This window comes from Acinetobacter sp. YH12211, assembly GCF_013418015.1.
In the GTDB taxonomy this organism is placed as follows: Bacteria; Pseudomonadota; Gammaproteobacteria; order Pseudomonadales; family Moraxellaceae; genus Acinetobacter; species Acinetobacter towneri.
Genome location: NZ_VPCW01000002.1, coordinates 1 through 115,343, shown reverse-complemented (window position 1 = coordinate 115,343; position 115,343 = coordinate 1). Strand labels below are relative to the sequence as shown.

Annotated in this window: 111 protein-coding genes, 4 tRNA genes and 2 pseudogenes (1 of these 117 running past the window's edge); 48 read left to right on the top strand and 69 right to left on the bottom strand. The window is 41.3% G+C overall.

Translation table 11 applies throughout. The features are described from left to right. Positions 1 to 158, top strand: the final stretch of a protein-coding gene (glnD, locus tag FTU98_RS01590; RefSeq protein WP_004971443.1) for a [protein-PII] uridylyltransferase. Its footprint begins 2,509 nt before the window's first position; only the last 158 of its 2,667 coding nucleotides appear in the window; its start codon lies off the left edge, out of view; its stop codon occupies positions 156 to 158. Between the two features lie 20 nt (positions 159 to 178). Further along, positions 179 to 1,348 (top strand): succinyldiaminopimelate transaminase, encoded by a 1,170-nt coding sequence (dapC, locus tag FTU98_RS01585; RefSeq protein ID WP_179991186.1) that lies wholly within the window; start codon positions 179 to 181, stop codon positions 1,346 to 1,348. Positions 1,349 to 1,720: 372 nt separating this feature from the next. On the opposite strand, the gene FTU98_RS01580 is transcribed toward dapC, so the two are convergent. Then, positions 1,721 to 2,200, bottom strand: a complete 480-nt coding sequence (locus FTU98_RS01580) for a glutathione peroxidase (protein WP_096902294.1) — start codon at positions 2,198 to 2,200, stop codon at positions 1,721 to 1,723. Continuing rightward, positions 2,197 to 2,616 carry a peptide-methionine (R)-S-oxide reductase MsrB gene (msrB, locus tag FTU98_RS01575; protein WP_179991219.1) on the bottom strand — a complete coding sequence of 140 codons (420 nt, stop codon included), beginning with the start codon at positions 2,614 to 2,616 and terminating at the stop codon, positions 2,197 to 2,199. The genes FTU98_RS01580 and msrB overlap by 4 nt, the downstream gene beginning before the upstream one ends. A 153-nt stretch (positions 2,617 to 2,769) precedes the next feature. Here msrB and FTU98_RS01570 point away from each other — a divergent pair, with 153 nt between their 5' ends. Further along, on the top strand, positions 2,770 to 4,005 hold the full coding sequence (locus FTU98_RS01570; RefSeq protein ID WP_004971448.1) for a pyridoxal phosphate-dependent aminotransferase: 1,236 nt from the start codon (positions 2,770 to 2,772) through the stop codon (positions 4,003 to 4,005). Between the two features lie 209 nt (positions 4,006 to 4,214). After that, positions 4,215 to 4,946 carry a hydroxyacylglutathione hydrolase gene (gene gloB / locus FTU98_RS01565; protein ID WP_179990106.1) on the top strand — a complete coding sequence of 244 codons (732 nt, stop codon included), beginning with the start codon at positions 4,215 to 4,217 and terminating at the stop codon, positions 4,944 to 4,946. A 41-nt stretch (positions 4,947 to 4,987) separates the two neighbouring features. On the opposite strand, the gene FTU98_RS01560 is transcribed toward gloB, so the two are convergent. Beyond that, on the bottom strand, positions 4,988 to 5,260 hold the full coding sequence (locus tag FTU98_RS01560) for a hypothetical protein (RefSeq protein ID WP_104851819.1): 273 nt from the start codon (positions 5,258 to 5,260) through the stop codon (positions 4,988 to 4,990). 420 nt (positions 5,261 to 5,680) lie between these two features. Between FTU98_RS01560 and FTU98_RS01555 the strand changes: the two genes are divergently transcribed. Continuing rightward, positions 5,681 to 5,884 (top strand): hypothetical protein, encoded by a 204-nt coding sequence (locus FTU98_RS01555; RefSeq protein WP_004971452.1) that lies wholly within the window; start codon positions 5,681 to 5,683, stop codon positions 5,882 to 5,884. A 244-nt stretch (positions 5,885 to 6,128) separates the two neighbouring features. Here the strand turns inward: FTU98_RS01555 and FTU98_RS01550 are convergent. The 5 genes from FTU98_RS01550 to FTU98_RS01530 form a co-directional block, all read right to left on the bottom strand. Beyond that, positions 6,129 to 6,213 (bottom strand) — tRNA-Leu (locus tag FTU98_RS01550). 36 nt (positions 6,214 to 6,249) lie between these two features. Beyond that, positions 6,250 to 6,323, bottom strand: a tRNA-Trp gene (locus FTU98_RS01545). A gap of 33 nt (positions 6,324 to 6,356) precedes the next feature. Beyond that, positions 6,357 to 6,441 (bottom strand) — tRNA-Leu (locus FTU98_RS01540). Positions 6,442 to 6,558: 117 nt separating this feature from the next. Then, positions 6,559 to 7,410 carry a protein kinase gene (locus FTU98_RS01535; protein ID WP_180050198.1) on the bottom strand — a complete coding sequence of 284 codons (852 nt, stop codon included), beginning with the start codon at positions 7,408 to 7,410 and terminating at the stop codon, positions 6,559 to 6,561. Beyond that, positions 7,400 to 8,929 carry a DUF3336 domain-containing protein gene (locus FTU98_RS01530; protein WP_096902519.1) on the bottom strand — a complete coding sequence of 510 codons (1,530 nt, stop codon included), beginning with the start codon at positions 8,927 to 8,929 and terminating at the stop codon, positions 7,400 to 7,402. The genes FTU98_RS01535 and FTU98_RS01530 overlap by 11 nt, the downstream gene beginning before the upstream one ends. Positions 8,930 to 9,114: 185 nt before the next feature. Between FTU98_RS01530 and FTU98_RS01525 the strand changes: the two genes are divergently transcribed. Beyond that, positions 9,115 to 9,987: an ATP-binding protein gene (locus FTU98_RS01525; RefSeq protein ID WP_096902520.1), complete on the top strand. Its 873-nt coding sequence runs from the start codon at positions 9,115 to 9,117 to the stop codon at positions 9,985 to 9,987. Between the two features lie 76 nt (positions 9,988 to 10,063). Here the strand turns inward: FTU98_RS01525 and FTU98_RS01520 are convergent, their stop codons facing one another. Then, positions 10,064 to 10,375: a hypothetical protein gene (locus tag FTU98_RS01520; protein WP_104851815.1), complete on the bottom strand. Its 312-nt coding sequence runs from the start codon at positions 10,373 to 10,375 to the stop codon at positions 10,064 to 10,066. A gap of 354 nt (positions 10,376 to 10,729) precedes the next feature. Between FTU98_RS01520 and FTU98_RS01515 the strand changes: the two genes are divergently transcribed. Further along, positions 10,730 to 10,987, top strand: coding sequence for an EexN family lipoprotein (locus FTU98_RS01515; RefSeq protein WP_004971457.1), 258 nt, complete (start codon positions 10,730 to 10,732; stop codon positions 10,985 to 10,987). A gap of 95 nt (positions 10,988 to 11,082) precedes the next feature. On the opposite strand, the gene tsaD is transcribed toward FTU98_RS01515, so the two are convergent. Then, positions 11,083 to 12,099 (bottom strand): tRNA (adenosine(37)-N6)-threonylcarbamoyltransferase complex transferase subunit TsaD, encoded by a 1,017-nt coding sequence (gene tsaD, locus FTU98_RS01510; RefSeq protein WP_004971458.1) that lies wholly within the window; start codon positions 12,097 to 12,099, stop codon positions 11,083 to 11,085. A 146-nt stretch (positions 12,100 to 12,245) separates the two neighbouring features. Between tsaD and rpsU the strand changes: the two genes are divergently transcribed. Together rpsU and FTU98_RS01500 are read left to right on the top strand one after the other, a co-directional pair. Then, the gene (rpsU, locus tag FTU98_RS01505) at positions 12,246 to 12,461 is read left to right on the top strand and encodes a 30S ribosomal protein S21 (protein WP_001136722.1); all 216 of its coding nucleotides are present in this window, start codon (positions 12,246 to 12,248) and stop codon (positions 12,459 to 12,461) included. 31 nt (positions 12,462 to 12,492) lie between these two features. After that, positions 12,493 to 12,939 (top strand): GatB/YqeY domain-containing protein, encoded by a 447-nt coding sequence (locus FTU98_RS01500; RefSeq protein WP_096902523.1) that lies wholly within the window; start codon positions 12,493 to 12,495, stop codon positions 12,937 to 12,939. Positions 12,940 to 13,092: 153 nt separating this feature from the next. Here the strand turns inward: FTU98_RS01500 and FTU98_RS01495 are convergent, their stop codons facing one another. From FTU98_RS01495 to FTU98_RS01430, 14 genes are all read right to left on the bottom strand, one after another. Further along, a complete protein-coding gene (locus FTU98_RS01495) occupies positions 13,093 to 13,455 on the bottom strand; it encodes a hypothetical protein (protein WP_180050195.1) in 363 nt (120 codons plus the stop codon). A 60-nt stretch (positions 13,456 to 13,515) separates the two neighbouring features. Further along, on the bottom strand, positions 13,516 to 13,890 hold the full coding sequence (locus tag FTU98_RS01490; RefSeq protein WP_096902524.1) for a GFA family protein: 375 nt from the start codon (positions 13,888 to 13,890) through the stop codon (positions 13,516 to 13,518). A 48-nt stretch (positions 13,891 to 13,938) separates the two neighbouring features. Then, a complete protein-coding gene (locus FTU98_RS01485; protein WP_179991188.1) occupies positions 13,939 to 15,375 on the bottom strand; it encodes a M48 family metalloprotease in 1,437 nt (478 codons plus the stop codon). A 105-nt stretch (positions 15,376 to 15,480) separates the two neighbouring features. After that, positions 15,481 to 16,455 carry a D-glycerate dehydrogenase gene (locus tag FTU98_RS01480; RefSeq protein ID WP_154320850.1) on the bottom strand — a complete coding sequence of 325 codons (975 nt, stop codon included), beginning with the start codon at positions 16,453 to 16,455 and terminating at the stop codon, positions 15,481 to 15,483. 75 nt (positions 16,456 to 16,530) lie between these two features. After that, on the bottom strand, positions 16,531 to 17,169 hold the full coding sequence (locus tag FTU98_RS01475) for a hypothetical protein (RefSeq protein WP_180050190.1): 639 nt from the start codon (positions 17,167 to 17,169) through the stop codon (positions 16,531 to 16,533). Between the two features lie 170 nt (positions 17,170 to 17,339). Then, positions 17,340 to 19,229: a M48 family metalloprotease gene (locus FTU98_RS01470; RefSeq protein WP_004971472.1), complete on the bottom strand. Its 1,890-nt coding sequence runs from the start codon at positions 19,227 to 19,229 to the stop codon at positions 17,340 to 17,342. 95 nt (positions 19,230 to 19,324) lie between these two features. Continuing rightward, the gene (purF, locus tag FTU98_RS01465; RefSeq protein ID WP_004971473.1) at positions 19,325 to 20,863 is read right to left on the bottom strand and encodes an amidophosphoribosyltransferase; all 1,539 of its coding nucleotides are present in this window, start codon (positions 20,861 to 20,863) and stop codon (positions 19,325 to 19,327) included. A 25-nt stretch (positions 20,864 to 20,888) separates the two neighbouring features. After that, complete coding sequence (locus tag FTU98_RS01460; protein ID WP_178865528.1) at positions 20,889 to 21,470, bottom strand: CvpA family protein; 582 nt, start codon at positions 21,468 to 21,470, stop codon at positions 20,889 to 20,891. A 3-nt stretch (positions 21,471 to 21,473) separates the two neighbouring features. Then, positions 21,474 to 22,475, bottom strand: coding sequence for a quinone-dependent dihydroorotate dehydrogenase (locus tag FTU98_RS01455; RefSeq protein WP_004971477.1), 1,002 nt, complete (start codon positions 22,473 to 22,475; stop codon positions 21,474 to 21,476). A gap of 111 nt (positions 22,476 to 22,586) precedes the next feature. Beyond that, on the bottom strand, positions 22,587 to 23,066 hold the full coding sequence (gspM, locus tag FTU98_RS01450) for a type II secretion system protein GspM (RefSeq protein WP_180050187.1): 480 nt from the start codon (positions 23,064 to 23,066) through the stop codon (positions 22,587 to 22,589). Next, positions 23,066 to 24,205, bottom strand: coding sequence for a type II secretion system protein GspL (gene gspL, locus FTU98_RS01445; protein WP_180050184.1), 1,140 nt, complete (start codon positions 24,203 to 24,205; stop codon positions 23,066 to 23,068). Before gspL ends, gspM begins: the two co-directional genes overlap by 1 nt. Positions 24,206 to 24,251: 46 nt before the next feature. Continuing rightward, positions 24,252 to 24,707, bottom strand: coding sequence for a histidine phosphatase family protein (locus tag FTU98_RS01440; RefSeq protein WP_004971483.1), 456 nt, complete (start codon positions 24,705 to 24,707; stop codon positions 24,252 to 24,254). Positions 24,708 to 24,861: 154 nt separating this feature from the next. Beyond that, a complete protein-coding gene (locus FTU98_RS01435) occupies positions 24,862 to 25,935 on the bottom strand; it encodes an NAD(P)H-dependent glycerol-3-phosphate dehydrogenase (RefSeq protein ID WP_180050181.1) in 1,074 nt (357 codons plus the stop codon). A 26-nt stretch (positions 25,936 to 25,961) separates the two neighbouring features. Beyond that, on the bottom strand, positions 25,962 to 26,537 hold the full coding sequence (locus FTU98_RS01430) for a nitroreductase (protein WP_096902531.1): 576 nt from the start codon (positions 26,535 to 26,537) through the stop codon (positions 25,962 to 25,964). Between the two features lie 380 nt (positions 26,538 to 26,917). Between FTU98_RS01430 and FTU98_RS01425 the strand changes: the two genes are divergently transcribed. Beyond that, positions 26,918 to 27,295, top strand: a complete 378-nt coding sequence (locus FTU98_RS01425) for a hypothetical protein (protein ID WP_004971490.1) — start codon at positions 26,918 to 26,920, stop codon at positions 27,293 to 27,295. 109 nt (positions 27,296 to 27,404) lie between these two features. Here FTU98_RS01425 and rhlB read toward each other — a convergent pair whose 3' ends face one another. Then, positions 27,405 to 28,556, bottom strand: a complete 1,152-nt coding sequence (gene rhlB / locus FTU98_RS01420) for an ATP-dependent RNA helicase RhlB (RefSeq protein ID WP_004971493.1) — start codon at positions 28,554 to 28,556, stop codon at positions 27,405 to 27,407. A gap of 110 nt (positions 28,557 to 28,666) precedes the next feature. Then, positions 28,667 to 28,879 carry a cold-shock protein gene (locus FTU98_RS01415; protein WP_004648643.1) on the bottom strand — a complete coding sequence of 71 codons (213 nt, stop codon included), beginning with the start codon at positions 28,877 to 28,879 and terminating at the stop codon, positions 28,667 to 28,669. Between the two features lie 477 nt (positions 28,880 to 29,356). Here FTU98_RS01415 and FTU98_RS01410 point away from each other — a divergent pair, with 477 nt between their 5' ends. From FTU98_RS01410 to FTU98_RS01390, 5 genes are all read left to right on the top strand, one after another. After that, positions 29,357 to 29,611 (top strand): sulfurtransferase TusA family protein, encoded by a 255-nt coding sequence (locus FTU98_RS01410; protein WP_096902533.1) that lies wholly within the window; start codon positions 29,357 to 29,359, stop codon positions 29,609 to 29,611. Positions 29,612 to 29,776: 165 nt separating this feature from the next. Next, the gene (gene rpoH, locus FTU98_RS01405) at positions 29,777 to 30,646 is read left to right on the top strand and encodes an RNA polymerase sigma factor RpoH (protein WP_180050178.1); all 870 of its coding nucleotides are present in this window, start codon (positions 29,777 to 29,779) and stop codon (positions 30,644 to 30,646) included. A gap of 170 nt (positions 30,647 to 30,816) precedes the next feature. Continuing rightward, complete coding sequence (locus tag FTU98_RS01400; RefSeq protein WP_096902534.1) at positions 30,817 to 31,182, top strand: DUF423 domain-containing protein; 366 nt, start codon at positions 30,817 to 30,819, stop codon at positions 31,180 to 31,182. Between the two features lie 42 nt (positions 31,183 to 31,224). Continuing rightward, a complete protein-coding gene (thiS, locus tag FTU98_RS01395) occupies positions 31,225 to 31,422 on the top strand; it encodes a sulfur carrier protein ThiS (protein ID WP_070156019.1) in 198 nt (65 codons plus the stop codon). Positions 31,423 to 31,435: 13 nt separating this feature from the next. Beyond that, positions 31,436 to 32,218 (top strand): thiazole synthase, encoded by a 783-nt coding sequence (locus FTU98_RS01390; protein ID WP_004971502.1) that lies wholly within the window; start codon positions 31,436 to 31,438, stop codon positions 32,216 to 32,218. A gap of 100 nt (positions 32,219 to 32,318) precedes the next feature. Here the strand turns inward: FTU98_RS01390 and FTU98_RS01385 are convergent, their stop codons facing one another. Further along, complete coding sequence (locus tag FTU98_RS01385; protein ID WP_096902535.1) at positions 32,319 to 32,930, bottom strand: glutathione binding-like protein; 612 nt, start codon at positions 32,928 to 32,930, stop codon at positions 32,319 to 32,321. Positions 32,931 to 33,148: 218 nt separating this feature from the next. Here FTU98_RS01385 and FTU98_RS01380 point away from each other — a divergent pair, with 218 nt between their 5' ends. Both FTU98_RS01380 and trmB read left to right on the top strand, forming a co-directional pair. Continuing rightward, positions 33,149 to 34,600, top strand: a complete 1,452-nt coding sequence (locus tag FTU98_RS01380; RefSeq protein ID WP_180050175.1) for a SulP family inorganic anion transporter — start codon at positions 33,149 to 33,151, stop codon at positions 34,598 to 34,600. 185 nt (positions 34,601 to 34,785) lie between these two features. Continuing rightward, entirely contained in the window at positions 34,786 to 35,502 is a 717-nt protein-coding gene (gene trmB / locus FTU98_RS01375; protein WP_167845932.1) for a tRNA (guanosine(46)-N7)-methyltransferase TrmB, read from the top strand. A gap of 69 nt (positions 35,503 to 35,571) precedes the next feature. On the opposite strand, the gene FTU98_RS01370 is transcribed toward trmB, so the two are convergent. The 6 genes from FTU98_RS01370 to FTU98_RS01345 all read right to left on the bottom strand — a co-directional run bounded on the left by FTU98_RS01370 (position 35,572) and on the right by FTU98_RS01345 (position 41,677). Further along, entirely contained in the window at positions 35,572 to 36,348 is a 777-nt protein-coding gene (locus FTU98_RS01370) for a Rossmann-like and DUF2520 domain-containing protein (RefSeq protein WP_180050172.1), read from the bottom strand. Between the two features lie 104 nt (positions 36,349 to 36,452). Next, complete coding sequence (locus tag FTU98_RS01365) at positions 36,453 to 37,250, bottom strand: thioesterase family protein (RefSeq protein WP_104851802.1); 798 nt, start codon at positions 37,248 to 37,250, stop codon at positions 36,453 to 36,455. Between the two features lie 82 nt (positions 37,251 to 37,332). After that, positions 37,333 to 38,019: a class I SAM-dependent methyltransferase gene (locus FTU98_RS01360; protein ID WP_004971520.1), complete on the bottom strand. Its 687-nt coding sequence runs from the start codon at positions 38,017 to 38,019 to the stop codon at positions 37,333 to 37,335. A 60-nt stretch (positions 38,020 to 38,079) separates the two neighbouring features. After that, positions 38,080 to 39,072, bottom strand: a complete 993-nt coding sequence (gene bioB / locus FTU98_RS01355) for a biotin synthase BioB (RefSeq protein WP_180050168.1) — start codon at positions 39,070 to 39,072, stop codon at positions 38,080 to 38,082. A gap of 191 nt (positions 39,073 to 39,263) precedes the next feature. Further along, positions 39,264 to 40,952 (bottom strand): AMP-binding protein, encoded by a 1,689-nt coding sequence (locus FTU98_RS01350; protein ID WP_180050165.1) that lies wholly within the window; start codon positions 40,950 to 40,952, stop codon positions 39,264 to 39,266. A gap of 98 nt (positions 40,953 to 41,050) precedes the next feature. Next, positions 41,051 to 41,677 carry a TetR/AcrR family transcriptional regulator gene (locus tag FTU98_RS01345; RefSeq protein ID WP_180050162.1) on the bottom strand — a complete coding sequence of 209 codons (627 nt, stop codon included), beginning with the start codon at positions 41,675 to 41,677 and terminating at the stop codon, positions 41,051 to 41,053. Positions 41,678 to 41,825: 148 nt separating this feature from the next. Between FTU98_RS01345 and FTU98_RS01340 the strand changes: the two genes are divergently transcribed. From FTU98_RS01340 to FTU98_RS01310, 7 genes are all read left to right on the top strand, one after another. Further along, the gene (locus FTU98_RS01340; protein WP_092818465.1) at positions 41,826 to 42,998 is read left to right on the top strand and encodes an isovaleryl-CoA dehydrogenase; all 1,173 of its coding nucleotides are present in this window, start codon (positions 41,826 to 41,828) and stop codon (positions 42,996 to 42,998) included. Positions 42,999 to 43,031: 33 nt separating this feature from the next. Then, positions 43,032 to 44,633, top strand: a complete 1,602-nt coding sequence (locus tag FTU98_RS01335) for a carboxyl transferase domain-containing protein (protein WP_131272722.1) — start codon at positions 43,032 to 43,034, stop codon at positions 44,631 to 44,633. Between the two features lie 11 nt (positions 44,634 to 44,644). Next, a complete protein-coding gene (locus FTU98_RS01330; protein ID WP_004971533.1) occupies positions 44,645 to 45,442 on the top strand; it encodes an enoyl-CoA hydratase/isomerase family protein in 798 nt (265 codons plus the stop codon). A 15-nt stretch (positions 45,443 to 45,457) separates the two neighbouring features. Continuing rightward, entirely contained in the window at positions 45,458 to 47,452 is a 1,995-nt protein-coding gene (locus FTU98_RS01325) for an acetyl/propionyl/methylcrotonyl-CoA carboxylase subunit alpha (protein ID WP_167845930.1), read from the top strand. Further along, positions 47,449 to 48,351 carry a hydroxymethylglutaryl-CoA lyase gene (locus FTU98_RS01320; RefSeq protein WP_178318497.1) on the top strand — a complete coding sequence of 301 codons (903 nt, stop codon included), beginning with the start codon at positions 47,449 to 47,451 and terminating at the stop codon, positions 48,349 to 48,351. Before FTU98_RS01325 ends, FTU98_RS01320 begins: the two co-directional genes overlap by 4 nt. A 101-nt stretch (positions 48,352 to 48,452) precedes the next feature. Continuing rightward, on the top strand, positions 48,453 to 49,157 hold the full coding sequence (locus FTU98_RS01315; protein WP_179991195.1) for a CoA transferase subunit A: 705 nt from the start codon (positions 48,453 to 48,455) through the stop codon (positions 49,155 to 49,157). Between the two features lie 3 nt (positions 49,158 to 49,160). Next, on the top strand, positions 49,161 to 49,799 hold the full coding sequence (locus FTU98_RS01310) for a CoA transferase subunit B (protein ID WP_004971544.1): 639 nt from the start codon (positions 49,161 to 49,163) through the stop codon (positions 49,797 to 49,799). Between the two features lie 270 nt (positions 49,800 to 50,069). Here the strand turns inward: FTU98_RS01310 and FTU98_RS01305 are convergent, their stop codons facing one another. From FTU98_RS01305 to FTU98_RS01290, 4 genes are all read right to left on the bottom strand, one after another. Beyond that, on the bottom strand, positions 50,070 to 51,554 hold the full coding sequence (locus FTU98_RS01305; RefSeq protein ID WP_180050159.1) for an OmpA family protein: 1,485 nt from the start codon (positions 51,552 to 51,554) through the stop codon (positions 50,070 to 50,072). A 208-nt stretch (positions 51,555 to 51,762) separates the two neighbouring features. Then, a complete protein-coding gene (locus FTU98_RS01300; protein WP_180050156.1) occupies positions 51,763 to 52,998 on the bottom strand; it encodes a dihydroorotase in 1,236 nt (411 codons plus the stop codon). 10 nt (positions 52,999 to 53,008) lie between these two features. Then, positions 53,009 to 54,025 carry an aspartate carbamoyltransferase catalytic subunit gene (locus FTU98_RS01295; RefSeq protein ID WP_004971550.1) on the bottom strand — a complete coding sequence of 339 codons (1,017 nt, stop codon included), beginning with the start codon at positions 54,023 to 54,025 and terminating at the stop codon, positions 53,009 to 53,011. Between the two features lie 230 nt (positions 54,026 to 54,255). Next, the gene (locus FTU98_RS01290) at positions 54,256 to 54,636 is read right to left on the bottom strand and encodes a hypothetical protein (protein ID WP_168542516.1); all 381 of its coding nucleotides are present in this window, start codon (positions 54,634 to 54,636) and stop codon (positions 54,256 to 54,258) included. Positions 54,637 to 55,020: 384 nt separating this feature from the next. Here FTU98_RS01290 and rlmKL point away from each other — a divergent pair, with 384 nt between their 5' ends. Next, positions 55,021 to 57,225 (top strand): bifunctional 23S rRNA (guanine(2069)-N(7))-methyltransferase RlmK/23S rRNA (guanine(2445)-N(2))-methyltransferase RlmL, encoded by a 2,205-nt coding sequence (gene rlmKL, locus FTU98_RS01285; protein WP_004971555.1) that lies wholly within the window; start codon positions 55,021 to 55,023, stop codon positions 57,223 to 57,225. Positions 57,226 to 57,298: 73 nt separating this feature from the next. Here rlmKL and FTU98_RS01280 read toward each other — a convergent pair whose 3' ends face one another. The 3 genes from FTU98_RS01280 to FTU98_RS01270 all read right to left on the bottom strand — a co-directional run bounded on the left by FTU98_RS01280 (position 57,299) and on the right by FTU98_RS01270 (position 62,124). Continuing rightward, positions 57,299 to 58,582 (bottom strand): DUF945 family protein, encoded by a 1,284-nt coding sequence (locus FTU98_RS01280; protein ID WP_179995349.1) that lies wholly within the window; start codon positions 58,580 to 58,582, stop codon positions 57,299 to 57,301. Positions 58,583 to 58,810: 228 nt separating this feature from the next. Then, entirely contained in the window at positions 58,811 to 61,390 is a 2,580-nt protein-coding gene (clpB, locus tag FTU98_RS01275) for an ATP-dependent chaperone ClpB (protein ID WP_180050152.1), read from the bottom strand. 311 nt (positions 61,391 to 61,701) lie between these two features. After that, positions 61,702 to 62,124 (bottom strand): OsmC family protein, encoded by a 423-nt coding sequence (locus tag FTU98_RS01270; protein ID WP_004971563.1) that lies wholly within the window; start codon positions 62,122 to 62,124, stop codon positions 61,702 to 61,704. A 148-nt stretch (positions 62,125 to 62,272) separates the two neighbouring features. Between FTU98_RS01270 and crp the strand changes: the two genes are divergently transcribed. Both crp and FTU98_RS01260 read left to right on the top strand, forming a co-directional pair. Further along, positions 62,273 to 62,977 carry a cAMP-activated global transcriptional regulator CRP gene (crp, locus tag FTU98_RS01265; protein ID WP_167845925.1) on the top strand — a complete coding sequence of 235 codons (705 nt, stop codon included), beginning with the start codon at positions 62,273 to 62,275 and terminating at the stop codon, positions 62,975 to 62,977. Positions 62,978 to 63,181: 204 nt separating this feature from the next. Then, the gene (locus FTU98_RS01260; RefSeq protein ID WP_096901060.1) at positions 63,182 to 64,231 is read left to right on the top strand and encodes an NADP(H)-dependent aldo-keto reductase; all 1,050 of its coding nucleotides are present in this window, start codon (positions 63,182 to 63,184) and stop codon (positions 64,229 to 64,231) included. Positions 64,232 to 64,399: 168 nt separating this feature from the next. Here FTU98_RS01260 and FTU98_RS01255 read toward each other — a convergent pair whose 3' ends face one another. The 6 genes from FTU98_RS01255 to FTU98_RS01230 all read right to left on the bottom strand — a co-directional run bounded on the left by FTU98_RS01255 (position 64,400) and on the right by FTU98_RS01230 (position 70,091). Next, positions 64,400 to 65,182, bottom strand: coding sequence for a M48 family metallopeptidase (locus FTU98_RS01255; RefSeq protein ID WP_004971571.1), 783 nt, complete (start codon positions 65,180 to 65,182; stop codon positions 64,400 to 64,402). 156 nt (positions 65,183 to 65,338) lie between these two features. Further along, positions 65,339 to 65,647 (bottom strand): hypothetical protein, encoded by a 309-nt coding sequence (locus FTU98_RS01250; protein ID WP_004971573.1) that lies wholly within the window; start codon positions 65,645 to 65,647, stop codon positions 65,339 to 65,341. A 238-nt stretch (positions 65,648 to 65,885) separates the two neighbouring features. Next, positions 65,886 to 67,205, bottom strand: coding sequence for an adenylosuccinate synthase (locus tag FTU98_RS01245; RefSeq protein ID WP_004971574.1), 1,320 nt, complete (start codon positions 67,203 to 67,205; stop codon positions 65,886 to 65,888). 69 nt (positions 67,206 to 67,274) lie between these two features. Further along, positions 67,275 to 68,441 carry an ATP phosphoribosyltransferase regulatory subunit gene (locus FTU98_RS01240; RefSeq protein ID WP_096901061.1) on the bottom strand — a complete coding sequence of 389 codons (1,167 nt, stop codon included), beginning with the start codon at positions 68,439 to 68,441 and terminating at the stop codon, positions 67,275 to 67,277. Between the two features lie 165 nt (positions 68,442 to 68,606). Further along, on the bottom strand, positions 68,607 to 68,921 hold the full coding sequence (locus FTU98_RS01235) for a hypothetical protein (RefSeq protein ID WP_004971580.1): 315 nt from the start codon (positions 68,919 to 68,921) through the stop codon (positions 68,607 to 68,609). A gap of 135 nt (positions 68,922 to 69,056) precedes the next feature. Continuing rightward, positions 69,057 to 70,091 carry a type I glyceraldehyde-3-phosphate dehydrogenase gene (locus FTU98_RS01230; protein ID WP_004971581.1) on the bottom strand — a complete coding sequence of 345 codons (1,035 nt, stop codon included), beginning with the start codon at positions 70,089 to 70,091 and terminating at the stop codon, positions 69,057 to 69,059. Positions 70,092 to 70,553: 462 nt separating this feature from the next. Here FTU98_RS01230 and alaS point away from each other — a divergent pair, with 462 nt between their 5' ends. From alaS to csrA, 3 genes are all read left to right on the top strand, one after another. Further along, positions 70,554 to 73,247, top strand: coding sequence for an alanine--tRNA ligase (gene alaS / locus FTU98_RS01225; protein WP_171062554.1), 2,694 nt, complete (start codon positions 70,554 to 70,556; stop codon positions 73,245 to 73,247). 65 nt (positions 73,248 to 73,312) lie between these two features. Further along, positions 73,313 to 74,593: an aspartate kinase gene (locus FTU98_RS01220; protein ID WP_004971586.1), complete on the top strand. Its 1,281-nt coding sequence runs from the start codon at positions 73,313 to 73,315 to the stop codon at positions 74,591 to 74,593. A 250-nt stretch (positions 74,594 to 74,843) separates the two neighbouring features. Further along, positions 74,844 to 75,098 (top strand): carbon storage regulator CsrA, encoded by a 255-nt coding sequence (gene csrA, locus FTU98_RS01215; RefSeq protein WP_004971589.1) that lies wholly within the window; start codon positions 74,844 to 74,846, stop codon positions 75,096 to 75,098. Between the two features lie 156 nt (positions 75,099 to 75,254). Here the strand turns inward: csrA and rnhB are convergent, their stop codons facing one another. Together rnhB and FTU98_RS01205 are read right to left on the bottom strand one after the other, a co-directional pair. Further along, on the bottom strand, positions 75,255 to 75,839 hold the full coding sequence (rnhB, locus tag FTU98_RS01210) for a ribonuclease HII (RefSeq protein ID WP_306674921.1): 585 nt from the start codon (positions 75,837 to 75,839) through the stop codon (positions 75,255 to 75,257). Between the two features lie 89 nt (positions 75,840 to 75,928). Beyond that, entirely contained in the window at positions 75,929 to 76,315 is a 387-nt protein-coding gene (locus tag FTU98_RS01205; protein WP_180050149.1) for a hypothetical protein, read from the bottom strand. 511 nt (positions 76,316 to 76,826) lie between these two features. On the opposite strand from FTU98_RS01205, the pseudogene FTU98_RS01200 reads away from it, so the two are divergent. Then, positions 76,827 to 77,262 (top strand): annotated as a pseudogene (locus FTU98_RS01200) (cytochrome b). Positions 77,263 to 77,367: 105 nt separating this feature from the next. Here the strand turns inward: FTU98_RS01200 and FTU98_RS01195 are convergent. From FTU98_RS01195 to efp, 11 genes and pseudogenes are all read right to left on the bottom strand, one after another. After that, positions 77,368 to 78,369, bottom strand: coding sequence for an adenosine deaminase (locus FTU98_RS01195; protein WP_096901064.1), 1,002 nt, complete (start codon positions 78,367 to 78,369; stop codon positions 77,368 to 77,370). 99 nt (positions 78,370 to 78,468) lie between these two features. Next, on the bottom strand, positions 78,469 to 79,791 hold the full coding sequence (locus FTU98_RS01190; protein WP_096901065.1) for an NCS2 family permease: 1,323 nt from the start codon (positions 79,789 to 79,791) through the stop codon (positions 78,469 to 78,471). 418 nt (positions 79,792 to 80,209) lie between these two features. Next, a complete protein-coding gene (locus FTU98_RS01185) occupies positions 80,210 to 80,389 on the bottom strand; it encodes a hypothetical protein (protein WP_004971601.1) in 180 nt (59 codons plus the stop codon). Between the two features lie 116 nt (positions 80,390 to 80,505). Then, positions 80,506 to 81,042, bottom strand: a pseudogene (locus tag FTU98_RS01180) (ABC transporter permease); the annotation flags it as partial. 225 nt (positions 81,043 to 81,267) lie between these two features. After that, a tRNA-Val gene (locus FTU98_RS01175) sits at positions 81,268 to 81,344 on the bottom strand. A gap of 32 nt (positions 81,345 to 81,376) precedes the next feature. Beyond that, complete coding sequence (locus FTU98_RS01170; protein WP_179996194.1) at positions 81,377 to 83,404, bottom strand: DUF3488 and transglutaminase-like domain-containing protein; 2,028 nt, start codon at positions 83,402 to 83,404, stop codon at positions 81,377 to 81,379. A 5-nt stretch (positions 83,405 to 83,409) separates the two neighbouring features. Beyond that, positions 83,410 to 84,318, bottom strand: coding sequence for a DUF58 domain-containing protein (locus FTU98_RS01165; RefSeq protein WP_167845921.1), 909 nt, complete (start codon positions 84,316 to 84,318; stop codon positions 83,410 to 83,412). Between the two features lie 7 nt (positions 84,319 to 84,325). After that, positions 84,326 to 85,285: a MoxR family ATPase gene (locus FTU98_RS01160; protein ID WP_096901148.1), complete on the bottom strand. Its 960-nt coding sequence runs from the start codon at positions 85,283 to 85,285 to the stop codon at positions 84,326 to 84,328. A gap of 157 nt (positions 85,286 to 85,442) precedes the next feature. Beyond that, on the bottom strand, positions 85,443 to 85,748 hold the full coding sequence (locus FTU98_RS01155; protein ID WP_004971610.1) for a YbdD/YjiX family protein: 306 nt from the start codon (positions 85,746 to 85,748) through the stop codon (positions 85,443 to 85,445). A gap of 10 nt (positions 85,749 to 85,758) precedes the next feature. After that, a complete protein-coding gene (locus tag FTU98_RS01150) occupies positions 85,759 to 87,858 on the bottom strand; it encodes a carbon starvation CstA family protein (RefSeq protein WP_004971612.1) in 2,100 nt (699 codons plus the stop codon). A 266-nt stretch (positions 87,859 to 88,124) separates the two neighbouring features. Further along, positions 88,125 to 88,694 (bottom strand): elongation factor P, encoded by a 570-nt coding sequence (efp, locus tag FTU98_RS01145; protein ID WP_004971615.1) that lies wholly within the window; start codon positions 88,692 to 88,694, stop codon positions 88,125 to 88,127. Between the two features lie 312 nt (positions 88,695 to 89,006). Here efp and epmB point away from each other — a divergent pair, with 312 nt between their 5' ends. From epmB to FTU98_RS01130, 3 genes are read left to right on the top strand one after another with little or no spacing between them, the layout of a single operon-like run. Next, on the top strand, positions 89,007 to 90,023 hold the full coding sequence (epmB, locus tag FTU98_RS01140; RefSeq protein WP_096901068.1) for an EF-P beta-lysylation protein EpmB: 1,017 nt from the start codon (positions 89,007 to 89,009) through the stop codon (positions 90,021 to 90,023). Positions 90,024 to 90,037: 14 nt separating this feature from the next. Next, complete coding sequence (locus FTU98_RS01135) at positions 90,038 to 91,783, top strand: hypothetical protein (protein WP_004971620.1); 1,746 nt, start codon at positions 90,038 to 90,040, stop codon at positions 91,781 to 91,783. Then, complete coding sequence (locus FTU98_RS01130) at positions 91,765 to 93,888, top strand: EAL domain-containing protein (RefSeq protein ID WP_004971622.1); 2,124 nt, start codon at positions 91,765 to 91,767, stop codon at positions 93,886 to 93,888. Before FTU98_RS01135 ends, FTU98_RS01130 begins: the two co-directional genes overlap by 19 nt. A gap of 87 nt (positions 93,889 to 93,975) precedes the next feature. Here FTU98_RS01130 and rpmE read toward each other — a convergent pair whose 3' ends face one another. From rpmE to FTU98_RS01110, 4 genes are all read right to left on the bottom strand, one after another. After that, positions 93,976 to 94,200, bottom strand: a complete 225-nt coding sequence (gene rpmE / locus FTU98_RS01125; RefSeq protein WP_004971624.1) for a 50S ribosomal protein L31 — start codon at positions 94,198 to 94,200, stop codon at positions 93,976 to 93,978. 203 nt (positions 94,201 to 94,403) lie between these two features. Further along, positions 94,404 to 95,402 (bottom strand): bile acid:sodium symporter family protein, encoded by a 999-nt coding sequence (locus tag FTU98_RS01120; protein ID WP_171062555.1) that lies wholly within the window; start codon positions 95,400 to 95,402, stop codon positions 94,404 to 94,406. Positions 95,403 to 95,592: 190 nt separating this feature from the next. Further along, the gene (gloA, locus tag FTU98_RS01115; protein ID WP_213064880.1) at positions 95,593 to 95,994 is read right to left on the bottom strand and encodes a lactoylglutathione lyase; all 402 of its coding nucleotides are present in this window, start codon (positions 95,992 to 95,994) and stop codon (positions 95,593 to 95,595) included. 1 nt (position 95,995) lies between these two features. Continuing rightward, on the bottom strand, positions 95,996 to 98,194 hold the full coding sequence (locus FTU98_RS01110; RefSeq protein ID WP_179994601.1) for an MFS transporter: 2,199 nt from the start codon (positions 98,192 to 98,194) through the stop codon (positions 95,996 to 95,998). Between the two features lie 194 nt (positions 98,195 to 98,388). On the opposite strand from FTU98_RS01110, the gene FTU98_RS01105 reads away from it, so the two are divergent. After that, positions 98,389 to 101,082, top strand: a complete 2,694-nt coding sequence (locus tag FTU98_RS01105) for a Lon protease family protein (RefSeq protein WP_167845918.1) — start codon at positions 98,389 to 98,391, stop codon at positions 101,080 to 101,082. 123 nt (positions 101,083 to 101,205) lie between these two features. On the opposite strand, the gene grxD is transcribed toward FTU98_RS01105, so the two are convergent. After that, a complete protein-coding gene (grxD, locus tag FTU98_RS01100; RefSeq protein WP_019837647.1) occupies positions 101,206 to 101,547 on the bottom strand; it encodes a Grx4 family monothiol glutaredoxin in 342 nt (113 codons plus the stop codon). Positions 101,548 to 101,708: 161 nt separating this feature from the next. Here grxD and FTU98_RS01095 point away from each other — a divergent pair, with 161 nt between their 5' ends. Further along, positions 101,709 to 102,920, top strand: coding sequence for an aspartate aminotransferase family protein (locus FTU98_RS01095; RefSeq protein WP_131261143.1), 1,212 nt, complete (start codon positions 101,709 to 101,711; stop codon positions 102,918 to 102,920). An 82-nt stretch (positions 102,921 to 103,002) separates the two neighbouring features. Here the strand turns inward: FTU98_RS01095 and FTU98_RS01090 are convergent, their stop codons facing one another. From FTU98_RS01090 to surE, 3 genes are all read right to left on the bottom strand, one after another. After that, positions 103,003 to 103,932 (bottom strand): LysR family transcriptional regulator, encoded by a 930-nt coding sequence (locus tag FTU98_RS01090; protein ID WP_131261144.1) that lies wholly within the window; start codon positions 103,930 to 103,932, stop codon positions 103,003 to 103,005. A gap of 95 nt (positions 103,933 to 104,027) precedes the next feature. Further along, entirely contained in the window at positions 104,028 to 104,855 is an 828-nt protein-coding gene (locus FTU98_RS01085; protein ID WP_096901076.1) for a peptidoglycan DD-metalloendopeptidase family protein, read from the bottom strand. Between the two features lie 106 nt (positions 104,856 to 104,961). Continuing rightward, complete coding sequence (gene surE / locus FTU98_RS01080) at positions 104,962 to 105,738, bottom strand: 5'/3'-nucleotidase SurE (protein WP_096901077.1); 777 nt, start codon at positions 105,736 to 105,738, stop codon at positions 104,962 to 104,964. Between the two features lie 211 nt (positions 105,739 to 105,949). Here surE and FTU98_RS01075 point away from each other — a divergent pair, with 211 nt between their 5' ends. The 4 genes from FTU98_RS01075 (at position 105,950) to FTU98_RS01060 (ending at position 108,934) form a co-directional block, all read left to right on the top strand. Beyond that, complete coding sequence (locus tag FTU98_RS01075) at positions 105,950 to 106,321, top strand: MCR_0457 family protein (protein WP_026438310.1); 372 nt, start codon at positions 105,950 to 105,952, stop codon at positions 106,319 to 106,321. Between the two features lie 317 nt (positions 106,322 to 106,638). Further along, complete coding sequence (locus FTU98_RS01070) at positions 106,639 to 107,031, top strand: MCR_0457 family protein (RefSeq protein WP_004971644.1); 393 nt, start codon at positions 106,639 to 106,641, stop codon at positions 107,029 to 107,031. A gap of 117 nt (positions 107,032 to 107,148) precedes the next feature. Continuing rightward, positions 107,149 to 108,297 carry a D-alanyl-D-alanine carboxypeptidase PBP5/6 gene (gene dacC, locus FTU98_RS01065; protein ID WP_004971646.1) on the top strand — a complete coding sequence of 383 codons (1,149 nt, stop codon included), beginning with the start codon at positions 107,149 to 107,151 and terminating at the stop codon, positions 108,295 to 108,297. 106 nt (positions 108,298 to 108,403) lie between these two features. After that, on the top strand, positions 108,404 to 108,934 hold the full coding sequence (locus tag FTU98_RS01060; RefSeq protein ID WP_004971648.1) for a gamma carbonic anhydrase family protein: 531 nt from the start codon (positions 108,404 to 108,406) through the stop codon (positions 108,932 to 108,934). Positions 108,935 to 108,976: 42 nt separating this feature from the next. Here the strand turns inward: FTU98_RS01060 and FTU98_RS01055 are convergent, their stop codons facing one another. Continuing rightward, positions 108,977 to 109,183: a DNA-binding protein gene (locus tag FTU98_RS01055; RefSeq protein WP_104851773.1), complete on the bottom strand. Its 207-nt coding sequence runs from the start codon at positions 109,181 to 109,183 to the stop codon at positions 108,977 to 108,979. A gap of 133 nt (positions 109,184 to 109,316) precedes the next feature. Here FTU98_RS01055 and FTU98_RS01050 point away from each other — a divergent pair, with 133 nt between their 5' ends. From FTU98_RS01050 to FTU98_RS01030, 5 genes are all read left to right on the top strand, one after another. Continuing rightward, positions 109,317 to 109,802: an NUDIX hydrolase gene (locus tag FTU98_RS01050; protein ID WP_004971655.1), complete on the top strand. Its 486-nt coding sequence runs from the start codon at positions 109,317 to 109,319 to the stop codon at positions 109,800 to 109,802. A 4-nt stretch (positions 109,803 to 109,806) separates the two neighbouring features. Then, the gene (gene mnmA, locus FTU98_RS01045; protein ID WP_096901081.1) at positions 109,807 to 110,940 is read left to right on the top strand and encodes a tRNA 2-thiouridine(34) synthase MnmA; all 1,134 of its coding nucleotides are present in this window, start codon (positions 109,807 to 109,809) and stop codon (positions 110,938 to 110,940) included. Positions 110,941 to 110,952: 12 nt separating this feature from the next. Further along, positions 110,953 to 111,684, top strand: a complete 732-nt coding sequence (gene hflD / locus FTU98_RS01040; protein ID WP_004971659.1) for a high frequency lysogenization protein HflD — start codon at positions 110,953 to 110,955, stop codon at positions 111,682 to 111,684. A 55-nt stretch (positions 111,685 to 111,739) separates the two neighbouring features. Beyond that, positions 111,740 to 113,128, top strand: coding sequence for an adenylosuccinate lyase (gene purB, locus FTU98_RS01035; RefSeq protein WP_019837658.1), 1,389 nt, complete (start codon positions 111,740 to 111,742; stop codon positions 113,126 to 113,128). Positions 113,129 to 113,219: 91 nt separating this feature from the next. Further along, positions 113,220 to 113,840: a DUF2238 domain-containing protein gene (locus FTU98_RS01030; protein WP_004971662.1), complete on the top strand. Its 621-nt coding sequence runs from the start codon at positions 113,220 to 113,222 to the stop codon at positions 113,838 to 113,840. Positions 113,841 to 113,870: 30 nt separating this feature from the next. Here FTU98_RS01030 and FTU98_RS01025 read toward each other — a convergent pair whose 3' ends face one another. Further along, positions 113,871 to 114,050, bottom strand: coding sequence for a hypothetical protein (locus FTU98_RS01025; protein WP_257219998.1), 180 nt, complete (start codon positions 114,048 to 114,050; stop codon positions 113,871 to 113,873). Between the two features lie 52 nt (positions 114,051 to 114,102). On the opposite strand from FTU98_RS01025, the gene FTU98_RS01020 reads away from it, so the two are divergent. The 3 genes from FTU98_RS01020 to FTU98_RS01010 all read left to right on the top strand — a co-directional run. Continuing rightward, positions 114,103 to 114,486: a transposase gene (locus FTU98_RS01020; RefSeq protein WP_104851828.1), complete on the top strand. Its 384-nt coding sequence runs from the start codon at positions 114,103 to 114,105 to the stop codon at positions 114,484 to 114,486. Then, on the top strand, positions 114,483 to 114,818 hold the full coding sequence (gene tnpB, locus FTU98_RS01015; protein ID WP_180050146.1) for an IS66 family insertion sequence element accessory protein TnpB: 336 nt from the start codon (positions 114,483 to 114,485) through the stop codon (positions 114,816 to 114,818). The genes FTU98_RS01020 and tnpB overlap by 4 nt, the downstream gene beginning before the upstream one ends. 74 nt (positions 114,819 to 114,892) lie before the next feature. Further along, positions 114,893 to 115,343, top strand: a 451-nt coding sequence (locus FTU98_RS01010; protein WP_218948258.1) for a transposase, incomplete at its 3' end; no start/stop codon positions are given.

Genomic DNA, 115,343 nt, shown 5'->3' with positions numbered 1-115,343 from the left:
CCGCCAAAATTGCCACCCTGGGCGAACGTGCCGAAGATATTTTCTTCGTCACCAAAAAAGATGGCAACCCAATGACAAAGTCTGAAGCAGATACCTTTGCCATCCAGCTCAAAGCTGCTTTAGATGAGGCCTCTAATCAGGTCTGTGGTCAACATTAACTTCAATTTACGGAACATCCATGAACTCAAGTTTGTCCTTATTACATCCTTACCCTTTTGAAAAGCTAAACAAACTATTTCAGGACGTACAACCTGCAAATTTGCCGTTAATTCCACTGTCTATTGGTGAACCTAAACATCCTGCACCTAAATTTGTCAAACAAGCCATTATTGATAATTTTCAGCATTTATCGACTTATCCGAACAGCAAAGGTCTGCCTGAATTACGTCACAGCATTGCCCATTGGCTGACACAACGCTTTCATTTAAAACAAGTTAACCCAGACACTCAAGTTCTCCCCGTTTCAGGTACACGTGAAGCGATTTTTTCCTTTGTACAAGCCTTGATTCGACGTGAAGATGCACCCTATGTAGTGATGCCCAATCCGTTTTATCAAATTTATGAAGGGGCAACTTTATTGGCAGGTGCCCAACCTTATTTCATCAATTGCACCGAAGACAATAATTACTTGGGTGATTTTGATGCCGTACCTGCAGAAGTCTGGGAAAAAACCGCTTTATTATTTGTCTGCACACCAGGAAATCCAACGGGTGCTGTCCTTTCAAAAGAACAATTTAAAAAGCTAATAGCTTTGTCAGATCAATATAATTTTGTCATTGCATCTGATGAATGTTATTCGGAATTATGGTTTGACCAAGCTCCTACAGGTTTACTGGAAGTCTGTGCCGAACTTGGACGCGATGACTACAAAAACTGCATCGTATTCCATTCTTTGTCTAAACGCTCAAACTTACCCGGCATGCGTTCAGGCTTTGTTGCGGGCGATGCCAACTTATTAAAACCTTATTTGCAATATCGTACCTATCATGGTGCGGCAATGCCTGTTCAACATCAATTGGCATCTATTGCAGCTTGGGATGATGAACAGCACGTTGAAGATAATCGTCAACAATATCGCGCCAAGTTTGAATTATTTCAAATGGAACTTGGGCATTTACTGCCATTAAAAAAACCAGATGCAGGTTTTTATTACTGGCTCAAAGTCGATCATGATGAAAACTTTGCCAAAATGTTGATGGAAAAAACCCATATTAAAGTGCTGCCAGGTCGGTATTTATCTCGTGAAACCGCACAAGGTAACCCAGGTGAAAACCATGTTCGCTTGGCTTTGGTTGCAGATTTGGCACAATGTGAACAAGTAATTCAACGTCTTAAAGCGATTTTATAAGTTAATGATTTCAACTAAATTTAAGGCGATCATCTGATCGCCTTAATCAGGGTCTGTTGACATTTCATAAATGGCTTGCGCTGTAGGCTAAAACTGAGCAGATCAGGCATGAAACGCAAGTAATAGCGAGACTATTGCCAAGTTTCATGACGCAATCTGAGAAAGTTTTAGCCACATGAGCAATAACAAAGCACTGCTTTGTTTGCTGCGCAAGGGGACAAGCATATTTTTTGCTGCTATTGCGTTATGAGTCAGTTATTTAGAATGACTAAATTTCCTGTCTCATGCCTTATATCAGCTAAAAAATATGCGTTGTCGCAAATATAGACGAAGTGTCAACAGACCCTAAATTATTTGCACAAGCGCAAGCCTTTATCGTAAAGCCTTTTCAATTTCCGCCTGCAAATCTTCAGGTTTTGTGGTCGGAGCAAAACGGTTCAACACCTTGCCATCTTTGCCAATTAAAAACTTGGTGAAATTCCATTTAATTCCGTTGCCCAAAATACCTTTACTGTTATTGGTCAGGTAACGGAAAATCGCATGTGCTTCAGGCCCTTTCACATCAATTTTGCTAAACATTGGAAAACTGACACCATAGTTTTTTTGGCAGAAGCTCCCAATTTGCTCATTGGAACCTGGATCTTGCCCACCAAACTGATTGCACGGAAAGCCCAAAACTTCAAGACCTTGGTCTTTATATTGTTGGTATAACTTTTCCAAACCCGCAAATTGAGGCGTAAAACCACACTTGCTGGCTGTATTTACAATCAACAAAACCTTCCCTTCATAATCGCTAAAGGCTTTATTTTGTCCATCTAACAACTCAGCTTCAAACTGATAAATGTTGGTCATGGATAATTTCCCTCATCATTTTTTTCTTGTGTTTTGAGTTCTAAAGAAGCCGAATTGACACAATAGCGCAATCCTGTTGGCTGTGGACCATCATCAAAAACATGCCCTAAATGTGCGTCACAATGATGACAAACAATCTCAGTACGCTGCATGCCGTGCGAACCATCCTGATGTTCTTCAATCACCCCAGGCTGGATTGGACGATAGAAACTTGGCCAACCGCTACCGCTGTCATATTTTGTTTCAGATGAGAATAGCGCTGTACCGCAACAACGACAGGTATAAATCCCCTCTTGTTTAGTATTCCAATATCTCCCCGTAAAAGCAGGCTCCGTGGCTTTTTGACGTGTAATCCGAAATTCCTCTGGTGATAACTCTCTTTGCCATTCTCGGTCTGTTTTATTGAGTTTTCCCATCACTAACTCCTTTAAATCTTTGACATTCAGTGTCATGCTTCAGTACTTCCATTTTTACGCTAGACCTTGCAAAATATCTAGCTAAATTTCAGCATAGATTGTGATATTTCAGTAATCTATAATTTATTTATCTTCTAATCATTGGATGGAACTATGTCCGTACTAGGTAACACGACTCCGCGCGAAATAAAAAAATCATCAAAACTTGAGCATGTATGCTACGACATTCGCGGACCTGTGTTACGAGCGGCCAATGAAATGGAAGAGGCCGGTCATAAAATTATTAAACTGAATATTGGCAACCCTGCCCCATTCGGTTTTGAAGCGCCACAGGAAATCATTAATGATGTCGCATTGAATTTGCCTAATGCGATTGGTTATACCGACTCCAAAGGGATTTTCCCTGCGCGTAAAGCGATTTGTCAGTACTATCAGCAAAAAGGCATTTTCGATATGCATGTCAATGATGTGTATATAGGCAACGGCGTGTCTGAACTGATTGTTATGGCGATGCAAGGCTTGTTGGACGATGGCGATGAAATGCTGGTACCAATGCCTGACTACCCGCTTTGGACTGCGGCAGTGAATTTATCGGGCGGTACTGCTATTCACTACAAATGTGATGAAGAAAACTTTTGGTATCCAGACATTGCCGATATGGAAAGCAAAATCACGCCAAATACGCGCGGTATTGTCATTATTAACCCGAATAACCCAACGGGTGCGGTTTATCCACGTCATGTGTTGGAACAAATTGTAGCATTGGCAAAAAAATATGACTTAATTTTATTTGCCGATGAGATTTACGACAAAATTATTTATGACGGCATTGAGCATGTTGCGGTTGCAGCTTTAGCGGGTGATCAGCTTTGTATTTCATTCAATGGCTTGTCTAAATCGTATCGCATTGCAGGCTTCCGTTCAGGCTGGATGGCGATTACAGGCGATAAATCACGCGCTGCAGACTACATTGAAGGTTTAGACATGCTTGCGTCTATGCGCTTGTGTGCCAACCATCAGGCGCAGTACGCGATTCAAACAGCATTGGGTGGTTATCAGTCTATCAATGACTTGATTCGTCCGGGTGGTCGTTTATACGAACAACGTAACATTGCATGGGAAATGCTGAACGACATTCCTGGCGTGTCTTGTGTCAAACCTGAGGGTGCAATGTATTGCTTCCCGAAACTTGATCCAAACGTCTATCCAATTGAAGATGACGAAAAGTTAATGCTCGATTTACTCAAAGCAGAAAAAGTTTTGTTGGTTCAAGGTACAGGTTTTAACTGGCCAACGCCTGATCATTTCCGTGTGGTGTTCTTGCCAGCAGAAAATGAATTACGTGAAGCAATGACACGTTTAGGTCGTTTCTTGGCAAAAATCCGCTAAGACTTCACCGAATCTCTGTTGTAAAATGCCGTGTTAAACACGGCATTTTTTATGGATTTGATTTTTATTTCTATTTTATCTTTACATCTCTTGTTCATCATCAAGTGGTCACATAGCAAAGCGATACTCAGACACTTGGGGATACACTTTTACACGCCCGCAAAAGCATGCTGTAATAGCCACAAGCGATTAAGTTTCAGGAACTGAGCATGCACTACCAAGTTCATCTTATTGATGCGCAGAAACCATCACAAAACTATATTTGGTTGCTTGAACATTGTGCCAGCAAACAAGTGGTGGTGGTTGACCCAACTGATGCCAAACCTGTTGAAGGTTTTTGCCAAAATCATGGTTTAGAGATCGCGCAAATTTGGTTGACGCATTGGCATCAAGACCATATTGGCGGTGTGCCTGAACTCATTGCAGAACGTAATTTACCTGTTTATGGGCCACGTGAAGAATTGAGCAAAATTCCGTTTATCACGCATCCTTTACAAAACCAAGACCATATCAATTTTCATGATTTACAGGTCGATGTTATTGCCGTTCCGGGACATACCTTGGGGCATATTGTGTATTTTATAGATGCGTTGGATGTATTGTTCTGTGGCGACACTTTATTTGCGATGGGCTGTGGGCGTGTTTTTGAAGGTACATATTTGCAAATGTATCAATCTTTAAACCGCTTGGCAGCGCTGCCTCCGCGTACCCGAGTATATTGCACCCATGAATATACATTGGCGAATGCACAATTTGCACTGCATGTAGAACCCGACAATGTTGCCATTCAAGAGCGTTATCAACAAATTGAAAGTTTACGCATGCTTAATCAACCCACTTTGCCAAGCAGCATCGAACTAGAACTGGAAACCAATCCATTTTTAAGAGCCGAAAGTGTCGAAGAATTTCAGAAATTACGTGAACTCAAAGACAACTTTTAAATTGATGCTTTGATCATAAAGCATCTGATATTTCTCTCGGATTATAAAATCTGATTACTGGCAGCAAACTCATCTAATTGAGTTTGCGTCACCACACGCACAGCATTCATTTCATCGACCCGCACCAAAAGTAAATTGGACAATGCAGGCTGATAACGGCGTGCGCTGCCAAAAGGCGTATAAGCCACTTTGGATTGCGAGGAAAACAGTAACCAATCTTCATGCCCAAGCATCACAGCAAAAGGCTCTAGCCCTTGATTTTGCATCTGCTTCACTATGTACTCAGCCTGCTGTTGGATTGTTTGTGCAGTCATGTTTATTTTCCAAATCTTCAAACTCAACCATAGTATAAGCTAATGTCCATTTGGTGCCGACATGCTCCACACTGATATGCATTGCGCTAAATTAAAGCTTTGCATGAAAACAATGGAAAATCTTCATGTGTTCATGCTGAAAATAAATACAGTCTAAAACCAAAAATCATTAACAAATTATTTCCAAGTCATCTTTTGGCAATATATCTAAGACCTTAAAATTAATTACGCCACCTCAGTTAAAATAATAAATATCAATAATTTACAAATAAATAATTCTTTTAAAATATTCTAATTGCTTAAAAGGACTTTAGATTTCTAAAAATCAGTGAAAAAAATGTCAAAGAAATACATTTCTGCCCTTTAAAAATTCAAGAAATATCCCTATTAATAATTAAATAAATGGATAGGAGTTCTCTCGTGAAAAAAGTTGTTAAAGCAAAAAATTTAATTGCGTTTCGTATTTGGTTAGAAAAATTAGGTTATTCAGTCAAAAATTTGGCGGATGGTCACGGTTTCACATTTAGCTTTCAAAAAGAATATGGTTTGGTCACTTGCGAGCTTTCTGGTAATGCTTTAGCAATGAAATTAGGCGAGGAATTTGAAGACCATTTAAAAGCATAAGTACTTATACAATATAGATAAGTATGCGATAACGGTTGAACTTGATAGGATGCAAAAATAAAAATTCAAATCGTATTTCATCAACACTTAAAGATGATCTTGCCCATAACCTGTTTATGGGCTTTTTTTTATACTGAACTTTAAATCTTAAAATACATCTAAGCCTTGTCAAAGAGATGCAATGATTTAAAGCTAAAATAACAGGCAATAAAAAAGCAAGGTCATTGCCTTGCTCTTTAATGTATGGTGGGGACGGAGAGACTCGAACTCTCACACCTCGCGGCGCTGGAACCTAAATCCAGTGCGTCTACCAATTTCGCCACGTCCCCAACATCGGGTACCAACTGAGTTGTTGGATTTTAATTTGGCAGAGGATCAAGGATTCGAACCTTGACGAACGGTTTTGGAGACCGTCATGCTACCATTACACCAATCCTCTGTAACTTAAAATCAAGCTGACTTGATATTTAAGTGGTGGGGACGGAGAGACTCGAACTCTCACACCTCGCGGCGCTGGAACCTAAATCCAGTGCGTCTACCAATTTCGCCACGTCCCCGATGGCTGTGTATATTATAGAGATCACTTCCTGATGACAAGCCTTTTTTATAAAAAAGCACAATGACTGTTTAAATAAAAAACAAAAAACTATTTTTTGATTTTTTCTTAAGCATATTCAGCCACTAAGCCATAATTTCAACTCTGCAATACTCGTTGCACGCTGCGAATAAGACTTTGCCAACATGTGATTCAGCAGTGGTAAAAATGCTTGTAGATGTATGGGAAGTTGAATATGCAATCTTTGACAGTGCAAATATGCCCAATCGTGGTAACTCTTTGCCTGTAAGCGTTGTTGCGTTAACCACTCATAAAAAATAATGCCTAACGCATAAATATCACTTTGTGCAGTTTTAGGCTGTCCGTGAAATAATTCTGGCGCCATATAACGTGGTGTGGCGGTCATCCCCTGACATTGAATATCTGCAACTTGCTGTGCTTGCTCAAAATCTAACAGTTTGATTTGCCCATCTAACTGCACAATATGTTCAGCTTTTAAGTCGGCATGAATCCAACCTAATTGATGTAATGCTTCCACTGCTTCAAAGACACGCAAAAATATGTGTTTAATCGCTTCTGTATATTCAGGTAAATTACCCATCACAAAAACAGCTTGCGCTTCAGGTAAAATTAAAGCACGTGAATAGACCTGTGAATAATGCGATGAAATGTCGTGTGAATTACCCTGCGGCTGAATATGAATGGGTGCAGCATCCATCAATTCACATGGCAATAAAAAAGATAAATGTGATGATTGCGCGTACTGTTTATAAAAGTTCCATTCTTGTGCAAAACCCTGCTCTACTGTCGCATGAACACCTTGTTGTTGGGCTTTCAGCCAATAAAACTGCCCTTGATGTTCAAAACGATAGATATGCCGACCATATTGCAAACTTTGCGCTTTACTGCGCAGCTCGAACTGCGCAGTATCTAACTGTTGAACATCCAAATTTAAAACATTAAACAACACTTGCGCCAGTCCGCATTTCTGCTGCGACTTCGGTGGATACCTCTATTTGAGGTGCATTTAATAATTCTAAGCAATGTTGCAAAGTTTTACCGACACGTGCATGCGTTTCAATCGATGAAATTTTCGGCCAAGTCGCACGCTCGCCTTCACGCTGTAAAATTTTAAATAAATGTGGTTTCGGGTTTTGCAACATATAGCTGTAATGACGCAGGTTATAGCTTCCTACAATATTCACATCACCATAATAGCGTTGATCGACAATACCATAGCCATGATCTAGCAAACGACGCACAGGCGGTACAGCTCCTGCTCGCTCACGCACAAAATCCATTACCCCACGACTAATGACTTTGCCCTGACGACGAATAATCCGTTCTGGCCAACTCAGCATATCTTTACGATAGCGCTTAATATCATCCTGCATAAAAGGCACTACATGCGGATTGACCTGACTGGCGATGGTGTAATTAATATTATACAAACGCGCCATTTTTTCCTGCGGGAAATCACTACGCACACTGCCATCCACCCAACGGGTTTTACCCATATATGGAGTGTGTTCGCCATCATAACGCTTGTTGGTTAAACGTACTGGTGGAAATAAAATTGGCACAGCACACGAGGCCAACACCGCACTCCAAACCAACAAATCTGGCGCAGTGAAGCTGTTCATAATGCGTGAGTCTTGCGATGCATCATAAGGCGCAACCGCCACATTAATATGCAAACCTGATTTTTGAAAAGCTTCTTCAAACGTGGTATCGCCCAAGTTTTTGATCAGGAATTTTTTTAAATAATGCACATCGGCAATTCCACCATTGCCTTTAAGAATTTCGCGCATTTGTCTAAACTGAAATGCTTCGTGGAAAAATGACTCACCACCCAAAATATGCTGTACTTCTTCAGGTTTTGCGATGCCTAGCATTGCAGTCATTATTGCACCCGCGCTCGAACCCGACAGCACTTTAGGCATTAAATCCTGTTCAAGTAAGGCCTTACAAACACCTGTATGAAACAAACCTAGCGTTGCCCCACCAGAGAACATCAAGGCAGGTTGTCCGTATGCAGTTTGGCATTGCTGAAAAAACTCTATTTTTTCTACTTTGGTTAAAGCCTGACATTCATCTGAAGCGACAAAAGCCAAACTTTTACTGACTTCATCCACATAATCTTCAATAATTTTTTTAGTACCCACATAGGTTGCAGTAAACAACATCGGATGGGCAATATTGGCTATGTCAAAAGTTAAACCTTCACGCAAAATATAAATTAAATCGTGACTGCGTTCGGTGGTGCGATAACGGCGTAATAAATTTAAACGATGCGAGATAATTTCCGCATCAAAATATGGCGAACTATTGTCATATTTCCATTCTTGCGCACCAGTTTCTTCATCTATACGAATGGCAATACTTTTCCATTCTTCATACGATTCGGCATTTTGAATTTGGCGCTTGAGTTTTTTTATGCGATAGGCTTGATGCGGATTAACATCTTCGGTGAAATCTTTAAATAACATAGCATTCCTCAATCCGTTGGTTTATTCGCAGCACTACGCTTGCCTATGCCTACTATACACAACAATATCTAAAAAATTGTAATACGCGTCAATGACTCGATTCACACTTTGATTGTCAAATCTAGGTCAATTGCGCTAGTCTTAAAGTGTAGCAATCTGATCTGCATTTTTTAAGCTGAATTATCATGGCAAACCTAGATTTACCCGACAACATCTTATTATCACTTTCTCATGTACTCCAACAACTACAGCAAAGTTTACCTGCTTTAAAACAAGAAACCGACTTTTCCGCCATCGCATTCAAATGGCAAGATCGACAATTGATAGCGATTCAACAACCAAGAAAAATTGATTTAGATGATTTAAAAGGCATCGAAAAGCAAAAAGAAAAAGTCATTCAAAACACCTTGCAGTTTTTAAATGGCTTACCTGCCAATGATGTGTTACTTACAGGCTCACGCGGTACGGGAAAATCATCTATTGTACGTGCCCTATTGACCGAGTATGCCAATCAAGGATTACGTTTAATTGAAATTGAACGCGATGATTTGTCTGAATTGCCAGAAATTCAAAAAATCATTCAGCATCGTCCTGAAAAATTTATTGTCTACTGTGATGATTTAGCTTTTAACGCAGAAGATGAAAATTATCGTAGTTTAAAAAGTGTTTTAGATGGTTCATTACAATCAGGTTCCAGTAATTTTATTATTTATGCAACCAGTAACAGACGTCATCTATTACCTGAATTTATGCATGAAAATACACCTGTCACTCGTGTAGATGTGCCGCAATATACTGAGTTGCATCCTCAAGAAGCAATTGAAGAGAAAATTTCACTGTCTGATCGCTTTGGTCTATGGCTGTCGTTTTATCCAATGGATCAAAATCTATATTTAGAAATTGTGGAGCATTATTTACACAAAGCCGAAATGCCAATGACTGCCGAAGTACGTGCAGAAGCATTAAGATGGTGTCAGGCACGTGGACAGCGTTCAGGGCGTGCTGCCTATCAATTTTCTAAACACTGGATTGGCTCGCAGCAACTTAAAGCACTTTAAATATTTTAATGGGTTGTTTGCATATAGAAGATAGTCAGCAACCCACTCTATTTAAACGCGCTAAATGACTGAGCGACTACTGACCTTGTTCTGCAGCAATCCGTGCCAATGTGTCTTTATAAAATTCTTCGCCATGCGCCTGCATTTCTGCCACAGTCGGCTCTCCTACATATACTTCTTGCGGTACTGTCGCTTCAGGTGTGATAGCCGAAGGATGAGTTGCTACAGTAGTCAAACGAGTCGGTACTTCGACCTGTTGGGCTGTCACTGAACTCGGCTGATTTTCTGTACTATTTATATTTTGCTGTATTGACTCAGCCCCTTCGCAAGCGGTCAATACCATCATCCCCATCACACAAATAATGCAAAATGTATTTTTAAATCGCATGTTTATCTCAATTGGTTTTATATTAAATATCTACCAAAAATCATAGTTTAAAGTTGAAAACACAACAATTGGACAGGATTCACAGATTTAAATACTGCTGTCAGCTACTTTATGGATTTCTATAAATTGTAGGATGAATGCACAAAAAAAATAAAGAAGTTCTATTTGAAACCAATACGTGAAATAAAGTTTGGGATAGAATATGACTATAAAACTTCAAAAAAATTAAAAATATTTATATTGCAATTATTTAATTTTACTTAATAAGATCAACTTTAGTCCATTGTATTATTTTATGAACCCATTATTCGCTTAAGATGCAATCTCTTTAAAACAAACAACGGTTAAAAAATAATGTTTAAATTTAAAAATTTGTTAATTACAGTAAGTTTAATTACAACGCTTACAGCATGTACACAAGTGAAAACGCAAGAGTATTATGCCGAGAACTTAGATGAAGCTAAAAAAGTTTTGCAGAAGTGCGAAGAAATGGCCAATCAAGGTAAATCACTAGAAGGTAAAAAATTAGAAAACTGTACAAATGCAGGGAATGCTGTGATGCAAGGCATGATGAAAGATCTTACCAAAGGTTTAATGGACGCAGTTCGCTAAGTCTTAAGTATTCGTTTCTAATATTAATGTAAAAATTTAGCATATAAAGTCAGAGGCAGATTATTGCCTCTGATTGATTTTATGCTACGAACAACTTAACCCGCAGTTGGATTGGTAAGCTCCGTCATCGGCCAACGTGGTGTAGTCGTAACCGATAAACCATCTTGCTGCCCTGCTTTTAAACGCTGATAGCCCGCAAAAGCAATCATTGCACCATTGTCGGTGCACAATGCAGGTTCTGCATAATAAACCGTTGCACGAATTTTAGCTAAATCTGCTTCTAAACGCTCACGTAACCGAGTATTTGCACTCACCCCACCCGCGATCACCAAGCGTTTTAAACCTGTTTGTTTTAAAGCTTTTACCGATTTTTTCACCAAAGTATCAACAATCGCTTCTTGGAAACTTGCCGCAATATCGGCATCACGGTTTTCATCACCTAACTTTTTCATTTGTACTGAAACCGCAGTTTTTAAACCGCTAAATGAAAATTCTAAGCCTTGGTGCAACATTGGACGTGGAAATTCAAAAGCTTTGGCATCGCCTTGTTCAGCTAGTTTGGCGATATTTGGCCCACCCGGATACGGTAAACCCATCATTTTGGCAACTTTGTCAAAAGCCTCGCCTGCAGCATCATCAATCGACTCGCCTAACAATTCATATTGGCCAATGCCATAAGCTGCCATGAGCTGTGTATGTCCACCCGAAACCAATAAAGCGACAAACGGAAATTCTGGCGGTGTCGCAGACAATAATGGTGCAAGCATGTGCCCTTCCATGTGATGCACCCCAATTGCAGGTTTATTTAAGGCAAAAGCTAAAGTTCGTCCAAATAATGCGCCTGTCATGAGTGCGCCCATTAGCCCCGGCCCACGGGTATAAGCCACTGCATCAATTTCAGATTTTTTGACTTGGCTCTGCTCAAGCAATTGATTGATTAAAGGAATAAGTTTGCGCACATGGTCACGTGAAGCCAGTTCGGGTACCACACCACCATACTCTGCATGCAATTTAATTTGGCTATACAGTACTTGCCCGCGCAAACCTAACTCGCTGTCATACAGTGCAAGTCCTGTTTCATCACAAGATGTTTCTAAGCCTAAAACGATCATTAAATTGCCTATAACCTGTATCAATTCTATTGCGAAACCTATTATAGACTTGTGATATGAGATGTAAATGAGTAAAATACTGACCTTCACTTGTGATCGTGGGCAATTTCGCCCAGATCTTATCCATAACTTAATGAGGATTCTTCATGCCACAAGTTAAATTGAAAGAAGGCGAACCAGTAGACGTAGCTATCCGTCGTTTCAAACGTTCTTGCGAAAAAGCAGGTGTTTTAGCTGACGTACGTAAGCGTGAATTCTACGAAAAACCAACTCAAGAACGTAAGCGCAAAAAAGCTGCTGCTGTTAAACGCTACCAAAAGAAATTGGCGCGTGAATCAGTACGTACTACTCGCCTTTACTAATTAATTTGTGATTGCCTGTCTGGATTAAATGATGACGACTTTAAAAAACCAAATTACTGACGTTTTGAAAGCGACAATGCGCGCCAAAGAAATGGATAAGTTAACGGTAATTCGTAGTCTACAGGCGGCAATTAAGCAAATCGAAGTCGATGAGCGCAAAGAGCTTGACGATGCTCAGGTTCTTGCGGTCATTGAAAAGCAAATTAAACAACGTAAAGAATCGGTTAAAGCCTTTGAAGGCGCTGGCCGAGAAGATTTAGCTAGTAAGGAACAAGCCGAAATTGAGGTGTTATCTCAGTTTCTACCAGAAGCTATGACTGAGGAAGAACTTGATTCCATGATTGCGCAAACCATTGAAGCGCAACAAGCTACTAGCATGAAAGATATGGGTAAGGTGATGAACTCTCTGCGTCCGCTCATAGCCGGGCGCGCCGATCCTGCTCAAGTATCTGCCAAAATTAAAGCCAAATTAAGCTAATTAGCTCACCCCAAATTTGTGCTTCTCCGAACACTGATTTAAATGTCAGATTAAGCCCGCTTTAATCTTTCTATCTAATGCTATTAAGTAAAATGCTAAACCTAGGATGAGATAGATTATCTATTCACCCTTAGACACTTCTGCTTTAACTTTTTACTTTAAATCGCAGTTCACTTGATATTTTTTCAGTAATTGCATTTCTTTAGATGTGATGACCTGCTGAATCACGTCCTGTTTATTAATATTCTGATAACGACGATCCAAATAGGCACGGTTTTCATCTGCTGCCTGATATAAACGATCAACATAACGACTAACAATGCCGCAAAACTGCTGCTGTTGCTGCGGATTAAAACCCTGCTGTTGTGGGTTTAAGCCTCGTAAAAACTGTCGGGTATCTTGTTTATATTGCGCATTAATTTCTTCAACAGCCAACACATACTGCTCTGCACTCGCAGCATAGACATTTTGCAAGGTCATCCCCAAAGTAAGGCATAAATAAATATATTTTTTCATTTTCAAGTCAGGGTCGTTTCAACTCAAGTTCTATTTTAGCATTGTATATTCGGTGAATAACTATTCACACGACTCAATTGCCAAAAAGTTGGGTTTGTATTGCGCAAATGCTTGCTCACATGGTTCGGGAACTTTGCCTTGAGTCACTGTCCCTAAGCGTAAGCGAATAATATCGGGTAAATCTAGCCGATAAGAATAAATCGGGCTGCCACACTCCTGACAAAATACCCGTGCTTTATTGGGACTATGAAAATATTCTTTTAGATATTTTAAGCCACGCACCACTTCAAAATGTTCGCGTGCCACTGGACTATTCCATCCCATAATACCGCCTTGCGCACGACGGCAATGCTGGCAAAAACATAATATTGTTTTTTCAATTTCGGCATGGTAACGGTAATACACCGCACCACATAAACATTGTCCCTCAATCATTCTTAAACTCCCTTTCTTTATTGTTATGCCACCGTATGTACGCCCGACTTATATTTTTAACTGTCGTTCTCTTTGCATTTCAGTCACACGGTTTTTTATATTTGCCGACATCGCCTGATTGTCTTTGGCTAAACGCTGCGCGTGCAGTAATGATTTAATTGCCTCTTCTTCCCAACCTGACCAATACTGTACTTCTGCACGATACCGTAACACATTTACCGTGCGTAATGCAGAGCTTCGGTCTACATTTGCCGCTTGCTGCATTAAATTCCATGCCGATAAATCACGTGGATTTTTTTGCAAGAAATCCTTCAAAATACTTTCTGCTTGCGTAGTTTGATTTTGACGAATCAAAACCTCGGCCCATTTATAATTCAGCGCACGATTTTCAGGCATAATTCGCGCAGGTGAACCAATTGTTTTGAGCGCTAAATCAATTTTATTTTGCCCTAAATAAATGTCAGTTTGAATAAGTATCAATAAATTATGTAAACGATTGTGACTTTTGGCCTGATCTATACTTTGTTGCGCCAAAACAAAATCGCCTTGCTGGCTATAAAAATAAGCCAAAGCCAAATTCGCCGCAAAATGGTTACGGGTTGCAAATGCTTTAAGCTGCTGTTCTGTCGCCTGCTGCGAAACCACCAAACTATATAACTTTAAAATCTCAAAGTCTTCATCACGCAGCGAGGTTGGCACTGGTGGCAATTGATTGGCACGTAAACGCGCCTCACTCATCCGCTCTGTGGTTAAGGGATGGGTAAACCAAAAGTCAGGTAAGAAGCTCACTCGACTCGTAGTACGGTGCATCACCTCAAAAAAGTCTGCCATGCTTTGTGGGTTATAGCCTGCGCTATACATATATTGCATGCCAATACGGTCTGCTTCACGTTCCTGATTACGGCTATAAGTCAATTGCTGATCCATTAAAGCGGCTTGAGAACCCATCATCACCGCTGCGCCTGCATCACCATCGGCTTGTGAGGCAACCAATGCCCCAACCACAACCCCAGCGAGTGCCAACAAACCCTGTCCTTTAAATGCCTCTTGAGAGCGACTGTAATGACGTTGCGACACATGCGCAATTTCATGCGCCATCACGCCCGCAACTTCATCCATATTACGGGCAGAATTAATAAGACCTGTGTTTAACGCAAATAAACCACCCGGCACAGCAAAAGCATTAATTTGTGGATCATTGATAATGAGTAGCCCAATGGGTTGCCCCAATTGAGTTTGGCTGAGTAGATGCGAAAACGTATTGATTAATTGATCTTCCAGCCACGGGTTTTGCGTGACAGGCATTTTACGCTGCACTTCCCGATAGACTTTTTCACCAATACTGCGTTCTTTTTGCTGATCAATTAATCCCACACCACTGCCTATTTCAGGCACATTAAATTGTGGTGTGGTGGTTAGATTGGCACTTTGGGTTGTCGCAATACTGGCAAAACTCAAACCGCAGATCAGTAATAGATGTTTCAATGGATGATCTCAAATACATATTTTGCATAATGATTCACTATAACATTGAAAAATGAACGCATTTGCAATGATGTGTTATCAATTTTTACCAAATCATCTTTAACTTTAAGACGTATAACAAGCAGGATTAACAACATATTGCGGGCGACGTCCTTCCAGCGCATCAACTAAATTTTTATAGGCTAAGTTTGCCATTTGTCGACGAGTTGCTGCAGTTGCTGAACCAATGTGCGGCAAAGTCACGACATTATCTAACTCAAATAATGGTGATTCTTGCAGTGGTTCTTTGTCATAGACATCCAAAGCTGCGGCAAAAATTTTGCCTGCTTGTAAGGTCTGAATAAGTGCCTGCTCATCAATGACTGAACCACGCGAAATATTGACCAAAATTGCATGTGACTGCATTAAATCAAGTTCACGCTGACCAATTAAGGCTTTAGAGTCTGCATTTAAATCGACTGCCAGTACCACAAAATCAGACTGTTGCAGCAATTCATCCAGACTTAAATATTCTGCATTAAATGCCTTCGCCACTTCCATTTTTTCACGACGATTGTGGTACACCACATTCATATTAAAACCATGAAATGCACGCCGTGCGATAGCCGCACCAATATGCCCCAAACCTACAATACCAATGGTTTTACCATAAATATCCTGTCCAAACTGTGCTGCACCCACGGTACGTTTCCATTGCCCTTGTTTAGTCCACCGATCTAAATATGGCACTTGTCGTGCTGCACTCATCAATAAAGTAAAGGCTAAATCTGCTGTGGTTTCAGTCAAGACATGCGGTGTATGGCAAAGACTAATCTTTTGTTGGGTTAAATAATCTACATCATAGTTGTCGTAACCGACACTTACACTCGAAATCACTTTGAGTTTAGTCGCAGTATGTAAGTTGCTTTGATTAAGCAAGCGCCCTGCACCAATCATGCCATCCGCATCTTGCACATGCTCAAGCAACTGTTGATTCACGTCACCCAACTTCGGGCTGACCTGCACCACCTGATAATCTTGCTCTAGCTTACTTAAAATTTCTGCATCAATTTGACTAAACACTACCACTTTTTTACGCATGATTATCCCTGTTTCGTGTCTACAATTGCTTGTATATGTAGAGTTTTAAATATCTGAATTGACTTAGGCTTTAGGCTATAACGATGTGATTTGTATCGCATCCCACAGACTTTTTTTCAACAGCGGTTGATCTAACATCTCTTGCAAGCTGGCTAAATGCAAACATTGTTCAGATTTAAAATGTGGTAATTGACCTAAAATCAGCATGTTTTTATCTGTGCTCAAGACATCAACAAAACCTTGCACATAATTTTCTACCCCGATGCCGTCTTGTAATACTTCTAAAGCAAAAGGCCATTGCAATACGTGATATTCGGCCTGTAGCGCATGTTGAATATTACGCCACAATTGTTGCTGTTCCTGACTCAAGGTAGTGCTTTCTACCAAAATGACACAATGTGGCAACTGCAAAGCTTCAATACTAAATGCTTCAATTTGCAGCATGACACGCGCTTCAGGAACAACTTCTGGCGCGGCCGCTTCAACTGTCGTATGTTGCGGAGATGGTTCTTGCTTAGGCTTTTCGTGAATAATCGGCTGTTGTTGTTTTAATTGTTGAGGTACTGCAGCAGGAACAATAATTTCGCTGTGTATTTCAAGTGCAGCTTGTTCGCGCCAAACCGATGATTGTGGCAAAGTTTGAGACACAGCCATTCTGGAAACCCAAATATCGATTCCCAAACTGGCTAAAATGTCACGCTGATGCCCCATCATGTTTATCATCACCCATCTAATTTTTCGCTGCACGTATTTATCACAGAACAACATGCAAGATAGCACCTATTCTACCTAGAAAGGCTGCACAATGCTGTGCTTTCTTTCACCCAATCTGACCTATTCGTATTTTTTCAAAATCTGCTTTAAACACACCTAGTCAATCAGTGTCACACAATCATCAAACTGTTTTGTTTTTGCATTTGCTCGACAATTTCTTCGGTTTTAAAACCTAAACGCCAATAGAGCAACTCCAAAACATCCAATTCATCTTGGGTGATAATACGGTCATTCCACAAACAAATTTCAGCAATGCCTAACACCATCAGTCGATCACGCAGCAGCAAACCTGCCATATCATTTAAAATTTCTGATAAATCAATCGGTTCATCTGAAATTTCTTCATAATCAATCAATTCATCTGCAGTTAAAACACGTTCTAAAATACGTTCACGTACATCTAACTGATTAACACTATTAATTTGCTGCACATGCAATAAAGCATCGATTAAACGTACAATTTGCGGTTTAACTTCGTGTAACGCTGCAGGTGTATGTAAAGGCAGTAAGTTTAATTCAAACTTGATTCGTTCAAGCAGCAAGGCATCCAACAAACCAATCTCGCCATCTTCCTGAATGATTTTTGCCAATTTGGTTAGAAACTGCCGTGCGATACTCAGCGGCATACCACCAATATTTTTACACGCTTCATGGAAAATCGAGATATGTACTCGCCCATCCAAATGTAATAAAGCATCTACAATTGCACGACTCACTTCTGCTTCAGCAGGAATAAATTCACGATATTGGCGAATCATCAAAATAGCGACAATCACCTCACGCGAACCCGTTGCCGTTTGTAAGGCACGCTGAATTAGCTCTGGACGCGGCATGTTATTGCGAATTTCAGGCTTGAGTGGCTTAATTGCATCATTAATTGCAAAGCTAATCGGCGACAAGCGCAGCAAAGGCAAAGGTTGCGGCGAGCTCCACGGCGCATAATATTCAGCATTCATTTCTTCTAACGAGCGAAATAGGCTAAACAAAGGCTGATTGCGTAAACGCTTCAAATTTTCGAGTTGTAAGTCTTGCACCAAGGTTGGATCAAGCTCAAAAATACGGGCTTCAATACTTGGATGAATATTCATCCAGCTTTGCGGACTGAGCGAGTTAGCAAAGCACATGTGGGAAATAGATTCTGAATATTCACTATGAATTTGCGACCCTGCATGATGCACATAAATTCGCAGCAAAGTTTGAATATTGGCATTATTTTGAATCAAACGTTTGGTTTTTAAATCATTTTTAAAGGTACGTCCGCTTAGACTAATATATTTAATTAAGCGGGTAATCAACACGCCCAAGCTACCAAACAACCAGATACCACCACCTACAGCAACAAAAAAAGTCGCTAACTTATGTGGCGGCGCATCACGATGTTGTCCAAAACCAAGTTTGGCGATGCTACTGCCCCACTTACTAAACGTGGTTAGACTACTGTAGAGGATTTTAAGTTTAGTATTATCAATGGTTTCACCACTTAAAATATGGTTAAACTCATGGCTGAGCAATCCATAAAGCTCTTGCTCATCCAAGTTTTGCAAAGCACCCCAAGTCAAAATAATCACAATATCTTTATGACTAAAGCCTGCAGTGAGGGCATTTACCCCAATTTCATCGGGCAATACATATACAGTAGGCGCTGGGATTTGAAAGGTATCGGCCAATTGTTCGGTCAGTTTAAGTGCGGTACTTTCTTCTGGGGTACTTTCGAACTGGGTTAAACGACGCGCACCCAATTGTTTTGCCAAAGAATGACCACCTGAGCGAAAAACGTAAAATTCCAAAATGACGGATACTGTCATAATCAGCACCAAGACCGTAATCCAGTATGGGCTTAGACTGTGCCAATAGATGGATTGGCTTGAATCGACATAATAGACCAACAGACCCAAAACTGTGTTTAAGATAAACAGGGTCAAAGCGACTGCAACCAAACATAAAATTGCAGACCAAATCATATTTTTGTTTTTAATCAAGTAACTACTCACAGACCTCAATGTAAACATCCTGAATTACATTGTATTTGAGCCACCATCATAAATGAAAAAAGCGGGAATTTCCCGCTTTTCTCACTGAGCTGATCAGAAAAAAATTAACTCTCTTTTACACCAGTTAAGTCTACTGACGCGGCATCAATATTGACATCAATATAACCATCTTTGCCTTTTTTAGCCAAGTCGTTGCGCTTTTGCTCAAGATCATTCAGATAAGCTTCGTCAATTCCGCCAGCTACATACACGCCATCAAATACTGAACAATCGAATTCAGTTAAATGCGGTACTTTATGGGTACGAACGGCTTGTTTTAAATCTTCTAAATCTTGGAAAATTAAACGGTCTGCACCAATAATTTCACGAATTTCTTCGACATTACGGTTAGACGCGATTAATTCATCTTTGGCTGGCATATCAATACCATACACGTTTGGATATTTCACCATTGGCGCTGCAGAAGCAAAGAATACTTTTTTCGCCCCAGCATCACGTGCCATTTGAATAATTTCGTTACAGGTCGTACCACGGACAATCGAGTCATCCACCAACAGTACATTTTTGCCTTTAAACTCAAGCTCTACAGGGTTCAGTTTTTGGCGCACTGATTTTTTACGCAATTGCTGACCTGGCATAATAAAGGTACGTCCGATATAGCGGTTTTTCATAAAACCTTCACGGAATTTAACCCCTAAAGTATTTGCCAATTCTAAAGCTGATGTACGTGATGTATCTGGAATTGGAATAACGACATCAATATCGTGTTGCTCGCCCCACTCTTGGGTAATTTTATGCGCCAGTTTTTCACCCATTTTCAAACGCGCTTTATACACTGAAATACCATCAATGGTCGCATCTGGACGAGCAAAATATACATATTCAAAAATACATGGGCGATATTCAGGTTTAGCGGCACATTGCTGGGTAAATAATTCACCTGCGTCATTAATAAAGATCGCTTCACCCGGCGCAATATCACGTTCAACTTTAAAGCCAAGTGCAGTAATTGCCACAGATTCTGATGCAATAATATATTCCATGCCCTGTTCAGTTTCACGTGAACCGTAAATCAATGGACGGATACCATTCGGGTCGCGGAAGCCAACCAATCCTTGACCTGTAATCATTGCAACAACGCCATAAGCACCTTTGCAGCGCTCATGCACACGGCTGATTACATGAAAAATATCTTCAGGCGTTGGGTTTAATTTGCCACGTTTTTGCAATTCATGTGCAAATACGTTCAATAACACTTCTGAATCAGAATCGGTGTTCATGTGACGTAAATCTGTTTTAAACAGATCTTCGTGAATTTCTTCGGCATTTGTCAAATTGCCATTGTGAGCCAAAGTAATCCCGTACGGCGAGTTCACATAAAATGGCTGCGCTTCGGCACTGCTAGATGAACCTGCAGTTGGATAACGCACGTGCCCAATACCATAATTACCTTGCAACGCACGCATGTGACGCGTATGGAATACATCACGCACCATACCGTTATCTTTACGCAAGAACAAACGTCCATTGTGGCAAGTTACGATCCCAGCTGCATCCTGTCCACGATGTTGTAACATCGTTAATGCATCAAACAACATTTGGTTAACAGGTGATTTACCAGCTATACCAACAACTCCACACATAGCAACCTCGCAGACCAGCTAGGGATTAATAAAAAGGATTATTCGTTGAGCCATCTGCGCCAGAGCGGTTTTCTTTTGCGTCAGATGCGATGTCGGAAGATGACGCGGCATCTTTCGACTTGATGTGCTGTAAAGCCTCATTGGCAGCGTCTTTGGAGAGTTCTGTTGCCCACGGTGCATACGGCAATAAAGTTTGCACAAATTTAGACTGTTTCCAATAAGGCGAGCTTTCGACCCAAGGACCAATGCCTTGAATGGTAATAAGAACAATGAGTAAGCCTTTCAAGGTACCAAATGCACCGCCTGCCAAACGATTTAATGGGCCAAGTTTCAAGCTCTTTAAAACACCATTTAAAACAGCGGTTACAATCCAGGTCAGTACCACAATCACCAAGACAATAAATGCAAAGGCTGCAATTTTTTGTACCACAGGATCGCTACTGAGTGCTGTCATCGAAGGTGCTAGGACAACTGCATATTTTGCCGCAACAATTAGGGCAAAAATCCATCCTACCAAGTTCGCAAAGGCTTTAATAAATCCTTGTCGCAAACCGTTCAACCCTCCAATAAGCAAGAGAATCAGAATAACGATATCAATGGTATTCATAAGTTATAAGGCGTTCACACAATCTTGAACCAACTCAGGACCTGCATAGATTAAACCACTATACACCTGAACCAAGCTTGCACCTGCATTTTTTTTGGCAACCGCTTGTTCGCCCGACAAAATGCCACCGACACCAATTAAAGGAATTTCACCTTTCAGTGCTGCTGAAAATGCTGCCAAACATGCAGTACTTTTTTCAAACACAGGCGCGCCCGATAAACCACCAGCTTCATCGCCATGCGGCAAGTTTTCTACGCCTTCACGCGACAAAGTGGTATTGGTCACAATCAGGCCATCAATTTTGAATTGCAATAATTGCTTGGCAATAAACTGAATATCTTCAGGGTCTAAATCTGGAGCAACTTTTAAGACCAACGGCACATAATGTTGATGTTCTTCTGCCAACTCCAACTGACGCTGTTTGAGGGTTTGCAATAATTCAGTCAGCGCATCACCACTTTGCAAACTGCGCAAATTTTTGGTATTGGGTGATGAAATATTTACAGTAATATAAGAGGCATAGTTATAGACTTTTTCTAGACAAATCAGATAATCATCTACCGCATTTTCAACAGGCGTATCGGCATTTTTACCAATATTAATCCCTAAAATACCTTTAAATTTTGCCGCTTTGACGTTTTCAATCAGCTGATCGACCCCATCATTATTAAAACCCATACGGTTAATAATGGCTTTGGCCTGTGGAATACGGAATAAACGTGGATGCGGATTGCCCGCTTGAGGACGTGGCGTAATGGTGCCAATTTCAATAAACCCAAAGCCTAAACCAGCCAAGGCATCAATATATGCACCATTTTTGTCTAGACCTGCTGCCAAACCTACTGGATTAGGGAATTCAATTCCCATACACGTCACAGGTTTCGCTACAGTCTTTTGACGCATCAAGCCCATTTTATGGCTCGATTTCAATAGTGATAGTGTCAGCTCATGTGCACGCTCTGGTGCTAAAGAAAATAACAACGGGCGGGCTAGAGAATACAACATATCTGCAAAAGTCTACTGCTTTCTAAGTCGCCATATTATAGGCTTAGCCCAGTCAAAACGCTATGCTTGACATGGGTTTATTTTCCGAGTTTCGGACTTTATTTTTAACCTTTACTGGACTGTCGCTGTTAATTTAATCTGCCCTGCTTCAGAAATTAATTCTATTTTTTCGATACTTAAACCCATTTGCGCTAATTGGGTTAAAAAATTTGCCAACACGGCATAATTGACATGACTCGCTACAAGTTGCATCTTGTCACCACTTTGCTGCGAAGCAACCGATAAGCCTTGTTGCTGAGCCACACGCTGAATTTTATCGGCTGCACTGAGTTGAGCATCATTAGCTGGTTTCATTGTGACTGCATGACTTTGCATCACCACCACCAAATCTTTAAGATCATTCACCCGTTTTTGCTGTTTTTCGGCTGCGGCATGCATATACCACAATGCAGAACCCACCGCAGCAACGATCACAAAGATTGTGGTAAACACCACCAAAACACGCTCACGTGTATTTAAACGATCTAAATAATCTTGCACCAGTTCAATACGTTGATCGAACCAAGTCGACATTTTTTCCATGGCTTTCATTATTGTATTTTCACCAATCCTACTGCACCTGACGCGCTCGGCTGAATATTACCCAGCTCGACCTTAAAACCCTGCTGATTCAATTGCTGAGTGAGCGCTTGCAAGGTCGCTGCCGAATTAGCATTCAATTCCATGTTCAACATATTGGCATCAAAACTCACACGATTAGCCACAATTTGATTTTGCATCAACACAGGGCCAACACGACTGAGCAATTGCAGCGCTTGAGTATCTGCATTTTTACTCATGCGTACCTGACTTTCAAACTGGCTTTGAATATTTTGCTCGGTAATACGGCTGTTTGCGCCAAACCAATATTGATATTGTTCTATGGCTTGAACCGCTGTTTGATCTGCTACTTTTTTAAGCTTGCTCCAGCGCAGTGCATCATAGCTAAATTGCACAATTAAAATCCCGAGCAACACTGCTGCACAGGCTTTCCAATAACCTGAAATACCCGTATCTTGCTTGGCTTTTGGCAGCATGTTGAATGGATGCTGTTTGGCTTTCGCCAATGCAGGTACTACATAATGAAAGCTTTCTAACTGCTCTTGTGTTGCAAATGCTTCAATACTTTGTATTTGCTCTGCACTAAAGTTGGTGATTTTATAGTTTCGTTCTGCAGTTTGATAATCTAGATAAAGCGCCAGATCATCAACTGAATAACCTAAAAATTCACTTTCACGTACCAACAAGCGTCCGCAAATATTTCCAATCACCGTTTGCCCTGGTTCAGGTTGCGGCAAAATTAAAAAATCAGGTAACAATGCACTGATTTTAACTGGCAACAAACTTAATACATGCAAATAGGTTTCAATACTATGCTTGGCAACTCCCAGCACGGTTATTTGCTCAGGTGGCTGAAAATGATGAACCACCTGCATCGCATCAATTGGCAATACGGTATATTCTTCTAATAAATACTTCACACCATCGGTACCCAATTGTTTATATTGGGCTTTAGGTAAAGTTTGTTGCATAATTTGCACATCACGGCTTGGGAAAAACACCACAGCATCTTTTCCTTGAAAAGATTGCAATGCCTGAATCAAGGCATCAAGATTATCTGCCTGTGTCCAGTGTTCCCCATTTGACCATTGCCAAACCCCATTGGCTTCTGGCATCCATAAATACAGCATTATTATCGTTCTACCGTTGAATTGTATTTAACTTTATACATTTATTTTATGCGTTTGGAATAAAACTTTTGATTTGGGTTGAAAGTCCCGCAGCAATTACTGCCTGCTCATAAATACGTGCTTCTGCCAAATGATAGGGATGGAAAGATTCTGAAGTCAAAATTTCTGCCATGTGTGCCACCACATTCATGTGACACACCACCGCAATTGACTCATACGGCAATTGTGACAACCATTCCACCGCAACTTTTGCATCATCTTCAGGTTTAATGGTATTGCAGACCACCACAGGCACATCTTTAAAATATTGCTGCAAATGTGCCAAGGTTTCTTGTGCACGCAATAAAGGACTAACCACAAACACATCGGGCTGAATGATATTTTTTAAATAGTCTGCCGTTTCTTGTGCTTGTATATGACCACGCTCAGTCAAAGGACGCTGATGATCATTGCCCATAATCGCAGGAGCGGCTTCACCATGACGAACAAGAGTCAGTTGCATAGAATTTCCTTATAGGATGATACACATTAAGTTGTGTCAATTTAACTCAAATTATGCGCTCAGTATAACCTGAGAATATGACAATTCAGTTCACCAAACTGTCATATTCCACGCAAGTTTTTACCTACTGTGGCGCAGTTTTATGGATGTAAAACTAAACTTGATGATGCGGCAAGACAAATTCCACATCACTGCGATGTCCATTTCTCATTAAAGACAGTGCAATATTCATAGGCGGCGCACCTTCAAAAATCACTTCATAAAGCGCACAAGTAATTGGCATATACACCTCTAATTCATTCGAGCGCGCCCGCACTTGCACGATGGTATTAATCCCTTCGGCTGTTTGCCCCAATTCTTCTGTGGCTTGTTCCAAAGTTTTGCCTTTGCCCAATGCATAACCCACTTGATAGTTACGACTCAATGGACTGCTACACGTTGCAAATAAGTCACCGACACCAGACAACCCTAAGAAGGTCAATGGATTTGCACCAAGCTTAACCGCAAAACGACTCATTTCTGCCAAAGCGCGGGTTAAAATCATACTCTTAGTATTTTCACCCACGTTATAAGCGGCTGCCATGCCCATTGCCACAGCATAAATATTTTTTAGCGCACCGCCTAATTCCACACCATTCACATCATCGCTGGCAAAAACACGGAATAATGCACTGTGTAAAGCTTGCTGCACTGCATAACGCACCAATTCAGAATGACTGGCAATGACCGTACCTGCAGGCTGCCCCGCCACAATTTCTTTAGCAAGGTTTGGGCCAGACAATACGCCATACGGCACTTCAGGCAATTCTTCGCGGATAATATCGCTCATAAAACTAAAGGTTTTGGCTTCAATACCCTTGGTTAAAGACACCACTGCTTGCGCACTAATAAAAGGTTTAATTTGACGCAACACATCACGGAAAGAATGACTTGGAATAGCCACTAAAATAATGTCACGGTCACGAACTGCAGTTTCCAAATCTGAAACGGCTCTTAAACCCTGCTCCAACTGAAAATCTGGCAAATAACGTCGATTAATATGCGTTTCATTAATTTCTTTGGCAGTCGCTTCATCACGAATCCAAATCATCGTGTCGCAGCCATTACGCACTGCTGTATTGGCCATTGCTGTACCAAAACTGCCACCACCTAGCACTGTAATGCGTAACGCAGTTTTTCGATCTATTGCAACAGGTTCAACCAAATCGGCAAAATTTAACTCTGACATTATTGTTATATCCTAAAAATAAAGACTTATGCGTTCCAATAACGAACATAAGCTTGCGTATCCAACTCAGCGCGTGCAGGAATGGCTTTAGCCGCTGTTCCCACATAAATAATGCCTGAAATTAAATCATCTGCATTTAAGTTTAAAGCTTGTTTCAGCAAGTTCGACTCAACGACTGCCCCACTACGCCACATACTGGCAAAGCCCTGCGCCTGCAAAGACAGTAAAAAGTTCTGTACCGCAGCGCCTGTACTTAAAGTCTGCTCAAAACGTGGCACTTTTGGATGATCCTGAAATTGTGTTAACGCCAACACTAAAAGTGGCGCACGAAATGGATGCTGTTTCACTCGCTCCAACTGAACCGCATCGGTTTCGCCCATGTCTGCCAAGGCTTGAGAAAGTAACTCACCAAATGCTGCACGTTGCTCGGCAGTAATCACCACAAAGCGCGTAGGTTTTAAACGATGATGATCTGGTGCGGTTAAAGCTGCCTGAAAAGCCATTTCTAGCTGCTCAGTATTTGGTGCAGGTTCAACTAACTGCCCCGTAGACTGACGTTGATGAATATTTTGATGAACGATTTCTACCGCTGTATCCGTCATTGACTTATATAACTATTTCAAAAAGCTCGGTTAAGATTAGCATAAACTCAAAAAATTGCGCTATTTCCGTATGCTTATTTGCAAGATTCTGATTAGGGTCTATATGTCTGCACTTTTAAGATGAATCTGCTCAGCACATCTAAACAATGATGCTTTGACGCATTCATCTATAGTTTAAGAGCATGAAAATACATTATGGATTGGGTTTGATGTGTATAAATGAATGACGAATTATCAACACAGCCTATACAGTGTCTACATCTAAAACCATCCAGATTATGTTCAACTAGATCAAATTGTTATTTTCAATCTCTACACATTTGAATTGAAATATCATCAACAAACAATACGCGCTACAGCGTTTTAGCCCCGAGGTAGATATGAAAAAAATAGTCGCCTTTTCTAGCCTTGCTGTTTTTGCACTTTTAACCGCATGTGCCACCACGCCAAATAATTCTCTTGCCATTCAAAAAGAAAACAACCTATATGAAGTCACAGGTTTAGGTAAAAGTAATATTATTGCCAAAAATAATGCAATTACAGCTGCCAATAAAACCTGTGGTACTCGTGCCGCTCCAGTCTTGGTTGATGAAAAAACATCTTATAACGGTGCACTCAAAGGTGTAGTCGATGAGCAAACGGGACAAATGATTCAGGCGGCAGCAACTGTTTTAGGTACAATTGCGGGACGTAATACTGATATTGCCCGTGATGATGATTATCAAACTGTGCTGACCTTTAGATGTCAGGCAAAGTAAATTATTACAGCACGACATAAGAAGCAAATACAAAAAAGTCGCTCCACTGAGAGCGACTTTTAAACTAAGAACAGCAGGATTTAAACTAAAAAATAGCTTAAATGAGTAATTAGCAATAACCATCTAAACGTGTTAATGGCAATTTTTGACCAATGGCTTTTTCAATTTCTGGTAAATAGAACGCATCATCTTCCGACAAGAAGCTAATACTCACACCACGTGTACCTGCACGACCTGTACGACCAATACGGTGCACATAATCATCTGACTGTTCAGGCAAAGTGAAATTCACCACATGCGAAACACCATCGACATGAATACCACGCCCTGCAACGTCTGTTGCAATCATGATGTTATGTTTGCCATTTTTAAACTGATCCAGCATTTTTAAGCGTTTGTCTTGGGCAATTTCACCTGACAACATCACCACTTTATAGCCATCACGCTTTAAATGATCATAAAGCTTACGCACCTGATCACGCCGATTGGCAAAAATCATGACTTTTTCAATCGGCTCATCACGTAAAATTTCTTCAAGCAATTTGTATTTATCGGTTTTGGCAACCATATATACCCGTTGCTCAACATCGGCATTGGTTTTCTTTTCAGGTTCAATTTCGACTGTAACAGGTTCAAATAACCACTGTTGAGCCAAGTTCAACACATCATAACTAAAAGTTGCCGAGAACATTAACGTCTGACGCTGTTCCTTACGCGGTGAATAACGCACAATACGTTTTACCGATGGAATAAAGCCCATATCCAGCAAGCGGTCTGCTTCATCAATCACTAAAAACTCAATCTGATCTAGCCAAACTTCTTTTTGTTCTACAAAATCAATCAAGCGCCCTGGTGTCGCAACAATAATATCGACAAAGTTTTTATTGAGTTGTGACTTTTGCTTATCAAAATCTACACCACCCAACAAAGTCACCACATTTAAGTCGGTAAATTTGGTTAAGTCTTTTGCATCACTTTCGATTTGCAAAGCCAATTCACGCGTAGGCGCTAAAACCAATGCACGTGGTTCACCACGATAACGCTGCCCTTGAATTGGGTTATTCAATAAATCGTTGATGACACTAATTAAAAAGGCAGCAGTTTTTCCTGTACCTGTTTGCGCACGACCAATGGCATCATGTCCAGCCAAAGTAAATTTTAAAACCTTTTGCTGAATTGGTGTCATTTCCTTGAAACCCAAAGCATCAATAGCCTGTTTCAATTGCGGATGTAAATTTAAGGTTTCAAAACCAGATGACATAAATATGTGCTCGAACTTATACAGACAAAAAACTGACCTATTATAAACAGAAATACAAATAAAAAACGCCCCAATCAGGATTGGAGCGTTTTTTTAGAATAATCGAGTGATTAGTCTAGTGGCTGTACTTCTTCAGCTTGGAAGCCTTTTTGGCCTTTTACTACGCTGAATTCAACACGTTGGCCGTCACGAAGTGAACGGTGGCCGTCACCTTGGATCGCACGGAAGTGAACGAATACATCGTCGCCGCCATTGCGTTGGATAAAGCCAAAGCCTTTAGTGTCGTTGAACCATTTAACTACGCCTTGTTCACGAGCTGTCATAAGTTAATCCTCATTGATTAAAAAGAAGGACCACCCGGTGTTGCAAACAGCAGAGCAAACAAAGTTTAAAAATATTTTTATTTCTAAGCTTGTAATCATTCTGTATAACTATTAACAAAATCCCGGTTACATCCATTTGTAATAGGGCGACAAACAACGATTGTCTATCTAAAATCCTAAATACGCATCGAGCTTAACACGGCTTTATGACAATTAATAGATTTTTTTTGATTTATCTTGTTCAGTTTGAAACGAGTTGAACAAATAGAAAATTTTTATTTCTGTTAAGTGACTTAGCACAATTTTGATCTATAAATTTTATTGCAAATATCTCGCAAAATAAGCCAATTCTCTTGCCCTTATGCGCAGTAAGCCGCGCAATGAATAGTCTGGATGCTTCAGATGAAATTTATTTGGGATTTGTGAGCGAATTTGCTAGTATGATCATTCTGTTTTTTAAGGCGAATTTTTACTTCAATGCTGTGTGATGCTGAACAACCTATCATAGTGATTGATGCCATGGGACAACCTTGTCCTATGCCTTTATTGATGCTAAAACGTGCCCTTAAACAATCAGATTCTGCACGGTTTTTATTGAAGTCATCTGATCCGCATAGCCAGCAAGATGTGGCGCGTTATTGTCAGTTACATCAATATAGCTGTGAAGCAAGTCAGATTTCGGCAACAGAGTTTCATTATGTGATTGATGTTGCCAAGCCAAAAGCATCGTAATAAGCGTATCTGTTTGATTGTTCATTTGTTTTAATGACTTAATATTCGCCGCTTATTGCTATAAAGATTTACATATCTACACCAATTTTACTTATTTAAGTAGAATATTGGCATTAAGATAAAGACATCGGTTATTTTACCTACCTAATCCTATAAGGAGATCTCATGAGTGACAGCAGCAATCAGTTGATGCCCCTGTCATTATCTGCACCAGGGGTAAACCTCGGGGCTTATATTAGTACTGTTAACCAAATTCCTATTTTAACGGCTGAACAAGAAAAAGAGTTAGCCGAGCGTTATTATTACGATCAAGATTTAGACGCGGCCAAAATGTTGGTCATGTCGCATTTACGTTTTGTGGTGCATATTGCACGAAGTTATGCGGGCTATGGTTTACCGCAGGGTGATTTAATTCAGGAAGGCAACTTGGGCTTAATGAAAGCCGTGAAACGCTTTGACCCGAATATGGGCGTGCGTTTGGTGTCATTTGCCGTGCACTGGATTAAAGCTGAAATTCACGAATATGTGATTCGTAACTGGCGTATTGTTAAAATTGCCACCACCAAGGCGCAGCGTAAATTGTTCTTTAATTTGCGTAGCCTCAAAAAATCTAGCAAAAAACTGACGCTTGAAGAAGCACAATCTATTGCCAATGACTTAAATGTAACTGCAGAACAAGTCTTGGAAATGGAAGGTCGTTTAACCGCTTATGACGCAGCTTTTGAAGCACAGGGCGATGATGACGATGAAGGTTCAACTTATATTGCACCTGCATTGTATTTGGAAGATAACCGTTACGACCCTGCACGTTTGGTCGAAAACGAAGACTACGAAGAACAAAGCACTTCTGCCCTACATGAAGCCATGGAGCAGTTGGATGATCGTTCACGTAACATTTTGCAGCGTCGCTGGTTAGATGATGATAAATCGACCCTGCATGAATTGGCAGCAGAATATAATGTTTCGGCAGAACGTATTCGTCAGCTCGAAAAAAATGCCATGGAAAAAATTAAAGTGGCGATGTCATCAAACTAAACTGACATTCTCCAAATTGATGCAGACACATCGAAAAATAAAATTGGGCAAACTGCCCTTTTTTATTGTCTTTAATTGGTACAGCTACATACAGGCAGGCAAATCTCAGATTTTCCCGCCCCTAAAAATGTGCTAAGGTTAAGCGCAAAATTAAATAGGTCAATTTGCGTATGTGGATTGCAATTTCTGCCCTGAATTTAGCTATAGCAGTCATGCTCGGTGCATTTGGTGCACATGGCTTAAAGGCCCGTGCAACTGAAGCGCAATTGCTTTGGTGGCAAACTGCAACAGATTATTTTTTCTATCATGCCCTTGGACTTTTAGCATTGGGCATATTGGCTAAAGTGATTCCACAACTTCCCATTAAAGCCAGTTTTATTCTAATCCAACTGGGTATTTTATTTTTCTGCGGTTCACTTTATATCATGGCATTGGACATTGTACGCGGTTTGGGCATGATTACCCCAATTGGTGGTGCGCTCATGATTGCTGGTTGGCTGACCTTAGCATGGCAAGCCATGAAATATGCCAAATAAAGCTCAATTGTATTTTGTAATTTTGAAGATGGATTCTCGGTCATGCAAATTTATCTGAATGGCGAAGCACAACAGACCTCTCACACGACCCTGTTACAACTGATTCAGGCATTAGATTTAGAAGGCAAACGTTTTGCTGTGGAGCAAAACGAAAAAATTATTGCCAAAAGTAAACTTGCCGAAACCCCTATTTGCGATCAAGACCGCATTGAAATTATTCATGCCGTTGGTGGCGGCTAAACTCGGAGCACCCATGCAAGATACCTTTAAAATCGGTTCACGTACCTTTAATTCACGTTTATTGGTGGGTACGGGCAAATATAAAGATTTAACCGAAACAGATTTGGCGATTCAAGCCAGTGGCGCAGAAATTGTCACGGTTGCCATTCGTCGTGTAAACATTGGGCAACATCCAGATCAGCCAAACTTACTTTCCGTGATTCCACCAGAAAAATACACCATTTTGCCAAATACAGCAGGATGTTTTGATGCCAACAGTGCCGTGCGCACCTGCATGCTGGCGCGTGAATTGCTAGATGGTCACAACCTTGTCAAACTGGAAGTTTTGGGCGATGAAAAAACCCTTTACCCAAATATCACCGAAACTTTAAAAGCTGCACGCACGCTAATTGACGATGGTTTTGAGATCATGGTCTACACTTCCGATGACCCGATTGTGGCGCAAGAATTGGAAAGTATGGGCTGCGTGGCAATTATGCCATTAGGTAGTTTAATTGGTTCAGGCTTAGGTATTCTTAACCCGCATACCATTTCGATTATTAAAGAAAATGCCAAAGTACCTGTATTGGTAGATGCAGGTGTGGGTACTGCCAGTGATGCTGCGATTGCAATGGAATTAGGTTGCGATGGTGTGCTGATGAATACTGCAATTGCAGCAGCACAAAACCCAGTGCTAATGGCATCTGCGATGCGTAAAGCAGTAGAAGCAGGACGTGAAGCTTATTTGGCAGGACGTATGCCACGTAAGCGTATGGCGAATGCCAGCTCACCTGAAACGGGTTATTTCTTTAAATAATCATTAGGGTCTTTTCCAAGTCCGACAGCACAAATAAAAAGACGTTAAGTGTTAACTCAACGTCTTTTTTTATTATGCGATTTGGGCAAATAAAAGCCGATTAAGGAATCAAGCCTTCATCACGCATAGCAATTTGTACCGACTGACGCGCAGCAACTTTATTACGGATTTCAACCACATGGCTATACGGAGTTAAATCATGCTCAATATAGTTTGACCAATTAGTGATAACAAACAAATACGCATCGGCTGGACCAAAGTTATCATCCACCAAATATTCATGGTCTGATGATGCAATCGCTTGATCAATATAAGTCAACAAACGATCAATTTCTGCATAGGCTTTTTCTTTGGCTTCTGCATCTAAAGGCGCGCCAAAAAATACTGCGTAAGCGTCATGTAATTCAGAGTTTAAATAACCCAACCATTCCAAAACTTTAGCACGACCTAAACCAGATGGCGGAATTAAATCCTGTTTAGGGTCTTGCTGCGCTAAAAATGGCAATAGCGCTACGTTTTCCGTCAAAATTAAACCTGGGTTAATTTCTAAAGCAGGTACATAACCTTTAGGGTTAATTTCATAATAATCGGCACCCTTTTCTGTTTTATGGGTTTTTAAATCTACACGCTCAATATCAAAATCGACATTCACTTCATTTAAAATAATATGTGCTGCCAAAGAGCATGCGCCAGGTGAATAATAAAGCTTCATATTTGATCCTTGTTATATAACTATCTCTGTTGTAAATCGCTTGTCACAAACTTGCAAGTGATTGAACCTATAAATTGCAAAAAAGCGAAAATGTCTTAAAAAGCCCTTACGCTTTGACTATCCTGCAAAAGACAGGCTTTTTCAAGTCTGTTTTGCCTGCTTTTTTATCTCTAGATGTTTTAACATACAGCCCTTTAAAGTTTCATGAAATTGAGATTGTGATTAGCCTGAAAAAAGAAGAATGGTTTTCCAATATCCGCACCGATGTTTTGGCAGGTTTAGTGGTAGGTTTGGCATTAATTCCTGAATCAATTGCCTTTTCGGCTATAGCAGGCGTCGATCCGCAAGTCGGCTTATATGCATCGTTCTGTATTGCGGTCACGATTGCTTTTTTTGGTGGGCGTACTGCCATGATTTCTGCCGCGACAGGCGCTATGGCATTACTGATGATTACCCTCGTCAAAGAACATGGTTTGCAATATTTATTGGCTGCAACAGTACTCACAGGGCTGATTCAGGTTATAGCAGGCTATTTTAAAGTTGCCAAACTGATGCGTTTTGTTTCGCAATCGGTAGTTTATGGCTTTGTAAATGCCTTGGCAATTTTAATTTTTGTGGCGCAACTGCCTGAATTATCGAAAATGGATGGCTTAGGCTATTTATTTGTAGGATTAGGTTTAGCGGTAGTCTATCTGTTTCCATACATTCCTAAAATTGGTAAAAGCATTCCCTCGCCTTTGGTCTGCATTATTGTGCTGAGTGTGGTTGCTTTATTACTTGGTGCAGATATGCGTACCGTAAGCGATTTGGGACAATTTCCCGACACGCTGCCTATTTTTCTAGTGCCTGACATTCCACTGAATTTTGAAACTTTATTTATTATTTTTCCTTATGCCATGACCTTAGCCACAGTCGGTTTACTCGAAACCATGATGACCACTACGATTGTCAATGAAGCCACAGGCACAGAAGCAGATCGGCATCAGGAATGTCGTGGTCAGGGTTATGCCAATATTGTGAGTGGCTTTATGGGCGGTATGGCAGGCTGTGCCATGATTGGGCAATCCATTATCAACGTCAGTTCTGGGGCACGTACACGTCTCTCTACACTTACGGCAGGCGTGTTTTTACTGTGCTTGGTGGTATTTCTCAAAGATTGGTTGGCATATATTCCTATGGCAGCATTGGTCGCAATTATGATTATGGTGTCATTCACGACTTTTAACTGGGATTCCATCCGTAACTTTAAAAAGCATCCCAAACAAAGCAATATTGTTATGTTAGCTGTGGTCATTGTGGTGTTAGTTACCCACAACCTTGCTTTGGGTGTCTTTGTTGGCGTACTGCTTTCTGCTCTATTTTTGGTGAATAAACTGGAAAGTGAAGTTAAAGTCAGTTCGTTTTTATTGGGCGAATATACCCGCCAATATGTAATTTCAGGACAAATTTTCTTTAGCAGCTCGGAAAAGTTTTATCAGTTTTTTGATTTTTCAGAAGACATTAGCAATGTCACCATCGACTTAACGCATGCGCATATTTGGGATATTACCTCTGTAAATATGCTGAATAGCGTAGTGAACAAATTTAAAGCGCAACAGATTAAAGTGCATATTATTGGATTGAATGAAGCCAGTCATACCTTAATTGATCAATACAGTGCCCATTCGTAATTACTGTATTAAAATACCGTTGATGATGTTAAATGCTGAATCTTGATGATTCTGCATTTTTTATACTCAAAAGATGCAGATTTATCGCAATCTTGCGCGATGCTACGAAAAACAGCGAAAAAATTTGACTTCAATGGCTCAGGACTTAAAATACCGCATTCGAATTCATTAGATTTGCCAAAATTATGTCGAACGATCAATTAGACCAGCACGTTGTCGAGCTGGACAACCTCAACGAGCATCGTGAAATTGTAACGTTCATGCGCCGTTCTTCACCATTGAATACGTCACAACGTAGCGCCTTGGAACAATACGGCGACTTAATTTTGGAATATCCTGTTGGCGATTTACGTCAACATTTTGAACACCCTGGACGCCCGCTTACAGTAGAAATTGGTTTTGGGATGGGGCGTTCTTTGGTACTGATGGCGCAGGCTAACCCTGAACGTAACTTTGTCGGGATTGAAGTCCATATTCCAGGCATTGCACAGTGCGTTTATGAAGCAGGTACAGCAGGTTTAAGCAACTTACGTGTCTTAGATGCCGATGCGATTCAAGTACTGCGTGAAATGCCAGACAATAGCATTGATACAGTGCAGTTATATTTCCCAGACCCATGGCAGAAAAAACGTCACTTCAAACGCCGTTTTGTTGCTCATGAACGCATGGAATTGGTAGAGCAAAAATTAGTGTTAGGTGGTACGTTCCATGCAGCAACCGACTGGGAACCGTATGCAGAATGGATGCTGGATGTATTGGACAACCGTCCACGTTTAGAAAACTTGGCGGGTAAAGGCAATAGCTACCCTCGCCCTGAATGGCGTCCACAAACCAAGTTTGAACGCCGCGGAATTGAAGCAGGTCATAAGATTAATGATTTTATCTTCAAGAAAATTAACTAATTTCTGCTAGAAAAAATGCTTCCACAAGGAAGCATTTTTTATTTGAACTCGTGTTATCGTATCAAATGACTAAGATTGATGCCACGTTAAAATCTGTTGGCTCATTAGCGCATAAACTTCGGCAAGTGCATGTTGCTGCCCTGCTACCAATAAGTCCTGATGCATTTTTAAAATATTGTGATCACCCCGCATAGCAGGCCCTGTTTGCATTTGACGCGGATCATTCTGGGTCGCTTTATGCGCAGTTTCCAAAATAAGAGGATACAGCAGACTGAAATCTACTTTCTGAGCATCGACCACTTGCTTGGCCATGTCATAACAATAATTACTAAAATTACAGGCAAATACCGCAGCCAAATGCAAACTCAAACGCTGTGCTGAAGTATAGGCATAAACCCTTTTGCTTAGGCTATTTGCCAAAGTCATTAAAAGCTGCTGATCTTCAGCAAATGCAGCTTCTATAAATAAAGGCGTTTCTGACCAATCAATTTCACGCTCTAAACTAAAGGTTTGCAAGGGATAAAATACCCCTGAACGTACATGATGCTGTTGCAATACATCTAATTTAGTACTGCCTGAGGTATGCACAATCAACACATGATTTAAATCACGATGAACTTCCTGAATCACCTGTGCAATGCCCTGATCACTCACTGCAATAATCACTAAATCTAGATCTGAATGAAGTTTTTCTACTTCAGCAATCGCTTCTGCGCCAACCTGCGCAGCCAAATGCTGCGCCTTGTCCAGACTACGGCTATAAATTTGCACAATTTGATGCTGTGCGTTTAAAACATGAGCCAAATGATGTGCAACGCGCCCTGCACCAATCAAACTAATTCGCATAATATTTTCAGATAAAATAAGATGAAATAATCTGCACACAGCATGCCAATAAAAAAAGGACGAAGCAATTCGTCCTGATGTTTTTTGTTTGATATCGAATAGATTTAGAATTGACGCAAAGTTAAAATCTGCTCACTACGTCCAAATGGCCCTTGAGTATCATGCAAAACTGCACTCGTTAAGCCAATACCATCTTCACCATATTGTTGTGTTACTTCCAAGCCTAGCCATTCGCCTTGCGGTAAACGGTGTAAATGCATTTGCAAATCTAAATTTGGAAAACCCCAACCCGCATTCGGGTCTAAACGTGGCACTACGCCATTGGCGGTATCCACCATCCCCAATAAACGCACAAAACTAGATGTGCTTTGATTTTCAACCATATCCAATTGGTTTCTTAACCAAACGATGCCCTTACCTGCACGACGATCTAAATGCGCACGGGTTTCAATGCTTTGAATATAGCCGCCCGGCCAACAACGCATGCCATCCCAATCGGGCAAATATTCAGGGTTTTCTATCGGTAAATCTTCCAATCCTGCAATTGCGCGTGTATCTGAGGTTTTCATTTTCCATGCACGCGCCACAATACAGGTTTTTCCTTCAGCACACATTTCCGCTTCAATCAGCTCAATGGTTTTACCCGGTCGAATCATACGGGTGGTGATACTAAATTCACCAAAGGCAATTAAGCCAAAAATATCTAAACCGACCCGACCAATTCGCATATCATCACGCGGCATAAATTGCTCAAGTTCTGCACACAAAATACCCGTTGCAGGTGCCATGTGTTGTTCATGCGGATTCCACGCGCCTTGTGCATGAATGTTGCAACGATAGTGCGCAGTACAGCCACCATCGGCATGTTGTTCACGTTTGAGTAAAGTGTAATATGCTGACATTTTTTCTCTTTCCCTGATCTAACTTTTCTTGTGCGGATACTTTTACTACAAAGATTACTGACTAAATAATGTTATTTATCAACTATTTCTCTGCAAAAAAACCATAATAATTCATAAGTTGACAATATGTTTTACACTGACGAAAACCCACTTGAGTAAGCAATGCTGCCTGCGCATCTGCCATAATTAAATGAAAATCATCGGCCAGTCGTGCAAGCATTTTTTCCGCTTGAGTCGTAGTTAAACCACAATCCAAAGCCAAATTCTGCATCCAGCGCAGTTCTATATTTTCAGTCTGCTGCATCAGATCATAGCTTAATAAAATCGCTGTAGGTTTTAATGTTTGGTAAATATCTTGAAAAAATAATGTTTTTTCTGCGACTGGCACAAAATGCGCCACCAAAATCGCCAATGCCGCATCAAACTGCAAATTTTCAACCTGCGCTTGTTGGGCAAATTGGTGGGTATCTGCCTGTATAAAACGTACTCGCTCATGCCCTGCCACAGACTGAATGTTTTTTTCTGCCTGCTGTAACATGCTTAAAGATGGGTCGATGGCCGTAAATTGCCACTGTGGATGTTGCTGCAGTAAATACTGCAACTCATAGCCTGTGCCACACCCCACCACTAAAACTTGTGCTGTTTCGGGCAAATGACTACTTAAAATTGCATTGATGTGTTGATGTACCAATTCATATCCGGGAATGAGTTTCCGAATATGACTGTCATAGCCTGCAACCACAGTTGCACTGTGAAAATCTTTTGCCATATCACATGATTCTTCTTTAATTTACTGACATTAAATATCTGAGTCTTTTTCAAGATCTGCTTAAGCCACAGCCATTGCATCTACCGACAATTCCGAAACGGTTGGCTTGGCACGTTCAGGCACTAAGCCTAATTTTTGGAACAATTGTTTGTCTTTGCCTTCGCATGCGTTTGGTGTGGTCAAAAGCTTTTCACCTGAGAATAACGAGTTCGCACCTGCCATAAATGCCAACGCCTGATCTGAATCAGATAATGATTCACGCCCTGCAGATAAACGAATATAGCTGTTTGGCATGATAATACGTGCAACTGCAGTGGTACGAATCCACTCAATCACATCCAGTTTTTCTACTTCAGCCAATGGTGTACCTTCAATCGGAACTAACATATTGATCGGCACAGATTCAGGATGTAACGGTAAAGTCGCTAATTCATGTAATAAACCAATACGGTCTTGGGTGTCTTCACCTAAACCGACAATACCGCCACTACACACTTTCATACCTGTTTGACGCACAATATCCAAAGTATTTAAGCGGTCATCAAAGCTACGAGTACTAATGACATTCGGATAATATTCACGCGATGTGTCTAGGTTATGGTTGTAATAATCTAAGCCTGCATCTTTTAAGCGTTCTGCCTGCGATTGGTTTAACATCCCTAAAGTCATGCAAGTTTCTAAGCCCAGAGCTTTGACTTCACGCACCATTTCCAGAACATAGGGCATATCGCGTTCATGCGGATTACGCCAAGCAGCGCCCATACAAAAACGTGAAGAACCTGATGCTAAAGCTTCTTTGGCTTCCTGAATGACTTTATCCACTGCAATACGTTTTTCAGCTTCAAGCTGTGAATCATAATGCGCAGACTGCGAGCAATATTTACAGTCTTCAGGGCATTTGCCTGTTTTAATAGACAATAAGGTACTGACTTGTACGGTATTGGCAGCAAAATGTTGGCGATGCACACGCTGTGCTTCAAAGACTAAATCCAGAAAAGGCTGTTCATATAACTGCTGAATTTCTTCTCGAGTCCAATCATTGCGTACGGTCATTATTTTCATCCTTGATTATCACGCATCATGCTTAAACTTGTGCCATCTTTTATTAAGCCGAGCATGCGATATATTTTTAGTGTGATTATTCCTGTATAGAGTATCCCTTTATCTCTGCGTGAGAAATAAAGGGTGTGTGCTGACAAAATTAAAAGGTCGATCTTGCAGCAGTAAATAGCTGAAATAATGCCTTAAGCAATTTCCTTTAAATTTAATTCTTCACGCATAAATTCACGTAATTTAAATTTCTGTGCCTTGCCTGAAGCGGTCATTGGAAATTCACTAAAGAAGCGCACATAACGTGGGACTTTATTGTGTGAAATGTGTTCTGCACAGTATTGGCGAATTACCTCTTCGGTACATTCATGGTGTTCATGCAAAATAATACAGGCACATAGTTCTTCACCATAACGATGATCTGGCACGCCAATTACTTGCACATCGCAGACCGCATCGTGAGTATATAAGAAATCTTCAATTTCTTTCGGGAACAGGTTTTCACCGCCACGAATCACCACATCTTTAATGCGACCTTTGATTTTTACAAAGCCTTCATCATCCATTTCTGCAATGTCGCCTGTGTGCATCCAACGTGCAACATCAATGACTTCTTGGGTTTTGTCATGTTCATCCCAGTAACCCAGCATGACTGAATAACCACGCACACACAATTCTCCTAACTGTCCGCGCGGCACGACTTTGCCTTCTTCATCGACAATTTTTACTTCCAGATGTGGATGTACACGCCCCACCGTACTGACTCGACGTTCCACCGAATCTTCAGTCGAACTTTGTGCGCTCACAGGCGCTGTTTCGGTCATGCCATAACAAATGGTGATTTGCGCCATGTGCATACGGTCGATGACGCGTTGCATAATTTCTTGCGGACACGGACTGCCTGCCATGATGCCTGTACGCAAGCTAGATAAATCAAATTCATCAAACTGTTCATGCTCTAAAATGGCAATAAACATGGTCGGTACACCATAAGCGGCCGTGCATTTTTCTTGCTGAATGGCTTTTAAGGTATCGAGTGGATTAAACACTGCAGATGGATAGACCATGGTTGAGCCATGTGTGATACAGGCCAAATTCCCCATCACCATCCCAAAACAGTGGAATAACGGCACTGAAATACAGACACGATCTTGCGGACTTAAATGAATCGCCTCGCCTACAAAGTAACCATTATTTAAAATGTTATTGTGGGTCAGCATGGTACCTTTGGGGTTGCCCGTCGTGCCCGAGGTAAATTGAATATTGATGGTTTCATCAAATTGCAATTCACTGGCAATTTGATCCAGCTTTTTCAGCATGTGTGTGGTTGGACTTGGCAGCAAATCCTGAAAACGATGCATTCCTGTCTGGGCTTGATCATCAATTTTAATCACATGCTTTAAATGTGGTAAGCGCTTAGCATTGAGCACTTTGTTGTCTGCCTGACACAGCTCTGGAGCAATTTTGGTTAAAATTTCCTGATAATTGGTGCTTTTAAACTGCGATGCAATCACCAAACCCTTACAAGAAACTTTATTGAGCACAAATTCCAGTTCATTGCTTTTATAGGCAGGATTTAAATTCACCAGAATCACCCCTGCCTTAAAGGCTGCGAATTGAGTGATCGTCCATTCCACACAATTCGGAGACCAAATGGCAAGGCGGTCACCTTTTTTAAAACCGAGTTTTAACAAACTACAGGCAAAGGCATTGACCTGTTGCTGCAGTTGCTTATAGGTCAGACGCACATTTTGATGCACGCTTACCAAAGCATCCTGATCTGCATATTGCTGGCAAGCCTGATCAAACTTTTCACCAATGGTCATGCCTAACAAAGGCTGATTACTGGTGCCATAGGCATAACTTAACCGTACTTGTGTCATTGAATCGATCTCCTTGATTCTTTGTAATTCTGTTTTCCAACATGACTAATTGTTCTATGACGACGATTACTTTTTGCCTGTTTTGTGCGTTGTTTTTACTACCCTCCCTGCTGTTTTCGCACTGCATTTACACAAAAGTCGGCAATTTGTTTGACAAAGTAATCTTTATAATTTTGATCAAACATCACATTGCGAGACGGGTTTAAAGGTTCAATCACTACAAAGGTCATGGAGCCAACCACACCTAAAGCGGCAGTGTTCAAATCTTCAAAATCAAACTCACCATTGACTTTTCCTTCAGCCAAAATTTCCTTGATGCTCTGTTTGATCAGTTGTTTACTGCGAAAACGCTCATGTTCCATTTCTGGGTCTACAGGCTCGAACATTAACGAATACGCCAATTGAGGGCTGTTCATCGCACGCTTCACAAAAGTTGTAACAGATTTTTGCAATTTTTGTTTTGCACTTAAATCTGACTTCGCAATGTGGTCCAAAATTTCGACCTCACGACGAATCGCATCCGATAAAACTTCAATCAAAATCTGACTTTTATTTTCAAAGTAGCGATACACCAAACCTGTAGACACACCTGCGCGTTCTGCAATGGCTTGTATAGACGCTTCTTTAAAGCCCCCATGAGCAATAAGTTCACGAGCAGAATCTAAAATCGCGTTGCGATTTTGTTCCATACGTTCCTGCATCAATGATGATCTTTTATAACTCATATCTTATTCTCAACCAGATAAAATGAATTGTAAATCATTTTGTGAATTTTAGTTCACTTTTTTAAATTTTCGATGTATGTTAGAACCTAAGCACAACAACAATGCTTGTTTTAGGAACAACAAATATAACCTCAGGATGAATGAATACATGAATTTACAAAGCTTAGACTTCGGTTTGGATGAAACCTTAATCGCACTGCGTGATTCAATCGCTGCTTTTTGTAAAAAAGAAATTGCACCCATTGCACAACAGGTCGATCGTGATAACGAGTTCCCTGCCCAGCTTTGGAAAAAATTTGGTGATATGGGCTTACTTGGCTTAACCGTAAGTGAAGAATACGGTGGCACCAACTTAGGCTATTTGGCTCACATCATTGCCATGCAAGAAATTTCTCGTGCATCAGCATCCATTGGTTTGTCTTACGGTGCACATTCTAACCTATGTGTGAACCAAATTAAGCGAAATGGGACAGAAGAACAGAAGCAGCGCTATTTGCCAAAACTGGTTTCAGGCGATTATGTCGGCGCTTTGGCAATGTCTGAACCGAACGCAGGCTCAGACGTGGTCAGCATGAAACTGAAAGCAGAAGATAAAGGCGATCATTACTTGCTTAACGGCTCAAAAATGTGGATTACCAATGGTGGGGATGCCGATGTTTTGGTGGTGTATGCCAAAACTGATTTACAGGCGGGCGCCAAAGGCATGACTGCTTTCTTGATTGAGAAAACCATGCCAGGTTTTAGTCACGGCAGCCATTTAGACAAGCTGGGAATGCGTGGCTCGAATACCTATCCACTATTCTTTGACAATGTTGAAGTACCAAAAGAAAACGTCTTGGGCGGTGTGGGCAATGGTACAAAAGTGCTGATGAGTGGACTGGACTATGAACGTGCAGTTTTAAGTGCAGGGCCGCTGGGCATTATGGATGCCTGCATGGACACCGTGATTCCTTATATTCATGAGCGTAAACAGTTTGGTCAGGCATTGGGTGAATTCCAGCTCATGCAAGGCAAAATCGCCGATATGTATTCGACCTGGTTGGCATGTAAAGCACTGGTTTATGCCGTTGGTGCAGAATGTGACAAAGCTGAACACAGCCGCAGTTTACGTAAAGATGCAGCCAGTGCCATTTTATACGCTGCCGAAAAAGCCACATGGATGGCAGGTGAAACCATTCAAACCTTGGGCGGCAATGGCTATATCAATGAGTTTTCTGCAGGACGTTTATGGCGTGATGCCAAACTCTATGAAATTGGTGCGGGTACTTCAGAAATTCGCCGTATGTTGATTGGCCGTGAACTGTTTAACGAAACTGCCTAAAAATAAATCACAAGAATAGACAAGGATGTTGGCATGAATCAATTACAGAGCAAAATTAATATTCGCAGCGATGAGTTCAAAAACAACCAAGCTGCGATGCAAAGCCTAGTCGATGACCTCAGAGAAAAAGTCCAAAAAATTGCTTTGGGTGGTGGCGAAACGGCACGCCAAAAACATTTAGACCGTGGCAAATTGCTGCCGCGCGAACGGATTGACCACCTGATTGATCCGGGTACTGCATTTATTGAAATTGGTCAGTTGGCTGCGTATCAGGTCTATCAGGACGATGTACCTGCTGCGGGTGTCGTTGCAGGCGTCGGTCAAGTGAATGGCGTGACCTGCATGATCATTGCCAACGATGCCACCGTAAAAGGCGGAACTTACTATCCACTCACGGTGAAAAAGCATTTACGCGCACAGGAAATTGCCGAACAGAATCACCTGACCTGTATTTATCTGGTCGATTCAGGCGGTGCATATTTGCCACTACAAGATGAAGTCTTTCCAGACCGTGATCACTTCGGACGTATTTTCTATAATCAGGCCCGCATGTCGAGCATGGGCATTGCCCAAATTGCCGTTGTGATGGGAAGTTGTACCGCAGGCGGTGCGTATGTCCCTGCCATGTCAGATGAAACCATCATTGTGCGTAATCAGGGGACAATTTTCTTGGGCGGCCCACCGCTGGTTAAAGCCGCAACAGGTGAAGTGGTTAGCAGCGAAGACTTGGGTGGTGGCGATGTACACACTCGCCTTTCAGGTGTAGCCGATCATTTGGCAGAAAATGATGAACATGCCTTGGCAATTGCCCGCAACATCGTTGCCAATTTAAATAAAAAGCCAAACCCGCAGCCTGAGCATATAGAAGCACCATTATTCGATGCCTCTGAACTGTATGGCATTGTTCCGACTGACGCGCGTAAACCGTTTGATGTACGTGAAGTGATTGCCCGTATTGTCGATGGTTCACGTTTTGATGAATTTAAAGCGCGCTTTGGCACCACATTAATTACAGGTTTTGCCAAACTATATGGTATGCCTGTCGGGATTATTGCCAACAACGGTATTTTATTTTCCGAGTCGGCACAAAAAGGCGCACACTTTATTGAACTATGCACCCAACGCAACATTCCCCTGTTATTTATTCAAAATATCACAGGCTTCATGGTTGGACGCCAATATGAAAATGAAGGCATTGCCAAAAATGGTGCCAAACTGGTGATGGCGGTTGCCACAGCCAATGTGCCTAAACTGACTTTGGTGATTGGCGGTTCTTTTGGTGCAGGTAACTACGGGATGTGTGGTCGTGCTTATTCACCACGTTTTATGTGGACATGGCCAAACTCACGTATTTCAGTGATGGGTGGCGAACAAGCATCGAGCGTATTGTCTACCTTAAAGCGTGATCAGATTGAAGCCAAAGGCGGTAGTTGGTCTGCCGAAGAAGAAGACCAATTTAAACAGCCAATTCGTGATCAATACGAGCGTCAGGGTCATCCATATTATGCTTCTGCACGTTTATGGGATGACGGTGTGATTGATCCTGCTCAGTCGCGTGAAGTGTTGGCTTTAAGTTTGGCTGCTGCCCTAAATGCACCAATCCAACCGACCAAATTTGGCGTGTTCCGCATGTAAGAGGTGACAAAATGGATTATCAGTTTTTACAGCTCGAACAGAACAACCAAGTGGCTACGGTTTGGATTAATCGTGCGGAATTGCATAACGCTTTCAATACAGAGGTGATTGAAGAATTACACGCCTGCTTTCAGGCACTGAATAGCCGTGATGATATTCGAGTGGTGATTTTGGCAGGACGCGGCAAAAGCTTTTCTGCAGGTGCAGATTTGAACTGGATGAAACAGGCAGGTCAAGCTTCTACAGCAGAAAATCAAGCCGATGCCCTAAAACTGGCAAAAATGCTGCAAAGTTTAGCGACGTTAAAACAACCGACTATTGCCCGTGTGCATGGTATTGCCTTTGGTGGTGGTATGGGTTTGGCAGCTGCCTGTGATATTTGCGTTGCCAGCACCGATGCCAAGTTTGCGACCTCTGAAGTACGTTTAGGTTTAGCACCATCTACCATTAGCCCTTACGTCATTCGTGCGATTGGCGCACGTCAGGCATCACGTTACTTTTTAACGGCAGAGCGTATTTCTGCAGAACAGGCACAGCAAATTGGTTTAGCGCATGAAGTCACTTCAGCCGAAGACTTAGACAGCAAAATTGATGAAATTGTGCAAGCCTTATTGCTTGGTGGCCCAGAAGCGCAACATGCTTCTAAACAACTGATTCAGATGGTTAATCATCAAGTTTTGACCGAAGATTTACTCCAACAAACTGCACAGCATATTGCACATGTTCGCCAAGGAACTGAGGCGAAAAATGGCTTAAATGCTTTTTTAAATAAACAAAGCCCGGCTTGGATCAAGACCACGGCAGAATAAAAGAAGGATCGCACGATGTTTGAAAAGATTTTAATTGCCAACCGTGGTGAAATTGCCTGCCGTGTAATTCGTACCGCAAAAAAACTTGGGATTGCGACTGTCGCGGTGTATTCAGATGCCGATGCGCAATCACAACACGTTAAACTGGCAGACGAAGCCATTTATATTGGTGAATCGCCTGCGGCACAAAGTTATTTGCAAGTTGAACGTATTATTCAGGCAGCCAAAAGCACAGGTGCACAAGCCATTCACCCGGGTTATGGTTTCTTATCTGAAAATGACCAATTCGCACTTGCCTGTAAAGACAACAATATTGTTTTTATTGGCCCGCCAGTTGAAGCCATTTTGGCGATGGGTCTAAAAGCAACCTCTAAAGCCTTGATGGAAAAAGCAGGTGTGCCACTAACTCCGGGCTACCACGGCAGCAATCAAGATGCGGCATTTTTAAAGCAACAAGCCGACAGCATTGGTTATCCTGTGCTCATTAAAGCCAGTGCAGGCGGTGGCGGTAAAGGCATGCGTTTAGTAGAACGCAGTGAAGACTTTCTCAGCTCACTCGCTTCATGTAAAAGTGAAGCACGTTCTAGCTTTGGTAATGAAGATGTGCTGATTGAACGCTATGTGATTCAACCACGTCATATTGAAGTACAGGTTTTTGGCGATACTCACGGCAACTACGTGCATTTGTTTGAACGTGATTGCTCGGTACAACGTCGCCACCAAAAAGTGCTTGAAGAAGCACCTGCACCAAAAATGCCAGAAGATAAACTCGAAACTATGCGCCAAGCCGCAATTGATGCCGCACGTGCTGTAAATTACGTGGGCGCAGGTACGGTAGAGTTTATTGTCGAGCAAGACGGTACTGCTTATTTCATGGAAATGAATACCCGCTTGCAGGTCGAACACCCCGTCACAGAAATGATTACAGGGCAAGACTTGGTTGAGTGGCAATTGCGAGTTGCTTTTGGTGAGCCATTGCCAAAACAGCAACATGAATTGCAAATTCATGGTCATGCCCTTGAAGCGCGTGTGTATGCCGAAGAACCAGAAAAAGGCTTTATTCCTGCCATTGGTCAAATCAGCTATCTGCATTATCCAGAGCAAAATGATGCCGTACGTGTCGATAGCGGGATTGTCGAAGGTGATGAAATCAGCACCTACTACGACCCAATGATTGCCAAACTGATTGTTTGGGGTAAAAACCGTGAAGCAGCATTAACGCAAATGCACCATGCTTTAGGTCAGTTCCACGTCGATGGTTTAGGCAACAACATTGCATTCTTGGATCGTTTGGTGCTGTGTGATTCCTTTAAACATGCCAATTTGGATACAGGGCTTATTCAACGTGAGGAAGCATTTTTACTTAACGCAAAACCTGAAGTCGCTACAGAAACTGTCGTTGCAGCTGCGTTAATTGATGTACTTTCTCGTATTCAAAACAACAAAGCGGCAAACAACGCGGTTTGGCAAAAAGACCACTTCTGGCGCTTAAATCAGCAAAGCGCCCACACAGTGCAATTACAGTGCAATGACCAAACACTCAAAATCCAGTTAAAACCATGCACTTCTGGTTTTGAGGCTCACTACAATGGGCAAACGCTGAGCGTTCAAGGCGAGCTTTTGGATGCACATCGTCTACAGGTTTGTATCAATGGTCAGCAACAAAAAATAGCATTTAACCAACATGCGCAAGGCATCACCCTGTTCCAAAACGGTCAGCGTCATGTGTTTAGCTATGTACAAGCAAACTTTAACAGCGATGATCAACAAGACAATGCCAACAATCTGACTGCACCAATGCCGGGTGTAATCACCCAAGTTTTGGTGGCAGCCAATGCCCGTGTGAAAAAAGATGATGTACTGATGACACTGGAAGCCATGAAAATTGAATATTCAATTCGTGCGCCTTTCGATGGCATTGTGGCAAGTTCGTACTTCCAAGCGGGCGATCAGGTCAAAGCAGGCGATGAACTGGTTGAATTTGAAGCCTTGACGGAGGAAGTTGCATGACTGAATTTGTCAAAATTGTAGAGGTTGGCCCACGAGATGGTCTGCAAAATGAGAAAACGCCACTCACTTTGGCAGACCGTAAAAACCTGATTTTGGATTTAATGCAAACAGGTTTAAGCAGCATTGAGGTCGGTTCTTGCGTATCGGCCAAATGGGTACCGCAAATGGCAGACAGCGATGTGCTGTTTGCCAGCCTGCCACAAAACCCAAACATTCAATTCAGTTTACTGACCCCAAACTCAAAAGGTTTTGAGTCGGCTTTGGCGGTGGGTTGCAAAGAAGTTGCCGTGTTTACCGCCGCTTCTGAAAGCTTTACCCGAAAAAATATCAACTGTTCAATTGAAGAAAGTTTGGAAAAATTTAGCGATGTCATGCGTCAAGCCAAAGCGCACAACATTCGCGTGCGTGGTTATGTGTCTTGTATGGTGGACTGTCCTTATGAAGGCGCAATTGACCCGAAACAAGTCGCAAAAGTCACACAGCAATTATTGGACATGGGCTGCTATGAAGTGTCTTTGGGTGAAACCATTGGTACAGCAACCCCTGACCGTGTGCAAAAAGTCTGGGATGCATGTTTGGCAGAGGTCGATGCCAAAGTTTTAGCAGGTCATTTTCACAATACTTACGGCATGGCGATTGCCAATATTTATCAATCGCTCTTACAAGGCATTCGTGTATTTGATTCATCCATTGCTGGTTTGGGTGGCTGTCCGTATGCCAAAGGTGCATCGGGCAATGTGTCTACCGAAGACTTGTACTATTTACTGTCCAAGATGGGTTTTGAAACAGGTGTGCGGTTAGAACCGCTGATGACAGCTAGTCGTAACATCAGCAATGTCTTACAGCGCAATAATCCATCTCACTATGCCAATGCCTACTGGCAAAAGGTTTGTGCTTAAAACCCATTTCATCCTCAATAACTTTGGAACATAAGCGACAAGGATGACAACAACACAACATGGCAAGTGAATGCCGTGCAGAGAATAAATAGAGGTGACAAATGTCCAATAAAGTATATGACAGCGCACAAGCTGCATTAAATGGCGTGGTTCAAGATGGGCATACCTTGGCGGTGGGCGGTTTTGGTTTATGCGGTATTCCTGAAGCCTTGATTGCTGCGTTAAAAGATACAGGCGTCAAACAACTGACTTGTATTTCTAATAACGCTGGCGTCGATGGTTTTGGTTTAGGCTTATTGCTTGAAACCAAACAAATCAAAAAAATGATTTCATCTTATGTCGGCGAAAATAAAGAATTTGAACGCCAGTTTTTAAGCGGTGAATTGGAAGTTGAACTCACCCCGCAAGGCACACTGGCAGAAAAACTACGCGCAGGCGGTGCAGGTATTCCTGCATTTTTCACCCAAACAGGTGTAGGCACTGTCATTGCAGAAGGCAAAGAAGTCCGTGAATTTAACGGCAAAGATTATATTTTAGAAGAATCTTTGACTGCAGATGTCGCTTTGGTCAAAGCCTACAAAGCAGATAAAGCGGGTAATCTTATTTTCCGTAAAACAGCACAAAACTTTAATCCTGTTTGTGCTATGGCAGGCAAAATCACCATTGCCGAAGTTGAACAAATCGTTGAAATTGGCGATTTAGACCCCGACGAAATCCACTTAGCTGGTATTTATGTGAACCGCATTGTCCTCAATGCAAGCCCAGAAAAACGGATTGAACAAATGACTTTAAAGGCGGAGGCTTAAGACATGGCTTGGACGCGTAATCAAATGGCGCAGCGCGCTGCACAAGAATTAGAAGATGGTTTTTATGTCAATTTAGGCATTGGCTTACCCACACTGGTCGCCAATTATATTCCTGAACATATCAATGTCTGGTTACAGTCCGAAAATGGCTTGCTTGGCATTGGTGAGTTCCCAACTGCCGAAACTGTAGATGCCGACCTGATCAATGCAGGTAAACAAACTGTGACAGCGCGTAAAGGTGCGGCTTTTTTCTCTAGCGCAGATTCCTTTGCCATGATTCGTGGCGGGCATGTCAATATCGCTATTTTAGGGGCAATGGAAGTTTCTGAACAAGGCGATCTTGCCAACTGGATGATTCCCGGCAAGAAAGTTAAAGGTATGGGCGGTGCAATGGATTTGGTTGCAGGCGTACAAAAAGTTGTAGTGCTGATGGAACATTGTGCCAAAGATGGTACGCCTAAAATTGTATCGCAGTGCAGTTTGCCACTCACAGGTAAAGCGGTGGTGCATCGTATCATTACCGACTTAGGCGTGCTTGATATTACTCCACAAGGCGTAAAGTTGATTGAACTTGCACCCGATGTCAGTTTTGATGAAATTCAAAAAGTCACAGGTGTTGCCTTACAAAAAGTCGCAGCTTGATGAATTTATCTCGAGTGAATAACCCTCTCCTTTGCAAGTTTTGATGCACTGCTTTAAAACTTAATACAAGGGAGAGAGTTTATTTTGACTCCTATACTTTTCCACTCAACAAAACCAATAAATCACTGATTTATAAAACGATTCCACTAAACCAAAAATCATTTAAAAAATCACTTTCAATTTCGATATTTGCACAATACTTCGGGATTGATCCACAATAAAAAAGCCTTCACTTTGCAAAGTGAAGGCTTACAAGAAAATAGACCTATTTTAAGATCGAGGCGCCTTTTGCTCTACCACGCCAGCATCTTCCACACTACGCACCGTGCCTGTATCTACATTCAAGACTTCAAACTCAATACGGCGGTTTTTAAATTGACCTTCTGGCGTTGCATTTGCCGCAATCGGCTGCTCTGAACCAAAGCCAACTGCTTGCAACTGACCTGGGTTTACACCACGTGATACCAAATAATCCACCACAGCCTGCGCACGTTGTTGTGACAAGGTTTTATTGGCATTGGCATCACCCACGGCATCGGTATGCCCTTTGACCGTTAAATGAACTTGTGATGCACGCTGCATCAATACCGCAGCCTGATCTAAAATAGACTTATTGGCTTCTGGAATTTGTGTAGATGCAGAGTCAAAATTAATAATTTGCATGTTCAATGCAGTCGCAATATCCAAGGCTTGAATATTGTCAGGATTAATCGCAGCTAAAGCCTGTTCAGCATTGCTAATACTTGTAGTAACAGCATGATTGACATCTGTTTGCGCAGTTTCTACCGGTTGCTGAGTTACCACCGTCATGTTTTTAGCCAATGGACGGATTTGACTCGCCAAGCGCTCTGCATCAGCAGGATTAGCTGCCTGAATTGAAAGTTGATTACCTACCCAGTTTAAATTGACATTCGGTACACCCTTCAGCATTTTTAAAACACTTGGAATAACGTCTTGATCAATAAACTCTGAGTGATAATTTGCATAATTTTCCGCACCACAACCCGTTGGATGATTGAAAATTTGCTTAACCTCTTTTTGTAAAATTTCCATATAGCTTGGATTATTCAGCAAAATTTGACAGGTAATTAAATTGCCATCACTGCCCGTACTGACTTGTAACATTGCAGCCTGATTGGCAGCCACTTGTGTCTGCGTGGTTGCAGGGACTTGATCACGGTCACTACATGCACGGAATAAAAATGCCAATAAGCCAATTAAAATAATTAAAGCCAAAATTGGCAATAACCAAGAACGACGTTCTTCTACGGGTTCAGCCACAACCACTTCTGGCGCTTGGTGCACAGTCTGCCCTGCAGCATTATTTACACCTAAAGCGGCCAATAATGCTGTTGCCCATTGAGGTAAAGCTGCCTGAATTGAATCTAAATTGTTTTGCAATAAATGTTGAATCGCAACTGGGTCTGATGAGCCTGCCTGATTTTCAAGAAAGTTTAAGCTAGGTGCAATTGAACGATTCAGTGTATTTTCAATTTCGGCTTGTGGTGCTGTGCCACTCACCATATCCATAAACTGCTGTTTTAAAGACAAGTTTGAACCAAAGACATCGCCCACACGAGGGTTAAGCTGTCGATGCAAATTATCTATTAATTCAGGACGTGAATTTAAAATAGACAATAAAATGGGATAAAAGCTATTCAGTGCCTGATTTTTTTCAAGCAAATGCTGGGTTTCCCCTTCTAATACAATAGATGAGACACTTTGTTTGAGTAGGTCAATAAAATCTGTTTGCATATACAGCCCTCTTTTTTGTCTTTGTTTTCAAGTTGTTTTTTAGTGTATATGCTTAAAATTTAAACAAATGTAATAAATTGTGGTGTTTTGATTTTGTTATGAAATTTGCGTCAACGGAGTGTTGGCTTTCTATTTTTCAATCGCATAAAAAAGCCAGCCGAAGCTGACTTTTATCTAAACTTGAAAATAAAATATCAATCAGAGCAAATTAAGCTGTAAAAACGCGTAATGCCTTGCCTTTCACCACTTGGTTAATTAAAGGCGTATTTTTACCTTGTGACACAATTGTTTCTTTGTTCAGTGTCCATTCCACTTCAGGATCAACCAAGACCCAACCTGCTTCTTGTTCCCAACGACTTTGCATTTTTGCCACACGCGCAGGTGCAAGTGTCACTTTTTCTACCCATTCCAATGGACTGAACAGACCTTCCTGAATCAGTTGAATCCCAAATGGAATATAAGTATCAAATGCAGTAAAACCTGACAAAGTATCTGCAAATGGTGCCATTTTTGCAGAGCTATTTAACGGCTCATGATGAGTACAAATCGCATCAATCACACCATCTTTTACACCTTGACGCAGTAATGCTTTGTCTTGCTCTGAGCGCAGTGGCGGACGTACATGCGCTAACGAGTTAAAACCATCAATAATTTGATCGGTTAAATGCAGTTGATGCATCGCCACATCGCAAGTGACAGGTAAACCTTTGGCTTTAGCTTGTTGAATCAATTCAACTGATGCACCACAAGACAATAAGCCAAAATGCGCACGTACACCTGTGGCTTCAATCATCAGCAAATATTTGGCAATCGCTACGGTTTCTGCCAAAGTTGGAATCATAGGCAAGCCCTGACGCGATGCAATAAAACCTTCATGCACACAGCCATCTTTAGCAATTTGCGGTTCTTCGGCATAGAACACCACGGTCATGTCCAAACCTGCAGCATATTCCAGTGTGCGAATCACGACATCATCATCTTCAAAAGGTGCATTGGCATTGGACACTGCACTACAGCCGCCTTTTTTCAGTCCCGCCATATTGGCAGGCTGCTTGCCGTTTAAACCTTGAGTTTGTGCACCAATCACTTCTAAATAAATGCCACCATCCAACATGGCTTTTTCGACCAAACCATGAATGAGTGCACCGTTGTCTTGCACGATTGGTTTAGAATCGGGTGGCGTAAATAAGTGCAGAATTCCGTTTTCACGTGCGGCCTTGCCTTCAGATTTGAGCGTGCCATGTTGTTGCTGACCAGGTTCACGTAAACGTGCGCATAAATCGACCATAGTTGGCATGAGCCATTGACCTTGGGCATCTATGCTTTCGCTAATATCTGCACTTTCTGCAACCAACTTGCCATTTTCAAGATATACCGTTTGTACGCGGTCAATTTGCTGGATTGGGTCAAGCACACGTACATTTTCAATTTTTACAATCGCCATGACTTTTTCCTTATACCGCAATCGCGTCAATCAAACCTTGTTCTTGCAATTGACCTTGCATCGCCAAGGCCAATACCGCCATACGTACCGCAATACCGTTGGTTACTTGATTTAAAATCACCGATTGAGGCCCATCGGCAATGCTTGAATCAATTTCGACACCACGGTTCATTGGACCAGGATGCATCACAATACAGTTTGGTTTTGCAAGCGCCAAACGCTCTTTGTTTAAACCGTACATTTTGTAGAATTCGGCTTGTGAGGCAAGTGCTGGCGAATCAATACGTTCATTTTGAATACGCAGGGTGATAATCACGTCGCAATCTTTAATGCCTTCTTCCATTTTGTTAAATAAACGCACGCCTGCGCCATATTCATCAAAACCGTAGGGCAACAAGGTGTTCGGTGCAATCACGCGAATGTCTTTACAGCCCAGTGTTTGCAAGGCAGCCACATCGGAACGCGCCACGCGTGAATGTTTGATATCACCAATAATCGCAACACTTAATTCTTCATAAGGTCGTTGGGTTTCACGGCGAATGGTCAGCATATCCAACATCGCTTGCGTTGGATGTGCATGACGGCCATCACCCGCATTAATAATGGCAACCTTTGGGCAAACCGTTTTAGCAATAAAATGTGCTGCACCTGAAGATGAATGACGCACCACAAAAATGTCAGCAGCCATCGCCTCTAAGTTCCACAAAGTGTCACGCAAAGTTTCACCTTTAGAGGTACTTGAACGGGCAATATCAATATTGAGTACATTGGCAGAAAGACGCTTGGCTGCGGCTTCAAATGTGGTGCGGGTACGAGTAGAGTTTTCGAAGAACAAATTCATCACCGTGCGCCCTTCGAGCAAATTATTGGTGATCAGTTGGTTTTGTTCATTGAAAAAGGACTGTGCTGTGTCCAGAATTTGGGTGAGGGTTTCTTTGGAAAGACCTTCGATGGTTAAAAAGTGTTTTAAATGCCCATCTTTATTCAATTGAATCTGGCTCGGAGTATGCAATGCCGCCAAATGCATGAGAGATTCCTTATACGTTAAGTTAACGCATTATACAGAAATTGATTTGGCAAAGCAGTGCCCGTTGGCGTGATTTCAACAAAAGAAATAGATGATTTTAAAAATTAAGTCAGTGCAATACATCTAGACTTTCAATGAAAAAACTCGCTTGCTAAAACTCAGCACTCTCTTTGCACTTCAAATTTCAGATCTTTTTGGAAGCAAATCGAGTGCTCGACGCCAAATGCCTTCTAGCGTAATGCACCAATATAATGGTGTGCGACCTGTGCCTGATAAATTTCTTCTTCTGTTGGTTCGTGCGTCTCTTCTAAACTGTCTGTTAGCTCCTCATTATCTTCTTTTTTATCTATGCTCAGATCATTTTGAATATCATTGCCAAGATCATACTGCGGTGCCAATTTCACTAATATTGCTTCCAAACGGGATATATGATGATGCAGTTCGGCGTCTTGTGTCGCCAAAGCTAACTGCACCACATAACGTGCATAATCGGTATTTTCCACTAAATACATCACATCTATTACACGTCCACTCACACGTCTTAAACGGGTATAAATTAAAGTCGCAACCGAAAAAAGTTCACTTTGACCAAGCGCATGCAATGTACTCATCTGAATATAACCCCTTAAATTTTTTTGCTTTTAAAATGCTTTTTTCATTTGCATGATGTTTAGTATGCAACTCACATTTACGCACGCAAATACGATGTGTATTTGCAGCTTGAACTCATGCCACCAAGTATTAGCAAGATGCGTACCAATCATGTGAATATTCAGATATCTAAAAACCAATAAAAAGCGTTAAGCATAAAATGTGATGAACTTAACTCAGATCTAATGTGTAAATTTTCGCTATATCAATGATGACTGCAGAATTTAACCAAGATGCTTATTCAACACTGTTTAAAATTCTGCTGAATTCAGGCTAAATCACTAAGTTTTACCACACAAAATACGTTAAAATAGCCGATTGCTGAATTGCTTTTGGAAATTTTCATGAATTCGAAACCCCGTCTTTCTACATATTGGGTCACCTGTGCAGATGGACTTGAAACCTTATTGCAAGAAGAAATGCAAGGTTTAGGTATTCAAAATATCGAACGTTTACCGGGTCGTTTAATTTTCAAAGGCACACTCGAAAATGCCTATCGTGTCTGCATGTGGTCACGTTTAGCCTCACGTGTCCTTACACCAATTCACACACACGAAATTGAATTTAGTCACGACGCGCGCGATGTAGCCGAAGAGCTTTATGAAGGTGCGCTGAGCTTTGACTGGTCACTGATTTTTGCACCACAAAGTACTTTTGCAGTGCGTTTGCATATAGAGCGTGACATTAAAGTGAACAGCCAATTTGCGACCTTGCGCGTTAAAGATGGTGTGGTCGATTCATTTATGGATGCAGTGGGCAAACGTCCAAGCATTGACATCAAACAGCCTGAAATTACCTTATACGTGTTGGCAGGTAAAAAAGAACATACATACTGCCTAGATTTATCTGGCGATTCACTGCATAAACGCGGCTATCGTCGTTTTATGACCGATGCCCCAATTAAAGAAAACCTTGCCGCAGCGATTCTGCAAAAAGGTCAATTACAACAAATTCAACCCGACATTATTTTAGACCCAATGTGTGGTTCGGGTACGTTTATTATTGAAGCATTGATGATGCTGACTGACCGTGCACCGGGTTTGGTACGTCGTTTCGGTTTTAACGGTTGGCAAGGTCACGACCATGAATTATGGATGAGCATTAAAGCAGAAGCGGCTGAACGCCATCAAACTGCATTACAACAACCATTGCCAAAATTTTATGCTTTCGATGCCGACTGGGAAGCAGTCAAAGCCACCAAGCAAAATATTATTGCAGCAGGTTTTGAAAGTCTGCTCGATCAGATTCAAATTGAAGAACGTACTTTGGCTGACTGGCCCGACTTTCAAGCCGAAGGTAAAAAGGCCTTTATTGTAACCAACCCACCTTATGGTGAGCGTTTGGGCGATAAAGCCTCGAACCGTGCCTTATATTTGGGTCTGTCTGCCCTCTTGCAAAAGCATTTCCCAAATCAAAAAGCAGCCGTCATTGCAGCCCAAGTTGAACAAGCCGATGTGTTGGCTTTCAATGACCCGCAAATTTTACGTTTGATGAACGGTAAACTGCCAATTTATGTCCGTTTTGGTACGATCAAACCTGCAACATTCGCACGCCCATTCTTAGCAGATTGGCAACCGCAACAGTTTGAACCCATTGAAGGCGCAGAAGATTTCACCAACCGTTTGCAAAAAAACATGCAGAGCCTGAAAAAATGGGCGGTGAAAGAAAATGTGCATTGCCTGCGTTTATACGATGCAGACTTACCTGACTTTAATGTCGCAGTCGATTTATACGGCGACCGTTTGCACGTGCAGGAATATGCGCCGCCGAAAAAAATTGATCCTGAAAAAGCCAAAAAGCGTTTTAACCTTGCCTTACAAGCCATTCGCGCTGTCACAGGTTTAGGGCGCGATGCGGTATTTATTAAAACCCGTGCCCGTCAGGAAGGTAAAAACCAGTACACCAAACAAAGTACCGCCTCGAAGCGTTTTATTGTGCAAGAAGGTCAGGCTAAAATTTTGGTTAACCTCACCGACTACCTAGATACAGGCTTGTTCCTTGACCATCGTCAAATGCGTTTACGTATTGCCAAAGAAGCACGTGGCAAGCACTTCCTGAATTTATACAGTTATACCTCAACTGCAAGTTTACATGCCGCGCTTGGCGGTGCAGCAAGTACCACCAGCGTCGATTTATCCAATACTTATTTGAATTGGTCTAAAGAAAACTTTGTATTGAATGGTTTAACGGTAGACCATGCCGATGAACAACATCAATTCTTTGCCAGTGATTGTTTTGAATGGCTCAAAGAAGGTCATGAACAATATGATCTGATCTTTATTGACCCACCAACTTTCTCAAACTCTAAAAAGTTCTACGGAACATTTGACGTACAACGCGACCACGTTTCTTTAATTAAGCGTGCCATGAACCGCTTAACCACAGGCGGAACGCTGTACTTCTCCAACAACTACCGTGGTTTTGAAATGGATGAAGAAATTGAAGCCATGTTTGATGTGCAGGAAATTAGCCATGAAACCATTGGGCAAGATTTCAAACGCAACACCAAAATCCACCGTGCTTGGAAAATTCAGCACCCGCCTGTTTAAATAAACGATATGGCAATACAACAAAGCCTGTTCATTTGAACAGGCTTTGTTTTATCGTAGATCAGTATCTAGATTATTGACCAGTTAAAAACTTCTTTTCACCATATTGATAATGCATCGACAGTTTAAATTCATCACCATCACGTTGAATTTGCTGATTGCTTTGCATCGCACTGAGTATCTGTTCCAACTCTTGATCAGACATGCTTTTACCTGCAGCATTCATATAATTATTCATAATGGTTTTGACCACTTGCTTGTTAAAACTCACATCGGTTTGCATTTCCAATAAACTTGGGAACATTTTCGCTAAGCCTTCTACAGTGGTTTGATGCCCTGGCATCACTTTACCAACCAAATCTGCCCGAATACTGCCTGTGCCTAATTTCAACTGATTCTTCTTGGATTCGAACTGAAAGCCCTCATTAATCACAGCCAACAAGGCTTGTTGAACTTCTTTCTCAAAGTTTTCCGCTTCTAGGCATGAGTTGTTTTGTTTTTGCACAATATCAAGAAACGTCTGCATTTTACTGCGCTGCAAGTTTTTAACATCCCAATTCACTTGCAGGTCTTGCATGGCAGGCACATTATTTAAACCTAACTCGGCAATTTTAAATTTCGATTGAATATCTACCGTGCGCTCATGCAGTTGAGTATCCATACGCCAACTGAAGTCTTTCATTTTGCCTGAACCCACTGCTTTTGGGTCTTGACGCTGCATTTCTGCAATACTGAATTGGAAATAGCCCGGCTCTAAAGACTGCACATTCAAAGCCTGATTGGTTTTAAACTGCATGCCTTTTACTTGAAGATGTCCAAATTGATCCAGCACCGTCAATTGAGGCACATCAAAACTCATATTTACAATTTTCTGCTGCCCCTGACTTTGTTTCGCCTGAAACTCAATCTGCATAGGAGAAAATTTAGCTTCAAGTCCTGCTTCTTTTTTCTCTATAGCAGGTATGCTCAATTTCGTGGTCGATACACCCAACCAATTCACTTGCGTTGTCACATTTAGAGGCTGCTGAAAGAACTCGGAAAATTGTCCCTGCCCTTGTTCCAGATTCATTTTAGAATCAATTTGGTAACCTTTCCATGTCCGCTGAATTTGATCTTGTCCGTGAAACACCAGTTTTTCTTTAGCATTACATGGGTCTGCAATAATGGTCATTTTCCATTTGGCAGTACCTGTTAGAGTCCCCATGTCGTAGTCCGTATATTGGACGCTCACATTGGGTACAGGATTTAAATTTTGTTGATAATGCTCACGCAGGCTCTTATCTGCATATAAATTTCCTGCAGTGACAGCTCCTGCCAACACTGCAACCCCCATTCCACCCCATACTATTTTTGACATAGATTCTGCTCAGAATTTATCTATTCTTATTGAACAATAAATTATAATTAATCTTCTTTAAAAAAGATAATTGTTTTGCAAATAAATCACTTAAATATAATATTCATCACAAAATATTAAAAATAGCTGTCATTTTTCACCAAAAATTTTACTTATGTGACCTAAATTGTCAGTCATAAAAAACCCAGCCGAAGCTGGGTTTCTTAAAAGTTGCTTACACATAGCCAATTAGCTGAGTTTCATTTTTTCAAACAGCAAATGACCATTTTCAGCTTTAATTAAAATCGTATCACCTGCAACAAAGTCACCTGCGAGGATTTTTTGCGCCAATGTGTTTTCCACTTGTTGCTGAATTGCACGTTTCAATGGACGCGCACCGTAGACTGGGTCAAAACCTGCTTCAATCAATTGATCAAATGCAGTATCGTCTATCGACAAGCTCAAGTCGCGTTCGCTTAAACGCGCACGTAAACGATCCAATTGAATATCGGCAATGCCACGAATTTGTGCTTTTTCCAGTGAATGGAACACCACCAACTCATCAATACGGTTAATAAACTCAGGGCGGAAATGTTGTGAAACTGCGGCCATGACCACGGTACGCACTTCTTCACGTGTTGGATTGTCACCCAATTCACGTACTTCGTGTGAACCCAAGTTAGAAGTCATCACAATTACAGTGTTCTTAAAGTCCACCACGCGACCTTGCGAGTCGGTTAGGCGTCCGTCATCCAACACCTGCAACAAGATGTTAAATACGTCTGGATGGGCTTTTTCCACCTCATCAAACAGCACCACACTGTACGGTTTACGACGTACTGCTTCGGTTAATACACCACCTTCTTCATAACCGACATAGCCTGGAGGCGCACCGACCAAACGGCTGACCGAGTGTTTTTCCATAAATTCAGACATATCAATCCGAATCATGGCGTCATCGCTGTCAAACAAGAAGTTCGCTAACGCTTTGGTCAATTCTGTTTTACCTACCCCTGTTGGGCCAAGGAACAGGAACGAACCACTTGGACGGTTAGGATCAGACAAACCTGCGCGTGAACGACGTACCGCATTCGACACCGCCACCACAGCTTCATCTTGCCCCACCACACGGTTATGCAAGAAATCTTCCATGTGTAGCAATTTTTCACGTTCACCCTGCAGCATTTTCGATACAGGAATGCCCGTTGCAGCACTCACGACTTCAGCAATTTCATTGTCCGTAACTTTGTTACGCAATAATTTTGGTTCTTCTTTCTCTTCAACCAACTCATCTTGTGCCAGTTGTTTTTCCAACTCAGGAATCACACCGTATTGTAAACGTGACATTTCCGCCAAGTCATTTTCACGCTGCGCTTTTTGCAATGCCATACGTGCCTGATCAAGCTGAGTCTGAATTTGCTTAGTGCCTTCAACCAAGGTTTTTTCCGCTTTCCAAACTTCTTCCAAATCATTGTATTCATTTTGAACTTCAATAATTTGTTTTTCCAGATGTGCAACTTCAGCACGGCTGCCTGCATCTTCATCTTTCTTCACGGCTTCAAGTTGCAGTTTTAATTGAATTAAACGGCGCTCTAATTTATCTAAGGCTTCAGGCTTAGAATCTAGCTCCATTTTAATCCGTGACGCTGCCTCATCCACCAAATCAATTGCCTTGTCGGGAAGTTGACGGTCAGTGATATAACGGTGCGACATTTTAGCGGCGGCAATAATCGCCGAATCTAAAATTTTAACCCCGTGGTGCACTTCGTAGCGTTCTTTCAGACCTCGTAAAATTGCAATGGTGTCTTCTACACTTGGCTCATCGACCAATACTTTTTGGAAACGACGCTCTAAAGCCGCATCTTTTTCAATATATTGACGATACTCATCTAAAGTAGTGGCACCGACGCAGCGCAATTCGCCACGCGCCAATGCAGGTTTCAACATATTGCCTGCATCCATGGCACCATCGCCTTTACCTGCACCCACAAGTGTGTGTAATTCATCAATAAATAAGATGACTTCACCTTCTTGTTTCGCCAAGTCTTTTAAGACCGCTTTTAGGCGTTCTTCAAACTCACCGCGATATTTCGCACCTGCCAACAATGAGCCCAAATCTAAAGATAAAACACGTTTACCTTTTAAACTTTCAGGCACTTCACCATTCACAATACGCTGCGCCAAACCTTCAACAATCGCAGTTTTACCCACACCAGGTTCACCAATGAGTACTGGGTTGTTTTTGGTACGGCGTGACAACACCTGAACGGTACGGCGAATTTCATCATCACGACCAATTACAGGGTCTAGCTTGCCCGCCAACGCACGTTCGGTTAAATCGATGGTATATTTATTGAGTGAGTCACGTTGATCTTCGTGATTATTGCTCATGACTTTTTCATCCCCTCTAATTTTGTCAATCACGCTACGCAAACTATCTGAGGTCACGCCTACACTGTTCAGTAGTGTTTTGGTCGCGCCCACTTCGGTCAAACCCAGCATCAACCAATCGGTTGACAAGAACTCATCACCTGCTTTTTGGGCAAAACTGTCAGCCAAATTCAAGGCTTTAACCGCATCTGGACTTAAGTTGATATCGCCTGTTGGATTGGCCAAAGTCGGTGCATCGGCAATCGCTTGCTGTAATTTGCTTTGCAAATCACGTAGGTTGACGCCTGCTTGTTGTAATAAACTGACATTGGAGGCTTCTTCGAGCAAAGTCGCCAATAAGTGAATGCCTTCAATGGCAGTATGATCTTTCCCTATCGCAAGAGATTGGGCATCGGATAAAGCTTGCTGTAGTCGGTTGGTAAACTTTTCAAAACGCATTCTTGTTATTCCTCACAACAAATTGTGTACTTGATGGATATATGGGAACGCAGGCGTAAATTTCAATTAAATTTTTTATATATTTTTCAAAATCTTAATTAAAATTAACAGATAGATTTCAGTAATAATATTGGACTGATTAAAGTAAATTTCAAGTTTAGTCTGGTAATTTTTTATTTTAGTTGAGTCATTGACATACACTTGCATATCAATCAATTAAAGGCTTTTGATTGTTATTTATGCCATTTGAAATATTTAGTTACAATGATTGGCAAAATATACCAACCATTGTATGACCTATCAGTCAAAGCTTAATCTTGTTCAATAATTTCAAAATCATGGCTAATTTCGACGCCACCATCAGATAGCATTTTACTGGCAGAACAGTACTTTTCTGCTGAAAGTTCAACCGCCTTCGCAACCTGCTTTTCCTTGACAGCCTTGCCTTTGACCACAAAATGCAAATGAATTTTGGTGAACACGGCAGGGATGCTATCGGCACGTTCTGCTTTTAACTGACATTCAACATGCGTCACTTCTTGGCGTGATTTCTTTAAAATAGTCACAATATCGAATGAAGCACAACCACCAAGTCCCATTAAGATTAACTCCATAGGACGTGGACCACGGTTTTCACCGCCATATTCTGCAGATCCATCCATCACCACAGAATGACCACTTTCCGATTTGGCTTCAAAAGCAACGTTCTCTAACCACTGAACACTTGTTTGCATTGCAACTACCTAAAAAAAACTATAAATTGACACGGGTATTTGTACACTAACATAACTTGAGTTGATAAGGAATTTCATCTCTACTGTGTGACAAGTTCAGACTAGGTCTTGTGCGATCTATTATTTATCCATTTTCGGAACCGTTAGCATGACTTCAAACTTTTCACAGCTGAGCACTGATGCATTGTCCCCTGGACAACTGCCTGACTCAGTCAAAGCATTATTAAAACGTGCATACATCAACCGTTATCCAAAACGGACAACTATTGTTGATGCGGGGACTGAATCTAAATCGTTATATTTGATTTTAAAAGGTTCAGTATCAATTATTCTTCGCGAAGATGATGATCGCGAAATTGTTGTGGCATATTTGAATCCAGGCGACTTTTTTGGGGAAATGGGTCTGTTTGAATCGAATCCACAACGTACTGCAGAAGTTCGTACTCGTGATGTCTGTGAAATTGCAGAAATTACTTATGAAAACTTCCACGAACTCAGCAAACAATATCCTGACTTAAGCTATGCCGTTTTTGCACAGCTGGTACGTCGTTTAAAAAATACTACACGTAAGGTAACTGACCTTGCCTTTATAGATGTGTCTGGTCGTATTGCACGTTGCTTGATTGATCTTTCTGCGCAACCAGAAGCCATGATTTTGCCAAACGGTCGTCAAATTCGTATTACACGCCAAGAAATTGGTCGTATTGTCGGCTGTTCACGTGAAATGGTCGGGCGTGTTCTAAAAACACTTGAAGAACAAGGCATGATTGAAACTGATGGTAAAGCCATTCTGATTTTTGATGCTTCTTTGGAGCAAAATGAAGCCACTGATGGCGACTTTGATGACGAATAAGCCATCCACATGCTAAGCAAAAAGCAAATCTTCGGATTTGCTTTTTTATTGCCTGTATATAACTTATAGCCATTTTCAACTATAAAAATATAATTCTTACGACCATTACAAAGCATCAGCAATTTTAACTGCCACAAGCGGCTCAAAATGGTTTAGCCTCTTAGGACATGACTTCATAAAGACAATGTTAAGCGAGATGCTAAGATGCAATTTAGACCTTTGGCAAAAACAGGCATTCTAGTTCCAGAAATCTGTTTAGGCACCATGACATTTGGTGAACAAAATACCCAGCAAGAAGCCTTTCAACAACTCGATTATGCACTAGAACGAGGCTTATATTTTTGGGATACCGCAGAGATGTACCCTGTTCCACCTAAAGTAGAAACCCAAGGGGCAACTGAAACCATGATTGGTCACTGGCTGCACCAACGTGGCGGACGTGACAAAATATTTCTCGCCTCTAAAATTGCAGGACCATCACAAGGTGGTAGCCATATACGAGATGGCAAAACCCGCTTTAATGCGCAGGATATTCATTCTGCGCTAGATGGTAATTTAAAACGTCTGCAAACCGACTATATCGACTTATACCAACTGCACTGGCCGCAGCGTCCAACCAACTTTTTTGGCAAACTCGGTTATGGCAACCAAGAAGCACAAAATACGCAAGAAATAACCGATCTTGCTGAAACCTTAACCGCATTGCAACAAGAAATTCAAAAAGGACGGATTCGCTATATTGGGCTGTCGAATGAAACCCCGTGGGGCACCATGAAGTTTTTACACTTGGCAGAACAGTTAGGATTAAGCAAATTTGTTAGCGTACAAAATCCGTATAACCTGCTGAATCGTACTTATGAAATTGGTATGTCTGAAATTGCCCATTATGAAGGTGTTGGACTACTCGCCTACTCACCTTTGGCTTTTGGTTATTTAACTGGTAAATTCCGTCATGGCGCACGCCCTGCCAATGCACGTGTCACGCTATATTCACGTTTTAGCCGTTACAGTAATCCACAAAGCGAATGGGCAACCGAGCAATACGCCCAACTTGCAGAACAACACGGCTTGAGTTTGACGCAACTGGCGCTGGCATTTATCAAGCAGCAATTTTTTGTGACAAGTACCATTATTGGCGCGACGAATATGGCGCAACTCAAAGAAAATATTGATGCCTTTGACATCACCTTATCAGATGAAATTTTACAAGGCATTGAAGCCATTCATCGTCAACAACCCAATCCAGCGCCCTAATTTTATTTTAAGCACTGCTTTAAAATGAAATTAAAAATATGAACTCAGCAATAACTCATCATTTTTATGCTGTTTAAAGTCAAAAAGTCTTCAAAAAAAAGATGCGCATAAAACCATGCGCATCTTTTTTGTGTTTTATCTTAACCAGTTGAACTGGCTGAGGTCATCTTAACGACGACTTTGGTTATATAGCGCTTGTGCTGCTGGCAAGTTTTTACGCATTGCTTCAATACGCTGACTGTTCGATGGGTGAGTCGATAAGAAGGACGCACCGCCGCCACCTTCAAGCTTGTTCATTTTTTCCCAAAGGGTAATTGCAGCTTGTGGGTTATAACCTGCACGCGCCATCAGCATTAAACCACCCTGATCGGCACGACTTTCCAAATTACGTGAATATGGCAAGCCAATCCCAATTTGGGTACCCAATTGCGCTGCTGCTGCACCCAATTGACCAACGTTATTGCCTGCCGCACTTAAACCTACGTTCAAGGCAATATTGGTTAAAGCCTGTGCACCAATTTTACTTTTCGCGTGTTCTTCTAAAGCATGCACCATTTCATGCCCCATAATTGCGGCAATTTCAGCATCAGTTAAATTCAGTTTATTCACAATACCAGTGTAGAACACCACTTTACCACCAGGTGCGACAAAAGCATTGACTTGATCAGACTTAAGTACCGCCAATTGCCACTGGAAAGGCTGACCTGTTTGGTTCATTTGATTGGCATGTGGAATCAAACGCTGAAACACAGTATTGATACGTTTATACGTGGTGGAGCTTGTGTCTAACTGATTTTTATTGCGTGCGTCTTGCACCATTTCATTATAGCTTTTGGTAGCAGTTGCATTTAAGGTCGCAGTATCTGCACCCGCCATGTCTGCAACAGTCGTACACCCTGAAACTGTGATTGCGCCTGCGGCACATAAACTTAACATCAGTTTTTTGTTCATTATAATAATCTCCGCCTTGCGAGCTATCTTCATACCAATCAATTATATGAAATCAATTCAAGGCTTTAAATCTATAATCACTTCATAAACATATCATTTATGTAAACAACGCCTAAGCTGTGTACAGATTGTATGTCTGAGCGATCAATCACTACCCTAGTAAAGAAATTGATAACACAACCAAAATACTAAACAGAAAACATTTAAACCCAAGTAAATTTTAGACACTACTTCTACTTTTTCTTCCATTTCTGGATTTTTGCGTTTGTAGAGTAGGTAAGCATTTTGAATCAGAATCAGTGGCACCAAAATACAGGCAAAAATAACGCTTAAACCAATAAATGCCTGATACATAATATTCGGATCATGCTTTTGCGATAAAATCAGCATCATGGCAATGGTCGGTGCGCCGCCCATCGCAAACAATAAAGAATAAAAAATCGTACTGGTAATATTTTTATGCATCCTGCATAACCTTAATTAAATTTAATTTTCTAAAGCCATTGTAACAAGCCACCCTGCTCTGCACAGCGCCAGTCATCTGCAACTTTAGTCTTGAAAAAACAACTCACTCAGCATCATCTATAATGTTTCCAAAAATGAGTCGCTATTGAAACTGAAACAACAGCAATAAAAAGCCCCATCATTTAGACAGGGCTGAATACATCATCAGAGCTTAAATGCTATGCTAAAGCACAACGACTTAAGCATCAAATGGATGACGTAATACGATAGTTTCTGCGCGGTCTGGACCTGTAGAAATAATATCGATTGGACATTCAATTAACTGCTCAAGACGTTTGATGTAGTTCACTGCATTTTCAGGCAATTGTTCTACACTGGTCGCGCCCACAGTTGATTCAGACCAACCTGGCATTGTTTCATAAATTGGCTTTAAGTTTTCGTATGCAAGCGCATCAGAAGAACCTACACAACCTGAATCGGTATTTTCATAACCTACGCAGATTTTGATTTCTTCTAAACCGTCCAATACGTCTAACTTGGTCAAGCAGATACCAGACAGTGAGTTTACATCGACTGAACGACGTAAAATTTCGGCATCAAACCAACCACAACGACGTTGACGACCTGTAGAAGCACCGAACTCGTGACCCACAGTACCTAAGTGTTTACCAATCGCATCACCTACGTCATTTGCTGCGTCATACACCAACTCAGTTGGGAATGGGCCTGCACCTACACGTGTGGTATAAGCTTTGGTAATCCCTAAAACGTAGTCTAAATGTAATGGACCTAAGCCTGAACCAGAGCTTACACCGCCCGCAGTTGTATTCGATGAAGTCACATACGGATAAGTACCGTGGTCAACATCAAGTAATGAACCTTGCGCACCTTCAAACATAATGTTGTCACCGTTTTTACGGTAATTATGAATTTCAGTCGTTACATCAACCACTAATGGTGCAATCACTTCACGCCATTGGTCACATAGCGCTAAAACTTCATCTAACTGAACTGCTTCAACACCGTAGTATTGTGTCAATTGGAAGTTGTGATAGTCCAATAATTCAGTCAATTGAGCGCGTAGTGCTTCACCGCCACGAACCAAGTCAGCAACACGAATCGCACGACGTGCAACCTTGTCTTCATAAGCTGGGCCAATACCACGACCTGTTGTACCAATTTTGGCATTACCACGTTTTTTCTCACGTGCTTGGTCAAGTGCAATGTGGTTCGGCAAAATAAGCGGACAGTTTGGTGAAATACGTAAACGCTCTTTCACTGGCACGCCTTCTTGTTCCAAAATACCCATTTCTTTAATGAGTGCTTCAGGAGAAAGTACTACACCATTACCAATTAAGCACAGTACGTTTTCACGTAAAATACCTGATGGAATGAGGTGTAATACAGTTTTCTTACCACCAACCACGAGAGTATGGCCTGCGTTGTGTCCGCCTTGATAACGAACGACTGCCGCCGCCTGATCTGTGAGCAGGTCGACGATCTTACCTTTACCTTCGTCGCCCCATTGGGTACCAAGTACCACAACATTCTTGCCCATAATAGCCTCATTACATCATGCTGTTAAAATTGAAAACCAAGACCTGTAACATGAAACATGCCTTGGCGATTAAATTTTTTCGACTGTCCACTCACCATTTGCAAGAACCAATTGGTGCGTTGCGTATGGAACCGAGTTTAAATCATCATTACCCAACAATTGAATTACACTAAAGCCTTGCGCACGTGTGTTTTGAATAGCAGCAATTAAATCAGGTTGTGAGCCTTTAGGCGCAACAACAACAGACGATGATTCAAAACGACCTGCACTTAATACAAACAAGTCACAAGAGAAACCTGTTGCAGGGCGCGCACGTCCGAAATGCTGACCAATGCCATCATAACGACCGCCTTGTGCCAATGGTGCAGCACGATTTGGCGCATACACTGCATACATTAAACCTGTGTGATAGTGATAAGAACGCAGCTCAACCACATCAATACCAATATGCAAGTTTGGCCAACGTGCCTGAATTTCAGCTTGTGTTGCTTTCACGGCTTCAAACGCTTGCTTAAATTCGGTATTTTCCAACACATCAGCACTTAAATGAGCCTGCAAAGCAGTTAAATCACTGGCATAGCGACCTAAAGCATAAAAATCTGAACCGAAATTTAAATCTTGGGTAAATTCTGCCAATTCAGGCAATGCTTTACGCTGATATAAATCTGACAATTGACGTTCAGTGGCTTTGCTTAATTCTGCTTGTTTAACCAAGCTACGGAACAAGCCGACATGACCCAAGTCTAAATGCACACCTTCTGCCAAACCTGCTTCTTTTAGCAAGCTGAGCATCAGATCAACCATTTCTACATCGGCATCAATGCTGTCTGAACCAAATAACTCTGCACCCAATTGCAATGGTGCACGTGTGGTATTAAAACCTTGTGGTTTGGTATGTAAAACCGTACCTGCATAGCAGTAACGTGCAATGCCATCTACAGGATGTACATGCGCATCAATACGCGCCACTTGTGGTGTCATATCGGCACGAACACCCAGCAAACGACCTGAAAGTTGGTCGATCACTTTAAATGTGGCAAGGTCTAAATCTTGATTCGATTCTGAAAGAGAAGATAGAGATTCAATGTATTCTATGAATGGCGTGTACACCAACTGATAACCTCGAGATGCGAGGAAATCCAGTGACTTACGACGCAAGCTTTCAATCACTTGCGCTTGTTCTGGTAATACATCAGCTACACCATCAGGTAATAACCATGTCTCTGAAATGGGCATGTTGTAAACCTAAATTCTTGTTTGCGCGGAACGAATCCGCATAAAAAAATCGGGAGCACACCCGATTTCTCCTAGTTTAGCATGATACTTTTGCTCATGCACCTGACTTTTTCTGAAATATGCGGTAAAAAAATATGAATACACCACATCTTTCAAAGCCATCATTTAAAAGTCCTGATTTGATTTCACCGCCTTTGCCAATAAACTGACCAACTCAGCATTTTGCATTTCAAGCTGTGCGGTTTTTTGCACGGTTTTATCGAGTGCATCTTGCTGAACCTGCATCTTTTTGGCCAAATCTTGCATAATCTCCAACGTCTTTTTTAGATGCTCTTCTAAATGTAATACTTTTTGCTCGACTTGCTGTTGATGCTGCACATCACTGCTGCTGTCTGCCTGATTTTTAAACTGCAACCAAATCAGAAAAATGACGGCAAGTGCCAGCAAAAAAATAAATCCCCACAATAAAATAATCATCATGCCACTACTCTATTCAAATTTTCTATGCAAACTTTGTTATATCAATCAGTGAATTAACCGTGAATACGAAGTGTAAAATCTGTCATCACTATTACACGCTTTTCACACTTTGTATATGTCTTAAAAAGTAGCCGCTTACACCGCCCGCTGACTAAAAGATTCACACAAATCTAGTAAACGGTTGGCATAACCCCACTCGTTGTCATACCACGCAAAAACTTTGGCTTGATGACCCACGACCATGGTTTGACTTAAATCGACAATTAAAGAATAAGGTGAATGGTTAAAGTCGCTCGATACCAAAGGCTCATCGGTCACTTGCATAATTTCGGCATAATCATGCGCTGCCGAAGCACACAACACCTGATTCAATTTGTGCACCGTAATTGGTGACTGAGAAATAAAAGTTAAATCAATAGCTGCAACATTAATGGTCGGTACACGAATCGAGTAACCATCAATCCGATCTGCCATTTTTGGCATGACTTGTTTTAATGCACCCAAGGCAGATGAAGTTGTAGGAATAATATTTTGCCCTGATGCACGCGCACGACGTAAATCGCGATGCGCCTGATCCAATACAGTTTGATCGGCTGTGACTGCATGAATTTCAGTCATTAATGCGGTATCAATTCCAAAAGCGTCATCAATAATTTTAACCAGTGGTACTAAAGCCTGCGTGGTGCAAGACACACTGGAAATAATTTGGTCAGTATTTTTGACTTCGTGATGATTGACACCATAAACAATCGCAGCATCTACAGTATCGAATGGTGCAGCGCCAATAATCACACGTTTGGCGCCCGCAGTAATATGCTGCGTTGCCGCCTCGCGGGAACGAAACAACCCTGTGCATTCCAATACCACATCTACATTTAAAGCTTGCCACGGCAACTGTGCAGGTTGAGCCTGATTCAACACCTGAACTTTTAATTGCGCCAAACCTGCAGAAATATTCAAAAAAATCTGTTCATTTTCAAGGCTAATTTCCACCTGCCCTTTAAAACGACCATGGGTACTGTCGTATTTAAATAAATGAACCAAGGTTTCTACATCGGCAATGTCATTTATGGCGACGATTTCAAAATGAAAGTCTTTGGGATTTTCAAACCAAGCCCGCAGCACATTGCGCCCGATTCTACCAAAGCCATTGATTGCCACTCGTTGCATGACCGATCCTTTCATAATGAAATCAAAATTTAAGCACAGACTATGTTAATAGATTTTGAGGCCTTACTGAAAAAAATCAGATCAATTCTGCGAATTTTCACGCAATTTGTTGTTTAATTCGGCAAATCAAAAATATCAGCTTTGACTTTCTAGCTTACATTTACGTTTTCTTAAATTTTGTATTCTACTTTATGGCAGTTCGGCATACTCCGTGACCTACAGTAAACGCTTACTTTGAATGTAAATGTTCATCATCTTCTATTGCAAAGATTTATTCTGCGTAATCGCAACCAAGTTTGCGTCAGAATTGTCATCTATTCACACTAAAATGATTGGTGATAATGGCTTTTTCCGTTATAATTTGGCGTTTTTAAAATTTTAAGCCTGCATGACAGCAAAAGAATTATTTTTGTCAGACTGTCTTGCGTTTAGCCCAATCGGAAATTATGGAGTGACTTGGTTGTGAGTACTCGTTTTATGACATCAGCTGAAATTCGTGAAGCATTTTTGCGTTACTTTGAATCGCAAGGGCATACACGTGTCGCATCGAGTTCTCTAGTACCCGCCAATGACCCAACCCTGTTATTTACCAATGCAGGTATGAACCAGTTTAAAGACTGTTTCCTTGGGTTAGAAAAACGTGATTATGTACGTGCTGTATCGTCACAAAAATGTGTGCGTGCAGGCGGTAAACATAACGATTTAGACAATGTGGGTTATACCGCACGTCACCATACTTTCTTTGAAATGTTAGGTAACTTCTCGTTTGGTGATTATTTCAAACGTGATGCAATTAAATTTGCTTGGGAATTTTTAACCAGTGAACAATGGTTAGCGCTACCAAAAGACCGTTTATATGCCACGGTTTACCACACCGATGATGAAGCATTTGACATCTGGAACAAAGAAATTGGTTTAGATGCTTCTCGTATTATCCGTATTGGCGATAACAAAGGCGGCCAATATGCTTCAGACAACTTCTGGGCAATGGGTGATACAGGTCCTTGCGGTCCGTGTTCTGAAATTTTCTATGATCATGGCGATCATATTTGGGGCGGTTTACCAGGCACACTAGAAGAAGATGGCGACCGTTTCATTGAAATCTGGAACAACGTATTCATGCAGTTTAACCGTACTGCAGATGGCGTATTGCACCCACTTCCAGCACCGTCTGTAGATACAGGCATGGGCTTGGAGCGTATTTCTGCAGTATTGCAACACGTCAACTCTAACTACGAAATTGATCTGTTCCAGCACTTACTCAAAAATGCAGCACAGATTATTGGTTTAGACACGACTGCTCTTGAAGTAACTGCACAGCAAACTGGCAAGCCTGTAGACTACCCTGCTTCACTCAAAGTAGTTGCTGACCACGCTCGTTCTTGCTGCTTCCTAATTGCCGATGGCGTGAATCCATCGAATGAAGGTCGTGGTTATGTATTGCGTCGTATTATTCGTCGTGCAGTACGTCACGGCAACAAGCTTGGCGCAACAGGTTCATTCTTCCACAAAATGCTTCAGCCTTTAATTGAAGTAATGGGTCAAGCTTATCCTGAACTTGCAGCAAATCAAGCGCGTATTGAAGCGCAACTTCTAAAAGAAGAAGAACAATTTGCCAAAACGCTTGAGCAAGGTTTGAAATTGCTTGAAGGTGAATTGGCACAGCTTAAAGGCTCGGTCATTCCTGGTGAAGTGGTATTTAAACTATATGACACTTACGGCTTCCCAACAGATTTAACGGCAGATATTGCACGTGAACGCGACTTGACCATTGACGAAGCAGGCTTTGAAGTTGAAATGGCAGCGCAACGTCAACGTGCACGCGATGCAGGTAAATTTGCAGTTGACTACAACTCAATTGTAAAAGTTGAAGGTGAAACTCAATTTGATGGCTATGACGCAACGACTGGTCAGGGTCAAATTGTGGCTATTTATAAAGATGGCGAACAAGTCGATGAAGTAGTTGAAGGCGATGAAGCTTTAATCGTACTCAATCAAACCCCGTTCTATGCAGAAAGCGGTGGTCAGATTGGTGATACAGGTCTATTCAAAAACGAAACAGGTATTTTTGAAGTTCAAGACACCAAAAAATCTGGCGGTGCTTTTGTTCATCAAGGTATTGTTACCATGGGCAGTTTAAAAGCTGCGCAAGCGGTGGAAGCGATTGTAAAAGCAGACATCCGCGAAGCTACTGCACGCAACCACTCTGCAACACACTTATTGCACGCTGCCCTACGTCAAGTTTTAGGTGCACACGTACAGCAAAAAGGTTCGTTGGTTGCTTCTGATATTTTACGTTTTGACTTTGCCAATGACCAACCTGTGTCATTTGAACAATTGCAAGAAATTGAGCGTTTGGTAAATGCAGAAGTCATTGCCAATACCGCAGTTTCTACTGAATTACTGGATATTGAAGCAGCCAAAGCCAAAGGCGCAATGATGCTATTTGGTGAAAAGTATGGCGATGAAGTTCGCGTACTTTCTATGGGTTCAATCATTGAAGATAAAAACTTCTCCATTGAACTTTGTGGCGGTATTCACGTGAAACGTACAGGTGATATTGGTCTGTTCAAAATCATCTCTGAAGGTGGTGTTGCAGCTGGTGTACGTCGTATTGAAGCAATTACAGGCAGCAAAGCCGTTGAAGCCGTTCAAAAAACTGAACGCGATATCAACAGCATCAATGCTTTGTTGAAAGCACAAAAAGACCAAACTTTAGAAAAAGTGAATACATTGGTCGATACAGCATCTAGCCTTCAAAAGCAGATTGAACAGCTCAATCAAAAATTAGCGCACTTCCAAGCAGCTGAACTTTTAAGTCAAGTACAAGAACTTGCTGGACGTACCACGCTCATTACCACTGTACAAAATATGGATGCAAAATCACTGCGTAATTTGCACGACGGTGTAAAATCCAAACTCGACCAAGCAGTGATTGTACTTGCAGGTGTAGAAGGCGATAAAGTCAGCTTAATCGCTTCTGTTGCACCAGACTTTACTGCTACGATTAAAGCAGGAGACATCATCAAACACTTGGCTACAGAACTAGGTGGTAAAGGTGGTGGTAAACCTGATTTGGCACAAGGTGGCGCGCCACTTAACGAGAACTTTGCAACGGTGATGGCAGGTTTAACTGCTTGGCTTGCGGCAAAATAATCTCACTTTTTGTGTAACTGACCCTGAGCAGGTAAATTCGGGGTCATGGCTTATATGGAACAACTATGGCACTAATCGTTCAAAAATATGGCGGTACCTCAATGGGTACTCCCGAGCGCATTTTAAATGTTGCTCGTCGTGTGAAGCGCTGGCATGATCATGGCCACAAAGTAGTGGTTGTCGTTTCTGCCATGAGTGGCGAAACCAATCGCCTACTCGCTCTCGCGAAAGCCATTACCGAAACCCCTGATCCGCGTGAATTAGACCAAATGGTGTCTACAGGCGAACAGGTGACGATTTCGATGTTAGCGATGGCGCTGAATTCTATTGGCGTTGCAGCAAAATCACTAACTGGTCGCCAAGTTGGTATTCAAACTGACAGCGCATTTACCAAAGCACGTATTGAAGCGATTAATACTGACGTGTTAACTGAAAACCTAGACGCAGGCCGTGTGATTGTGGTTGCTGGTTTCCAAGGGTTTGATGCTGAAGGTAACACCACGACTTTAGGTCGTGGCGGTTCTGATACTTCTGGCGTTGCACTTGCTGCTGCATTGAAAGCCGATGAATGTCAAATTTACACTGACGTAGATGGCGTTTACACCACAGACCCACGCGTTGCACCAAAAGCCAAAAAAGTAGATCGTATTTCTTTTGAAGAAATGCTAGAAATGGCTTCTTTAGGTTCTAAAGTATTGCAAATTCGTGCGGTTGAATTTGCAGGTAAATACCAAGTACCTTTACGTGTATTATCAAGTTTTGATAATGACAATGATGGCGCATTCGACGAAGATTTTAAACAAAATGTCGGCACACTCATTACTACTGAATTGGAAGACAACATGGAACAACCTATCATCTCAGGTATCGCGTTTAACCGTGACGAAGCAAAATTAACTATTTTAGGTGTGCCTGACGAGCCAGGTATTGCATCTAAAATCTTGTCACCTATTGGCGCTGCCAATGTTGAAGTTGACATGATCATCCAAAACGTAGAAGAAGATGGTACAACTGACTTTACCTTTACTGTAAACCGTGGCGAACTTGCCAAAGCAAAATCAATTCTTGAAGCAACTGCCAAAGAAATTGGTGCACGTGAAGTCGCTACACGTGGTGACATCGTGAAAGTATCTATCGTTGGTGTAGGTATGCGTTCACACGCAGGTGTTGCAAGCAAAATGTTTACTGCACTTGCAGATGAAGGCATCAACATTCTAATGATTTCTACTTCTGAAATTAAAATTTCAGTCATTATTGAAGAAAACTATTTAGAGCTTGCAGTACGTACTTTACACACTGTATTTGGTCTAGATCGTGAAAGCGGTGAGTCTAGCGCACGCGCTTAATACGCCCCTGTCAGAAAATGTAATTGTCTGACAAATTTTGCGAAAAAGTACAAAAAAATAGAGCCACTATAGTTTTTTTTATAGTGGCTCTGTTATATTGAGCAATATGCTTTCATAAATTTTGGCAGCGCTGTATCTTATAAAATAAATAATGATACGTTCCGTTAAAATTTACTGGTTTTTATTTGGTTGTGACTTTTAAATTGCTTTAAAAATCAATGCAGGTTTAGCATTTTGCAAGGAGATAAACATGCTGATTCTGACCCGACGTGTCGGAGAAACATTAATGATTGGGGACCAAGTCAGCGTGACTGTGCTTGGTGTCAAAGGTAACCAAGTTCGTATTGGTGTAAATGCCCCGAAAGAAGTATCGGTTCATCGTGAAGAAATCTATCAACGTATTCAACACGAGCGTGCCATGCATGAGCATTTGCAACATTTAGATCAAGATTATCAACCTTCATTTGAAGAAGATAACTACTCGCAAAATGACTTTAATCGTTAAACGATTAAGGTAATTGAATATAAAGCGGCTCATTTGCCGCTTTAAATTTTTCTGCTGAATGCTTTTTAAAAACTCGCATCATTTCAGAGTTGCTCGCTGATTCGAAGCATGTAAAGACTATTTTACAGGCAACTCAGCACAAGTTTTGCATGAAAATTACTGTGAGTTTTCCATTAATTCTAAAGCTTTACGCACAGGTGCAAAACTACGTCGATGTACCGCAATCACGCCATGCTGTGCAATGGCTTCAAAATGTGCTTTGGTTGGATAACCTTTATGTTTGGCAAAACCAAATTGTGGAAATGCTTGATCAAGCAATACCATTTCACGGTCACGCGCCACTTTAGCTAAAATACTGGCTGCCGAAATCTCTGCATGTAATGCATCTCCCCCAACAACGGCATCACAAGACATCGCTAAACCCTGCGGAATTTTATTGCCATCGACTAAGACATGCTCAGGTTGAATAGATAAGGCTTCTACCGCACGACGCATCGCCAATAACGATGCTTGCAAAATATTCAGTTCATCAATTTCGGCTGCAGAGGCTTCTGCAATTGCCCAAGCCAAAGCCTTTTCCTGAATTTCAACAAACAACTTTTCACGTTTTTTTTCAGTCAGCTTTTTAGAGTCATTCAAACCTTCAATCGGGTTATTCGGATCTAAAATAACTGCCGCAGCGACAACAGAACCCACTAAAGGCCCACGCCCTGCTTCATCTACACCTGCAATTTTCATCATCTTTTTCCAGAAAAATAGGCTGAAATCTTCAGCCTATCTTACGATGCGAATCAACACGCACCATCTTTAATTTTACAGAATCAGTAAACTTATCTTACTGCTTCTGCCACACATGCATTAATGGTTCTTGATACTGCATTGCTCACAATCGTTGCACGTGCAGCAGGGTCAATTGCTGCAGTGGCTAAATCTACTGCAGTCACGTTTTGTGGTGCTTTTTCACTGACACAACCACAAATTTCCGCTTGAACATTTTGCTTTTGCGTTGGTGTCATAACACGTGTCGCAGTGTGCCATGCAGGAATGTTATTTAATTCAGTCACGCACTTGGCATTAATTGCAATTTTAATCGCCGCCATACCCAATTGTTGAGTTGCTGTCGGTGCAGTTGTGGTTCCTGTTGTAGTACCTGTGGTAGTGGTACATGCAGATAAAGCCAAAGCGATAGGTGCCAATACAGCGAGTAGTTTTTTCATGGATATTTCCTGTATTTAATATTCAAGTCATTTGAGTGAAACAATGCCGCTATTGTGCCTAAACTTGTTTGACGAAGGAATAGCTTTTTGCAATTTCTACATTCATGTGCTTAGGCTTAAGGCTAGGGGCTGTTGACAATTTTTCTATGTTTGCGACAACGCATATTTTTTAGCTGATATAAGGCATGAGGTAGGAAATTTAGTCATTCTAAATGACTGACTCATAACGCAATAGCAGCAAAAAATATGCTTGTCCTGAAAGGCTGTGGCTAAAACTTTCTCAGATTGCGTTATGAAACTTGGCAATAGTCTCGCTATTCCCTGCGTTTCATGCCTGATCTGCTCAGTTTTAGCCTACAGCGCAAACTATTTATGAAATATCAACAGCCCCCTCAAGAACGCTATTTTTTTTGCAGCGTTGCAGATTTTCAACACTCCGTTGCAGGTGGATACTTTTTTCGCTACATGCTGTTGTTTAGCATGCAAGCACACTATTCGCCTGAAACACAACATGAACAGTTCTCATTCATATTACACCCGTACCGCACAAGTTTTACATTGGCTCATGGCGATTATTTTTATTGGTGATTCGCTTATTTTGGCGTTACACCCACCCTGCGCCACAACTGCCTGACAGCATGTCACCGTTGATGAAAACACTAGCGCATTTAGGACATCTAGGTCTGTATTTTATGCTGATTGCGATTCCAATCACGGACTGTTTGTTTAGCTGGAGCGTGGGTAAACCTGTGCCTGTGTTGTATTTATTTGAAATTCCAGCCTTGGTGGATAAGAACCCCGAACTATTAGCAATTGTTAAACCTGTGCATACTTATTTGTCATGGTTTGCAGGGGCAATGGTGGTTGGGCATATGCTTGCAGCACTTAAACATCACTTTATAGATAAAGACGATGTATTGCGTAGTATGACGCAACAAGGTAAATAATTTTTAAAGCTTGAGTTTAAAGCGATTCAAATCGTTCTCCCACAAAAAAGCAGCTTAAATTAAGCTGCTTTTTTGTAGTCTAAGCTAATCTAAATTCAGTTTAACTCATCCCAATGCTTGAATTTGCTCAATCCATTTTTGCTTTTCTTCAGCCGAAATAAATGAAGCTTCAAAAGAATTAACCGCCAATTGTTTTAATTCAGCATTGCTTAAATCTAAAGCTTGGCTAATAGCAACAAAGTTATCATTCATATAACCACCAAAATAAGATGGATCATCTGAATTAACTGTCACTTTAACACCCTGCTGCAATAAACGGCGGATGTTGTGCTGTGCCATATCATCCACTACGCATAGCTTTAAATTACTCAATGGACAGACCGTGAGCGGCATTTTCTCTGCAATTAGACGTTGCATTAATACAGGATCTTCTTCAGAACGCACACCATGATCAATACGGTTTACTTTCAGTAAATCTAATGCTTCCCAAACATATTCGGCTGGCCCTTCTTCGCCTGCATGTGCCACGACTAAAAAGCCTGCTTCACGTGCTTTGGCAAAGACACGTTCAAACTTTGAAGGTGGATGTCCAACTTCGCTTGAGTCCAAACCCACTGCGATAATTTGATCTTTATAAGGCAAAGCCTGTTCAAGTGTGGCAAATGCTGCATCTTCGCTTAAATGACGCAAGAAACACATAATTAAATTTGAACTGATGCCTAATTTTGTTTGCGCATCATCACAAGCACGTTGTAAGCCATTAATCACGGTTGCAAATGCCACACCACGCTCGGTATGGGTTTGCGGATCAAAAAACATTTCGGTATGTACCACACGGTCTTCAACACATTTTTCAAAATATGCCCAAGCCAAATCGTAAAAATCTTGCTCATGCACCAACACTTGTGCGCCTGCATAATAAATATCTAAAAAAGACTGCAAGTTATGAAAGTTATATGCTTGTTTGACTTCTTCTACGGACTGATAAGGGATGTCTATTTGGTTGCGCTGCGCAATGGCAAACATCAATTCAGGTTCAAAAGTACCTTCAATATGCACATGCAATTCTGCTTTAGGTAATGCACAGATTAGCTCAAGTTGATTCATGTTCTGTCCTTTTTGCTATTTTATGGGAGAATATTAAAAAATTGATCAAAATAAAAAAGGGTGCAAACTGAGTTTACACCCCTTTTCAGTTTAAGAATATTAACCGCCAAACATGGCAAATTTTAATGCCCAAAGTGCAGCAATAATCCACACCATATAAGGTACAGACTTGGCTTTGCCAGTGAGTAGTTTAATCAGCGCATAGCTAATAAAGCCCATAGCGATGCCATCGGCAATAGAATAAGTAAATGGCATGAACACGACTGTTAAGAATGCAGGCACGGCTTCGGTGATGTCATCCCAATCAATATGCACAATGCCTTGAATCATCAACACACCCACAAATAACAAGGCAGGTGCAGTCGCAAAACCTGGTACCGATTGCGCAAGTGGTGCCAAGAACAAACAGGCAATAAACAACAAGCCAACAATCACTGCGGTTAAGCCTGTACGACCACCCGCTGCAACACCTGCAGATGATTCAATATACGGCGTTGTTGAAGATGTACCCAATGCCGCACCTGCAACAATTGCAGAAGAATCGGCAAAAAGTGCTTTTTTCAAACGGGGTAATTTACCATCTTGCAACAAGCCTGCACGGTGTGAAACACCCACTAAAGTACCTGTAGAGTCGAATAAATCGACTAAGAAAAATACGAAAATTACGCCAATTAAACTTGCTGTAAATAGACCTTCAAAGTCCATTTGCATAAAAGTAGGTGCAATAGATGGAATTTCACCAACCACACCTTTAAATTCGCTTAAACCTAAAGCTGTTGAAATAGCAGTCAGCACCAAAATACTGATGATAATTGCACCACGTACTTTAAAGTGATGCATTACTACAACCATTAAAAAGCCAAGTAGCGCTAACAGTACTGATGGTTGTTTTAAGTCACCCAAGCCCACCAAAGTCGCAGGATTATCAACAATAACACCTGCATTTTTTAGGGCGATTAAAGCTAGGAATAAACCAATACCACCGCCAATGGCTAGTTTTAATGACATGGGAATGGCATTAACAATGGCTTCACGGATTTTAAACATGCTAATGGCAATGAAAATAATCCCTGATACAAAAACTGCAGCCAAAGCCGTTTGCCAAGGCACACCCATGCCTAAACAAACCGAGTAAGTGAAATAGGCGTTTAGCCCCATGCCTGGTGCGAGTGCGATTGGGTAATTGGCAACAATTCCCATCACCAAGCAGCCAATAGCTGCGGCTAAACAGGTGGCGACAAAGACAGCTCCATGATCCATTCCTGTTTCAGATAAAATCATCGGATTGACAATAATGATGTAACACATGGTTAAGAATGTGGTTACACCCGCCAAAATCTCGGTACGGAATGTGGTCTTGTTTTCGCTTAATTTGAATAAGCGCTCAAGCATTCCCGCTGAGGATGGATTAGGAGTCGTCATGACCTAGCCCCTGTAAATAAACTGAATTTGCAGCATGACGCAATTTTAAGTCAGCACTTAAAAGCCTGTGTCAGTTGCGGCAATGGATTTGCCCAATGAGCATGTAAAATTACATGAAAAAGATAAACTTAATTCACAATCAAGCATTTGATTTTATCAAAATCAAAAATTCGGAATGCTAAATAAAAAAGCCGCATAAATTTTATGCAGCTTTGTTCATCTTTTTTTTACTTCAGTCACTCTCAAAAGTAATGCCTTTGAGTTGTGATGAAGCAGTTTCAATTGGCAAATTATACCATAGGGATTTTTTAAAAATTCTAGTTTTTTGAATTAAAGATAAAATTTTACGATAAAGTGAAGCACACAAAAGTGTGATGAATAAAGCAATTACCACACATTATGTTAGAAATTTCTACGCTTATTCTGTGACTTGCAAAATCTGTGGTGTAGCCGCTTCTGTTTTTTCTAGCGATAAATTTGCAGATTCAGTCAAAACTCGGTTCAGTTCTGCCTGCTTTCGCGTTTCCTCTTCCAAGTAAACGAGATAACCTAATAAAACGACCAACACCACCAAAACTGGCACAAGAATGTGTTTCATGTCATTTACTTTTATTGAACAATTTTCATACATATTAGCAAAAATTATGCGCGGTGTAACTCTTAATACGCCCCAGTCAAAATTTGTGCTTCAGCGATCAAACTCAATCTATTACATTAAGCCATTGTATGAATGGTATTTTTAAAACGTTTCCAAGATACATAGAAAAATGTTGTTGCAATTGCGATTAACCATAGAAAGGAAGGCCAGACCACATCCAATCCTGCATTTCGGTATAAAATTGCTTGCGCCAATGTTACAAAATGCATTGTCGTTGCAATCAACATGATATTTTGAATAATTTCTGGCATGCTTTCTCGTGGTGTACTTGCCCCAGACAACATTTGCAAGGGAATCAGAATAAGCATCATCAGCAAACCGAATTGCGGCATCGATTTAGACACGGTTGCCATATATATACCCATTGAGGTTGTTGCAAATAAGGTCAGCAAGGCTCCAAAGAAAAATAACAGCAAACTTCCTTCTATGGGTACCTGTAATGCCCCCTGCACCACTACTTTTAAGCCTAAAAAAGCTGCTAAAAGCACCACAAGGCTCATCGATAAAACCTTTGCCAGCATAATTTCAAAAACCGTGACTAGCATAACCGTTAAATGCTTAATGGTGCCATGTTCTCGCTCACGAATCAGTGCACAAATGAAATGTGGAAAGAGGCTTCAAAGCTCTAGTGCAAAATAAAAACCAATTAGTGCAAAATAAGCCGAAAACTTACATGTGTACACCACTGTGTACATATTTTTAAACTATAAGCGAATTTATGTATCTTTAAGAAAAGCAATAAAAAAGCCCTAAATCGTTATAATTCAGAGCTTTATTACTTATATGAAGTTATGTAACAACATATAATTTTAATGTATTGGTAGGCATATCCAGACTCGAACTGGAGACCTCTACGATGTCAACGTAGCGCTCTAACCAACTGAGCTATACGCCTAAAGTGCTTCGCATCATATTCAGTTTTGATTTTTAAGACAAGTCCTTTCTGTGTTTTTTCAACACATCCGAGCAAGTTTTAAGCAAATCAAAAAACACCTGCTCTGAAACACGGTCATGTTCAGGCGCATAAGAATATTGTTGATAGCACACGCCTAAACGCTTAAATGCCTCTTGTTCATTTGCATCTACCTGCGCTGCTAAACGCTGCATCCACACACTCACTGTTTCTGCATCCTGTTTTTGCAACTGAGCGGGCAATCTTTTAGAAAATTTGTCTAAGGCACGATTTATGCGAGAACCTTGCTGACGTTTTTTCCAAAAAATCCAGCCAAAATACCCTGCTAAGATCATGAGAATACTTGAAACCAACACCGCTGCCAAAGCATAGTTTGAGTGCAGCCCTAAGCGTCCAAACCAGTGACGCTGTGACTCGGCATCATAACCCACGACCTTGCTTTGCCATTGATAACTTGCATAATCACTCCACACCCGTAAAGAACGAATAAAATTAGAATGTTGGTATTGCCACATTTGTGTGTCAGCACCCAAAACGGCCCGATCATCTGCCATTAGGTTTTGCATACCATCATCTATACGTTGAGGTGCAATGATGGCTGTCGGGTCTATGCGTACCCATTGTTGATTGAGCAACACTTCTGTCCAAGCATGTGCATCTTGCTGTCGTACTTCCCAGCTTTGTCCATCGGGTGCAAGTTCCCCACCCTGATAGCCCACGACTACACGCGCTGGAATCCCGACATAACGCATCAATAAGGCAAAACTTGAGGCATAATGTTCACAAAAACCTTGCTTACTCTGAAACAAGAATTCATCGACTCGGTTTTGTCCGAGCATTCCAGGTTTTAAGGTATAACTAAAGCCATTATTGCGATACCACTGCAATACATTCTGCACGTAGCGTTCAGGTTGTTGCTGACTTTGAGCAAACATCTGCAGGGCAAATTGCTGAGCTTTTGGGTCAGATTGCGTCTGTACCTGAACATTTAAACGCTGGCTAAAGCGTCGATAACGCTCGTTCTGTGCATCATCCCCTTGAATACGTGCAGATTCCCCAACCCACTGCAAAGCAATCGGTTGAATCCGACCATTTTGACGCTGTGGCACCATACTCCAATCACGGCGTAACACATAGCCGTGTTGATTCGGTACAGATTTTTCCAGCGCCATAATCCACTGTACACGTGGATCTGCTGCAATATATTGATACTGAAAATCGACTTGCTCTGGCTGTAATTGTGCTGCCTGAACGGGTTGTTGATTGCTGAAATTGCTTGTCCATGTGCGACCATCATATTGATCCAGTACCATCGCCCGCCAATATAGTTTTGAACGTGGCGGCAGTTGCTGCATATTCCCCACAATACGAAATGCCAAAGCAGAAGATTGTGATAATTCGGCAATATCGCCTGGTGACATCGTGTCACTAATACCTGTCACGCCTTTGGCATCAGGAATAGGTACATGCCACAATGGCGGTAAACGTGGAAAGAATAAAAACAATAATAAAAAGAATGGCAAAGCGTATGCGATAAACTTGGCGACATTTTTAAGGTCATGCTTTGCATCTTGGCTGCTCGAATGACGCGACGCATAATCTGAAAATGCACTTTTTTGAATCCGATATAACCCAATTAAACAACTGATTAAACATAGAATGACCAACACGGTCATCCACATGCTTTGGCTGTATAAAAATGAACTGGCGCTCACAAAAAGCGCAAAATTAAATAAAATAATCAGGTCGCGCTGAGTATGACTTTCTAAAGCTTTGGCAAACAAAAAGGTGCTTAATAAGGCAACCCCTGCCTCTACACCAATCAGGCTTTTATAACTCAAATAAATGCTGGCTAAGGCACAACAGGTCAATCCATAAGTCCAAACTTTAGAAATACGCGCTGTCTTGTTTTTATAGTGAAGATACAACAGCAACAACATGAGTCCGAAAATGACACTCAATGCCACAGGGCTAAACAGCATGTGAGCAGCCAAAATTAAGATCAGGCTAAGCAGAATAGATTGCTGAATCGAATTGTGCATGATCATCAAGCCTGTGCCAAAAGAATTTTTGCCTGTTTCAACTGCCGCTCACCTACGCCTTTTTCAAGGGTCGCATGTGGCAAAAACATCGCATAATTCAACTGTTGTTGTTCACATTGCTCGGCCAAACCCATCATCAAACTTAATTTTTCTTCGTGGGTCGGTGCAGGCATGTGTTCATAGTGAATGTCGATACTCTGTTGATCCTGATATTGTTCAAAAACTTTCACATATAAGCCTTGCCCTCGTGCCGCTTGCTTCCACGACACAGCTTGCAAAGAATCGCCCAATTGAAAATCACGCAGCTCACGAAACTCGTCTAAATCAGGTTGAAAGCTGTGTTGATGCTGTTTATTCTCTGCGCTATACATGGCGGCTTTGGGCGCAACCCACGCGGTACGTGTCAAATTCAAATAAGTCCACGCACGTACCAAGCCAAAAGGATAAACCGAATAAATGTGTAAATGAGGGAAATTAAACTGCCCACGTTGCTCCGCAAAAAATGTCAATACATACTGCTGCTGGGTGTCTTGAATAAGAACCTTTTCTAATTGATGATTGGCTTTAATCCATAAATAGCGTGCCTGCGCGACCTCTTGTTTGAAATGCAATTGTAATTGCAATACTTCGCCCACTTGCCCAACTTCAGTAGTCACAATTTCTATCTCTAATTCATGCAACTGCTTAAAGGTCAAATAAAAGCTGATACATAAAATGGCACTGATCAAAAAGCAAAAGCCTAAAATCAGGTTATTGCCATAATTCACGCCTGCAATAAACGTGATCAAAATCAGCACTAAATACAGATAGCCCTGTTGGTAAATAAAAACCAAAATATCTTTTTGTTTTAAGGCCTTGTGTCGATCAAATTTAAAACGTGTCTTGATCCAGTTTTGCCATGCCTGCTTAAACATGCGTGTACTAACTCACTTTAACCTGTTGCATCACATACAAAGTTTCTGCCTCACTCAATCCAATACGATGTGCAGCAACTGCCACAAATACCGCTTGAATATCATCGGCAGTGACAAAACTACGTTGCTCAATTAGAGCATGTGCTTGTGCTGCTTTTTTCAATGCCAAAACACCACGGGTAGATAATCCGTGACGCGCTTTACGGGTTTCTGTGGCTAAGTCGAGTAAGTAATCTAGCGCGGTATCTGACACATAAATTTCCGTGACCAATTGCTGTAAATTTAAAATTTCTGTTTCAGTAAAAATATGGGCCAAACTGGCAATCAGCGCATGTCTGGAGTTTTGTTGCAGCAACATTTTTTCAGCAAAACGCGATGGATAACCCAAAGACAGACGCATTAAAAAACGATCAAGCTGTGATTCTGGCAGCGCATAAGTACCACTTTGAAACAGTGGATTTTGTGTGGCAATCACCCAAAAAGGTTGCGGCAAGCTATAACGCACACCATCCACCGTAACCGCGCCTTCTTCCATCGCTTCCAACAAGGCACTTTGGGTTTTAGGCGAACAACGGTTAATTTCATCTGCCAATAAAATTTGGGTAAAAATAGGGCCTTGCTTAAACTCAAATTGATGTTCTTTTTGATTAAACATATTCACGCCAATCACATCACTGGCCAGCATGTCATTGGTAAACTGAATACGCTGAAATTGCAGACCCGCCAAGTGCGATAAGGCACTCGATAAAGTCGTTTTACCTAATCCGGGTAAATCTTCAAAAAGCACATGCCCGCCCGCCAACAAACAACTTAACGCCAATTTGGTCTGCTGTTCTTTATCTAAAATAATGGTATTAATTTCAGTCAAAAAAGCCTGAATTTTTCCAGCATAAGATTCAATCTGTGCATTGAGCTGTTGCTGCGCTTGCGTCAGTTGTTGTTTTTGAACTTTTTCTGTACCCCAAATCACAGTAAATCCCCTTATCCCCAATAAAAAACGGCGCATGTTTAAACATACACCGTTTTGCTAAATTTCCAAAGAAATCCTCGAGATATTCTAAACTGCCTAAAAAAGTAAGTTTTAAACAGCTCGTATCTCTATACGTTTCCATCGTGATACGGGATTAACACGGACACTTTTTCAAACCACCTTTTGCCGATGGATAACGCGCATCGACACAGTAGCGATAAAAAGTCTTCGGATCCATGGCTTCTAAATCTGGATGATGCTTACGCATGTGTTCCAAATAATTCTGATAATCGGGTACACCGACCATTAAACGAAAACTTTGTTGCAAACGCTGCCATAAAGTAGCGATACGCGACCAGTTTTTCGGATTCAGAATCAAATCCTTTTGCGACATGATGGTCATTTTAATGATGTTGTAAATCACCGTTTTACTCTGTTGGGCAAATTTAAGCTTAATCATGTGCTCACTCCTAATGACCACTATTCGGCTGAATCGTTTCAGGATCACGATAAATCGCTTCAGCTTCATGTACAGTTGGTGTTGGACTTGCCAAGGCACGACGAATCACCCCAATGGCAGCGAACAACATCACAAATGCCACAATCATAAAGAAACCACATAACACGGCATTAATTTGATTGGACATGACAATGGTTTGCATTTCAGTCACTGTTTTTGCAGGTGCTAAAATTTCATTGCGTTGAATTGCAGCATTGAAACGATCTGCTTGCGCCAAGAAACCAATTTTGGGATTGTCGTGGAAAATCTTTTGCCAACCTGCAGTCATTGAAGTAATGAACAAGAAAACTGTAGGGATAATCGTCACCCAAACATATTTTTCTTTTTTCATTTTAAACAGAATCACTGTACCTAAAATGAGCGCCATCGCTGCCAAAATTTGGTTACCAATACCAAATAGAGGCCATAAGCTATTAATACCGCCTAAAGGATCGACCACGCCTTGATAGACGAAGAAGCCCCAACCAGCCACCGCAACTGCTGTGCCAAGCAAGTTACCAAAGAAGTTATGTGAGTTTTTCACTGCAGGAATAACAATACCTACAGTATCTTGCACCATAAAACGGCAAGCACGTGTGCCTGCATCTACTGCAGTTAAAATAAATAAGGCTTCAAATAAAATGGCAAAGTGATACCAGAATGCCATCATTGAGCGGTTATTAAAAATCTCGGTGATGATATGTGCCATACCAATTGCAAACGTTGGCGCACCACCCGTACGTGACAGAATCGAGCTTTCACCGACTTCTTTTGCCAAAATGGTTAAAGCCTCAGGAGTCACTACAAAGCCTAAATTTCGTACCGCTTCTGCCGCACTTTCCACCGTTGTACCTAAAACTGCAGTGGGTGCATTAATGGCAAAGTACACGCCTGGGTCTAGCACCGTGGCACAAATCATTGCCATGATCGCCACGAAAGACTCCATCAACATGCCGCCATAACCAATCATCCGAATGTCTTTTTCGTTATTGACCAGTTTTGGCGTCGTACCTGAAGACACTAAGGCGTGGAAACCTGAAATCGCACCGCAGGCAATGGTAATAAATAAGAACGGGAACAATGAACCCGCAAACACTGGCCCAGTACCATCAATAAAATGGGTCACCGCAGGCATCTTCATTTCAGGCATTGCAAACACAATCCCGACAGCCAAACCTGCAATAACACCAATTTTTAAGAAGGTCGATAAATAATCGCGTGGTGCCAATAGCAACCACACTGGCAAAACTGAAGCAATAAAACCGTAGGCAATTAAACACCACGTTAATTCTGTGCCACTTAAAGTAAATAAAGGCCCCCAGAATGGATGCTGTGCAACATTTTCACCATAAATAATACCCATCATCATCAGGACAAAACCAATAATGGAAACCTCAGCAATTTTCCCCGGACGAATAAAACGCATATAAATGCCCATGAAAATCGCAATTGGGATGGTGGCTGCAATACTAAATACGCCCCACGGACTATTGGTTAAAGCTTTCACGACAACCAAAGCGAGTACGGCAAGAATAATCACCATCACGCCCAGCGCACCCAGCATGACAATCACACCAGCAAATGAACCCAACTCTTGTTTTGCCATTTCTCCCAAAGAACGCCCATCACGACGTGTAGAAATAAACAAAACCAAAAAGTCTTGGACTGCACCTGCCAACACCACCCCGACTAAAAGCCAGATCGTGCCGGGTAAATAACCCATTTGTGCTGCAAGAATAGGCCCAACTAAAGGGCCTGCACCTGCAATCGCGGCAAAGTGGTGACCAAATAACACACTTTTATTGGTGGGCACATAATCTAAACCGTCAGCCAAACGATGTGCGGGCGTTAAGCGTCGCTCATTTAACTCAAATACTTTGGTGGCAATAAATAAACTGTAGAAGCGGTATGCAATGCTATAGACACAGACCGCAGCTAAAACTAACCAGACTGCATTGACGTGTTCGCCTCTACTGACTGCCAATATCCCAAAAGATACTGCACCCAATATAGCGACCAAAAGCCATATAATTTTTGAAGTCAGACCTGACTTCGGTTGAACTGTTTCCATGTCAATCTCTCTTCTTGTTACATTTTTTAAGCGTTACTTTTATTGTCGAGATGTAGCTTTATTTCCTAAATCCTTGGTTGATCCTGCTCCTTTTATTTTGATGTCTGCTGCCCTTACATCCATAGTGTGCGCTACCGTACACTTAAATGGAGCACCAACAGTTTCCTATACTTTTCACCTATTCTTTTACCACATAATCAAATCAACAAAAAAGGGGGATGACGCGAATCATCCCCCTCTTTTACTTATGATTTATCAATAAATCATTATGCGCGTTCTAGGTATTCACCTGTACGTGTATCTACACGAACGCTTTCTTCTTGCTGTACGAATAAAGGAACACGTACCACTGCACCTGTTTCTAATTTCGCTGGTTTACCGCCACCACCAGAAGTATCGCCACGTACACCCGGATCAGTTTCGACAATTTTTAATACCACGAAGTTTGGTGCGTTTACAGTTAAAGGCACACCGTTAAACAACATAATGGTACATTTTTCGTTTGAATCATCTTTTAACCATTTTGCAGCATCGCCCATTGCGGTTTTGTCAGCAGCAATTTGCTCAAAAGATACAGGATCCATGAAGTTCCACATTTCGCCATCGTTGTAGAGGTATTCCATTTCTACTTCTACAATGTCAGCTGCTTCTAGTGAATCACCAGACTTAAATGTTTTTTCTAAAACTTTACCAGAACGAAGGTTACGAAGTTTTACGCGGTTAAACGCTTGACCTTTACCTGGCTTTACATATTCATTTTCCATGATTGAACATGGGTTACCATCAAGCATAACCTTAAGGCCTGACTTGAAATCATTCGTAGAATAATAGGCCATGACTGGCACACTCCAAACTGACTAACTTAACTATTTATGTTACAAAGCAAATGACCAACGCAGCTTTGCGATGCTCGCCATCTTGCAACATCTTTTTTCATCGGACGTATTGTAAATGAGCAAGCCATAACGAAGCAATGAAAATCCACTACCGATCACCTCAAGATATCGGTAAAATCAGCTGTTTTGTAATGATTCTGATTCAAAGCGATTAATCATTCGCGGCATTCACGCTCAATGAACAAAGAATTCATCTACGCTAAATAGATCTGTACTTGGTTCCTTTCACCTCATATTTAAATCTTTTCTGGCATGATCAACTACCTGTACCAAGAACAAAACTGGCAATCTCAACTCAGTGACTTGATCACCGACCCACGCGAATTGTTAAATATTTTAGAGCTGTCTGAACAGCAGTTGCTGTCAGGTGCTTTACTGGCATCCAATCAGTTTAAATTGCGTATCCCGCGTGCATTTGTGGCCAAAATGCAAAAAGGCAATCCACTCGATCCTTTACTGTTACAGGTTCTGCCACATCATTTAGAACTGGAAGATCATCCTGGATTTGTGACCGACCCTTTGGGTGAGGAACAAGCCAATCAACAACCTGGAGTCTTACACAAATATAAATCACGCTTTTTGCTGACCTTGACTGGTGCTTGCGCAGTACATTGTCGTTATTGTTTCCGCAGGCACTTTCCTTATCAGGAAAATCTGCCAAAAACTGAAGACTGGGACAATATCCGTAATTACATTGAAAGCCAGCCCGATATTAATGAAGTGATTTTAAGTGGTGGCGACCCACTCACTTTGTCAAATCGTAAATTAAATATCTGGATTGAGCGTTTAGCGTCTATTCCACAAATAAAATTTTTGAGAATTCATTCACGAGTTCCGATTGTTATTCCCAACCGTGTCGATGAATCGCTGATTTCCTTACTAAAAAATAGTAGGCTGCGTATTATTCTAGTGGTACACTCGAACCACGCATCAGAATTAGATGACTTTACCTGTTCGCAACTTGCCAAGTTAGTCGAACAAAACATCACCGTTCTGAATCAAGCAGTCTTATTAAATGGGGTCAATAATTCTGCTCAGGTCTTGGTCGATTTAAGCTATCGTCTTTTTGATGCGGGGGTGATGCCTTACTATTTACACGTGTTAGATAAAGTAAAAGGAGCGCATCATTTTGATTTAATGCCGCAAGACATTGATCACATCTATAAAGAGCTTTTAGCGAACTTACCCGGCTATTTAGTTCCTAAACTCGTTAGGGAAATTGCGGGCGAAAAAAACAAGACACCGCTTTTTGGGGTTTCAACTTATTGAGTTAAATAACAATCATGAATATGAATACTTCAGATCTTTTTCTAGTTCCCAGCGAACTAAAGCTGGAGCAATTGAGTTTTTGTCAAAATACGGTTAAAAGCATTCAGGCATGGGCAGCGGATTTATCCATTTTACAATTGGGTGATTCTTCCCAAGCTCTATTTAATGCACTTTTAGAAATTTCAGAACTGAAATGTCAGGAAACATTACGTTTTGACTTAATTCAAGCTATTCATCCGACACTTGAAAATGTGCTTACCAGTCTGGAAAAGCATTTTTTCAACCAGGCTTTGATTAGTAATGACCGCAACGATCATATTATTGAACTCGCGCTGTTATTACGCAGTCATTTCGCCAAAGTCTATATTAATATTTCCCGACGTAGCCACCAACAACTCACCCAACAAAAATTTTCTTTATTTGCCTTTAATTTAAAAAAGAACTTACAAACTGCACGAGTTCTATCTAGCTATTATGCTTTACAACAATTAGCTCTACTGCGCTATCAACAACACATGCTTTATAGCCACGCCTTGCCAAATCAGTGGTTAATTGCACACCAACTTTTAGATACAGCCATTCAACAACATTATTATTTAAATAATATTAATCAGTTACAAGGCACACAACATCAACTGATTAATATTGCTCAAGCCTATGCACAGCTGATTTTATTGGAAATTTTCAATACCCATCAAATTCGACCTGCAGAAATTCAAGGCTTATATCTCTGTAGCTTTGATTGGGCAAAACTGATTCAAGTTTTACCCAAAGAAACGACGCTTTCACGTTATGTGGTCGATGCAAGCAAAGATCATCCACCTATTTACAATACGCACCAAAGCCAAGGTTTTCATGCCAATATTTTTATTGCAACTCAACCCCTACTCGATCATTTAAATGAAGTTCAAGGTCGTAAAGGTGAACATTTATCACGCAATGAAAAGCTATTCTTAACCCCTGCTTTGCATTTCCATTTGCACAATATTTTGACCAATACAGCAGAACGTGTGCATGAGCGTTATGAATATTCGGCACGAATTAAAATTTGCTTTGGTTTGACTGTGGCACATTTTTATCTGTCTAATGGTAAAAACTTCAATGAAACGCTGGCTTTGGGCGATAACTACCAATTCCAGAATGAAAGCCAGTTTATCAATGCCATGCATACCAACTCTACGGTAGATATTAGCGCTGTTAAAACCTTAGACCGTGAAGCCAAACAAATTTACAATGCCGATGTTTTAGATATTAGTGTCAATGGCTATCGTATTAAATGGACGGGTGAAACACCGAAAAACCTTAAAACAGGTGAATTTATTCTGGTTCAGGAAAATAGCCAAAGTCCGTGGCGTGGTGGTGTCATTCGCTGGATTAAACAATCTGCTGAAAAAAGCTTAGAACTTGGCTTGGAAATTTTAACCCAAGATATTTACCCTTGTGCTGTTTTTGTTAAAACAGATCGGCATACAGGACATTATCATCCAGCATTATTGGTACAAAGTACGCAGGTCAATGAAGTCAATACCTCATTGATTTTGCCAAGTCTGCAATTATTACGTGACAAACAAACCGTACAGCTACGTTTAGGTGAAGAAGAACTAAAAGTGTTCTTAATTAAGCCGTTATTGATTACCCAAAGCTTTATGCGCTTTGATTTTGAGTTGTTGAATGACCAACAACAGCCTTTACTTGATGGTTTTATTCAGAAACAAGTGAATGAAGTTAAAAATCACGATTTATGGGAAGCATTAAAGTGAGAAATCCATTATTGTCTAAAAAGCTCAAACGTACCGAAACACGTTTACTCATAATCGATGATAACCAAATACGTTTTAATCAAATTTGTGAACAACTCACTGCAAATGAGCACCGTGTTCAGGCTTATCTATTAGATGACATTAAAAACTTTGAAAAACAATTACATTTAACTTGGGATTTGGTGATCTTTGGTCGTGCTTATGACCTAAAAGTCGATCAGGCACTCACTTTAATTCGTGCATCACAGCAACCAAATTTACCGCTACTTTTGCTCAAACCAGACGATTACGATGCCACGCAATACACCAGTTATGTGCGCAAAGGCATCTATGACATTATCAATTTAGATTACCCCGAACGCTTCTATTTTGGCTTAATTCGCGCACTGTCTTTTAGTCGCTTACAGCAGTCACAAGAACAACTTATGACTGAACTGGAAAATGCACAATCACAAGCTCAGGCGTTGGTCGAAGACAGTAGCAAAGCAGTAGCCATTATTCAGGAAGGAATTCATGCACAAGCCAATGCTGAATATTTACAGCTATTTGGTTTAAAAAGTGAAGATGACCTTATTGGCTTGCCATTATTGGATTTATTGCAACCGCAAGATATTACAGATTTTAAATTCCGCTTTAAGAAAGTCAGTCAAGGACAATTTGAACACGGCCGTTTTGATATTCATAGCCAAAACCCGCTTCTGGCAAAACAAAACCCACTCAAAATTGAATTTGTTGGAGCAGCTGACGACGCCATACAAATCACCATAGATATTGAAAATACGGCGCAAAATACTGTCCCTGCTCAAACGACAGCAGACAAAGCAGCGGCAAAACCAAGCACATACCAATTGGTAAATCGCACTTTAGCCAAACAGCCTTCTAGTGCCAATGCTTTGGTGGTGTTTTCTTTGGCGAACTGTCCTGAATCAATTTTCCAAGCCGACTGGCAAACCACAAAAAATTACTTTACCAACATTCAAAATTTTTTAAAAGAACAGACCAATGTACCATTATTTAATGTGAGTAATGGTTTAGTGGTTGGTTTGTTCCAAGCAGAATCGCCTGCAATTTTAGAATCGAAACTGATTGGCTTAAATTCACTCACGAAACCGCAATTACTTACGGTAGATCAACATACTTACCCACTTAATTTGCGTATTGGTTATGTGCCATTCACTCCAGACATTCAAAATGAAAGCAGTTTTGAGCAACTGATTAGCCAAGGTTTTGCCAACGCATTACCACAACAGCAAGAACAACATAACTCAGGTTTAACCTTAGACTTGTCCTTTGGTGAATCTAACTTAAATGTAATTGAATCTGCTGCAGCTGTACCACAATCGTATAGTGAATCTGCGATTATTGCAGCGATACGTCAAAGTCTTGATCGTGGTGAAATTCATCTGAAGTATCAACAACTTTATGATAAGCAAGACACCAATTTATATACCTATGAAGTAACTAGTGGCTTTATTTTCAATAGTGAATGGAAATCACTGACAGGCTTAATAGATTTGGCTGAAGACCCAGAATTATCCATTAAACTGGATCGTTGGATTTTGGTCGAAGCTTGTAAACAATTGCACAACTTCATCACCCAATATCCTGAAGCGAAGCTGATTATCAATTTAAACAAATTTGTTTTATTACAAGACCGCAGCTTCCCTGAGTTTGTGTCTAAACTGATAACGATTATTGGTAGCCGCCTCAGCCATCCATTAATTTTGCAATTCTCTGAAGAAGACATCAGCCAAAACTTAGGTGATGCGCAGAAACAAATCAGTTTATTACGTCAGCACGGCGCTGAAATTTCTCTGCGTGATTTTGGTCATTCGATTTATAGTGAATCCATCTTGAAGCAAGTCGATATTCACTACTTGACCTTACACAGTGCTCTGACTGAAAAACTGGCTGCTGATGACTCGACGCAAGAATTACAGGAACAATTGAGCATTTATAGTGAAATTAAACCTGTAGAAGTGTTATTGCGTGACTTAAATGATATGAACCTGTTTGCGAATGCATGGAATGTCGATGCGCGCTTTATTCAGGGTGATTATTTCCAGAAAAAACTCGATCATTTAATTGATGTACAAGACCAATAAAGTCTTGTGCATTAGGGTCTATTTGTAGACCCTAAAATTTAAGGCACAAAAAAACGGGCAATTGCCCGTTTTTTTTCGTACTGGATATTAACGTTTGATAGAACGTGACATACCAGCAAAACGTTGTTTGAACTTGTCGATACGACCGCCAGTGTCAACGTTCTTTTGCTTACCAGTGTAGAACGGGTGGCATGCAGAACATACGTCAAGATAAAGAGTTTCTTTACCAACTGCTGAACGAGTTTCGATTACGTTACCGCAAGAACAAGTTGCAACTAATTTTTCATATTTTGGGTGAATATCGGCGCGCATCGTCGATTACTCCTAAGATTTAAGAAGGCTTAAGCTGTCATCGCAATTGGTCACTCTCATTAAAAAAATGAGGACATGCTTTAAAAGCAGACCAACACCACAACAGACCATTCTTTTGGCCCACCGAGACGGATACCGTCAGAGCTAAGCACAACAAGTTGGGCAATATTATACGGAATAAAATATTTTAAAGCTAATTATTCTTAGGAATTTAATTCCTGAGGTTCAGTCGAATCGGGCTGCTTTTCGAGATAATTGGCTATCACACCGCACACCATCAACTGAATTTGATGGAAAATCATGATCGGTAAAACAATCATCCCCAACGGCTGCCCAATAAATAAAATTTGCGCCATCGGTACACCACTGGCTAAGGTTTTTTTGGAGCTACAAAAAAATGCGGCAATTTGGTCTTCACGTGCAAAACCCAACCATTGCGGCACAACCCACGCCAACCACATCACAAGGGTCAATAACACGGAACAAGCAATAATCAACAGCAATAAAGTCATACCACTAACTTGATGCCACAATCCTGCTACCACTGCCCCACTAAATGCACCATAAACCACCATCAAAATCGAACCCTGATCAAATACCTTGACCAGCTTTGGTAATTTCAACATCTGAGGAAAAACATAAGGACGTAATAACTGCCCCAAAATAAATGGCACCAATAACAATAAAGTAATTTGAATAATCGAATTTGTCGGGTCAAAACCGTGTTCAGACTGCCCTAAAATAAAGATGCCTACTAAAACTGGGGTAATAAACATCCCAATTAAATTAGAGAATGACGCACTGCAGACTGCGCTGGCAACATTGCCTTTTGCCACTGACGTAAAGGCAATTGAAGATTGCACGGTTGAAGGCAAAAAGCACATGAACAAAAAGCCCCAATACAGCTCCTGCCCGAGCATTGGCACTAGAATTGGCTTTGCCAGCAAACCTAAAATTGGGAATAACGCAAAGGTAAAAGTAAATACCAACGCATGCAATTTCCAATGCATCATGCCCTGAATGACAGCTTCACGTGATAATTTCGCCCCATGCAAAAAGAATAAGATTGCAATGGCAACTGTCGTAATCACACTAAAAACTTCGGCTGCTTGCCCTGACACAGGCACGACACTGGCGAGGATGACCATCACAAACAAAAGAATGGTAAAGCGATCCAATGCCAATAACTTCAACATAAACACATCCTGTATATTCTTTTACTGTTGCAAAAAAGCCCAGCAATTTTTACCTTTCGATAAAGGTATATTACTGAGCAATATTCAAAAAGCGAGCATTTTCAGGCGATGTTCAATATTTTCAAAATGAATACTGAACAACATTCAGTTTATTGCGCCATAAAGGTTTGGTTTTTACTGCTTCACTGATGAAGACTTAGTTATTACGTGCGTTCTGATCTTGCTGAATCAATTCAACTTTATAACCATCTGGGTCTTCAACAAAAGCAATGACAGTCACGCCACCTTTCATTGGCCCTGCTTCACGTACCACATTGCCACCACGCGCTTTAATTTCTTCACATGCTTTGTAGGCATCTTCTACCGCAATTGCGATATGACCATAGCCATTGCCCAAATCATAGCTGTCTGTATCCCAGTTATGCGTCAACTCTAAAACGGTGTGATTTTCTTCATCGCCATAGCCTACAAAAGCAAGGGTAAAACGACCTTCTTCATAATCACGCTTACGCAGCAAAGTCATGCCTAAAACTTCTGTATAAAATTTTAATGATTGCTCTAAATTACCTACACGTAACATGGTATGCAGCATGCGCATGTCATTCATCCTTTTGTTCAATCGGTTTTGCTTGTATGTGTTGATGGTCACGTAACAATTTCGCCACCCACACCACTAAAATTAAAATAGGGATTCCAATTAATGTGGTCATGAGGAAAAAGTTTGGATAACCAATATTGGTCACTATAGTACCTGAATAACCACCTAAAATCTTAGGAGTCAAGGTCATGAGTGAGCTAAAAATTGCATATTGCACAGCAGTAAATGACACACTGGTTAAACTGGATAAAAATGCGATAAAAGCCGCGCCCGCTAAACCTGAAGCCAAGTTATCGACAATAATCGCAAAATATAACCATGCTGTGCTATATGGCTTAATCACCTTGCCCTGAATTTCAACCATATTGTTTGAAGATGATTGAACGATCGGCAAAGGTTGTATATCTACATCCAAAGCATTGCCTTCATGTGTGTTTAAATCGACCTGATAGGTTTGGCTGTGTTGTTGTACAGTTTGCTGTCCATTTAATAATACAGCTTGCAGTTGTTTACTTGGTGAGTCTGCCAAAAGCTGCCCTGCAATCGCTGCCGTAAAAATTCCTTGTGCATCTAGTTTTGCATCAAAATTTTGACCATCTAGCTGCAGTACAATTTTTTGCTGTTCGGTTAAGGCAGGCCCTGCATATTGCCCACGTACGACAATACTGTTGCTGGCTTCATTTTCGCTAATACGATTATCCGAAGTCAGTGGTAAAAACTGGAGTTGTGCAGTTTCAATCTCAGTTTGGTGCAAATACGGCATCGACACTAAACGTGACGGCGTATCGCCCGTTTGGTATTGCGCACGTACCTGAATTTCATCCTGTGTTGCTAAAACCTGACTAGGCACAGCCACTTTCCAATATCCAACTTCATCGGCCTGGGTTTGATATTGTTGCTGCCCCACAGAAACTTGCACATCGCTCAGTTGCTGTCCTGACTTCACCAGACCAATAAAAATAAGATTGGTGGATGATGCCAACACCGCGCCAACAAACATTAATTTCATAATGTTCATACGCTGTGCCAGTAAACCGCCCAAGAAGCCACCCACTAAACTGAAAATGACCCCATAAACCTTAACCGCTTCGGCAATTTGTTCTTTGCTAAAGTTCAAATCCTGATAGAACACATTGGAAATTACACCTGCAATAATGTCTGAAACTCGATAAAAACCAATCAAGAGTAATAACACCAGTGCCAGTTTCATGCCGTAGCGTTTAAAGAAATCTGCAACAGGATGCACCCATGTTTCAAATGCCATCTGTTTATTGACTGCGCCCAATTTGACCAAAATTGTGCCCATGCCTACAGCAGCCGCACCCGATGCAATAAAACGTAAAGCTTCTATAGAAAATAATAAAAATGCATCTTTGAGTTGGAGTTGTTGTTTTAAGGCTTCGGTAAAATTACCCGAAAAGACGTAGCACAATACAAAACTGAATACCGCAACAAAAAATACTGTCACCAGACGAAAATAGTCGCGTCGTTGATAATGTTTGCTGACCCGATTCACTTGCGGTTCACGAATCACCAAAGTCGTGATAATGCCAATCAGCATCACCGCAGCCATCGCCAAATAAGTAATTTTCCATGCACTATAAATATAGTTGCCTTTAGCAGTACCTAAAGATGCAGCCAAAAATAAAGCACCTGCCCCTGCAACAATCATCCCAATGCGATAGCCCGCGTTATAAGTCGATGCCAACACGGTTTGCATTTGAGTTTCAGCCAGTTCGATACGGTAAGCATCAATCACAATGTCTTGCGTGGCTGCAGAAAAGCCCAGTAATACTGCACCCAATGCCATTTGATATAAATGCGCCTGTCCCAAAGCTGGGTCAGAAAATGCCATCACCGCAATTGCACAAACAATTAAACATTGGGCGATGAGCAGCCATGCCCGACGTCGCCCTAGTTTTTTGGTTAAATAGGGTACGGGTAATTCATCAATTAATGGTGCCCAGACAAATTTAAAGGAATAACCCAAGGCAGCCCAACTAAAGAAAGTGACCGCACTTTTGTCAATGCCTGCTTCGCCCAACCACAAAGATAGACTGGAAAAAATCAGTAAAATTGGAATACCTGCAGAGAAGCCCAAAAACAGCATAATCAGCGCACGACGGTCTAAAAATGCCGTAAATGCAGCTTTCCACCCTGTATTTTGTGCTGAAGTTTGCCCAGTCTGTTGTGTGGTCATTCGATTATTATTTTCTATCAAGTCAAATTGTTGTTATTCAATCGCGGAATAGCTTCTGTTTCAACAGTATTTATGAAATTATCCACAACAGCCTTGTCATTTTGTAGTAAAAATTACGGCTTAGCTTGAATTTTCCGCTTAAACCTGTATACCTTTAAACTTCTAACTGCAATATTTCGTTTTGGATTTCTACAGTGACCCAAAGACTTGATCAAATCACCCCATCAATGACAACCAACACAACAACAGCAGCGCAAGATGAACAACAACCGCTTCTCAGCTCTGCCTTTGAACAAAGCGAAATACAAACGACTTTAGAAAATACACGACTCAAAGCAACACAACTAACCCATATTCCAAATTACGATAACATTCCCGCTTCGACCCGACGCATTAAACCGCTGAATAATTTTTTAGGACAAGATCGGGCACGCGCTTCGGTGGAAGCAGGTATTTCCCTGCCATATTCTGGCTACAATATTTTTGCAGTGGGTACGGCGGGATTGGGCAAACGTACCATGGTCAAGCGTTTGCTGCAGCAACATGCCAAGAGCATGCCCACACCGAATGACTGGGTTTATGTCAATAATTTCAAACACCCGCGCCAACCGATTGCCTTGCAACTGCCTGCAGGTCAAGCGCCTAAATTTCAAAGTTTGTTACATCAAACTTGGCAAACTATTTTAAAGCAACTCGAACGTCGCTTTACCGCAGAAACCTATCACAACCGCATTGAAATGATTCGTCAGCAAGCGGGTGATGAACAGCAACAAGCCTTAATTGAGCTGACCAGTGAAGGTGAAGAACTCGATTTAAAACTGATTGCGCAGGAAGATGAACATTGCTTTGTACCCGTGCATCTGAAAAATGACAAAATGCAGGAAATGTCTAAGGAAGATATTAACGCCTTGGACAGCAAAACCCGTGCAGAAATTGCGTCCAATATTCGTTATATGAATAAAAAACTGGAGCGTTTGGGTTTGCATTTAGGCGATTTAGAAGATGACGCACGTGACAAAGTACAAGACCTGAACCGTGATATTGCCAAACAAGTGGTAATGCCACGCATTGATATTATTCAAAATAAATATCCTAGTGTCGAAGGTTTGACTGAATATTTACAATACTATGCCGAAGATATTATTAATAATGTCGAGTTTGTTTTAGAACAGGAAGAAGATGATTTCCGTCCTGGCACCTTTAGCCGTATTCCTGCGCGCTACCAAGCCAATATTATTGTGACGCACAAACCCAACAGCGGTGTACCTGTTATTTTTGAAGATTTTCCAACCCATTACAATTTATTGGGGCATGTAGAACAACTCACGCAAAACGGCACCATTACCACTGACTTCACCTTAATTCGTGCAGGTAGCTTACATAAAGCCAATGGCGGCTTTTTGATGCTCGAAGCAGAGCAGTTACTGGAACAGCCTTATGCATGGCAAGGACTGAAACGCGCTTTAAAATCGGGGCAATTGAAACTTTCATCTTTGGAACACATGCTAACTTTAACAGGCAGCATTTCAATTGAACCACAAGCCATTCCACTAAATATTAAAGTGATTTTACTGGCAGAGCCTGAAATTTATTATGAAATTTTAGAGCTAGAACCCGAACTTGGCAGCGTGTTTAAAATCCGTGCCGACTTTACCGATACATTACAACGTAATGACGAAAACGAGCAGGCATATATGCAGCTGATTGCCGACTATGTGCAATCTGACAAATTATTACCATTTGACCGTTCTGCTTTGGCAGCTTTACTTACTGACTCAAGTCGTCAAGCTGAAGATCAAAGCTCACTCTCCTTACATGCCCTCACCTTGGGGGATTTAATTCGTGAATCGCATCACCATGCGGCACAGGCGGGCGATAAAACGGTTTCCGAACAGCATATCAATACCGCACTGGATCATCGCAAATATCGCTTAGGCTATTTAAGAGAACTGTACTGGCAAGATTTATCACGCGGTACGCAGTTAATAGAAACTCGCGGACATCGTTTAGGGCAAATTAATGCCCTGTCGGTCATTCACTATGCCGATGTCGAGTTTGGCTTACCTTCGCGCTTAACCGCCTCAGTCTATCAAGGCGGCGGCGATATTTTAGATATTGAACGCAGTGTTGAACTTGGCGGTTCTTTACATGCCAAAGGCGTGTTGTTGATGGCCAGTTTCCTCAAAGCACATTTTGGCCGTGAGCAAATTTTACATTTTTCTGCTGCCCTTGCCTTTGAGCAAAGTTATGGTCAGGTTGATGGTGACAGTGCAACAGTGGCAGAGCTTTCTGCTTTGATTTCTGCAATCAGCCAACTACCTATTGACCAATCTTGGGCCATTACAGGCTCCATGAACCAACTTGGTCAAGTACAGCCAATTGGTGGCGTGAATGCAAAAATTGAAGGTTTCTTTGATGCCTGCAAACTGCAAGGTTTAACTGGCAAGCAAGGCGTGATTATTCCACGTCAAAATATGCAGCACCTTATGTTGCGTAAAGATGTGATTGAAGCGGTAGAACAAGGTCAGTTCCACATTCACGCCATTGATACCATTGACCAAGCCTTAGAAATTTTAATGGCGCGTCCTGTGGGTAAACTCACTAAAAAAGGACGTTACAGTAAAGGTTCAATTTACGCTGCAGTGATGGAACAACTTGAGTATTGGCAAGCCATTGAAGATGGTGCTGAAATTGAAGAAGAGCCAAAGAAAAAGAAAAAGTCCAAGAAAGAAAAGGACAAAAAAGACCCAGAGAAAAAGGAAAAAGCGCAAAAAGCCAAGAAAAAACAGAAATCGGCTGAACCATCTGATGCGGCAACTTCTGATGAAGTCACTGCTGAGTCGGCTGAAACTGCTGAACTTGCAACTGAAAGTACTGCGGTAAACTAAGTGCAGTGATTCAAATCAGCTATTCAAGTGAATTCCAGATATAAAAAAAGCGCCAAGGCGCTTTTTTTATATCAACTTTTTTGTATGGATGACTTTGGTCTAGTGTGACCCAAGTCCAATACTTTAAGCTTCAGGTGCTGGGCTGTATTGCTCAACTAAAGGCTTTAACTCACCTTTCTGGAACATATCCAACATAATATCGCTACCACCAATCAACTCACCGTTAATCCACAATTGTGGGAAAGTTGGCCAGTTGGCAATTTTTGGCAAAGTGGTACGAATATCCTGATTTTCTAAAATATTCACATAAGCAAAAGGACGACCAATTTGACTGAGTGCTTCTACTGCGCGCGCAGAAAAACCGCATTGTGGAAATTGTGGTGTGCCTTTCATGTAAAGAAGAACAGCATGTTTAGCAATTTGTTCACGAATTAACGCTTCGGTATCGCGTACTTGTTCAGTCATTGGTAAATCCTCAACTCATCTGTGTGGCATTATACCCAAAACCGAGCAAAACAGTACGTCTAAAGCAATAAATCCAATTTTATTTACAATTAGGCTTTTCATCTGCAGTAGATTTTGCTTATATAAGTTTTTCCCTCCAACCTAACAGATAAGAGTTAGTCATGAATAACATTACCCTTGCTCCTGTGCAAACTGATCAACCATCACATTTGATGCCTGTATTTGGCCGTCAGCCGATCAGCTTTGTCCGCGGTCGAGGTTCTTATCTTTATACTGAAGATGGCACAGAATATTTAGATGCACTTACAGGCATTGCCGTATGTGGTTTAGGTCACGCACACCCTGCAATTACCGAAGCCATTGCAGATCAGGCGGCTACCTTAATTCACACCAGTAACTTGTTTGAAGTGCCGTGGCAGACTGCTGCTGCACAAAAATTGGCGCAAGTTGCTGGCATGGAAGAAGTGTTTTTTTCAAACAGTGGCGCAGAGTCTAACGAAGGTGCAATTAAAATTGCACGTAAATTCGGTCATATGCAAGGCGTAGCCAATCCTAAAATTATTGTTGCAGATCACTCTTTCCACGGTCGTACTTTGGCTACCCTGTCTGCAACTGGCAATAAAAAAGTTCAGGAAGGTTTTGCACCTTTGGTTGAAGGCTTTATTCGTGTGCCTTTTGGTGATGTCGAAGCCATTGAAGAAGCTGCGATTCAGCATCCTGATATTGTGGCTATTTTAGTCGAGCCGATTCAGGGTGAAGGCGGTGTGAATACTGCACCACAAGGCTTTAGCTACCTAGAAGACATCCGCCGTATTTGTAATCAACACAACTGGCTGATGATGCTGGATGAAGTACAAACAGGAAATGGTCGTACAGGTAAATTCTTTGCTTATCAGCACACCAATATTGTGCCTGATGTATTGACTACAGCGAAAGGTTTGGGCAATGGCTTCCCAATTGGTGCAGTCATGACTCAAGGTCGTGGTGTGGGCGTTCTTACTGCTGGTAATCATGGCTCAACCTACAGTGGTACTGCGTTAGGTTCACGCGTGGTTTACACTGTTATTGACACCATCCAGAAAGAAAACTTGGTAGAAAATGCAGCAAAAATGGGTGGCTACATTGTGGAACAATTGCGTCAACAACTCGCAGACCAAAATGTAAGCGTGCGTGGTTTTGGCTTGATGATTGGTATTGAATTACCAAAACCATGTGCAGAGTTGGTCGATATTGCCCGCGATGAATACAAAATGATTATTAACGTAACTGCAGGTTCTGTAGTGCGTTTATTGCCAACATTAAATATTACTCAAGCCCAGGCAGATCAATTGATTGAACGCCTTGTAGCAATGATTAAAAAATTCTTGGCTTAAATAAATCCCTAACAAAAAGCCGCAGTTTGAACTGCGGCTTTTTGCTAACTAAATGGTCGATCAGTATATTATCAACATTCAATTAAGATGCTTCTTGAAACACTCGCCCACCCGGCAATTGAGAAAAATATTGTTTTAAGGCTTCCAAACAACGATGTACTTTCATCGGTTGTTGCTCATGTTTGGAAATGATTGCATACAAGGTAAATGCGGGTAATTTCCACTCAGGCAAAATTTCAACCAAACTGCCATTAAGCAAATCTTTTTGAATATCCAAATGCAAAATTCGCGCAAGCCCATGCCCTTGCATACACAAAGATTTAGACACCAACACATTATTGGTCGATAGACGCGAGCCCAACTCTACATCCACATTTTCAGCAGTGCTGATATGCTTAAAATTGAGTTGCTGAAAATTCTTCATAATGGTTAATGGAATTAACTCGTGATGTTTTAAATCTTCAGGACGTGAAATGGGCGCGGTTTGATTTAAATAACTAGGTGATGCGACTAAAACTTGGTCAATAAGTGCAATAGGAATCACATGCTGGTTTTGATCTTCAATTATTGGACTCATACGCAGCGCAATATCAATACGACCATCAATCAGGTCAATGTATTGATTGTCGGTTTCTAGATGTACAGACAAGCCACGATGGGCAGACAGCCAATGAGAAAGTGCGGGAATCACATGGTTCGCGGCTAATTCTGGAGTGGTGGCAATTCTTAAATCACCGACCAAATCATCTCTTAACTCATTAATGCGTATTTTACCACGCTCAGCAGCGGCGAGCATTTCTTGACAACTGTGGAAAAAAGCTTGTCCTGCTTCAGTCAAACTCAGTTTTCTAGTAGAACGATGCAGAAGCGTGACTTCCATATCTTGTTCTAGTGAACGGATTTGCTGACTGACGGCGCTGGTGGTGATCCCTAAATCACGTGCTGCACCGCTAAACGAGCTTTTTTCAACAACACAAGCAAATACACCCATTGCTCGAAGTTGATCTAACATAAATTCCCTCTGAAATTATAATCGTTGCCCTCATCTATCGATAAAAGCAACTTATTGTATTATACGGTGAAATTTATGCTTTGTATTCGTGATATTTAATTTATTGGTAAAACATTAGTTGGATTGATTGGCTTGCCATCTAGACGTACCTGAAACTCCAACATGGTACGTGTTGCACCAGAAGAACCCATTTCAGCAATCTTTTGACCCGCTGTGACATTTTGACCACTGCTCACATTCATCTTACTGTTATGTGCATAGGCGGTGATATAACCATCAATGTGCTTGATTAAAATCAAGTTCCCATATTCTTTTAATCCATCTGCAGCATAAACCACCTGCCCATCTGCTGCGGCATAAATTGGATCGCCCACATTGCCACCGTAACGAATTCCTTTGATATTACTTGCCAAATTAAACTGTGCAATCACAGCACCTTGTGATGGTTTCACCCAGCGCAATGTGCTGCTACGCACAGGTGTACTTGGTGTGGTTGAGCTAGTGGTCGTGGTTGTAGTCGATGTTACCGGTGCAGGTGTCACAGGTGTCGTTGGTAATGTGACTGTTTGACGTTGAATTGGTGCAGCCTGTGTTACAGGGCGAGTGCTTGTTGTACGTGGTGCATTGCCCGCTTTCAAACGAATCGACTGCCCGACATAAATACGATACGGCGGTGCAATATCATTCATTTCTGCAATGCTGAGATAGCTCAAACCATAACGTGCAGCGATACCACTTAAAGTATCACCCGAACGCACAGTATAAAAATTCGGCGCTGTTGCATAACGCGCAGAATTATTCACTTGAGGTTTAGAGGCACAACCACTCAACACGACGGTAGCCACAACAGCACTTGATAACACTAAGGTTTTCAACAATGCTGTTGGTGTGCTAAATAAACGATACTGAAACACCACAGGCATTCTTTCCTCTCTACAAATTCTAAATATTTTCTATTGCGCTAAGAGTAGCAAAAAAGTCCTTGTAATGAGGCTTACAAGCTACTTTTTCACAAAGTTATAACATTAGTTAGCCAATTTGGGAAAATTGACTGTGCAATGATTGCAAAACGTCATAATTGGTGGCATCCATCTGAATTGGTGTCACGCTGACATAGCCATTTGCTACCGCAAAAAAATCAGACTCAATTTCAGTTAAGCCTTTTTTCGGTGCAGCCACTGCCTCGCCCGACAAACCAATCCAATACACTTGACGCCCTCGTGGATCGACCTGACTAGTAATTGGCTTAGATTGGGTACGCTGTCCTTGATAGGTAATTTTTGTGCCCTGCAACACTGGCACATCTGGAATATTCACATTAAAAATATGTCGTGCAGGTAAACTTGGTAAACCTTGAGCAATAAAGTCATGTACCCACTGCGCTGCCTGCATATAATCTTGCGGATGCTGATAAGCACGTACATTATGCCCTGCAAGTGATACCGCAATCGCAGGCTGTTTCATCAAACGTCCTTCAAATGCCGCACCGACTGTGCCTGAGTACAGTACATCATCCCCTAGATTTGCACCGCTGTTAATGCCGCTGACCACCAAATCAAATTCGAAATCGAACAATCCATTCATCGACAAATAGACACAGTCTGCAGGTGTACCATTCACTGCCCAGACATCTTCAGCAATTTGCACAGGACGTAATGGTCGGTCTAAAGTCAGCGCACTCGAAAAACCACTGCGTTCACTTTCGGGTGCAACAATCACCACGCGACCCAAAGGTTTTAAGGCTTTCGCCAAAGCTTGGATACCAGGTGCAAACACGCCATCATCATTGGCTATCAAAATATTCACAGAAAAATCTCAGATAAAACAAATATAAAGGTTATATACTAAAATATAGCAACGTCGGTTCAATCTTAAACTTGTTTGTGCCTGATTCATGCCTAAGCACATTTAATAAGCACACGACAACAAAATGACTGATCAGCACATTTCATTGAAATATACAAAAGATTATATATATTTAGCGCTTAACATCCATCCAAAAATATATGTGATTCTCATGATTTTAGCTTTGTCATTTCGTCGTTTATTGGGTCTAGGTTTTGCTGCTGTATTAACGCAGTCTGTAATTGCAGAAGATTTGACTGCAGCAGAAGCCAATACGATTGTGAAAGAAGATGTTGCAGCGGCACAAGTCATGACTGAAATGTGCCCTGCACTGATTGGAAAAAATGCAAAATTAGATGCCAATATTCAAGCACTGATTCAAACTTATCTACAAGATTATTCAGAATCGAACATGACGCTTGCCAAACTACAAGCCGACGCAGAATATCAATCCGTTTTAGCTGAAGCGCGTGAAGCAGCAAAAGATACAGCCAAAGAAGAGCAAAAAGTAGTGTGTCAGGAAGCTTTAGAATTAGCACTTTAAATCACATGATTTAAATACTATTTTGAGCCTGTAAATAATTTTGCATACTCACCCTTTAAGGCAAACTTTCAAAGTTTGCCTTAAATTTTATGCTTAGTTTTTATATCTGGTATTTTTCCACTATTATTTTACGCTTTATATCAAGCCACTGATTTTCAAATTTCAGACTTTAATCTTCACTTTTTATACATGATTTGCGCTCAGATCACACAGCTTTAATACATTTTCACTCTTTCAATTCGCAAATAAATGATTCATCTTATAAGCACTTAAATGAATCGGTAGATTCAGTTCAAACAATATTTAAGGTACTTGATATGCAATTTTCTGGCTTAAAAAATTCACGTGCAGTTCATTTTTTTGGCGCAGTTGCGCTCAGTTTGGGTTTAAGTCAAGCCGCAATTGCGCAAGAAGAAAATATTGAAGTGACGCCATTACAACAAGTGACTCAGCAAGAATTAGCCGCTATTTATGTGTTATCTGAAGTTTGCCCTTCACTAGTCAAAGAACAAGATCAATTTCATCAGGGTTATACAAAACTTGCCCAAGAATATATGCCTAAAGAAAAAGACGCTGTTACTGCCTTAAGTAAACTCAGCAAACAAAAAAGCTTCCAGCCAATTTTAAAAGAAGCCCGTGCCGATGCCAAAGCTGCTGGAACAGCCAAAAACCAAGCAATTTGCCAAGAATTGACAGCATATAGCAGATAATACAATTTGGTTACAATACTTTTATCAATAAGCCGATTTCTCCCATAGAAGTCGGCTGAGCTTTGCCCTAAAATGCTAGCTCTTTTGTGCATACCTCAAGTATTGGAACCTCTTAGAATGACCCCAAAAAGCGCCCTTGCTGCATTATTACTATTACCAAGCTTTTCTTATGCAGCAACTGTCTTAGCTACACCACCAGAACTCAATAACAAATCATACGTTTTGATGGATTATGAGACGGGACAAATTTTAGCTTCAAAAAATGAAAACGAAAAACTCGCCCCTGCCTCAATGACCAAAATGATGACTAGTTTCATCATTGAACAAAAGTTATTAAAAGGCGAACTCACGGAAGATGAACAAGTCCGCATGAATGAGTCTGCATGGTGTCGTGGCAGCAGCACAGAATCATGTATGTATGTTCCTTTAAATGGCACAGCAACCGTACTTGAAATGCTACGCGGAATTATCGTGCAATCGGGCAACGATGCATCTAAAGCCATGGCAGAGCACATTGCAGGTAATGAAGGCACATTCGTTCACATGATGAATGAAGAAGCCAAACGTATTGGCATGAGCAATACCCAGTTTATGAACTCTACGGGTATGCCTGCTGAAGGTCACTTTTCTACCGCAAAAGATATGGCGACTTTAGCGCAGCACATCATCCATGACAGCTCAAAATACTACCCAATTTATTCTGAAAAAGAGTTTTCTTTTAATGGAATTAAACAAGGCAACCGTAATGCCCTGTTATATACCGACCCAAGCGTGGATGGTTTAAAAACAGGTCATACCAACGAAGCGGGTTACTGCTTAACCACTTCATCTAAACGTGGCCCAATGCGTTTAATTTCGGTGATTTTTGGTGCGCCAACCATGCAAGCTCGTGCAACTCAAACTCGTGAATTGTTAGCTTGGGGTTATGCAAACTACGAAACTGTACGTGTACAGCCTGCCAACCAAGTCTTAGCTAAAGCAAAAGTATGGTACGGTAAAAGCAAAGAAGCACAAATTGGTTTGCCAGAAAACTTTAACGTGACCATGCCAAAAGGCAAAGCCAACCAAATTAAAACTCAATTGGTGGTTCAACCTAAATTGACTGCTCCTTTGAAAAAAGGTCAAGTGATTGGTAAATATGTCGCAACCTTAGATGGTAAAGTGATTGCTGAAAAACCATTGGTGGCGTTGCAGGAAGTGGAAGAAGCGGGTTTCTTTGCACGTATGCTAGACCATATCAAACAATTCTTTAGCAACTTATTCTAAGATTCATAAGCTTAGACTAAAGCGCAAAGCACACATGCCCGCATGTGTGCTTTTTTATTTTATACTGTCCTCAATCCTAAATTTATAAGCTAAAGATTTGTCCATCATGAAAAAAAATGTGCGTGCTTATTTAGAGCAAACCCCAAAAATTGACGCAAGCTGTTATGTAGATGAATTGTCGGTGGTGATTGGTGATGTGCATTTGGCCGCAAATGTATCGGTTTGGCCATTTGCCGTGATTCGTGGTGATGTTAACCATATTCGGATTGGTCAAAATTCCAATGTGCAAGATCATGCCATGCTGCATGTTAGCCATAAAAAAGCCGACAAACCTGAAGGTTCACCGCTGATTATTGGCGAAGATGTCACAGTTGGACATGGTGTGACCTTACACGGCTGCACCATTGGCAATCGGGTGTTATTGGGCATCAACACAATTGTTTTGGATGATGTCATTATTGAAGATGATGTAATGATTGGCGCAGGGTCTTTAGTGCCACCGCGTAAGCGTTTGGAAAGTGGCTATTTGTACGTGGGTAGCCCTGTGCAAAAAGTTCGTCCTTTAACCGACAAGGAAAAAGAGTTTTTGCCTTATTCTGCACGGCACTATGTAAAAGTGGCGGGGAATTATCAATAATCCACCCCTCAAAGTTCTTTTTGATTGTTGTAATTTGAGGGATTACACGTTCTGCACCGTTAATTTTAAACTCAGTGTATGAATGACATGATTAATCTTATCAAATCGAGAGGCTGAATCTTGACTTAGAGTTTTATACAAAGCTTTACGGTCAATATCTGCCTCTTTTTCTATTTGTGCAATAGCTTTGACTTTGGCAACAACACCTAGCGCAAATGAGATCACATCCAGCATCACCAAATGAATCAAAGAACAAAGTACCCCTCACATCTTCCCACAACTACACAAACCTACATTTACAGTTTTAAAGAAATCCCCTTTCAACATAGCCACATCCCCCTAAATTTTGTAGAATATGCGTTTTACCCCATGGTGCTTTTCAATGACCGCTTGGACTGCTCACGTTACTGTCGCCACCGTTATCGAAAAAAACGGAAAATTCCTGTTTGTTGAAGAACATACAGAAGGTGTGACGCATAGCGTGTTTAATCAGCCTGCAGGGCATGTTGAAGCTGGCGAAAGCTTAATTGAAGCAGCAATACGTGAAACCATGGAAGAAACTGGGCATCGGGTGAAAATTAATGCCTTACTCGGTATTTATAGCTATACTCCGCCTATGTTTCCTGACCGCACCTATTATCGCTTCTGCTTTCTAGCCGAATCGCTGCAACATGATGCGCAAGCCCAGCTCGATTCCGATATTATCGGTACTGTGTGGATGTCTGCAGATGAACTGGCTGAATCGGCACGTGCCCGAAGTCCGTTGGTACTGAAAGCGGTTCAAGATGCGCTCAGTGGTCAATCTTATCCTTTATCGCTCATTTACGAGCACCAAAATTCTCCCCTTATTTCTAGTTTGGATGCCTAATCCTATGCAACAACGTGTCATCGTCGGTATGTCAGGTGGTGTAGATTCATCTGTTTCTGCTGCACTTCTACTTCAACAAGGTTATCAAGTTGAAGGGCTTTTCATGAAAAACTGGGAAGAAGATGACGGCACTGAATATTGCACCGCGATGGAAGATCTTGCCGATGCGCAAGCGGTGTGCGACAAGCTAGGCATTAAGTTGCATACAGCCAACTTTGCGATGGAATATTGGGATCGGGTTTTTGAGCATTTTCTTGCCGAATATGCCGCAGGACGCACGCCAAACCCAGATATTTTATGCAATAAAGAAATTAAGTTCCGTGCCTTTTTAGATCACGCCATGAATTTAGGTGCAGATTTTATCGCCACAGGTCACTACGCTCGTCGTGGTGGAACGCAGTACAACTCCAAAGGTGAAGCATACGCTCCACTGTTACGTGGTTTAGATAAAAATAAAGATCAAACCTATTTCTTACATGCAGTGCATGGTCGTGAAATCAATAAAACCTTGTTCCCTGTGGGCGAAATTGAAAAGCCGCAAGTCCGAAAAATTGCCGAAGAACTAGATTTAGTCACTGCCAAGAAAAAAGACTCGACAGGGATTTGCTTTATTGGTGAACGTCGCTTTAATGATTTCTTAAAACAATATTTGCCTGCTCAAGCTGGAAAAATTGTTTTAGACGATGGCAAAGAGGTTGGTGAACATCACGGCTTAATGTACTATACGCTCGGTCAGCGTGGCGGGATTGGTATTGGCGGCTTAAAAGGTGTTGCTGAAGGTGCATGGTTTGTCCTGCATAAAGATATTGAAAACAATCGTTTAGTGATTGGTCAAGGTCATGAACATCCACTCATGCAAAGCACTATTTTATGGAGCGAAGCAATTGATTGGGTGGCAGGTGAACAAGAAATTCCAGCGTCAGGCTTCCGTTGTACTTGTCGCACTCGCTATCGCCAAGATGATCAGGACTGTGTAATTTTCAATGATGACAGCATGCCTGGCGGTGTACGTGTGGAATTTGATGAACCACAACGTGCAGTCACTCCTGGTCAAAGTGTCGTATTCTATTCAGGCGAAATGTGTTTAGGCGGTGGTGTGATTCACCATACCAATGCACCTAAACCCGATTTTATTTAAGGATTGTTTTGGATGACAGAGTTACCGTTTCAACAGTCACCAACTCTGAATGTTCGCCAAAATCGTGCCTTGGCGTTAGCGGGTGTGTTTCAAGCCACCCAGCTCACGCACATGACTGCACTCACAGGCAGACAAAGTATTGGTGAAAGCGGTAACTTTTATTTTGAGCAATTAATTAAAGCCAGTTTAAATATCCGTCCAAGTAGCAATCACAGTTCGCAAACTTTGGATTTTTTTAATCATTTGGCCGATATTTCTTTGGGTTTAAAAACGCTAGAAAGCAGCATCAACCAACCTTTTAATACTGCTCCTAAATCGCGTTTACCTAAACTATCCAATACCAAACTACCCATGTCGTATGCGATGGCACTCTTACAATTAGAAAAGAAAGTGTATAGCAATCCTAAATACGTCGAAATTATTGAGCAGTCACAGCAAAAAATCTTAAAACAACTTTCATTTTTTGATCATAACTATTTGCATCCCAGTATTATTGCCAATTTAGCCCAAACCTATGTCGATACTGCGGGACAAATTAACCCGCGCATTATGGTACGTGGCAATGCAGAAGCATTTAAGGATTCTGCACATACCAACCGAATTCGAGCTTCGCTTTTTACAGGCTTACAAATGGCACACCTTTGGCGTCAACTTGGTGGCAGTTCATGGGGCATGGTATTTAGCAAACGTAAATTATTACGTGATATTCAAGATCTGGCGCGTTTACAGTATCAGGTGGTTTAAACCATGCTGAACACGCTTTTGTTTTAGGTTTAATTCCAAAGTTTAAGGAATCGATATGAACGCTTTAACCGCACTTTCTCCATTAGATGGGCGCTATGCAAGCAAATGTGATGCTCTCCGCCCTTTCCTCTCTGAGTTTGGTTTAATCCATGCTCGTGTGACTGTTGAAGTGCGTTGGTTACAAGCGCTTGCCAATCGTCCTGAAATTACCGAAGTACCTGCTTTCAGTGCTGCAACGAATGCTGCATTAGATGCAATTGTTGCAGATTTCTCTGAAGATGATGCCAACCGCATTAAAGAAATTGAACGCACCACCAACCATGACGTAAAAGCAGTTGAATATTTCTTAAAAGAAAAAATTGCCAACATTGATGAGTTAAAAAATGCAGGTGAGTTCATTCACTTTGCTTGTACTTCAGAAGACATCAACAACTTGTCACATGCTTTAATGCTTAAAAATGGTCGTGAAGTATTGGTTGCAGCGATGCAGCAAATCATTGATTCGATTGTTGCATTGGCAGAAAAACACGCAGATCAACCAATGTTGTCACGTACTCACGGTCAAACTGCAAGCCCAACAACTTTGGGTAAAGAAATGGCAAACGTGGCATATCGTCTTGCACGTCAAATCAAACAGTTCAAGCAAGTTGAGCTTTTGGGCAAAATCAATGGTGCAGTAGGTAACTACAACGCTCACCTTTCTGCATACCCAGAAATCAACTGGCCTGCACATTCTCAAGCATTTGTAGAATCTTTAGGTTTAAGCTTTAACCCATACACGACTCAAATTGAGCCACACGACTATATGGCAGAATTGTTTGATGCGCTACGTCGTTTCAACACCATTCTAATCGACTTCAACCGTGACGTTTGGGGCTACATCTCACTTGGTTTCTTCAAGCAAAAACTGAAAGAAGGTGAAGTTGGTTCTTCAACCATGCCGCACAAAGTAAACCCAATTGACTTTGAAAACTCTGAAGGTAACTTGGGTATCGCCAATGCAGTCTTGGCTCACTTAGGCGAAAAATTACCAATCTCTCGCTGGCAACGTGACTTAACTGACTCGACTGTATTGCGTAATATGGGTGTTGGTTTTGCACAAAGCTTGATCGCATTTGAAGCTTGCTCTAAAGGTATTGGCAAACTTGAATTGAACGCACAACGTATTCTTGAAGATTTAGACAATGCTCAAGAAGTATTGGCTGAGCCAATTCAAACTGTGATGCGTCGTTATAACATCGAAAAACCATACGAAAAATTAAAAGCTCTTACACGTGGTCAAGCTATGACACGTGACATGATGGTAGATTTCGTGAATGGTAATGAGTTGGAAGGCGTTCCTGCAGCAGATCGCGCACGTTTAGCGACAATGACGCCTGCAACTTACACAGGTAATGCAGCTGAACAAGCAAAACAAATTCAAGATTTAATTGCTAAAATCTAATTTGTAAAAGCATTCATCACAATACAAAAATGCGAAGCTTCGGCTTCGCATTTTTATTAGAATAAAACAAATCTTCCAACTTAAACATCACATGCAAAATCAATTCCGCATTCAACATTACTGTGCTTTAGGCTTGGTTATACTCGCCATGCTTGCTGCCAGTATTCAACCACTGGAATTTGAATCGTATCTACTGCATCAGGCAGGCACAGTTTTTATGCTCGCGGCTTTATTGATTGCGTTTAAAAAAGTAGGACTGAGTTTTTCTAGCTTTGTGCTGTATTTAATATTTTTACTGATTCATATTGTCGGAGCACATTATCTGTATTCTTATGTGCCCTATAATGATTGGATTTTGCACAGCTTTGGCTTCAATTTAGATCAGAGCATGGGTTGGTCACGCAATATGTATGACCGTTTTGTGCATTTGGCTTATGGTATTTTGCTCTATCCTGTTTTATTGCGCTTGTTTGAAGTCTGGTTTCCAAAAAACAAACCTATCGTTTTATATCTTTTGGTCATTCAATTTATCATGGCAAGCAGTTTAATTTATGAATGGGTGGAATGGCTCATTGCGCTTGGCTTATCGCCAGAAGATGCTGAAAATTATAATGGTCAGCAAGGTGATATTTGGGATGCACACATGGATATGCTTTTAGCAACGATAGGAGCAATGCTGATGGGATGCTTCTACTTGATCAAGAAACCCTAACAGGATGCCTCTTTCGTACTAAATCCAAATTTATTGCCAATACCACCACCAGAAGCCAGCTAAACTTGCGACTGAAATCATCCAGATCAACACCGTTAATACTGCAGGTTTACCTGAACCCCAAAACATGGTTTTGGCAAGCCATTTTTTAAACAATACGCTGCTTAAAGTTAAGTGTAAGCGTCCGCTGAACACACCTTCTGAATTCATCCTATAAGCCTTAATTTAGTCCCCACTTAGAAACAAGTGGGGACTTAAATTTATGACTACAAATAATCAGACATCCATCGCATCTCTTGCGAAAAAACGAAGAACATACAGTGCTGAATTTAAACAGCAGATCGTTCAGGCTTGTAAAGCACCGGACGTTTCAATTGCTTCAGTCGCTTTGCAACATGGATTGAATACAAATCTTGTATCCAAATGGATTCGCTTAATTGATGCTAAGCCAGGGAGTGATCGCTCACCACTACCGAATAAACCTGCATTTATTGCCTTATCTTGCTCTGCACCATTAGATCCTACTCCTACTGACATGTTAAAAGTTCAAATTACTTTACCCCACTCAAAAGCAAAAATTGGCTTGAAATGGCAAGTATCGAAAATATCTGCTTTAGCAGAATTACTCAAGGTACTTGCAACATGATCCGCATTGATGAAATCTGGCTTTCTACCCAACCTCTGGATATGCGAGCAGGGATGGATACGGTCATGGCGCAGATTATGAAAGCCTTTGGCTCAATCAAACCGCATTGCGCCTACCTGTTCTGTAATAAACGTGGTCATCGTATGAAAGTGTTGGTACATGATGGACTGGGCATCTGGCTGTGTGCCCGGCGTTTGGAACAGGGTAAATTCCACTGGGCTAAAGTTCACCAGGGTGAAACCGTGGCCCTCAGCCCGGAACAGTTACAGGCACTGATCCAAGGTTTGCCCTGGCAGCGCATTGGACGACAGCAAGTGGTAACAATGCTCTAAACCAAGCTCGGCTATTCTGCTATTCTCCAAACGTTCTATTTCATTCTTCTCATGACCTCAGGCATACTGCGGTCATGAATACGCTGCCTGACTTAAGCCAACTGACCCATGAACAACTGCTGGAATTCACCAGGCAGTTGGCGATGCAGCATCAGTCTCTGGCACAATCAAATCAAGAATTAGAAAAATCAAACCAGCAATTAGATGCCAGAGTTCAACATCTTGAAGTCACCAATCAGCAATTAGATTCTAAAGTTCAACATCTTTCTATTCTCAATCAAAAATACGAGCATGAACTCGCACTATTTAAACAGCACAAATTCGGCAGTAAAAACGAACATCTCACTGCAAAACAAATCCATCTGTGGGATGAAGCGGTTGAAGAAGATATTGCCGCGGTTGATCTAGAACTGGAACGGCTAAATGCAGATAAAACCAATGCAGCGACACAGAAAGCCAAAACCAATAAACCTAAACGTCGACCACTGCCAGATCATCTACACACCATCCGTATTGAGCATGAAC

Coding starts and splice junctions, on each gene's coding strand:
- dapC (WP_179991186.1), top strand. CDS start 179: ATGAACTCAAGTTTGTCCTTATTACATCCTTACCCTTTTGAAAAGCTA.
- FTU98_RS01580 (WP_096902294.1), bottom strand. CDS start 2,200: ATGACCAACATTTATCAGTTTGAAGCTGAGTTGTTAGATGGACAAAAT.
- msrB (WP_179991219.1), bottom strand. CDS start 2,616: ATGGGAAAACTCAATAAAACAGACCGAGAATGGCAAAGAGAGTTATCA.
- FTU98_RS01570 (WP_004971448.1), top strand. CDS start 2,770: ATGTCCGTACTAGGTAACACGACTCCGCGCGAAATAAAAAAATCATCA.
- gloB (WP_179990106.1), top strand. CDS start 4,215: ATGCACTACCAAGTTCATCTTATTGATGCGCAGAAACCATCACAAAAC.
- FTU98_RS01560 (WP_104851819.1), bottom strand. CDS start 5,260: ATGACTGCACAAACAATCCAACAGCAGGCTGAGTACATAGTGAAGCAG.
- FTU98_RS01530 (WP_096902519.1), bottom strand. CDS start 8,929: ATGTTATTTAAAGATTTCACCGAAGATGTTAATCCGCATCAAGCCTAT.
- FTU98_RS01525 (WP_096902520.1), top strand. CDS start 9,115: ATGGCAAACCTAGATTTACCCGACAACATCTTATTATCACTTTCTCAT.
- FTU98_RS01520 (WP_104851815.1), bottom strand. CDS start 10,375: ATGCGATTTAAAAATACATTTTGCATTATTTGTGTGATGGGGATGATG.
- FTU98_RS01515 (WP_004971457.1), top strand. CDS start 10,730: ATGTTTAAATTTAAAAATTTGTTAATTACAGTAAGTTTAATTACAACG.
- tsaD (WP_004971458.1), bottom strand. CDS start 12,099: ATGATCGTTTTAGGCTTAGAAACATCTTGTGATGAAACAGGACTTGCA.
- rpsU (WP_001136722.1), top strand. CDS start 12,246: ATGCCACAAGTTAAATTGAAAGAAGGCGAACCAGTAGACGTAGCTATC.
- FTU98_RS01500 (WP_096902523.1), top strand. CDS start 12,493: ATGACGACTTTAAAAAACCAAATTACTGACGTTTTGAAAGCGACAATG.
- FTU98_RS01495 (WP_180050195.1), bottom strand. CDS start 13,455: ATGAAAAAATATATTTATTTATGCCTTACTTTGGGGATGACCTTGCAA.
- FTU98_RS01490 (WP_096902524.1), bottom strand. CDS start 13,890: ATGATTGAGGGACAATGTTTATGTGGTGCGGTGTATTACCGTTACCAT.
- FTU98_RS01480 (WP_154320850.1), bottom strand. CDS start 16,455: ATGCGTAAAAAAGTGGTAGTGTTTAGTCAAATTGATGCAGAAATTTTA.
- FTU98_RS01475 (WP_180050190.1), bottom strand. CDS start 17,169: ATGATGGGGCATCAGCGTGACATTTTAGCCAGTTTGGGAATCGATATT.
- purF (WP_004971473.1), bottom strand. CDS start 20,863: ATGTGTGGAGTTGTTGGTATAGCTGGTAAATCACCTGTTAACCAAATG.
- FTU98_RS01460 (WP_178865528.1), bottom strand. CDS start 21,470: ATGAATACCATTGATATCGTTATTCTGATTCTCTTGCTTATTGGAGGG.
- FTU98_RS01455 (WP_004971477.1), bottom strand. CDS start 22,475: ATGTTGTATTCTCTAGCCCGCCCGTTGTTATTTTCTTTAGCACCAGAG.
- gspM (WP_180050187.1), bottom strand. CDS start 23,066: ATGAAAGCCATGGAAAAAATGTCGACTTGGTTCGATCAACGTATTGAA.
- gspL (WP_180050184.1), bottom strand. CDS start 24,205: ATGCTGTATTTATGGATGCCAGAAGCCAATGGGGTTTGGCAATGGTCA.
- FTU98_RS01440 (WP_004971483.1), bottom strand. CDS start 24,707: ATGCAACTGACTCTTGTTCGTCATGGTGAAGCCGCTCCTGCGATTATG.
- FTU98_RS01435 (WP_180050181.1), bottom strand. CDS start 25,935: ATGTCAGAGTTAAATTTTGCCGATTTGGTTGAACCTGTTGCAATAGAT.
- FTU98_RS01430 (WP_096902531.1), bottom strand. CDS start 26,537: ATGACGGATACAGCGGTAGAAATCGTTCATCAAAATATTCATCAACGT.
- FTU98_RS01425 (WP_004971490.1), top strand. CDS start 26,918: ATGAAAAAAATAGTCGCCTTTTCTAGCCTTGCTGTTTTTGCACTTTTA.
- rhlB (WP_004971493.1), bottom strand. CDS start 28,556: ATGTCATCTGGTTTTGAAACCTTAAATTTACATCCGCAATTGAAACAG.
- FTU98_RS01415 (WP_004648643.1), bottom strand. CDS start 28,879: ATGACAGCTCGTGAACAAGGCGTAGTTAAATGGTTCAACGACACTAAA.
- FTU98_RS01410 (WP_096902533.1), top strand. CDS start 29,357: ATGCTGTGTGATGCTGAACAACCTATCATAGTGATTGATGCCATGGGA.
- rpoH (WP_180050178.1), top strand. CDS start 29,777: ATGAGTGACAGCAGCAATCAGTTGATGCCCCTGTCATTATCTGCACCA.
- FTU98_RS01400 (WP_096902534.1), top strand. CDS start 30,817: ATGTGGATTGCAATTTCTGCCCTGAATTTAGCTATAGCAGTCATGCTC.
- thiS (WP_070156019.1), top strand. CDS start 31,225: ATGCAAATTTATCTGAATGGCGAAGCACAACAGACCTCTCACACGACC.
- FTU98_RS01390 (WP_004971502.1), top strand. CDS start 31,436: ATGCAAGATACCTTTAAAATCGGTTCACGTACCTTTAATTCACGTTTA.
- FTU98_RS01385 (WP_096902535.1), bottom strand. CDS start 32,930: ATGAAGCTTTATTATTCACCTGGCGCATGCTCTTTGGCAGCACATATT.
- trmB (WP_167845932.1), top strand. CDS start 34,786: ATGTCGAACGATCAATTAGACCAGCACGTTGTCGAGCTGGACAACCTC.
- FTU98_RS01370 (WP_180050172.1), bottom strand. CDS start 36,348: ATGCGAATTAGTTTGATTGGTGCAGGGCGCGTTGCACATCATTTGGCT.
- FTU98_RS01365 (WP_104851802.1), bottom strand. CDS start 37,250: ATGTCAGCATATTACACTTTACTCAAACGTGAACAACATGCCGATGGT.
- FTU98_RS01360 (WP_004971520.1), bottom strand. CDS start 38,019: ATGGCAAAAGATTTTCACAGTGCAACTGTGGTTGCAGGCTATGACAGT.
- bioB (WP_180050168.1), bottom strand. CDS start 39,072: ATGACCGTACGCAATGATTGGACTCGAGAAGAAATTCAGCAGTTATAT.
- FTU98_RS01350 (WP_180050165.1), bottom strand. CDS start 40,952: ATGACACAAGTACGGTTAAGTTATGCCTATGGCACCAGTAATCAGCCT.
- FTU98_RS01345 (WP_180050162.1), bottom strand. CDS start 41,677: ATGAGTTATAAAAGATCATCATTGATGCAGGAACGTATGGAACAAAAT.
- FTU98_RS01340 (WP_092818465.1), top strand. CDS start 41,826: ATGAATTTACAAAGCTTAGACTTCGGTTTGGATGAAACCTTAATCGCA.
- FTU98_RS01335 (WP_131272722.1), top strand. CDS start 43,032: ATGAATCAATTACAGAGCAAAATTAATATTCGCAGCGATGAGTTCAAA.
- FTU98_RS01330 (WP_004971533.1), top strand. CDS start 44,645: ATGGATTATCAGTTTTTACAGCTCGAACAGAACAACCAAGTGGCTACG.
- FTU98_RS01325 (WP_167845930.1), top strand. CDS start 45,458: ATGTTTGAAAAGATTTTAATTGCCAACCGTGGTGAAATTGCCTGCCGT.
- FTU98_RS01320 (WP_178318497.1), top strand. CDS start 47,449: ATGACTGAATTTGTCAAAATTGTAGAGGTTGGCCCACGAGATGGTCTG.
- FTU98_RS01315 (WP_179991195.1), top strand. CDS start 48,453: ATGTCCAATAAAGTATATGACAGCGCACAAGCTGCATTAAATGGCGTG.
- FTU98_RS01310 (WP_004971544.1), top strand. CDS start 49,161: ATGGCTTGGACGCGTAATCAAATGGCGCAGCGCGCTGCACAAGAATTA.
- FTU98_RS01305 (WP_180050159.1), bottom strand. CDS start 51,554: ATGCAAACAGATTTTATTGACCTACTCAAACAAAGTGTCTCATCTATT.
- FTU98_RS01300 (WP_180050156.1), bottom strand. CDS start 52,998: ATGGCGATTGTAAAAATTGAAAATGTACGTGTGCTTGACCCAATCCAG.
- FTU98_RS01295 (WP_004971550.1), bottom strand. CDS start 54,025: ATGCATTTGGCGGCATTGCATACTCCGAGCCAGATTCAATTGAATAAA.
- FTU98_RS01290 (WP_168542516.1), bottom strand. CDS start 54,636: ATGAGTACATTGCATGCGCTTGGTCAAAGTGAACTTTTTTCGGTTGCG.
- rlmKL (WP_004971555.1), top strand. CDS start 55,021: ATGAATTCGAAACCCCGTCTTTCTACATATTGGGTCACCTGTGCAGAT.
- FTU98_RS01280 (WP_179995349.1), bottom strand. CDS start 58,582: ATGTCAAAAATAGTATGGGGTGGAATGGGGGTTGCAGTGTTGGCAGGA.
- clpB (WP_180050152.1), bottom strand. CDS start 61,390: ATGCGTTTTGAAAAGTTTACCAACCGACTACAGCAAGCTTTATCCGAT.
- FTU98_RS01270 (WP_004971563.1), bottom strand. CDS start 62,124: ATGCAAACAAGTGTTCAGTGGTTAGAGAACGTTGCTTTTGAAGCCAAA.
- crp (WP_167845925.1), top strand. CDS start 62,273: ATGACTTCAAACTTTTCACAGCTGAGCACTGATGCATTGTCCCCTGGA.
- FTU98_RS01260 (WP_096901060.1), top strand. CDS start 63,182: ATGCAATTTAGACCTTTGGCAAAAACAGGCATTCTAGTTCCAGAAATC.
- FTU98_RS01255 (WP_004971571.1), bottom strand. CDS start 65,182: ATGAACAAAAAACTGATGTTAAGTTTATGTGCCGCAGGCGCAATCACA.
- FTU98_RS01250 (WP_004971573.1), bottom strand. CDS start 65,647: ATGCATAAAAATATTACCAGTACGATTTTTTATTCTTTATTGTTTGCG.
- FTU98_RS01245 (WP_004971574.1), bottom strand. CDS start 67,205: ATGGGCAAGAATGTTGTGGTACTTGGTACCCAATGGGGCGACGAAGGT.
- FTU98_RS01240 (WP_096901061.1), bottom strand. CDS start 68,441: ATGCCCATTTCAGAGACATGGTTATTACCTGATGGTGTAGCTGATGTA.
- FTU98_RS01235 (WP_004971580.1), bottom strand. CDS start 68,921: ATGATGATTATTTTATTGTGGGGATTTATTTTTTTGCTGGCACTTGCC.
- FTU98_RS01230 (WP_004971581.1), bottom strand. CDS start 70,091: ATGCAACGAGTGGCAATCAATGGCTTTGGTAGAATCGGGCGCAATGTG.
- FTU98_RS01220 (WP_004971586.1), top strand. CDS start 73,313: ATGGCACTAATCGTTCAAAAATATGGCGGTACCTCAATGGGTACTCCC.
- csrA (WP_004971589.1), top strand. CDS start 74,844: ATGCTGATTCTGACCCGACGTGTCGGAGAAACATTAATGATTGGGGAC.
- rnhB (WP_306674921.1), bottom strand. CDS start 75,839: ATGATGAAAATTGCAGGTGTAGATGAAGCAGGGCGTGGGCCTTTAGTG.
- FTU98_RS01205 (WP_180050149.1), bottom strand. CDS start 76,315: ATGAAAAAACTACTCGCTGTATTGGCACCTATCGCTTTGGCTTTATCT.
- FTU98_RS01195 (WP_096901064.1), bottom strand. CDS start 78,369: ATGAATCAACTTGAGCTAATCTGTGCATTACCTAAAGCAGAATTGCAT.
- FTU98_RS01190 (WP_096901065.1), bottom strand. CDS start 79,791: ATGACGACTCCTAATCCATCCTCAGCGGGAATGCTTGAGCGCTTATTC.
- FTU98_RS01185 (WP_004971601.1), bottom strand. CDS start 80,389: ATGAAACACATTCTTGTGCCAGTTTTGGTGGTGTTGGTCGTTTTATTA.
- FTU98_RS01170 (WP_179996194.1), bottom strand. CDS start 83,404: ATGCACAATTCGATTCAGCAATCTATTCTGCTTAGCCTGATCTTAATT.
- FTU98_RS01165 (WP_167845921.1), bottom strand. CDS start 84,318: ATGTTTAAGCAGGCATGGCAAAACTGGATCAAGACACGTTTTAAATTT.
- FTU98_RS01155 (WP_004971610.1), bottom strand. CDS start 85,748: ATGATTAAGCTTAAATTTGCCCAACAGAGTAAAACGGTGATTTACAAC.
- FTU98_RS01150 (WP_004971612.1), bottom strand. CDS start 87,858: ATGGAAACAGTTCAACCGAAGTCAGGTCTGACTTCAAAAATTATATGG.
- efp (WP_004971615.1), bottom strand. CDS start 88,694: ATGGCCTATTATTCTACGAATGATTTCAAGTCAGGCCTTAAGGTTATG.
- epmB (WP_096901068.1), top strand. CDS start 89,007: ATGATCAACTACCTGTACCAAGAACAAAACTGGCAATCTCAACTCAGT.
- FTU98_RS01135 (WP_004971620.1), top strand. CDS start 90,038: ATGAATATGAATACTTCAGATCTTTTTCTAGTTCCCAGCGAACTAAAG.
- FTU98_RS01130 (WP_004971622.1), top strand. CDS start 91,765: ATGGGAAGCATTAAAGTGAGAAATCCATTATTGTCTAAAAAGCTCAAA.
- rpmE (WP_004971624.1), bottom strand. CDS start 94,200: ATGCGCGCCGATATTCACCCAAAATATGAAAAATTAGTTGCAACTTGT.
- gloA (WP_213064880.1), bottom strand. CDS start 95,994: ATGCGCATGCTGCATACCATGTTACGTGTAGGTAATTTAGAGCAATCA.
- FTU98_RS01110 (WP_179994601.1), bottom strand. CDS start 98,194: ATGACCACACAACAGACTGGGCAAACTTCAGCACAAAATACAGGGTGG.
- grxD (WP_019837647.1), bottom strand. CDS start 101,547: ATGACTGAACAAGTACGCGATACCGAAGCGTTAATTCGTGAACAAATT.
- FTU98_RS01095 (WP_131261143.1), top strand. CDS start 101,709: ATGAATAACATTACCCTTGCTCCTGTGCAAACTGATCAACCATCACAT.
- FTU98_RS01090 (WP_131261144.1), bottom strand. CDS start 103,932: ATGTTAGATCAACTTCGAGCAATGGGTGTATTTGCTTGTGTTGTTGAA.
- FTU98_RS01085 (WP_096901076.1), bottom strand. CDS start 104,855: ATGCCTGTGGTGTTTCAGTATCGTTTATTTAGCACACCAACAGCATTG.
- FTU98_RS01075 (WP_026438310.1), top strand. CDS start 105,950: ATGATTTTAGCTTTGTCATTTCGTCGTTTATTGGGTCTAGGTTTTGCT.
- FTU98_RS01070 (WP_004971644.1), top strand. CDS start 106,639: ATGCAATTTTCTGGCTTAAAAAATTCACGTGCAGTTCATTTTTTTGGC.
- dacC (WP_004971646.1), top strand. CDS start 107,149: ATGACCCCAAAAAGCGCCCTTGCTGCATTATTACTATTACCAAGCTTT.
- FTU98_RS01060 (WP_004971648.1), top strand. CDS start 108,404: ATGAAAAAAAATGTGCGTGCTTATTTAGAGCAAACCCCAAAAATTGAC.
- FTU98_RS01050 (WP_004971655.1), top strand. CDS start 109,317: ATGACCGCTTGGACTGCTCACGTTACTGTCGCCACCGTTATCGAAAAA.
- mnmA (WP_096901081.1), top strand. CDS start 109,807: ATGCAACAACGTGTCATCGTCGGTATGTCAGGTGGTGTAGATTCATCT.
- hflD (WP_004971659.1), top strand. CDS start 110,953: ATGACAGAGTTACCGTTTCAACAGTCACCAACTCTGAATGTTCGCCAA.
- purB (WP_019837658.1), top strand. CDS start 111,740: ATGAACGCTTTAACCGCACTTTCTCCATTAGATGGGCGCTATGCAAGC.
- FTU98_RS01030 (WP_004971662.1), top strand. CDS start 113,220: ATGCAAAATCAATTCCGCATTCAACATTACTGTGCTTTAGGCTTGGTT.
- FTU98_RS01025 (WP_257219998.1), bottom strand. CDS start 114,050: ATGAATTCAGAAGGTGTGTTCAGCGGACGCTTACACTTAACTTTAAGC.
- FTU98_RS01020 (WP_104851828.1), top strand. CDS start 114,103: ATGACTACAAATAATCAGACATCCATCGCATCTCTTGCGAAAAAACGA.
- tnpB (WP_180050146.1), top strand. CDS start 114,483: ATGATCCGCATTGATGAAATCTGGCTTTCTACCCAACCTCTGGATATG.